Source organism: Natronomonas sp. (genome assembly GCF_046483325.1).
In the GTDB taxonomy this organism is placed as follows: domain Archaea; phylum Halobacteriota; class Halobacteria; order Halobacteriales; family Haloarculaceae; genus Natronomonas.
Map to the genome: position 1 here is coordinate 1 of NZ_JAWODL010000014.1, position 101,013 is coordinate 101,013.

A 101,013-nucleotide genomic window follows, 5' to 3' on the forward strand; every position below is an offset into this window, starting at 1 on the left:
GCCAGCGTCATCACGCCGGTCGCGACGATCGTGCTCATGATTCCGGTCGCCGTCGACGCCGCCGTCAGGCTGGACGCTAACGCCTTTTCCTTTCTCCTCGCGGTGATGTTCTCCGCCGCGACGTCGTTCATGACGCCCATCGGCTACCAGACCAACCTCATGGTGTACGGCCCCGGGGGGTATCGGTTCAGCGACTTCCTCCGGGTCGGCGGTCCGCTGCAGCTCCTGCTCGCGATCGTGACGACGGTCGGAATCTGGGCCCTCTGGGGTGTGTGAGGGTCTTTCGTTCGGCTGATAAATGGCTCCTCGCGTTTTATAAGTGATGTGCGAATACCTCGCTGAGATTCCGATGAGCTATACAAATGACCGGGGCGTTCTCCGACACGGTTTATAATCGCTGGCGACGTACGTCCGGTATGCCGTACCGATTCGTACGAGCGCGGCCGCTTTCCGATCGCATGGCCGAGCTTCGCGATCAACTCGACGACGGCGCGATAGCGGCGATGGAGCCGTTCGGCGAGACGGTGACCACATCTTTGAACGACGCCAGGTTCGACCCCGATACCGGCGAAGCGGTCTGGGTCGAGGAGGACTACTGTACGCCGCCGCTCGCGATGGAGCGGGAGGCGGTGCTCGACGACTACTTCGAGGCGATCACGATTGTCGACCCCGACGTCGACGAGACGGCCGGTTGGAAACGGATCGACCGATTACCGTCGCTGTGGGACCGGCTCGAAACCGAACGGTAATCCCTCGGTCTCAGCCCTTCTCGACGTTCTATGCGAAGATCGTCCCGGAGACCATATGGGGTGAAGAACGATCCACGTGCATGTCCTCGGAACGGGCCGACCGATTCGAGATTCACGCGCTGAAACACGAGTACGGACCTGGACACCGCGAACGACTTCTGCTCGAAGTCCGGAGCAACCCCGAGCGGAGGGGGTAACAAAACAGGGTCTGTTCGAGCTATATCACGACGAGCCACACAGAGACATTCGGGGCCTTTCATCCGGTTATCGGCGATGATTCTCGGCTGGCACACCCACTGGTTTCCGAAGCAGCCGCCACCAGAACGGGATTCGCTCATTACAGCCGGTAGACCGAGCGGAACACATCCGGAAAAATCTCATCTATGTCCGTCGATACACGATCGTCCCAGCGTTGAAGTATAATTTTTCCGATATTTAAACGATGGCAGAACTAACCTTCCACGGACTCGATATTGGGCGAGTCGAGCCAAACGACGACCTCGTCGACCGAATCGTCGAAACGACGGCTGAAGCGTATCCCCTGGTAGACGGTGACGTCGTTGTCGGCGTCACCGCGAAGGTCGTATCGTTCGCCGAGAATCGACTCGTCGAAGCCGACGAGGTCGAAGTCACTGACCGCGACCACCGAGTGGCCGACATCACCGGCATCGATCCGCGGGAAGTCGCCGTGATTTACGACGAAAGCGAGGTCATCGGTGCGATCCCGATCGCAGAGGTCGGCGAAGACGTGCTGTCGGAACACGCTGTCGAACACCTGCGCTCGTGCGTGGACGCGGCCTCGGGCATGCGTTCGCCCGAGGCCGAAGTACTTCACTGATTCGTTGGTTCGTTCGACTCCCGTACGGCGATTGCACGTCTCGTCCAGCGTCAATTGCTTCAGCTGAACGTCCTCACTGTGTTCGGTGATGCGATCTTCCACCGAGAATACGACGCGCCACCGCGACACGTCGACGTGTCCGTGCGGATTCGAGGGACACGAAGACCTCACAGCGTCGGCGACGTCCCCGAGGCGACAGACAACGAAACACGGCCGGTGGCACGGCCTGTGTGCCTCGAGTGGGACGTCCGCGAATGGTCAGAGTCGCCACGCTCAGTTCCTGACGAGGAGCATGCGAACCCGCGAGTTGCCTCCGTGGGCCGGTATCCGATACCCCTCGGCGCGAGGAACTCCCGCCGTTAACCGAGGGCAGGATGTCGTATGGTGCTGTACACGCTCCCGGAGGGACCTTCGAAATGTGCCACGGCCACCACGAAGGCGAGTTTATCCGGACCGACGACGAGTGGAACACATCGTCGTTGATGGCGAAACGGCGCATCACGCGCGAAGTCGCCGCCGACGTGACTCGAGAAGGCGTCCGCTGATCGAGCGCGTGTAAGGAGTTATCAACGCCTCGTGTAAACAGCAGGTATGGACATCGGAACCACGCTGCCGACCGGGTGCACGGGTGAGTACCGAGTCGCTCCGAAGGCGCTTCGAGACTGGGCGACCGGCGCGGACGACGCCGGTTTCGCCGGACTGTGGACGCTCGACCACCTCGTCACGCCCGAGCCATACGTCACGAGCGTGTTGAATCCGCTCGTCGCGCTGTCCCACGCCGCTGCCGTCACCGACGGTATCCCACTCGGAACGTCTATTCTCCTGTTGCCGCTCCGCGGAGCCGCGAACACCGCTGACGCCGCGCTCTCACTGCAGTATCTCGCGGACCGACAGGTCACGCTGGGACTCGGTGCCGGCTACGTCCCCGAGGAGTTCGAGGTCACGGGCGTCCCCAGCAACGAGCGCGGCCCGCGGCTCTCGGAGGGGATCGACGTCCTTCAGGAACTGTTCTCCGGTAAGGGATCCTACGACGGACGATTTCATCGGTTCGAGGGGATCACCATGGACCCGGTCTTGGACGATCCGCCGCGGGTTCTCGCCGGCGGTTCCTCGCTGTACACCGGGGGTGAGATGCCCGAACCGATGTTGGATCGCATCGTCGGCTCGGACGGCTGGATCGCCCCGCCACTTTCGCCCGACCGGGCCGAGAAAGACTGGGCCGAGATCACCGCACACGCCGATGCGCGCGGGGTCGATCCGGACACGCTCGACCGCGTCACGCTCAATTATTGTTACCTCGTGGACACCGAGAACGACGAGACGGCGTACGAACGGCAGCGTGAGGCGTTCGCCGAGTTCTTCAGCCCGGAGCGGGGCTTCGACCACGCCCGCGAGAACTGCCTCACCGGCTCGCTGTCGGACATCCACGAGCGACTGGCGGCGTACGAGGAGTTCGGGTTCGATCAGGTGATCGCGGGCACACCGGCGCACAGCCCCGACGACCTCTCCGCGCAGATGGATTTGCTCACGACGGAACTGCTCGACGCGTGGGGATGACCGGAGGCCTCTTTATTATACCCGCCTCTCTTATGGGATACAATGTCACTCGAGGGGGCGGACACCCAGCCGCGCGAGGCAGTGATCGAACTCGTCAGCGAGGCCGAGGCTAGCGGGCGCGTCGACGAACTGTATCGAGAGATACGCGAAGCGCGCGAGGGGGAACTGGAGGAGGATCTCAGCCTCAGCAAACTCTGGTTGCTGTACGGCAACGACGCCGATCTGCTCGACATCGTCTGGCAGCACATGGACTGGACGTACAATCGGGGGTCGCTCCCCTTCGAACTCAAATCGAAGATCTCGCTGGTCGTGGCGACGGTGCTCGAGTGCGAGGGGTGTCAGTTTTTCCACGAGTCGGCGCTTTCGGAGTTGGGCGCTGACGCGGCCGAGATCGACGCCATCTCCGAACTCGAGATCGCTGAAACCGGCTTCGACCCCGCCGAGGAGGTCGTGTTGCGCTTTTCACAGAAAGCGGCCACTGATCCCCACGCCACCACCGACGACGATTTCCTCGCGCTTCGCGAGTTGGGCTTTTCGGAGCGGGAAATCCTCGAAATCATCGACTGTATCGCCTTGCACGTCTACACGGCGTACATACAGGGTATCTCGGGGATCGTCTATCCCGGGATGAGCAAGGAGACGTGGACCGAGCCGGTGTAGACGCCTGCTGACCGAGCGCCTACCAGTTCCAGGGACCGTGGTCCGGATCGATGATCCGCTCTTCGTACTCGAGGGAATCGATCGTCGCAACGTCCTCCCCGTCGAGGGCGATGTCCGCGGCGGCGAGGTTCTCCCGTTGGTGGGCTTCGCCGCTGGATTTCGGGATGACGGCCACGTTGTCCTTCGAGAGGAGCCACGCGAGGCTCACCTGTGCCGGGGTCGCGTCGTGTTTCTCCGCGATCTCCCGTACTTCGGGCACGTCGTAGACCCTCCCGCGGGCGATCGGGCAGTAGGCGACGAGCCAGTGGTCGTGTTCTTGAGCGTATTCGAGTAACTCGTCCTGCTGGAGCAGCGGGTGGAACTCGACTTGGTGTGCGGTGAGCGGCGCGTCGAGGATCTCCCGCGCCTCGTCGAGCAGGTCTGGGGTGAAGTTACAGACGCCGACACGGTCGATCGTGCCGTCCTCGCGCGCTTCGTCGAACTGGGGAAGTACGGTTTCCGGCTCGTACACGTCGCTCGGCCAGTGGACGTAACACAGATCCACGGAATCGAGACCGAGTCGGTCCACGCTCCCGTCGATGGCGTCGCGTACCCCCTCGGGGTGGTCCGGACCGTCGGGATAGACCGTCTTGGTGGCGACGAATACCTCCTCGCCATCGATCGAGGACGCTCGTATGCCCTCCCCGACGTACTCCTCGTTGTCGTACATCTGGGCGGTGTCGATGTGGCGGTAGCCGATTTCGAGGGCCGTCCGGACGGCCTCGGTCCACTCGGGTGGGTCGTCCGAGACCGTGCCGAGTCCGATTCGTGGGAGTGAAGAATCCGGCATCAAACCCTCAGAGACGGGGCGGAAACTTTGTTCTATCGGGGTCGTTCGTCGTCGCGTTCCGGTCCGTGTTACAGTTCGGAATCGATGAGTTGTGCGATCCCCGAGTATCCGAGCCGTCCGCTTTCGGCGGCGTTCTGTCCGTTTACGAAAACCGTCGGTGTGCCGTCGACCCCGCGGTCGATCCCTTCGTCGCGATCGGCCTCGACAGCCTGGCGGTACCGATCCTCGTCTACGGCCGCCTCGACCGCCTCGCCATCGATACCGACCTCTCCGGCGAGGTCGACGTACGTCTCCATCTCCAGCGACCCCTGGTTTGCAAAGAGCAGTTCCGCGTACGCAAAGAACGTCTGCGAGTCCGCCTGTGTCATCACCGAGCGCGCGGCCTGCGGTGCCTGCCACGAGACCGTCTCGTCGACTGGGATCGGAAAATCGTAGTGCTCGTAGGCGACGTCGCCCGACTCGACGTAGTTCGATACGATCTGTGGGGTCACGTTCTGATTGAACGTGTGACAGTGCGGACACGCGAAGTCCTCGTACACCGCGACCGTCACCGGGGCGTCGGACTCGCCGAGCGTAGGGCGCTCTGTCGTTGCCTCTTCTCCGCCGGCGTTGCCATTACCACTCCCGTTACTGTTACCGCTGTCGCCTCCGAGACAACCGGCGGCGGCGGCGGTTCCGAACAGTGCACCCGTCTGCAGGATCCGGCGGCGAGACAGACGTATTGATCCGCGTGAACGACTCATACGCCCGCTATGAACTCGTGATACATAACCCTGGCACTTCGTCAGCATGGCGTCGGGGCCGATCGAGGGGGCGTCATTTGATCGCTCACCGTATCTTTGATACATAGTGCGAGCGCATACCCGCGTCTTCAGGCGCGGGAGGAGGTCAATCGACCACTGGGTTGGGTTTATCATTCTCGGCGCGTTTTCAGTAGTACGCATGACCCTTGATACCACGTCTGTAAACACGCTCACCGTCGACTCCTACGGAACGCTCGTCGATCCCAGTACGGCGGAGGACGCCGTAGCCAAGTACACTGACATCGAGGATCTCGATCCGCTCCTCGCACACTGGCGTGCGAAGTACCTCTCGTACGTGATGATCGCGAACGACGTGAACGACTACCGGCCGTTCGACGAACTCATCGGGGCCGCCCTAGAGCAGACCCTCGGTGCCTTCGACGTCGAGACGACGGCCCGAGAGCGCGAGGACATTCTCTCGGTCTACGACGACCTCGGCCCGTTCGACGACGTGCGGCCGGGTCTCGAACGACTCGCCGAGCGCTACGACGTGTACATCCTCTCGATGGGGACGCCCGAGATGCTCGATGGGTTGGTCGAGACCGTCGAAATAGACGAGTACATCGAAGATACGATCAGCATCGCCGAAATAGAGACGTACAAACCCGAAGCGACCGTCTATCGACACGGTGCCGCGCGGACGGGTACGCCAATCGAACACATTGCGCACGTCGCCGGACCGACCTTCGACGTTCGCGGTGCGATGGCTGCCGGGATGCAGGGCGTCTGGATCGACCGGACCGGCGAGCCGTGGGATCCGTGGTTCCCGGATCCCGACGTGACCATCGACACGTTCACCGAACTGGCGGATCTGCTCTCGGTGTGAGCCATCTGGTCGTCGCCGTTCCGAGGGTCGCCCGAGGCCGATCCACGCGAACCGTCAGTAATTTGACTCCGACCGCGAACTAGAGACGATATGAGACGACGACGCGTCCTGGCGTTCCTCGCGATTTTTCTCGTGTGCCTGGGCGTCCTCGGTGTGCTCGCGGCTACGGCCGACGACCGGGTTCAGATCGAGGGCGACGAGAGCGATCGATACCCCGGCGACACGCTGATCTCGGTGCAGTCGTACGGCTGGTTCGGCAATCACAACGGCGACGCGTTTATCATAAACGAGAGCGGCGAACGGGTCTGGGAGTATCAGCCGGACGATGCGACCGTGTTCGACGCGGAGGTCGTCGAGGGCGGAAACGTGATGATCTCGTACGGACAGCGAGTCCCCGCCGCAGACTGTCCCGAAGAGTACCGGGGCGGCGGTGCGGACGACCACTGTATATTAAACGTCGTAGAGGAGGTCGATCGGGACACGAACGAGCGTGAGTGGGCGTACACGTGGTACGATCACTTCATGTCTTACCACGAGGTTCACGACGCCGACCGACTCGACGACGGCGAGACGGTCATCATCGACATGGGCGAACACCGGACGTTCACCGTCAACGAATCCGGCGAGATCACGTGGGAGTGGTCCGCGATCGAACACCTCGATGAAGGGACGGAGTTTTGGGAATCGTACGTCGAGGGGACGTCCCGCGAGGGTCACCACTACACTGGAGGTAGTCAGGATTGGACGCACATGAACGACGTCGATCGGCTGGACAACGGTAACTTCCTCATGTCGATCCGGAACTTCGACGTCCTCATCGAGGTCGACCCGGACACGGACGAGATCGTTCGAGTGATCGGCGAACCGGGGAACCACGGGATCATGCACGAACAGCACGATCCGAACTACCTCGAAGCACACGATCACGTGATCGTCTCCGACAGCGAGAACAACCGGATCGTCGAGTACGACGTCGACACGATGGAGGAGGTCTGGCGGTACGAGGGAGCCGGCACCGGCACGCAGCAACGACTGCAGTGGCCACGCGACGCCGACCGTCTCCCGAACGGCAACACCCTGATCGCCGACTCCCGACGGTTTCGGGTTATCGAGGTGAACGAAACCGGGTCCGTCGTCTGGGGGCACGACCTTGGCGACGAACGGGGTATCGTCTACGACGTCGATCCGCTCGGACCGAGCGGCGAGATGTCCGAGGAGCCCGAGGACGTGCCGGCCGGGGACGAACTCAACAGCACAAACTACGGCGGTGGCGTCTCCGAACAGGCCGCGTTCGCCGAGTCGTGGCTTGATTTCTTCCTCCCGCGGTGGGTCGGGCTCCCCGGTATCGTCGCTCTCGTGACGATGTTCGTTTGCGCACTCGGTCTCGCCTGGGAGGGCATCTGGGCGTACCGAAACGAGTGAGCGGCGTCAGGTGGGGGGTTCACCACCCTCCGTATCCGGTCGGATCAAACGACTAAGTACCCACCCAGGAGATAGAGTCCGGCGAGAATCGACTGGAAGGACAGCGATCCGATCGCCGAGAGGACCACGAACGAACGCCTGTTCATTTCCGACAAGCCGGCGGGAATCGTGAGCAGTCCGCGGACGAACAACATCGTGTTGCTTCCGGCGACGGCCACCGCCCCCCAGCGGTCGAACCAGTCGTCCAATCGATCGAGCCGTGACTCGGTGACCGGAAACCACCGCTTTTGCAGGACGTATTCGCGTCCCCCGCGTCTGACGAGCGTGAACAGGAAGAACTGCCCGAGCGTCGTTCCGGCGACCGCGATGAGGACGATCGCGAACACCTCCGCGGGCGAGGTTCCGATCAGCGCCAGTGCACTCGGAACGACGAGTTCGCTCGGCATGAACCGCAACATCATGATCCCTTCGAGGACACAGAGCCCGAACAGGACGGCGAACGCGAACTCCGAGGTGAAGAACGATTCCGTCCAGGACGGAATCCGTTCGATTTGCAGCGGGACCATTGCCGGGGGATAGATGGGATCCAGTATAAGGCTTGGTGATGTGGTTTAGGCGGCGGCCGCGGCGAGCGGGTGCCGGTCGTCGTCACACCGCTTTGATACCGAGCACCGAGACCGTCGCGCCACCGATCAGGACCGGCATCCAGTAGATCGCCCCTCGAAAGATGAGTACGGCGGCGGTGATCGACGCTGCGCTGATGCCGGTCGTCGGTAGCAAAAGCGCGATGAATGCGGCTTCGATCCCGCCTAACCCACCCGGGAGCGGCGCCGCCCCGGCGAGGTTCGCGAGTGGGATAACGAACACCAACACGGCCGGTGAAACGCTGTATCCGAGCGAACCGAAGGCCGCCATGAGCGCGGCGGCTTGGAACAGCCATCCGGCCAGCGAGAACCCGACGATGAGGGTGAGGGTACGCCGATTCGTCGCGACCTGTTCGATGTTTTCGAAGAACCGTCGAAGCCGATCCGTGATGTCCGCCTCGAGGGGTTCCGTCTCGATATGCCCGCGCCCTATCCGACCGAGATACGGCGATAGCATGCTCGGTAGGTGTTCGACGATCGTATGGCGATACCGCCACACGAGCAACATGGCGACCACGATCCCGCCGATGAGCACGACAGCCGTCCCGACGGCGGTTTCGACACGCTCGCCCACGGCCGTCGACGTCGCGTAGTAGCCGACGCCGATGACGATGAGCGAGATGGACGGGACGACGTTGAGGACGTCGACGCTCGCGATACTGACGAGGGCGGTTTCGTAGCGGGTCTCGGATACCTTCGAGATGAGCGCCGCCGCCACCGGTTCGCCACCGGCCTGGCCGAACGGCGTCACGTTGTTGGCGAAGACTGCCCCCGAGTAGACGAAGAACGCCTCGGAGACGGATATATCCGCATCGAGTGTGACCAACACCGCACGGAGCATGAGTCCCCACGCGGCCAGCCAACAGAGGGCGAAGAGGAAGGTGAACGCGACCGCCCTCGGCTTGGCGGCCTTGAGAGAGGTCAGGACGCTATCCACGCCGATAACGGCGGCTAACACGACGAAAACGAGGATCGTCCCGAAGATTCCGGTGAGGAATACCCGCCGTTTTCGTTCGTCCATGCCAAATATCACTCACTCTCCGGCTTGAAACGTCTGATTGTCGTCCGCGAAGCGCTTTCGGTCCGGTCGTTCTCCGCAAGCGATCAGCGCCGCCTCACTCCAATCGTTTTATTTGAAGGGCTCCGTCTGTCTCTAGCGATGGACGAGACTGGTCAGTCCAACGTGCTCTTCGTCGTTCTCGATACGGTTCGGAAAGATCGGCTCGGACCGTACGGTTACGACCGGGAGACGACGCCCAACCTTTCGGCGTTCGCAGAGGAGGCGACGGTCTTCGAATCCGCGATCGCGCCCGCCCCGTGGACGCTTCCGGTTCACGCATCGCTGTTCACCGGGCGCTACCCGAGCCACCACGGCGCCGACCAGGGAAGCCCGTATCTCGACGGTCACACCACCGTGGCGTCGGTCCTCTCGGCGGCCGGGTACGATACCGCGTGTTACTCCTCGAACGCCTGGATCACGCCGTACACCGGACTCGTCGATGGCTTCGACGAACACGACTCGTTCTTCGAGGCGCTTCCGGGCGACGTACTCTCGGGACCGCTGGCACGCGTCTGGCAGACGATCAACGACAATGACCACCTTCGAACACTGGCGTCGAAACTCGTTCGACTCGGGGCGGTCGCCCACGCCAAACTCGCGAGCGGGGAGAGCGCCGACTCGAAGACGCCCGCCGTCATCGATCGGGCGAAGGCGTTCATCGACGCGAGCGAGAGCGATCAGGGATGGTTCACGTTCGTCAACCTGATGGACGCACACCTCCCGTACTATCCGCCGGAAACGTATCGTGAGCGCTTCGCGCCCGGCGTCGACCCCGACGACGTGTGTCAAAATTCCAAAGAGTACAACTCGGGGGCGAGGGGGATCGACGATGACGAATGGGACGCCATTCGCGGGCTCTACGACGCCGAAATCGCACATATGGACGCCGAACTCGGCCGACTGTTCGAGTGGCTCCGCGAGACCGGACAGTGGTCGGAGACGGCGGTCGTCGTCTGTGCCGACCACGGCGAACTCCACGGCGAGCACTCGCTGTACGGCCACGAGTTCGCCCTATACGACGAGCTGATCAACGTACCGCTGTTGATAAAACACGCCGCCCTCGACAGCGGTCGACGTCATGACCTCGTCGAGTTGCTCGATTGCTATCACACGGTCCTCGACGCCCTCGACGTGGATCCGGGCGCCGTCGAGACCGCTGGTGACGCCCTCCCCCGCGACCGGACGCGCTCGCTGTTCTCGGAGGCGTACCGCGAGTTCGACGAGACGGTCTCCGATCCCGACCCCGGACAGCGCGCGGTCGTCGATTCCGGGCGCGATCACGCGTTCGTCGAGTACGCGCAGCCGGTCATCGAGCTTCATCACCTCGAACAGAAGGCCAGCGAGGGTGGTATCGAGCTTGCGGATGATCACCGGGCGTACGCACGCCTTCGCGCGGCTCGAAGCCTCGACGCGAAGTACGTCCGAGCGGATCGGATCCCCGACGAGGGGTATCGTCTCGACAGAGATCCCGATGAGATGTCCCCGATCGACGCGACGGACGACGATCTCGTCGCCGAGGCCGAACGCTCGCTCTCGCGGTTCGAAGCCGCCGGCGGCGGCGCGTGGGACACCCCGGCCGACGCGGCGTCCGGGGACGATGTGCTGGCCGAAGCCGACGAGAAGACGCGCGATCGACTGCGGGAGCTGGGATATCTCGAGTGAGGCGCCGTTTCGCCCCCGTGTTCGCTCGGTTCGCCGAACACGCGTCGACCCCCCGTGCTCGTGGTTCGCAGACCGTATCAATACACATAACATGCGCTGTCGCAAACCCCGACGCAAGCGATGGAGGGCCAAGACTTTCTGGGTTCGGACTGGGACTACTGTATCGTCTTGGACGCGTGTCGATACGATGTCTTCAGCGAGGTGTACGGAGAGTTCTTGAATGGTACGCTCGAAAAGCGCTGGAGCACCGGCTCGTCGACACCGGAATGGGCCTCCAGAACGTTCACCGGCGATCACGACATCGCGTACTTTTCTGGAAACCCGTTCATCAACAGTCTGGGCATCCCGCTGAACGAACTCAAGTGGGGCGCCAGCTGCGGCTACGAGTGGACCGCGACGGACCACATCAGCGACTTGTTCGACGTGTGGAAGACCGGCTGGGACGACCAACTGGGGACCGTCCCGCCCGAGAGCCTCGAAACGGCACTCCGATCGAACTCCAACGCGGTCGAACGCGCAGACAGAACCGTCCTCCACTACATGCAACCGCACGCGCCATACCTCTCTCGGGGCAAGGGTAAGAAGCTCAAACGGATACGGAAGGGAATCCGCGGACAGGACGTGTCGGAGACGGCGGCCGACGGCGGAGAACGCTCGATCGGCGCGTCGATCCGCCAGCACGTCGAGTGCGCGCTCGATTCGAGCGAACTCGCCCAGAAAGTCGGCCTCTGGCTCGAACTCGATCCGGCCGATCTGCTCCGAAACGGAACTCGGGAGACCGCATTTGAACTGTACGAGGAGAACCTCCGGATCGCGCTCGATGCCGTCGCCGATCTGTGCTCGGAACTCGACGGCCGGGTCGTCGTGACCGCAGACCACGGCGAGGCGTTCGGCGAAGGAGGCGTCTGGGAACATCACGTCGAGACGCACATCCCGCCGCTCATGGAGGTTCCATGGCTCGAACTCGACTGACGCTCGGTGGGTGTCCCGGAACGGTCGAGCGCGCGCTCGGGCGCCGCTTTGGGATCCGTCCATGAGTTCGGAGCGTCCGGATAGCGATCAGGTCGAAACCGACGCGCCTGTACTTTCTCATTACCTGGAGTTCGAAGCGTACGTCACCGGTGGTATCCGCGAATCGGTCGCACACCAACGGAAGATCCTCGACGAACTGGGCGTACGCTACACCACGGGGCCATCGATCGAAGTGGACGTGTTCCACTGCAACCTCGTGGGACCCCGATCGCTTTGGCACGCGACCCGAGCACGCTCGAACGGCATCCCCGTCATCGCACATACGCACGTCACGGCCGAGGATTTCGGGGACAGCTTTCGGTTCACGAACGCGCTGTCGAAGCCGCTGAAACCCTACCTCGAGTGGGCCTACGGGCAGGCCGATCTGTTGGTCTGTCCGTCCGAGTACAACCGGCGGCTGATCGAGACGTACACCGATACACCGACGACCGTTATCTCGAACGGGGTCGATCTCGAAAAGCTCGACGGCTTCGAGTCGCTTGCAGACGAGTATCGCCAACGATATGGGCTCGAACCCCCCGTCGTCTTTCTCGTCGGCCACGTTCTGAAACGCAAGGGGCTGGAGACGTTCGTCGAACTCGCTCGTCGTCTCCCGGAACTGGACTTCGCGTGGTTCGGTCCGCTCGATCTGCGGATGAAAGGACGAGACACCACTCGGTTGATTCGGGAGTCGCCGGACAACTGCACGTTCACGGGGTACGTCGACGACATCCGCGGTGCGTACGCGGCGGGCGATATCTTCTGTTTTCCCACCCACGAGGAGAACGAAGGGATCGCGCTGTTGGAGGCGATGGCGGCCGGAAAAGCGATGATCGTTCGCGACATCGAGCCGTTCTCGTGGCTCGAAGACGGCGAGGAGTGTCTCAAGGTCGACGCTCCGCCCGGGGAGATCGATCCGTTCGTGGACGCGGTCCGGCGACTCGGCGATCCCGAACTGCGCCGCCGACTCGGCTCGAACGCCGCCGGGCGGAGCGAGTCCCTTTCGCTCACGTCGATCGCGGACCGGTATCGGACGTTGTACGCGGAGGTGAGCTGAATGCGAATCGGGTTTTTCACCGACAGTTACTTCCCTGAAATCGACGGCGTCACATACACGATCAAACTGTGGCGCGAGGCGCTCGAACGAAAGGGCCACGAGGTGTACGTCGTCTACCCCGACGGCGACTACGAGCCCGGCGATCGAGAGATCCCGGTTCGATCGGTTCCCAACCCGTTCTATTCGGGATACCGGATTCCCCTCTTTCGGCGTCCGTCGACGCTTCCAAAACTGGACATCGTCCACTGCCACGGTCCGGCACCCGTCGGTCGTCTGGGTCGGTACTACGCCGGAAAACACGGTCTACCGTCGATTTACACCCACCACACCCCGATCGAGGAGTACTTTTACCAGAACGTCAAGTCTCGAACCATCGCCACCGTCCTCAAACGTCTCTACGTCCCGTTCGAAACGTCGTTTCTCCGCGGGTTCGACGTCGTGACGGCCTCCACCGATCGGATCGAACGCGACGTGTCACACGTTCGGCTCCCCGTCGGGATCGATACGGCGTTTTTCCGTCCGACCGATACGGACTGGTATCCCGACCGCACGGTGATCGGCTACAGCGGTCGACTCAGCATGGAAAAGCACGTTGAGGAGATCCTCCGGCTCGCTGAGACGCTACCGGAGTACGATTTCGTCGTCGTCGGCGAGGGGCCCCGCAGATCCTGGATCGAGCGGAACGCCCCGTTGAACGTCGACGTTCGCGACTTCCTCCCCCGCGACTCCCTACCGGCGTTCTATTCGTCCATCGACGCGTTCGTGACCGCCTCGAGGGCCGACACGCTCGGGTTGTCACCCCTCGAAGCGAACGCCTGCGGAACTCCCGTCGCGGCGGCCGACGTCCCGCCGTTCGATCGAACGATCCGGAGGGAGAACGGGGCGCGATTCGAGTACGGGAATCTGGAATCGATGGTCGACGCGATTCGTGCCTGTCTCGGTTCCGAATACGACACCCGTCTGGCGATCGAACCGTACGGTATCCATCACACGCTCGCCGATCTCACATCCATCTACGACAGAGTCCGTTCCACGTCAGAAGACGAACGGGCGGTCGTCACTCTTGATCGGGGCAGCCCAGATGAGTAACCCCCTGTCATCGAAGCGGTTAGCCGATACGTCGAAAGCAGGCCCCGGTGAGTGGGCGGGTTTGACGATCGGAGGCGGGCAACTCCATCCACGTCCGGACGGAACGTCCATCGAGCGTCCCGCTCTGGGCCCGCTCGTCACAAATGACAAGCCAACGTGGAGGAATATTGAACCACGGTCACTCCCGTTCGCTTCCCGCTTTTCGGGTCGAATCCTACGTCGTGGCTCCCGCTTTTCACGTTCGTCACAGAAGCCAGGGGAGGGATTTGAACCCTCGAACTCCCGATTACAAGTCGGGTGCTTGAACCACCCAAGCTCCCCTGGCACGACGCGCTAGCCGCTATCGGACGTGAGGGGGTCGTCGTTGATGGGCTTTTCGAGTTCGATCCGGTGAGCGTTATACCCGTGTCGGTCGTAAAACGACCGTGCGGCGTCGTTGTCGGCCATCACCTGAAGCGCGACGGTTTCGACCCCCAGTGCTTCGAGCGCGGTCTCGGCAGCGTGCAGGAGCCCGCTTCCGATCCCCTCGCTACGATCCGACTCTCGAACGTAGATGTTATGCACGATTCCTCGAACCGTGTCCTGACCGTAGCGTCCGGTCTCCTTCTCGAAGGTGACAAATCCGACGAGATCGCCAGCACGGCTGGCAACGAGCGCGGTGTCGGTGGCGATGTGCCGCCGCATCGCCTCGTGGATCTGCGGGCCGTTGTCTGCGGCGCACAGGTGTGAGCCGTATCGACGCTGATCGGAGGCGAGTTCGACCCACAGCTCGGCGAGCGTGTCCGCGTCCTCGACATCGGCCGATTCGATCGTTACGTCGGCTGGATACTCAGCCACGGCTACTGGTCGAGCGCCTCGACGCCGACCAGCGTGTCGCCGGTCAGCATCTGTAACGCCGCTCCACCGCCGGTAGAAACGTGCTCGAACCCCTCGAGAATCCCGAGTTTACGGAGCGCCGAGGCCGTGTCACCCCCGCCGACGATGCTCGTTTGCGCTCGGGTCGCGGCCGTGTACAACTCGAGGGTCCCCGTCTCGAATCGATCGTCCTCGAAGACCCCCGCCGGTCCGTTGAGGATCGCGGTCCCGGCGTCCTCGAGTATCTCGGCGTATGCGGCAACGGTCCGGGCACCGACGTCCATCGCGGGGCTATTACTCGGCAGTTCGTCGAGATCGAGTTCGTGCCGTTCGCCGCTCCGTTCGACTGCGACGTCGCGAGGCATATAGATTCGATGGCTGAAGTCGTCGAGGAGGTCGCCAGCGTTCTTTACGGCATCGTGGCTCCGCTCGTTGACGACTGCCGCCGACGCCGCGCCGAGCGAGACGCCGTCGGCGAGCAAGAACGCGTTGCCGACGATGCCAGCCGTCAAGACTGCGTCAGCGAGTTCGCGTTCGAGTACGGACCTCGCTACGTCGATCGAGTCGTCGACCTTCGCGCCGCCGAGGACGTAGATACGTGGCTCCGGGCTCTCGCCGATGTTCCCGAGTATGTTTATTTCGCGTTCCATCACACGCCCGGCGTACGCGGGGAGACGCAGCGGGAAACCGATGATCGAGGGTTGGCGACGATGCGACGTCGCGAAGGCGTCGTTGACGTACGCATCGAGTACGGGGGAGAGCTTCGATACCAGATACGTCTCCGCCGCGGCTTCGGGGTCGAACGACATATACTCCTCCGAGTAAAATCGAGTGTTCTCCAACAGTACCGCGGTTCCCGGCTCTAACGTTCGAACGCGTTCGCGGGCGTCCGAGGAAAACGTCGAGTCGCAGTATCCGACAGGCGCTTCGACGAGTTCATCGAGTCGCTCCGCGTGAGCGCTGAGGTCGGTGAAGTCCTCACCGGCTGGCCGTCCCTGATGAGCGAGAATCGCGACCCGCGCGTTCCGTCGACACAGCTCCGAGATCGTATCGACGTGCGCGAGCAACCGTGCGTCATCGGCGAGCCCCCCGTCTCCGCCGATCGGGCTGTTGATGTCAACGCGAACCCCGATCGCGGCCCCCTCGGCGTCGAGGTCGTCGAGCATCCGTATCATGCACCGAACTCCTGACGGACTGAGCAAAGTCCTTTCCGTTCGGATTTCGCCATCGAAGCGGAACAAAGAGTTATTTAATCTTGGGTGTCCCACCACCAGCAAGTGACGTGTATACATGGGCACAACTGAATCAACGGTCGCCGGATCGCTCCGAGAACGGCCAGGCCTTGTCGTCGCTGTGCTGTTCGGCGTACTCCTCTTCGTCGACCTGATCGCGAAACTCGCCGGGGTCGAGGTCGGGCCGCTCGGCGGCGCGCTCTCGACGGGGCGACTCGGTTCGAACCTCTGGAACGGTATCATCATCGGGCTCGTAATCGGGCTGGCCGGGATCGGGCTTTCGATGACATACAGCATCCTCAATTTCGCGAACTTCTCTCACGGAGATCTAATCACTACCGGTGCGTTCACCGGCTGGGGTGTGGCGTTCGTCGTCGCCGCTGGGAGTGAAATCCCGCTCGGCGCGCTTTTGACGGTCCGCGGAGCGGGCGATGCGACGCCGGGCGACATCGGGGCGCACATCCTCACGACGCCCGCCGCGATTCTGGTCGGCTTGCTAGTCGCGTTCGCCGCCACCGCCCTCATCGCGCTCGCTCTGGATCGGGCGTTCTACAAGCCGATGCGGGACCGAAGCAGCATCTCCATTCTCATCGCGTCGATCGGCGCCGCGCTGATCGTCAGATACCTGCTTCAGTTCGTCTACGGCGCCAGCAGCCGCGGCGTCACCGCGAGCGTGGAGGCGTCGAACCTCGCCTTTGCCCCACTTGGGCTGTCGGTCAACGCCCACCAGTTGACGCTCGCCGTCTCGGCCGTCCTTTTGATGCTCGCGATGCACTTTGTGTTACAGAACACGAAACTCGGAACCGCGATGCGAGCGATGGCCGATAATAAAGACCTCGCACTAATCACCGGGATACCGGCCGAACGAGTCGTCACCGCCACGTGGATCCTCGGCGGTGGACTCGCGGGTGCCTCCGGATACCTCTATGTGATGTTGCGCGGGACGATCCAGTTCGACTTCGGATGGCTACTCCTGTTGCTCATTTTCGCCGCGGTGATCCTCGGCGGGATCGGGTCGATCTACGGAGCGATCGCCGGCGGGCTGGTTATCGGCGTCGTTTTCACCACGTCGACGATCTGGCTTCCGTCCGATTTCAACGACGCCGCCGTCTTCGCGGTGATGATCATCGTGTTACTGTTCAGTCCGCAAGGGATCTTCGGAGGTGTATCGACCGCATGACCGACCGGGAGGACACGACGAGTGCAACGCGTGCTCTGTGGGACGCCGTCAAAGAGAACAATATCGGCGTCGTCCTCGTGACGCTCGGGCTCATTTACATCGCTGCAACACTTTTGACGTTCACAAGCGGCCTCAACAGTGTCGTTGGACTGCTCCGAACGCTCACGTTTCTCGGATTGGTGTACGCGCTCTCGGCGCTCGCGCTCAACCTTCACTGGGGATACACCGGCCTGTTCAACATCGGTGTGGCCGGATTCATGGCGGTCGGCGTCTACACGATGGGAATAGTCGTCCGACCGCCCGATCCAGCGTTCGGCCCGCCGGGTCTGGGCCTACCGTTACCGGTCGGGATCGTCGCTGGCATGGTGGTCGCGGCGTTTATCGGACTGTTGGCCGCTCTGCCGGCGCTTCGGCTGCGGGCGGACTATCTGGCGATCGTCACGCTCGGCCTCTCGGAGATCATCCGCCTGATGCTACAATCGAGCACTCTGGACACCTATCTCCGGGAGACGTTCAATATAGGGACCGGCGGCGGCGGCGGTATGGGGATGCCGCGGAATCCGGTTCGTGAGCTGTTCCTCGTCGACGGACAGATCGGAACCCCGACTGCGCTCGGTGAACTCGTCTTCGGAACACTCGGTCAGGACGGGCTCGGGATCTCGAACAACGTCCTCATCGGTTGGGGGTACGTGTTCGTTCTCGCGGCGTTCGTCATCGGTTTTTACGTCCTTCTCGAACGTCTTGGTCGATCGCCCTTCGGTCGCAATCTCAAGGCGATCCGCGAGGACGAACTCGTCGCGGATTCGCTCGGAAAGAACGTCGATCTGATCAAGATCAAGGTGTTCATGATCGGCTGTGCGCTGATGGGGCTCGCCGGCATCCTCTGGTTCGGTAGCCAGGGGAACGTCTCGCCGACGCCGCAGTTCATGCCGCTGTTGACGTTCTACATCTTCGTCGCAGTTATCATCGGAGGCTCGGGATCGAATACCGGATCGGTCGTCGGCGGGATCGTCTTCGCTGCTGTCCTCTTCGAGGGCCCCCGACGTGTCGGCTCGGTCGTCAGGGACACGATCGACGCGCCGACACCGAACTCGTTCGCCGACGCCGTCGCATCGCTCGATCCGGTGGCGTTCCTCGCGTTCGCGACCGACAACATCGCGCCATTGCAGTTCGTCTTCCTCGGGCTGGTCTTGATATTCATCATGCACCGCCGACCCGACGGGCTCCTCGGGGACCGCATCGAGACGGCAGCGGCCGTCGATCTCTCGGATCGGTCCCGACCCGATGGAGGTAAGGTCGATGAGTAACCCGAGTACGGAAGCGAAGGCCCCGGAGGAACTCCCCGAAACCGAGGATTCGCCCACCGAAGAGGCCGCACAGACGACGCCGCCGGGACTCCCGCTCCGCGTGGATGGGCTCATCAAGAAGTTCGGCGGCGTCACCGCTGTCGACGGGGCGACCTTCGATGTCGAGGAAGGCTCCTTGACGGGGCTCATCGGCCCCAACGGTGCCGGGAAATCCACGACGTTCAACTGCATTACCGGGGTTCACAGGCCGACCGCGGGCCACATCTATTTCAAAGACGAGGAGATCACGGGTCTCGACCCCCACCAGATCGCGCAGAAGGGGCTGGTCCGTACGTTCCAGATCGCCCGCGAACTCGGTGAGATGACAGTTCTCGAAAACATGATGTTGGCGCCGAAAAACCAGCTCGGTGAGTCGGCGATTCGCTCGGTGACGCCGGGGCTTCGAGGTGCCGTCGTCGAGGAAGAGCGTGCGCTTCGGGAGCGCTCGTGGGAGATGCTGGAGTTCTTCGAGATCGACCACCTCGCCACCGAGGACGCCGAAAACCTCTCCGGCGGCCAACGGAAACTCCTCGAGATGGCTCGAACGCTCATGACCGATCCTGAAGTCGTGCTGCTCGACGAACCGCTCGCGGGCGTCAATCCGACGCTCGAGGAGAAACTCCTCGAACGGATTCACGAACTGCGCGAGGACGGGTACACGTTCCTCCTCGTCGAACACGACATGGACGTCATCATGAACAACTGCGAACTCATTATCGTCATGCACCAAGGACGCGTGTTAGCCGAAGGAACGGCCGAGGACATCCGGAACAACGAGCAGGTCATCGAGGCGTACCTCGGGGAGGACATATGAGCACAGACCACGAGGACCACTCCGACGACGCCGCCGTCGCCGCTGGAACGGCCCACACCATCGACGGGGACGCGCTCCTTCGGATCCGCGACCTCGACGCCGGGTACGGCGACCTCCAGATCCTTTCGGACGTCGATCTCGACGTCGCGGACGGCGAGTACGTCACCATCGTCGGCCCGAACGGGGCCGGGAAATCGACGGTGATGAAGACGGTGTTCGGCCTCACGACGTACATGGCCGGCACGGTCGAGTTCGCGGGCGAGTCGATACACGGGCTCTCTCCCGAACAGATCATCAGTAAGGGGATCGGGTTCGTCCCGCAGAACGACAACGTCTTCTCCGGACTGAGCGTTCGGGAGAACCTCGAGATGGGGGCGTACATCCTCGATAGCGTGCCGGAGGAGGAGATCGAGCGGATCTACGACCGGTTTCCCATCCTGCGGGAGCGCGAGCAACAAAAAGCTGGCACCCTTTCGGGCGGCCAACAACAGATGGTGGCGATGGGGCGGGCACTGATGCTCGATCCCGACCTGTTGCTCCTCGACGAGCCGTCAGCTGGACTCGCGCCCGATCTCGTGGCCGACATGTTCGACCGAATCGACCGGATCAACGACTCCGGAACCGCGGTTCTGATGGTCGAACAGAATGCGAAGGAAGCGCTTCGACACTGTGATCGCGGCTACGTCCTCGTCGACGGTGGAAACCGCTACACCGACCGTGGAGACGTGTTGTTGGGCGACGAAGACGTCCGGCAGGACTTCCTCGGCGGCTGACAATACAGCCACGGTTCTTCACAAATAGAATCGATAACTCGTTCGGAGGCCGTTTTTATAGCTCCAACACGTTCGTCCACTGGCTCGAGTAGGACGGCTGTTCGGGTTCGAAGGAGACGCGCTCTCGAACCTCGCCGCCTTCGTCCTCGAACGCGGAGGCGTACTGCTCTTCGAGCGCCTGGCCGTAGGCGTCGTTGAGATACAGGGTACCGGAGCTTTCCGCGCCGACGCGGTCTCCGCGTGCCAGTTGGGCCATAGCCGGACCTTGCAGGAGGTCGGACGGACACGTCCGGTAGATGAAGTCGTCGTCCTCCAGATCGGTGACGTCCGGGTCAGTCGAGGACGGCGAGATCCCGACGACGGCGTTCGGGATGAACACCTGGTCGGCCACCTGAAGGTTGACGTTCGACGCCGCGGGCCCGACGACGGCGGGGTAGCCGTCGTTGACGAGCGCTTCCGCCCCCGAGATACCTGCCTGCGGGTCCGTTTGCGTGTCTTCAACGCGGGTGTCGACGGTGACGTTGATGTCGGCGTCGTTGACCTGCTCGGCGGCAAGGAGTGCCCCGTCGCGGATCGGACCGCCGAGCGGACCGAGATCGCCCGTTTCGGGCATCAGAACGCCGACCATGGCCTCGAAATCATCGACGCCGACCGGATCTTCGGCCGTCGCATTCCGGTCCTCGTCGGTGAGGCCCTCACCGAACTCGAGGGTTTCGAGAGCCTCTAACTCGCCCTCTTGGAAGTCGATGACGTCGTAGGCGGCTGTGGCGATATCGCCGTTGACGTCGAAGTTGACGCTGGATGACGCGCCGATGTACTCGATCGAATCACCAGCGGCGACGGCTTCGACGGCGTCGGCGAGGCTTTCGGGTTCGAACTGTTCACCATCGGGATTCGCGACGGTTCGGATCCGGTCTCGGATCGCCGTGCCGTCGTTCTCGCCGGCGGCCGTCGCCGCGAGGATGTTCACTGCCATCGCGTCGTACGCCTGTGCGGTGAAAACGCCTGGTGAGTCGTCGTAGGCCGATTCGTACTCCGATTCGAAGAACTCCGCACCCGGGCCGCCGGCCGAAGGGGCGGTCCCGATCACGTTGTCCATGTCGTTGTCGACCTCACCGGGTAGTTCTGAGTCGATGAGGCCGTCGGGCACGACGATATCGAGATCCGGCACCTGGTCGGCGAAATCCGAGTAGAAATCGCGGAAGAGTTGGATTCCTGACTGGGGGAATCCGACGACCATCACAGCGTCGGGGGCGTCGGCGGCGCCGTCTCCGTTTCCGTTCCCGTTGCCGTTTCCGTCGCCGTTCCCACCGTTTCCGTTCCCGTTGCCGTTTCCGTCGCCGTTCCCGCCGTTTCCATTACCGTCGTCGGTCGTACATCCGGCGATGGTCGCGATTCCCGCAGCGCCCGCACCCTTGAGTACGTCGCGACGTTGGATCTTTCGTGCCATGCTGTGGCTGTCTACCGTATCGGCGGGTATTAAATGTATTCACCTTCCGTACAGCCACCGGTGAAACAGTCCCGTCGAGTTCGAAAAGCAGCGTACATTCGACGTTATTCGGACATGGGTTCATCTACCGAACGATCGGGGCGATCGGGTCTTAGGCGAACTCGACACCCGTCCGTTCGTCCCGACAAGTCTCGAGCGCGTGTTTGGCGGCCATCCCGGCCGCCTGTGCCGTCCGGTCGGTGCCGACGCCGACCTTCAGATCGACACCGACGGCCTCACGGACGTGGTCGATGGCATCGAGATATCCAGCCTCGTCGACCGCATCACAAACCGCGATGATGTTGTCACCGCCGACGAAAAACGACAGCGAATCGTGCGCTCGCCGCATGTAGCGCATCAGTTCCGCGTATCCCTGTTCGATGTTTATGAACGAGTCGAACTCGTTGAGTTGGTCGGTGTACTTGCCGGTCGCGTCGTTGACGTCGAAGTGGGCGATCTGGACGTCGGCGTCGGTTCGGTCCGCGGGGGCGATGGGCTCTCCGCGGAGCACTTCGGTCCGCTTGCCGTCCTGTGCACTTCCGGCGTCCTGTAGCTGGTCCGTCGCGGTTCCGAGCGCCGCCGCGGGGGCGGGATCGACGGCGATACTGAGGCTCACCGTCACGGGATATCGATTCCCGACGGACTCCTGTATCAGGGCATGCGCGTCAGTGTCGAGTCCGTTCGTGACGGCGACCATGTTGTCGAATCGGGTGAAGAAGACGTACCCCTCTCTGTTTCCGAACAGCTGTGAGAGGTCGGCGTACAACCGCGATTGAAGGGTCTGCAGATCGACTTCCCGGCGCGGTTCGGGAGTCACCGTCCACGGCCCGTAATTGTCGATCTGAATCAGGGTAACCTGCGCGTTTGTCACGCGTGGTGGTTTCGCCTCGGTCGGTATTTGCCTTGCTATCGAGCGCGGCCTCACGGAACACTATCGTTTCATACCGATCAGTATCGGCTTTAACGGGCCGTCGTTGACCCACACCGGAGATAGCTCATAAATCGTTGCAACGACCAGTCTCAGGCGTGGGCTTCGACGTCGACTTCCCACATGTCGTTCCGGCGCATCGCTCTGCCGACGGCTTTGTGGAACGCGACGATGTCCTCGAACTCGTCCTCCTCGACGTGTTCGAAGATGTCGGCCACGCTGACGACGCGGGCGTGGTTCAATCGAACGGGTTCGTCACCGTGTTCTTCGACGAACTCGGCCGCAGAGAGGGGGAAATCCCCCTCTTCATCGAGTTTCTTCGCCAGCACAGCCTGTCCGTACTTTCGCATTCCCTCGGAGCCTTCCTCTCCGTCGGGATCGTGGGGCCACTCCATATCCATCCGTCAGGCACCCAGCATCAAAGCGTTTGCGCTCTCGGTGTATCCAACGGTGACACGCTCGCGAGATTACGTACGCCAACGTGCGAACCGCAGCCAACGGCAGCGGTGCGAACTCCGTCGAACGCGGTGTGATTCGCTCCCCTCGGAAATCGTACCGACGCTCCGGACTGCACACGATGAACTCAGAACGGATTCAACGCACCGACACGGGGCAGGTAGTCGAAGTTCGCCTCGACGAAGAACCGTACTGCGTCAGCATCGACGGCGCTCTCGGCGATCGAATCGTCATTTTCGATCCGGCCACCGTCGAGGACGGCCGTTCGATCGGATGGGCTGTCGACAGCGCCGAGGAAATCTCCGAGATAGCCGACGATACCGTCGACGGCGCGCCGATCGGAGGTGAGTATATAAACAGGTTGGCACGACACGACTCGGGGTTCCTCGTCTGGATCGAGCCGCGACTGCTCGATGGGACACTCGATTCGACTGACCCGTCCACGACTGAGGTGGCCACTCGGCGTTGATCGACACGGCGGGAACGCGGTTCGACCGGTCCGTGTACTCTCTCGCCTACAGCTCCGATCCGTCGGCGTGCGAACGCACCCACAGCTCGCCGATCCGTGAGAGTCTCGTCCGATACGATTTGCCGTGCTCTTCGCGTTCGATGTACCCCTTTCCACCGGGGCCGAGCCGATCGACGTTGTAGATTACCTTCGAGCGAAACGCGTCGGTGTACTCCTCCCCGAGTTCGCGCGCGAGCGTCCCCGCCAAGTCGGAGACCGATTCGAACTCGCCGTGCTCGCCGAGCGTGAACAGAACCAGCTCCTCGAACGGTTTGACGTTCGAAAAGGAGGCGACTGGAAGCTCGATGATGTGGCCGTCACCGAATCGCTTGGCTCCGATCGTGGTCCCTCGCTCGTCGAACTCCGCGAGCAGTTCACGGCCGGCCTCGAGTCGGTCCTCGATTCGCTCGTGCTCGACGTCGCCGTCGAGCAGGTTCGCCAAGAGCTCACATTGGCTGCGGAGTTCCTCCGCGAGCTCGGTTTCCAGGTACTTTTCGGGAACCGTGTAATAGGTGTGTATCCGATCGCGATCACCCTCCCGTTCGACCATGATGGAGTGGGCGGCGGTGGCGAACGCGAAGGAGACCGTCCGGGGCATCGCCGAGACGTTGACCCACACTTCGCTGCCGGTGTCCAACTCGCCGTTTATCAGGTCGTAAGCCTGTTCGAACGCGGCGTCGTAATCGTAGACGTCCTCGACGACGTATTCCTCTGTTTCCGCACCCAGCAGGTTCTGAAAATCCTTTTTGAGCTTGTTCGCGAGGTTCTTCGAGTACTCGACGTTGGCCTCGCTGCCGACCGCACCCTCCAGTAAGACGACCCGGTCGACATCGAGTTGGTCGCGGACCAGCGGCGCGATGAGCCGGTCGTAGTCGAACCCCACCGGGACGATGTGGGTTTGCATGGCTGAAATGGCGGCCTGTAGTTACAAAAAGGGTCAGACTCGCGTCGACGGATCCGCGGTTCGCCCACGTGTTTATGTCGGTGCGTGCACTATCTTAGGGAGGTGGTATTAATGGGCAAAGACATCCTGATGATAGTCGGCGACTTCGGCGAAGATTACGAAATAATGGTGCCGTTTCAGGCGCTGCAGATGGTGGGACACGAGGTCCACGCCGTCTGCCCGGAGAAAGGGGCCGGCGAGACGATCAAGACCGCGATCCACGATTTCCGGGGGGATCAGACGTACATGGAGTCGCGCGGGCACAACTTCGAGTTGAACGCCACGATGGCTGATATCGATCCGAGCGCCTACGACGCGCTCTGTGTCCCCGGCGGGCGCGCGCCGGAATATCTCCGAACACACGAGGAAGTTCTCGACGCGGTTCGACACTTCTTCGACGCCGAGAAACCGGTCGCGACGCTGTGTCACGGGCCGCAGATCCTCGCCGCCGCCGGGGTATTGGACGGTTACGAAATGACCTCCTATCCCGCGGTTCGAGCCGAGTGTGAGGCGGTCGGTTGTTCGTGGGTCGACGGCGTCGTCACCGATCGGAACCTCGTCACGGGGCAGGCGTGGCCGGATCATCCCGAGTGGCTCGCGGGGTTCATGGAACTGCTCGGGGACGAAGTGACGCACGGGGAGGCGGTCGCGGCGGCCGACGACTGATCCGGATCGGATCGGCGGTCGGCGAGAGCGTTCCCACCGCGCCGCGTCCGGGAGAGGCGATGTATTCGGTCTCGCATTAACACCGGCGTGGACATCGTTTTTCCGTATCGCGTTGCGCCGTCCGGCGAGGGGGCGCTGCGGTGCCTCCTCGAGACGTACGGCGACGACCCATCGCTGAGGTCACCGCGATCCACTTCACCGACAGGGGCCCGGATCTGCCAGCGGACGTCGCGATCCCAGAGATCGAATCGAGGAGTGGAAAACACGCCTTCGAGATCGAAACGGTGGTGAAAGGGCTGTCGAAGCGAATCAAAAGGAGCGTCCGCGACGGCATCATCGACGAGACGCAGGCGAGAGACGGGGTTCCGGTCGTTCTCGGAGACGAACTGTCGTCGGTTTTCCACAGCGCACGGAGGAGACGAGTCGGTGATCGACTGCTTGGGGAGTGTGGGGTTACGCGACGATCGCTCCGCGCTAGGTGGCGTCCCTCAATCGGCGCGTAGCCTCTCGAAGTACAGTGAAGTATCCGCTTCCGTCGTCTGCGACGTCACCGCGGAGACGAGAATCGTCACGACCAGTCCCACCAGCATACCGTATATCGAGATCCCCCAGCCCAAGTAGGTGTCGGAAAACACGACGACGGTCCCCACGGCGATCTCGGGGAGAAAGTTGAACGCGAGATAGACGATCTGCGAGACGAGGATCCCCGCGGCGAGGCCGCTTCGTGTCGTTCGCCGCCAGTAGAGAGCGACGAGTACGGGGAGCGCGAGCTGTGCGAACCCGCCGAAAGCGAGATCGCCGATCTCGACGAGGATCGAGCCGACCGTCGTCGCACTGAAGGCTTCGGCCTCGGCCCAAATACTCACAGCCAGCGCGCCGGTGGCGAAGACCACGACGCCGATCCGGGCCAAGCGGTCCTCCTGCGATTCGGTGATCCCCTCATCGATGAGCGTCCGGTACACGTCGCGAGTAAAGTACGACGATCCCGAGAGCAACATCGAGTCCGAGGAGGACATCATCGCGGCGATCGCGCCGGCAATGACGAGCGCCGCGAACCACGTCGGCGTGTATTCGGCCAACAGGACCGGGAGGATACTCTCGCCGGCCCCAACGTCTGCCTCCAATCCGAGTCCACGGGCCCAGGTTCCAAGGAGGAACGCGGGTACGAACAACATCAACACCAGGACGGGCCACAGCGCGAACGATCGCTTCAGGACGGTTTCAGAGGAGGCCGTGAAGAACCGCTGGTTGACCTGCGGGAACATCGCGACCCCGAACGCGATCGAGATGGCGAACGTCAGCATCCGACCGGGGGTATAAAAATCGTTGCCGAGCGCGAAGAACTCGGGGTTCGTCGCTTCCAGCCCCGTGTTGATCGTTCCGATCCCCCCGTCGACGGCAACGAGTACCCACAGGAACGCGGCCCAGACCATCGTCAGCATGAACGCGCCCTGTAACGTGTCGGTCCAGGCGATGCCGCGCATCCCCGCCAACACGACGTAGAGGATCATGAACCCCGTAATCAGTGCCGCCCCGGCGGCGAAGGGGACAGCGCCGTCCGTGAGGGCGGCCAACGCCCCGCCGGCCCCGATCTGTTGGAGCATCACGTACGGGAAGAGCCAAAACAGCGAGACGACGGCCACGAGTGCGCGGATCGCTCGCGAGCCGAATCGGTCGCCGAGCATCTCCCCGAGCGTGACGTACCCGTGCCGTCGACCCAGTAGCCACTGCTTGTAGCCGACGACGTACCAGAGAACGGCGAAGATGAGGCCGTCCATGAGCCCCATCACGAGGATCCACTCCGGTCCGAACGAGTAGGCGGTGTCCGGTCCGCCGAAGAACGTAAACGCGGACAGAAGCGTCGCAAAAACCGTAAATAGCAGGACGACGGTTCCGAAGGTTCGACTCGCCAGATAGAACTCCTCGGCGACGCGCTCGGTCACCCGGTAGGCGGCCAGTCCCACGCCGAGCGCGATAAACAGGTAACCGACGATGATCGCCAGTTGGACCGTCGTGCTCACGCGCGTTCCCCCCGTTCATCGACGATCCAGACGCCCCACGCACGTTTCGTGAACTGCCAGAACACGACCGACGCGAGGGCCATCCAACCGATGTGCCACCACAGCCAAAGCGGCAACCCCAACGCGGTTCGGGCGTCGCCCCACAGAAACCACGGGATGGCAAACACAAGTAGTACTCCGAACAGTACTGCCCAACCACGCTGATTAGCTTTCGAAACCATATATTGAAGCAAATTTATATCTTATATGACTTAATAATGTCGTTTAGCCACCAATATTGTATATCGAAGAAAAATAATTATCAAAACGTTCGTGTCCGAGCCGTAACGTCTCCTCGTCCGCGTCGTCTAACGGATAGCAATCCTTGAGAGCGCTCGTTCGGGGCTCACTCGGTGATCAACATTTCGACGTCCTCGACGTGTTCGACGAACGATTCGAGGAATCGCCCCCCGTCTGCTCCGCCGACGACCCGGTGATCGAACGCGAGATCGACGTTCATCCTCGGCCGAAATTCCACCCCGTCTCGGCCGAACGGACGCGCTCGCGGAGCCGGTTCACGCCGAGAATCGCTGCCGACCCGTCGTTGGAACGACCGGCCGACAATTCGCCGCTGCACCGCCGTCGCCGTCAGTTCACCCAAACGGTCTTGCGGTTGACGAACTCCTTGATGCCCGGTTCGGACAGTTCCCGGCCGTACCCCGACTCCTTGACGCCGCCGAACGGAACTCGCGGATCGGACTTCACCAGCTCGTTGACGTACACGCAGCCGGCGTCGAGCCGTCGTGCGATCGCCTCGCCGCGATGGCGGTCCTCCGTCCAGATGCTCGCGCCGAGTCCGAACTCGGTGTCGTTGGCCTTCGCGATCGCGGCCGCCTCGTCTTCGACCTCGTAGACGGACGCCACCGGGCCGAACGTCTCCTCAGCGTCGGCCGGACACCCCTCGGGGACGTCGGCGAGCACCGTCGGTGGATAAAACGCACCGTCGCCGTCTACCGGGTCGCCGCCCGTCAGCACGGTCGCCCCGGCCTCGACGCTCGATTCGACTTGTTCGTGGAGCTCCGTCATGAGTCCCTCGCGGGCCTGCGGCCCCACGTCGGTGTCCTCGTCGGTCGGGTCGCCGACGGCGAGCGACTCGACTTCAGAGACGAACCGGTCGACGAACGCGTCGTACACGTCTGTGTGAACCATAAAGCGCTTCGCGGCGATACAGGACTGTCCGCCGTTCATGTTTCGCGCCCACGCGCCGGTCTCTGCGGCCGTCTCGATATCGGCGTCGTCGAGTACGACGAACGGATCGCTGCCGCCCAACTCCAGGACGGTCTTCTTCAGGTTGTCACCCGCCGTCGACGCTACCGCCCGACCCGCAGGCCCGCTCCCGGTCAACGTCGCGGCACGAACCCGATCGTCGACGAGCACGTCTTCGACGGCGCTCGACGGGATCAAAAGCGTCTGAAACACGCCCTCGGGACATCCGGCTTCGCGGAACACTTCTTCGATCGCGAGCGCTGATCCGGGGACGTTCGAGGCGTGTTTCAGGAGGCCGACGTTTCCGGCGACGAGGTACGGCGCGGCGAACCGGAACACCTGCCAAAACGGGAAGTTCCACGGCATCACCGCGAGCACGGGGCCGAGCGGATCGTAGACCGTCCGTACCCGCGTCCCCGGCGGACTGGGATGGCCATCGGGTTCGAGGTACGCGCTCGCGTGCTCGGCGTAGTGATCGCAGACCCACGCGCACTTTTCGACCTCGCCGATCGCCTGTGAAATCGGCTTGCCCATCTCCTCGGTCATCGTCTCGGCGTACTCGCGTTTGTTCTCCCGGAGGACCTCGCCGGCGCGCGAGAGGAGTTCCTCGCGCTCACGGATCGGCCGATCCCGCCACGCGTCGAACGCGTCGGTGGCGCGCTCGAGTTTGGCTTCGACATCGGCGTCGCTGTCGGTTTCATACGTTTCGACCGTCTCGCCTGTTGCGGGGTTGACGACGTTCATCACATTCGGGTTTGTGTACCACACGCATATGACTTACCGTCGTCGGTCGTCTCCACCGGATTTCGACACCCGACCGGATCCGCTAAGGCGGCGAAACGTCGGTCTTGGAACACCTCGGAGGCGACATCACGTATCGTCTCTACGACGATCTCGAATACGCGATCAACGACGACGAAATTCACACGATCGGCGCGCTCCTCGAGCGGCCGCTCGAGGAGTGAGAGATACCGCAGGTGTGAGACCGCGAAGTAGACCCACGCTGACACGCAACTCCGAGGAGCGGCCTTCTCCCGTATCTCGTCCACTGGACACACGTTCGACCGAAACGATATGCGAACGGACGTCTAACTACCGGGTGATGAACGGTAGCAAGTCTCAACTCACTGTGGTCGTCGAGGCGGACAATCTCGACTCCGGCGCCGACTGCCCGTGCGTCGACGAACTGGTGGCGTACGATCCACGGGTAGCCGTCGGTGGGGGGCAAACCGGGGCGCGGACGCGCCGCCCCCGACGTCGAGAGTTCTTCAATTGGCGGGTCCCACGGGTGAACTGATGTTGGCCTCGGATCTACTCGTCGCCTGTCTCGAGCGCGAGGGCGTCGAGTACGTCTTCGGACTGCCGGGCGAGGAGATGGAACAGCTGCTGTTTTCGCTTCGGGAATCGGACGTCCAGTTCATTCCGACGCGTCACGAGCAGGGAGCCGCCTTCATGGCCGATGTTCACGGTCGATTGACGGGCGATGCGGGGGTGTGTCTCGCCACGCTCGGTCCCGGCGCGACGAACCTTCTGACCGGTGTCGCTGACGCCCACCTCGACAAGTCCCCCGTCGTGGCGATCACGGCACAGGGCGGTCTCGAACGGCTCCACAAGGAGAGCCATCAGGCGATCGACATCGTCGATATGTTCGAACCGATCACGAAGTGGAACACGCAGTTGAACGATCCCGACATCGTTCACGAGTCGGTCCGAAAGGCGTTCAAACTGGCGGAGCACGAGAAGCCGGGAGCGACGCACCTCGAACTCCCCGAGGACGTCGCGTCGGAACTCACCGCGAAACGGCCGCTTTCGATCGGCGACCCCGTCGGGTCACCCGCTCCGAACGCTGACTCGCTTGAACGCGTCCGGTCGCTGTTCAGCGAGGCAGATCGCCCGCTCATCGTCGCCGGTAACGGTGCGGTCCGGACACGGGCGTCGACGCATCTTCGCCAGTTCGTCGAGGCGACGGATGTTCCGGTCGTGTCGACGTACATGGGCAAGGGTGCCGTCTCCGATGCGGACGAGCGGTCGCTCATGACGCTCGATTCGGGGGCGCACCGCGAAGCCGCGACCGCCATCGAGGACGCCGATCTCCTGGTCACCGTCGGCTACGACATCGCGGAACACGATCCCGCCGACTGGAGCCACGAATCGACGACGCTCGTTCACATCGACAGCGAACCGGCCGAGGTCTACGAGGCGTACAACCCCGAGATCGAAGTCGTCGCGGATATCGCACGGACCATCGAACTGCTCGCCGGGTGGGCCGAATCCGATGGGATCGCCTTCGAGAGGGACTGGTACACCGCTCTCCGCCAACACATAGTCAGCGACGTCTCACGGGGGCCGATCGGTGATCCGCCCTTCACGGTCCGGGAAGTGCTTCCGCTGCTCCGGGAATCGATGGCCGCCGAAGACGTGTTGCTCTCGGACGTCGGCAGCCACAAGATGGCGATCGCACAGAACTTCCAGACACACGAACCCAACACGTGCATCATCTCGAACGGACTGGCATCGATGGGGATCGCCGTCCCCGGTGGGCTGGCGGCCGACCTGGCGACCGACGCGAACGTCGTCGCCGTAACCGGCGACGGGGGCTTTCTGATGAACGCGGCGGAGATCGAGACTGCAACTCGGCTCGGATGCAGCTATACGATCGTGGTGTTCACCGACGACGATTACGGGTTGATCTCAAAAAAGCAGCGTGACCACACCGGAGAGTCGTTCGGGACGGGACTCACGAACCCCGACTTCATGACGTTCGCCGAGAGCTTCGGGATCGAAGGATACCGTCCGGAATCGGTCGAGGAGGTACGCGAGGCGTTCGATGCCGCGATCGGTGGCGAAATGACGCTGATCGAGATTCCGGTCCGCTGAGCACCGACGTTCCGTCGCATTCAGGCCCATCCTCGCTCGAGGGTCCCTCACCCGTTTGGATCCGGCCCCCGATCGACGATCACGGAGAAGACGGCTACCAGATCCCAGCCGCGGTGGCGGTCGACGCACGTCTCCGGACGAGTGCAGTCACGACGGGCGCTCGCGTGACTCCCTCGACGCTCACCGTTCTCAGGTGCGTTCCCCGTCGAGTTGGGTGAATAACCGAACGTGTTCACACACCCTGAGGCCCTCCTCGTGGATTCAGCAGTACGGCTGGGAATCGGTATGCGGAGCGATCACGGGGTTTTGCTGCACAAGTTATACGAGGAGCGGGGTCAATCGAAGGTGGATGGCTGCCACTTCTTCGTTCCGTGGAAGCACTCGCGATCCGCTTTCGTTATACTAGCTGGAACGATCATCACGCCGATCGCGCTGCCGTCGAACGATCGGGTAGGCATCGATGTTCAGTAGCTACTACGTCCGTGAATGCGAGGTGGGGCTTGGATTGGTTTTATATCAACATGAAATACAGTAAGTAAAATATATGTATGTGAAATGAACTTAACTACCCGGCTTGCTAAAACGTGGTCGCCTCTCGTTCCGCAAATTCCGATGCGACCTGGCCGGTATTTATTCCGAAGCAGTCGAGTCTCGGCACTGATAGCTAAAAAAACGCGCCGGATTTCACGCATGGGAAAATTTAATGAGGGGCTACGAAGAGTCGATACTATGCCGGCGACAAACTCATCGCGACTCGTTCAGTCGACGATGACCTCACTTCGGATACTCGAACTCATTCGGGAGAACCGGGGAGCGAGATTAACCGACATCGCTCAGGAGCTCGACATCGGATACAGTACGGCGCATAACCATTTGGCCACCCTTCACAACGAAGAGTGGCTCGTCAAAGAAAACGATATGTACAAGATCCCGTATCGATTCCTTAATTTCGGCCGCTCAGCCCGGCAAAACACACCTTTTTTCTCGATCGTGCGACGACATGCGAGTCAACTTTCAAACGAGACGAACATGGAAGTAGAGTTTCTGGTCGAAGAGTACGGGCGCATCATTTCGCTCATCGACATCACTACGAATGCCCCGGGATACACAAACGTCGACGACGGCTGGGAAGGAATTGGCATTTTTTATTATATGAATAATACTGCCTCAGGAAAGGCAATACTTGCAGAAATGTCAGAGAAAAAAATAGAAGAAATTCTGGATAAGTGGGGGCTACCAGGTCAAACACCGTACTCGGTTACCGACCGTGACACCCTTTATCAACAACTTGAGGCTACTCGGGAAAACGGCTATGCAACCGCCCACCAGGAGGTCCACGAAGGGTTCGAGAACGCCGCCACGGTGGTGAAATATCCGGATAACGGGATATTTGGCGCGATCAGTATTGGGTGGCCGTCTTATTTGTTTGATAACGAACTAGATCAGCGTCTTATAAAAAAATTGATGAATAAGAAACGGGAGATAGAAGTCGAGATCGCCAAAGCGAGTGAGGACGGACTGTAGGGGACACAACCGACTGGCCTTCCCGATAATCCCTTCGCCGACAGCGCTTCCGCGCCCACCTTCCGACGTGAGTGAACTACTCTATGCATTTATCGTCTGCCTTCGCACAGTGCTCGCTGAAGAAGGGGCCTAACGCCCCGGCCCGACTGAAATGCATATATGAGACGACGAAACAGTGTGGTTGCTGTGAAATGTCCGGTAGTGGTTTAGTGACCACTTGACGTCACTGCACACCCGATCGCCCGACGGCAGTGCGATCGGTGTGTACATATCAGCCGTTGCTATAGCTGGAGTGTCGCCGTCGACAGCCGTCGATCGAGCGCCTACATCGGGTTGATACAGCCCGGTGAACGTCTTCTTGGGATAGATAACGTCGGTAGGTCCGGGTTCCCTGAGCGGACCACGAGGGAGACCGAGCGGTTCACGGCGACGGGATGTGATGACTCAACTCGGGACGACTGTCAGTCACAACGAGGGCTTGACACGAGGGACTCGACGTACCGTCCACTCGAGTCGGGACCAATCCGCTGGCAACCGGACCACATGGGGTAAAGTAATGCTAACCGGGTACGAACGCGACATCAATGTCAGATACTGCTAATGAGGCGGACGTCGTCATCGTCGGTGGTGGTGTCTCCGGTTGCGCGATCGCCCGAGAACTGGCGACCGATCACGACGTCGTTCTGGTGGAAAAAAGCCAGGTGGCCAGCGAGGCATCGGCGTTAGCCGCAGGAATCATTGGCATCTCGGTAACCTACGACCGCTATCCGGCGATCGGCGCGCACGCCGCCCGATTTTTCGAGGACCTCGACGGGACCGGGCAGTTCAGCTACACCCGTCGGGGATCCGTTCGTCCCGTCCCGCCGGAAAAAGAGAACGACTTGCGCATGGACGTCGAGTACCTCAGGGGCGAAGGACACGATGTCACGTTCAGAGAGGCTGCGGATCTGCCTGATCGGTACCCCTGGCTCAATTCTGGCCCGTATGCTGGTGCTATCGAGTACCCCGCTGAGGCGGGGAAAGGCTGGACCGATCCATACACCCTCGCAGTGACGCTGAAAGAACAGGCCGAAAAGCGTGGTGCGACGATCGTAACCAACACGAACGTCCGGGAGATCCTCACCGAAGCGAACTCGATATCCGGTGTTCGGACTGACTCCGGAGTCGTGTGTGCTCCGAACGTGGTGGTAGCTGCAGGCTGGCGGACGCCACGACTTCTCGACGATCTCGTCGAAGTTCCGGTTCGGCCCTACCGGACACAGGTCATCGTACTCGATCCCGGTGTTGACGTGAGGGGATGGCCGATGGGTGATTATGGTGAGGAACACGTTTACTGGCGCCCGGAGAACAACGGGCATCTCCTGATTGGTGGACACTCGTTCCCAACGGACACCCCTACCGAGGCGAGTCGGGACGAAGACGAATCGTTTCGCCAACACGTCGCTTCGGTTGTCCCAAAGATATTCTCAGGGCTCGCGGGCGCGGAGTTCGTCGATGGCTGGGCCGGCGTCGATGCCGCGACCCCGGATACGTATCCCATCATAGATGCGCCGGACGATGCACCGGACGGACTCGTCGTCGCTACCGGATTCAACGGGCGAGGCGTGATGACCGCGCCCGTGACCGGCGTCGCCACCCGGGCGCTCGTTACGGGGAAGGAACCCCCGTTCCCCCTCGATCCGTTCGGGATCGATCGGTTCGACTCACGCTCTTCGGACTTCGAGTTCGTAAGCATCAGTAGCGCCGACTGACGGGAGTGACTGGAGCACCGCCCGGTTGATTACCCCGTACGACTAGCGAGGACGAACCCTTCTCAACGATGTGCCCGCACCGGTGATTCGAGAATTCGATCCCGCACTCACTCGGTCAGCAGGACAGCGTTGCTCGGGGTCCACCCGACCGTGACGCGTCGACCGACCGAGAGGTACTGGCCCTGATCTTCGAGTTGTATGTCGATGGTGAGTTCGGTGCCGTTCTCGAGTTCGATGACGAACTTTCCGAGGTTCCCCTTGTAGATCTCCTCGATGACCTGACCCTCGAAAGAATTCGAAACTCCCTCCGCTTTGTCACCGATCCGGAGCTTCTCGGGTCGAATCGCGACGGCGACCTCCTCGCCGGGGGTACCGTCGGACCCTTCGACGCGAACTGGAAGTCCATTGACGTCGATGATCCCGCCGTTCTCATCCGTGTCGTACGTGCCGTACAACAGATTCGTTTCACCGATGAAGTCGGCGACAAACTTCGTGGCCGGCTCCTCGTAAATCTCGGTCGGAGTCCCGAGCTGTTCGAGGTGTCCGTCGTTCATGACGGCAATTTGGTCGCTCATGGTGAGTGCTTCCTCCTGATCGTGAGTGACGTAGACGAACGTGATGTCCAGTTCCTTCTGAAGGTTCTTGAGTTCGACTTGCATGGTCTTTCGAAGCTTCAGATCGAGTGCGCCGAGTGGTTCGTCTAAAAGGAGTACCGTCGGTTCCGTCACGAGCGCGCGCGCCAGGGCGATTCGCTGTTGCTGGCCGCCGGACAGCTCATCGATCTGCCGGTCCTCCATGCCGGGGAGTTCGACCAGCTCCAGCACTTCCGAGACGCGGGCGTCGATCTCTTCGGTTTTCGATCGCCTGATCAGCCTCTTTATCCCCGACAGAACCCCGCCTCTACTCGCCGAGTCCGAGCCCACCGAGGTCTCGCTGGCACGGGTGTGATCCGGAATGCCTTTCATTTGCAACCCGAATGCGATGTTCTCCCCAACGGTCATGTGGGGGAACAGCGCGTAGGACTGGAACACCATACTCGTGTCCCGTTCGAACGGTGGGACTCCATTGACTCGCTCGTCGCCGATAAGGACGTCTCCACTGGTCGGGGTTTCGAACCCGTCGATACAGCGCAGTAGTGTAGTCTTTCCACACCCGCTTGGCCCGAGCAGCGTCAGGAACGATCCGGATTCGATGTCGAGGCTGAGGTCGTCGACCGCGGTGACATCGCCGAACCGCTTTTCGATATTCACCAGGCGAATGTCGTGGGTAGTCATATGTGTTTAGGCACTCTTGATCTCGGTCCAGGCCTCATCGTATATCTGCGTCGCTTGCCCGATGTTCTCGATGAATTCGAGGGAGTCCATCGTGTCTTCGTCCGGATAAATGCTCTCGTTATCGAGAATATCGTCGGAGATGTACTCCTCGGCGGCTTCGTTCGGACTGGCGTAGTACGTGTAGTTCGTCACGTCCGCACCGTTCTCGGCGTCGAGGAAGTAATCGATGAACGCGTAGGCGTTCTCGACGTTCTGTGCTTCGGCGGTGATCGTAGCGGTATCCACCCAGACGACACTTCCCTCTTCGGGTATCACGTAGTCGATCGGTGAATCCTCGCCTTCCTCCCACAGCTCCCAGTAGGCCACGAACGCTTCGCCGGACCACGTATGGACGGGGCTTGCCTGCTCGTTGATCATGTTCTCCGGCATGTTCACCGAGTCGTACGTGGAGAGTAGGTCCTTCTGCTGGATGAGGAGTTCTTTGGCCTCATCGATTTCGTCCTCGTCGGTCGTGTTCAGTGAGTAGCCGAGATACTTGAGCGCCGCACCGATCGTTTCGCGCATATCGTCAAGCATGGTCATCTGTCCGGCGAACTCCTCGTCCCACATCGTCTCCCACGACGTGACTTCGATGTCGCCGGTCATCTCCGCGTTGTAACCGATGCCGGAGGTTCCCCACTGATACGGCACCGAGTACCGGTCATCAGTGGGGTCGTAGGGTGCATCCTGGAACGTTTGCGAGAGGTTTCCCCAGTTCGACAGTCGGTCTGTGTCGATCGGCTGGAGCATGTCTTGCTCCGTCATGATATTGACCATATAGTCGCTGGGGAAGAGGACATCGTACTGGTCGGTCCCTCCGGCTTTCAGTGCGTTGAACATCTCCTCGTTCGACGCGTAATTCGATACGGAGACCTCGATGCCCGTCTCATCTTCGAATCCCTGAATGAACCCGTCCGCCCAGTAGTCGGCCCATTGAAAGACCAGCAGCTCGCCAGCGTCGCCGCTGTCGCTGCCGTTGCCGTTGCCACCGTTGCCACCGTTGCCGTTGCCACCGTTGCCACCGTTGCCGTTGCCGCCGCCGAGGCACCCGGCCAGACCGGCCACCCCGAGCGTGGAGGCCGTCCCGGTCATTTGCAGGAATCTACGCCGCGAGTTCCGTCGTGAGTTATCTTTTTTTTCAGTCATTGTGACACCCCTTGGCAGACACATGTATGTGTTTGACATAAAGTTTGGCTTTGCGCCAGCGATCGAAGGCCCGGAACCGGGTTTCTACGATTTCCGACACGACATATGGTCGGTTTTATCGTTTAAACTCAAACTATCACCGAAAATACAGGGTTTCGATTTATAGATCCACAGCGGTCACGCAACGTAGGTCTCGACCGAACTACCAGGTCGGACCCTGGAATCGCTGTGCGATCGCGACGAGCGCCATCGTCGTGATGAGAATGAGCGCGGCGACGACATTGACACCCGGACTGATCCCCTGTCGAACCATAGAGAAGAAAAATATCGGCAGGGTGTTTTCGTTTCCGATAATAAAGAACGTAACGACGAAATCGTCGAAACTCATCGCAAACGCGAGCAGCGCGCCCGCATAGACGCCCGGTTTGATAAGGGGGAGTGTGATATAGCGGAACGTCTCGATTTCGTTCGCCCCGAGGTCCTTCCCCGCTTCCTCAAGGGTTCGATCGAATCCTCGCAGGCGGGCAAAGACGACGACCGCGACGAAACTGATGCCGAACGCGATGTGACCGATGATCGCGGTGTTGACGCCGAGGGACATCCCCACGATGTTGAAAAACAACAACAACGAGATTCCCATTATGATGCTCGGAATGATAATCGGCATGTACACAACGCCGGTGAACAGCCGCTTACCGGGGAACTCGTACCGATCGAGGGCGAACGCCAGCATCGTTCCGAAGACGGTGCTTCCGAGCACGGTAACGATCGCGATGTAAACCGAGTTTATGAGCGCGTGATATGCTGCGCTGGGATCGACACGGGCGATCGTTTCTCCGCTGAATAGCGCTATGTACCACTCGATGGTAAATCCTTGCCAGACTATCGCATAACGAGAGTCGTTGAACGACAGGACGATGAGAACGACGACAGGAGTGTACAAAAAGAGGTAGACGAGAAGCGTCTGGACGGCGAGCCACCCGCTCCCCATCTCGAACAATTTTGAGCGCCATCGCTTCAGCGAGGTCACGCGAGGTCACCCCCAGCGTATCGCTGATAGAGCGCGATACAGAGGAGCATCACCGCCATCAAGACGAACGATCCCGCCGCACCGAGGGGCCAGTTACCGGCCGAGCCGAATTGGTTAGCGATGAAATTTCCGATCATCTGGCTGTCGGTTCCCCCGAGCAGTTCGGGAATGACATACGCTCCGGTGCTCGGGATGAACACGAGGATCGATCCCGCGGCGACCCCCGGCATCGAGAGTGGGAAAATAACCCTCCGGAACGCGTCGAACTGGTCGGCACCCAGGTCCATCGCTGACTCCCGCAGGGTAAAGTCGATCTCCTCGATACTGGCGTAGACCGGGAGAATCATGAACGGAATCCATATGTAGACGAGACCAAGCAGAACGGCGAATCGAGAGTTCATCAGCGGTGCGCCGGTTTCGTAGAACGGCAGGACTCCCAGTGCGATCGTGAGCACGCTGTTCGACGACAGCAGTAGCTGAATAGCGTAGATCCGGACGAGATACGATGCCCAAAACGGGAGGATAATCAGGACTAAAAGCAAGTTTCGATGTCTTTCAGGGGCTATACGGCCGATATAATAGGCGACCGGATAGCCGATGACGAGCGATACGACCGTCGAGACGAGTCCGTATCCAATGCTCTTAAACGTTAGCCGGACGTAAGGCGTCGGTTGCCCCGCCGCTAACTCGACGTTCCCCGGAAGGACGGTCGCGACCAACCATGCGATAGTGTACCAGATCGCCTGCAATACGGTCGCGTCTTCGGGAATGAAGTATGTTCGGTACTGATGTAGACTGAGATGTTCGAGACCGACGAGAACTTCACCGAAAGCACCGCGCTGGCCGAAACTGAAGTAGAACATCACCCCGAGCGGGATTAAAAAGAAGACAGTGAGCCAAAACCCGCTGGGAAGAAGATTAACCACGAGTCCGGTCCATTTGTTCCGACGCGCCCGAGCGATCAACTTGGAGTATTTCGACGACAGCGAGTTTTTCGTAGTGGAGTCGTTTAGCATGTCTCCCTCTGTCAGGGATAGCACGATTACTGTAAATATCTTTTGACGGCACGGGAAACGTTGACCGTCATTGATCTCGGTGGGGTAAAATATATGAAAGTGGATATAAAAATCGTTAGATCATAACACATACAGGAACTACTGTTTTCGATTATCGCTTAATTCCCCTGTAATGCCGATGAAGGTGATGGTTAACTACGATCTATTAATTCCTATATGTCTTCTTGTATTAATATTTTTTAAAACTTATCGGATAGCGTGGAGATCTGTCGACCCCAGGGGACGCGACCGATCCCGATTCCCCCTCACTGTTCGCGATACAGGAGGAGCCCAACGACATCTACGTTACATGCTCGGTGACGTCCTCCGCGCGGTAAAGACCTGGCCGTCCCACACCTGAATGCATGCCGGGTTGGAGGAGGTGCGATCTAATATCCCCGGGGGAATACTGGTAGTGCCGTTCGAAAATCGAAGATTCCGATGGCTACCCGAGATCCTGCACCGGCGAACTCCCCACCCTACCGCTCGCCTGACGGCTCGCGCTTGAGGGTGGGGTCGTCCCACCACTGCTTGCGATCGTGTAGTTCCGATCGCAGGGTGTCATGGACGGCGGTTCGCCGTGTTCGTTTTGCTACTCGTTGGGGCGGTAGAGCGCGTGGTCGTACAGTTGCCGACAAACGTCTCGGTGGCAGTCCAATGGCTCACGGTGGGTGTCGGACGGCTTGAGACGGTACTCGTAGGCGTCGTACATCCGTTACTCTCGTTCCTCGATCAGTTCGTCCAGTTGCTCACGGACGAACGACGAGTGGTTGAGGCGTTGGTCCTCGATCCACTCGTCTTGGTTCTCCCGAATGGGATTGTCTTCCGTTTCACCGTGATGCACGATATGCGCGTGATACGTATGACTCAGCTATCGTGCCGGGGGTAGCCCCCTACGTCGCCGGACACCAACAACCAAATCCTGGCTGGACCACGGTCTATTTTCACACGGATGAAAATATTTTCGCCAGGATGCCATACCAGTGTTATGTTTTTCGGGGAACTGGTACTAGTATGTCGACCCCTTCGATATCGAGTTTCACATCTATCGAAAAAGTAACTGCCCCAGACGGGTGTTCGGAAGTAAATAACACGGTTAGGGTTGTTATTTAAACTGCGGGAATCGCGCTATATGCGTCTTGGATCCTCGTATACGGTGGTTTTCTATTTCTCTCATAGTGAACTACTGTGGCGGCCGAGCGTATTACCCGCGATCGGACTCGGAACGGGCGGCCGAATCTCGACGTTCGCTCCCGACCGTCAACAACTACGCGACTATTCACCGGGGTCTATCGTTTCAGGGGGTAGAAACCACTGTTACCAACACACTTAATACTTCGATTTACGATACCTGGATATGGATTACTGGTCAAAGCTGGAGGCCGAGTACCGAGAGCGGACACCGACCAGCGAATCGATCCACGACGAGACGAGCGATCACATTCCCGCCGGGGTGGCGAGCACATCGCGACGATTCGATCCCTATCCGTTTTATATCGACCACAGCGACGGCGTACACCTGGAAGATGTCGACGGCAACCGGTACCTCGATTACGACATGAACAACGGAGCAGGGCTCTGTGGCCACACTCACCCCGATATCGCCGACGCGCTCCACGACCAGATCGACAAAGGGACCCTCTACACGATGCCTCACGAGTTGCTGGCTGAAGCTGCCGAGGAGCTGAAAAAGCGATGGAACGCCCTCCAGAAGGTTCGATTCACCAACAGTGGAACGGAGGCGACGATGCATGCCATACGTATGGCCAGAGCGTACAGCGGTCGGGACAAGGTGCTGAAGATCGAGGGAGCGTACCACGGCGCCCACGACTACGTCCTGGTGAGCGGAACCCCACCAGTCTCGAAGGCCGGTCACCCGAAGCGACCTCGAAAAGTCAAGGACGGACACGGCGTCCCGGACGCCGTACTCGACACCGTTGAAGTCGCTCCGTTCAACGATCTCGAGGCGACCGAGGAGATCCTCTGGGAACACCGCGACGAAATCGGTGCACTCCTCGTCGAACCGGTGATGCTGAACAAGTCCGTCACTCCGCCACAGGAAAACTACCTCGAAGGACTCAGGAAGCTGTGTGACGAGTACGGCGTCGTCCTCATCTTCGACGAGGTGAAAACGGGCGTGAAGGTCGCTCCTGGCGGGGCAGCTGAACTCTACGGTGTCGAGCCCGATATGGTAACCATGGCGAAATCCATCGGTGGGGAGACATCGGTGGGCGCGTTCGGCGGGACTCACGAGATTATGGATCAGATATCGGACGACTACGCCTGGCACTACGGCACGTACAACGGCAACCCGTTCGTCCTCCGAGCACTGGTGACTGCACTCCGGGACGTACTTACCGAGGACGCATACGATCACGTGAACCGGCTGGGTAACCGGCTGAAAGCCGGCTACGAGGACGTGATGGCTGATGCGGGGATTAAGGGACAGGTCACGCACGTGAACTCACAAGGTATCATCCAGTTCACCGACGCGAACATCACCGATTACCGGGAGTTCGTAGCGAACGTCGACGACGATTTCCACACCCTGTTTTGGTTTGGGATGGTCAATCAGGGCATTATTCCGCATCCATACGGGGCCCGTCAGCAGTGGACGATCAGCGTCCAACACACCGAAGAACACATCGACGAGACCATCGAGGCGTTCAGAAACATAGCACCGAGGCTGGCGGAGGCACAGAACTCCTGACCACGGCTATCTCCGGATGGGGACGGTGCGGTGCGGGATCTTTTCAATCGTAAAAATAATCGCGCGGAGCCGAAGGACAGCCCCACGACGATTCAGTAAAACGTGGCTTCAATAGCGTCATCGAGAGCGGAGGCAGCCACTTGGATATCCGTTTCGTTGATGTTCAGCGTTGGGGAAAGAATGATCTGGATCTCCGGACGGCCGCTACCGAACAGTACGCCGTTGTCTTTCGCGTGCGAGCGCACCTCGGCGACCGGGTTGTCTTCGTCCGTAGCCCACGGGTTTACGAACGGCTCCCCCGTCTGCGGGTCGTGGAACTCGACGCCCCAATGAAATCCTCGGCCGTGGAGATCGCCAACGACGTCGTATTTTTCTTCGATATCGCGCAGTTTGGACTCCAGTTCCGGCGCTAGGGAGCGAACGTTGTCGATGAGGTGCTCCTCGTATTCGTCGAGCGCTGCAATCCCGGCGGCGCACGCCATCGGATGTCCCGCGAACGTCTGTCCGACAGGGATACCCTCTTCACCGAAGTGTTGTCCGAGGCTGTCGTTCATGATGACGCCCGCGAGCGGGACGTAAGCGCTCGTGACTCCCTTCGCGAAGGTGATCATGTCCGGCTCGACGTCCTCGGTATCGATACCGAACCAGTCACCACACCGGCCGAATCCGGTGATGACCTCGTCGGAGATGAGCAGAATGTCGTATCGGTCACAGATCTCTCGAACCCGTTCGAAATACCCCGGAGGGGCGGGGAAGGCCCCGCTGGAACCTCCGATGGGCTCGGTCAGGATGGCGGCGATACTGTCTGGGTCCTCGTTTTGAATGACCCACTCGAGGTGGTTAGCTGCCTTCTCTGCGAGATCTTCCGGCCCGCTCGCGTCGAAGCACTCGGGAAGTGGCGGAAGGAACCGAGCCGTCCCGGACGTCGCCGCATAGCGCTCCACGCTCGCCCGCGTCTCCGCATCTCCGGTGAGGCTCGCGGCACCGTACGTCCCTCCGTGGTACGAACGCCATCGCGTGAGGACCTTCGGTGCGTCTTTGTATTGTCGGGCGAGTTGGATGGCCGCTTCGTTGGCCTCGCTGCCGGAGATAGCGAAGAACACGCTCGCGTCGTCGATGGGATTGATCTCGGCCAGCCGGGTAGAGAGTTCCGACCGGGCCTCGTTGTGCTTCGAGGACGCCACGTACGCGATACGATCCAGCTGTTGGCGTATCGCCTGATTGATTCGCTCGTTACCATGGCCGGCGTTTACGCAGTACAACTGCGAGAGGAAGTCGAGATACTCCTTTCCCTCATCGTCTTTCACCCACGCACCCTCCCCATCGGTGATGTTGATGGTTTCCCCATCCGGAGTGTGCCAGTGTGGAATCGTGTTAGGTTGCTTCTGTAACTGCTCTGAACTCATTGGCTGACCACCACGATTCGGGTTCGTGGCCTCTATTAATAAAAATACCTCCCGTAACGTCCCCGTTCGACGCGGAGTCGCCAACGCTCGTCCGACAGTATCGGGATATGAGGCCTGTCGACAGGGTTCTCTTTGTGCCGAGAAAAAATCGTCGGCGCTCGATCCCACCGGCCGGAGCGCCGAGTGTGGCGATCCAACGAGTGATCACGGTCCACACTGAAAAACAGAGTGAGGGAGAGAGAGTCCGTCGGCGTCCCGTGTGAGTTCACTCCGCGAGTTCGACTTCGGACGGGACGAACGGTTCGATACCCAGTCGTTCGATCCTCGACGAAGTCGGGATCCCGTCCACGCTCCAGCCCCGAAGTTCATAGTACTCGTCGAGCATCTCGTCGAACGCCTCCTCGGTGAGGTGGTTTCCGTCGGCCGGACCGCCCGACTCGAGCGGCCGCTTCAGTCGCTCCGGGAGGCTGTCGTCCTCGCGTTCGAACCCCTCACGGACGTTGAACAACCGGACGACGTTCCAGGCGCGTTCGCCGACCGTTTCGAGGTCATCGACCGAGACGTCGTAACCGAACTCGCTCAGCCATTCCACGACGCGTTCGTAGCTGTACGCGGTGAAGTCACACGCGACCATGCTATAGGAGAGTGCCCCCTCGTTTTGTTCGTCGACGACGACCTCCGCGTGGCCTTCCGTGTCGAACGGATCACGGTCGCCGCCCATCGCGTCCGAGCCGATTGGGAACGCGCGCTGGTGACATCCGCCGCGATCCGAGGTCGCGTAGGCCAGCGCCATACTGAACGAGGCGCGAGGGTCGTAGGCTGGGAGCTCCAGCCCCTTCACCTCGACGGCTGCCTCCCGCGCCTCGGGTGCGCCACCACAGAGCAGTTCGGCCGCTCTGGCGGTTCCCTCAGCGAGTTGCTCTCCGATTCCCTCGCGGTGGGCGATCTTGCGAACCAGTTCTGCAGCAGCTTCCGCGTCACCGAACTCGACGTCGGTATCGACGAGCCCACTCTCCGAGACTTCCATCAACCACGAGACGACGTTACCGAGCGAGATGGTGTCCATCCCAAGCCGGTCCGCGCGGTCGGCCAGTTCCGTCACTCCGGTCACGTCGGTGATGTCCGTGTTCGCTCCCATCATACCGATCGTCTCGTACTCGGGGCCCCAGGCGACGCTGGCGTCGGGGAACGCCCCGTCGATGTCCGTCTCCGAGAAGTCCGTAACGTGACCGCAGGCCACCGGACAGTTGTAACAGGAGTCGGGACGCTGATGTCCCGGTTCGAACGCGTCGATATTCAACTCGTCTACGTCCGGGATCTGCCCTCTCGTCCAGTTGTGAGACGGGAGCGCTCCGATGGCCTGCGTCCAGTCGACGATGAGTTGTGTGCCACCGGTGCGTGCCCAGGCGACCTCTTCGCTGCCGCCGAGCCGTTGGGTATGCTGGATGCGGAGGTCCTGGAGTTCCGAGTCGTCCGGCTTGGTTCCCGTGGCAACCACGGCTTTGAGATTTTTGCTACCCATCACTGCCCCGACACCTCCCCGTCCCGCGTGGTGAGATGCCTCGTCGCTCGAGATCGTCGCGAACTTCACCTGGTTTTCTCCTGCCGGCCCGATGGCCGCGACTTTCGTTTTCCGGTCGGGGAACTCCCTCGCTGTCTCCCGTGCGTCGTGGCTGCCCCACAGGTGCTCTGCCTCCTCGATGGTCACGTCTCCGTCGTCGACGCGGAGCAACACCGGCTCGTCGGCTCGCCCCTCAAAGACGACGCCGAGATACGTCGGCATCGCAAAGCGGAACATCGATGGGAAGTGCCCGCCCGAGTACGAGTCGACGAACGTCCCCGTGAGCGGCGACTTCGTCATGACCCCGTATCGGGAGGTACCCGGGGCGTGGCCCGTCAGCGGCCCGAACATGAAAAACATCTTGTTGTCCGGGCTGAGCGGATCGACATCCGGCTCGAGCTCATCGAGCAACATCGCGGCACCGAGCCCCTTCCCCGAAATGAACGTGTCCCGGTACTCCTGTGGAACCTCCTCGGTCTCGACGGTTCGTTCGCTGAGATTCACGCGCAGTAACTGCGAGAGGTCTGCGGGCATCGACCCCCTCGTCGCGCCATCAGTCTTGACTGCCATTACCAAGGATACTGGCTAATCATATAAAGATTTGATGGGGGCAAAGAAGCGCCAGCCACGACGTGGGTTCCGTGGAACTCTCGAATCTCAGAGCGGCTCGTCGAGCGCAATAGTGACCGACTTCGACTGGGTGTACTCGCCGATGGTCTCTTCAGCGCATTCCCGGCCGATACCGGATGCTTTGAAGCCGCCGAACGGGATACCCGGACCACCGCCATGGTACTCGTTGACCCAGATGCTTCCGGCCCGGATGTCAGCCGCCGCTCGATGGGCGGTGGTCGTATCCCGCGTTGCGACGCCAGCCGCGAGGCCGTACTCGACGTCGTTCGCGAGTTCGATGGCCTCCTCGTAGTTCTCGAAAGTAATGATACACTCGACCGGGCCGAATATCTCCTCTTGTGCGATACGCATGTCGTTGTCAACATCGTCGAACACCGTCGGCTCGAAGAAATGCCCGTCGGCGAGTTCGCCGGCCGGGCGCTCGCCGCCGTAGATGAGATCTGCGCCTTCCTCCCGGCCGAGTTCGACGTACTCCGAGACCTTGTCGTACTGCTCTTCGAACGTCAACGGTCCCAGCGTCGTGCCGTCGACGAGGGGATCACCGGCTGACCAGCCGTCCGTGGCGGTCACGAAGGCATCGGTGAACCTCTCGTGGACGTCTTCGTGGACGAGTATGCGCGAACACGCATCACACGACTGCCCGGTGTTGTAGAAGAGCCCCGCGGCGGCGGTCTCGGCCGCCTGCTCGATATCCGCGTCGGGGAACACCACGAACGGGGACTTCCCGCCGAGTTCGAGCGTCACCGGGACGATGTGGTCGGCCGCGGCCGTCATCACCTGCTTACCCACCGGGACGGAACCGGTAAAAGAGAGCTTATCGACGTCGTCATGTTGGGTCAGCGGGGCACCGGCCTCCGTACCGAACCCGTTGACGACGTTGAGCACCCCGTTCGGGAGCACGTCCGCGGAGAGTTGTGCCGCCCGCGTGATCGAAAGGGGCGCTTCCTCGGAGGGTTTACACACCACCGTATTCCCCGCAGCCAGTGCCGCACCGACCTTCCAGCCGAACAGGTTGAGGGGGTAATTCCAGGGGAGGATCTGGCCGGCAACGCCGTACGGCTCGTTTCGGATATAGACGTGATTGTCACCTCCCTGTGGGAGGTGTGCCCCCTCGTGCGCCTGTGCGACCGATACGTAGTATTCGAGATACTCGATGGTGTCTCCGATTTCCCCGCGGGCGTATTCGAGCGGCTTGCCGGTATCGAGGCTCTCGAGTAGGGTCAGTTCGTCGACGTGCTCTCGGAGTACGGCCGTCCACTCACGGACGACCTTCGCGCGAGAGCGCGGTGTCGTCTCTCGCCACTCCGTTTCGAAAGCCCTCCGAGCGGACGAGACTGCCCGATCGATGTCCGTGCTCTCTCCGCGGGAAACCGACGTGATGGCTGTCGAGACGGCGGGATCCGTCGTCTCGAACGTCTCCCCGTTTGCGGCATCGACGGTTTCGCCGTCGATCCAGTGGCCGAACGTCAGGTCGGTCGTCGCCCGGTCGATCGCTTCGCCGTGGCGCTTCTCCATCGACTCAGCGGACGAGTGCGTACTCATGTGATAGTCACCGTTCTTCTGCTTAGCTAAAAAATGCTCGTACTTGACTAAAAAATGCTTTGAGGCGTAATTATTTACTTCGGTATCGCGACCGAACGGTATGGCGTACGATACAGTCATCGTAGGGTCCGGTATCGCCGGACTCTCCGCAGCATACAGGCTCGCACCGGACCACGACGTACTGATCGTCGACCGCGCTGGCATCGGTGAGGGGACATCGAGCCGCGCCTCTGGAGTCATGACGGCACCTGTCGACTATCCGGACCAGCCGGAATGGACGGCACATACGACCGATTTTTTCCGTGATCTAGACGACACGGGAACGTTCGCTTGGACCGACCGAAACTACGTCCGCGGCGTCCGGCCGGAGGATCATGACAGAGCGGAGGCGAGCGCCGCGACCGACGGGGTCGAACTCGTCGACGTTGGGGCGTACGACGACGTGTTCAGCGACGATGCCCCCTACGATCGGGCGCTGGTCTGGGACGACTGTGGCTACTGTGACGTCGACGACCTGCTCGCGACGCTACACAGCGAGGCGAGAAGTCGGGGGGTAGAGTTCCGGCCGGACACCTCGGTTACGTCGGTTCGCGTTACGGACGGGGTCGCGACGGGTGTCGAGACCGAGTACGGTTCCGTCGAGGCCGACACAGTCGTGATGGCGGCGGGCTCAGCGACTCGGGATCTACTCGCGGATACACTCGAGTTGCCCATCCGGAAATTCACGTGGAACGTCGCATATCTGGATGCGAACCTCGACCGGGAGTTCCCGATGGGGGGCGATCCACACTACGGGGTATACTGGCGAGGGACTGACGACGGTCACCTGCTCGTCGGCCTCGAACACCGGTATGAGTCCGAACCGCCGCACGACGGGGAAGACGTGTTCGGTGACAGGCTCGATACGTTCCTCTCAGAGGACCTGCAAACGTTGCTTGCCGCCGTCGAGGATCATACGAACGTCGTCCGTTATGAGGTTTGCCCGATGGCCGATGCGACGACACCCGATGCGAAAGGCATCATCGATGCGCCGAAAGAAGGGCCGGACGACCTCGTGGTCGCGGCCGGATTTCACGGGGCCGGCGTGATGGCCACGGGAAGCATCGGCACCGCGGTTCGGTCGCTGGTGACCGGCGAAAACGCCCCGTTCGATCTCGACCCGTTCGCACTCGATCGGTTCGACACCCGCGGAACTGATTTCGAGTTCGCCTCGCTGTTTGGGGCGGGGAACTGGAGCACGAACGTTTAAGAACTGCCGCAGCACACAGAGGTTTATGACACTGCCCGAAAACGTCGAAGCGGTGCTCGAAGATCCGGAGGTGGAGCACTTGTTCGTCGAGATTCCGGACATCGATGGCGTCTCTCGCTCGAAGCAGATCGACGCCGACTACGCCCGCGAGAAGTGGGAGGACGGCTTCTCGATGAATATGTTGATCCTCGCGGTTTCGGCGATGACTGACGTACCGGAGGGGACCGGCTACGGAGAAGCGATCGATTTTGCCGACGGTACCATCGTCCCCGACCCCGAAACGTTTCAGCGACTCCCGTGGCGCGACGACGCCGCGCGGGTGATCTGTGATTTCGATTTTCGCGGGGACCCGGCGGAGGCGTACACACGGCGGGTACTCCACCGGGTGCTCGCCGAAGCCCGCGATACTCTCGACGCGTCTTTCGGCGTCGGGAACGAACTCGAGTTTCATCTACTCGACAGAACGGAGGACGGGTACAAGCCCGTCACCGACCATCCACACGAGTACGTTACCCGACACACCGAACGGGTGCGATCGTTTTACGACAAGGTAAAACGCTGGAGCGACGCGATGGATATCTCCGTCCAGAGTATCCAACACGAGTACGGCGCGGGCCAGTTCGAGGTTCTCTTCGACTACGGGTCGCCGCTCGAGACTTCTGACCGAGCGTTCACGTTCCGTGAGGTGGTAAAGGAGGCTGCCGCCACTGGGGGTCGAAAGGCGACGTTCATGGCCAAACCGCTAACGGATTCATCGGCGAACGGCTACCACCTCCACGTGAGTGCATTCGACGGCTCCAACAACGTCTTCGCGGGTGAGGAGGGCCTATCGGAGACGGGCAAAGCGTTCGTCGGGGGACTGCTCGAACACGCCGACGCGCTGGTTGCACTCGGCTGTCCCACCCTCAATGGGTTCAAACGGTTCACTCCGGGGAGCTTCTCACCGTACACCCGGTCGTGGGGCTACAACAACCGGACGGCTGCGATTCGTGTACCGGAAGCGTTACCGACACGAATCGAGAACCGCATCCCTGGCGCTGCTGCCAACCCGTATCTCGTTTTGGCAGGAACACTCGCCGCCGGCCTGCATGGGGTACGGGCGGAGCTGGATCCGGGAGAACCGGTCAGCGGTGACGCTCAAAGGCAGCGCCCATCGCTGGTACAGTCCCCCGAGATGGCGCTTCGGGCGCTCGAAACGGACGACGAGTTGGTCGAGATCCTCGGCGAACAGTTCGTTCACGTGTTCACGACCGTCAAGCGACACGAACTCTCCCAGTTCAACGACTACGTCACGGATTGGGAGCGACGGTACCTCAAAGTCATTTGAGGTGGACTGTTGTCGGCTCGCATCGGTGAGCGTCCGAACGGTCCGGATACTCACCGCAAAAGCGGTGCGAAACCCCTATGCCCCGACGAGTCGGGCGAAATTCCCCCGATCGGTTTTCGGGAGAGATTCGATGGCCGCCCACGCGTACGTCCGCTCACTTGGCTTTCGCCAACGCCTCGCAGTGACGGACGAAATTGTCGAATACCCGGGTAACGTTTATATCGTCGAACGCGTGTTCTCCGGGGTCCCAATCGTCCACCTCCGCCGCGATCTCCTCGGTGAGTTCGGGATGGAACTGGACGGTCCAGACCGGCGCCTCCGTATGTCGGGTACAGAAATTGTCGTCGTACTCGGTCCGTGCGACCGATTGCATTTTCTCTCCGGGTTCGACCACGAGATCGCCATGCAGCACCGGGACGACGGGGTCGACCCCGGTGAGAACCCCGTCGGGTGAGTCGTCGTATTCGATCATTTCGACGAACGTCGACCGACGCTGATCGGCTTCGACTCGGCCACCGAGCGCGTAGTTGATCAGCTGGTGACCGTAGCAGTCTCCGAATAGCGGGATGGCTTCATCGATGCAGCGTTCGATGAGATCGAGTTCGACGTCGAACCACTCACCGTGGTCGTCCTCGTAGACACTGTCGGTACTCCCGCTGAGGACGACGCCGTCGAACCGATCGAGGGGGGGATGCTCCGGATCTTCGACGATGACGTGATACTCCGCATCACCGATTAACCGCGCGATCTCCGGAGCAAGAATTCGATAGTCCGGTTTCACCTCGTTATCGAGAACCAGGATCATGCCCGAGACATCGAAAGCGAGGGTAATAAATCCACCATACGCGCACCCACGCTCACGCACACGAACGACTAGTCTGTCGACCCCGTGGGTACCCCATCCGTCGCCTTTCAACGCCAATCCCATCGATGTCTATAAGACGATTCCTTCCACATGGGTGAACGTGACAGCGTATAATTTCCTCGAAGTAGAGACGATGGACCGTGCGACGACGATAACGCTCGACAACGCGGACGCACTCAACGCGCTCAACAGCACCCTCAGATCGGAGTTGGTGGAGGCCCTCGAAGCCGCTGAGAGCGACGACGATGTCCGTGCCGTCGTCCTCACCGGCAAGGGACGGGCGTTCTCCTCGGGATACGATTTCGGGGAGGAGGCCTCGGGAACGATGGACGACGTCATCGAAAGCGACTACGACCACATCGATGCGATCTACAATCTGAATCTCCCCGTCATCGCAGCCGTCGACGGATACGCCCTCGCCGGCGGGTGCAATCTCGCGTTAGTCTGTGATTTAACCTTCGCCACCGATAGGTCGGAATTCGGGTTCCCTGACGTTCACATGGGTGAACTCCCCCCACGGATGGTTCTTCCAACGGCAGTCGATTCGCTAAAGCACGCTCGCGAACTGCTCTACACCGGCAAGCACATCAGCGCCGGCGAGGCTGCGGATATGGGTCTGGTCAATCAGGTTGTCGAAGACCGGGATGGATTAAATGAGGCCATCGAGGCCGAACTCGCACACATAAAGAAAACGCCGGGATCGGTGGTCAAACTGATAAAAGACAACCTCAACGACATACAGGAAACGCAGGGGTATCGGGCAAACTCGGCGGGAAAGATAGACGAATACCTGTTCGCGGTCACCTCCGAGACGGAAGCAGCACACAGGTTCCATGAAATCGTCGAGGAAGACGGTGTCAACGCGGCGATAGAGTGGATGAACACCGCCGAGAAAGACTGAGGCGGGCCGCTGGCGGTCCTCGACCGCCCAGCGAAAAACGGCGCTGAGGTTAGTGTTCTCCGAGCTCGATACTCGCGTCAACCACCGAGAGGCCGTCAGAGGTCGCGATAACGGGGTTGATATCCAGTTCCCGTATCGCGGGGTTTTCCGAAACCAGCTCGGAGACCGAACGGATGAGGTCGACGAGTTCCTCCCGATCGACCGGCGGGAGGTCACGCGGGCCGTCGAGCAGCGCTTGCGAGCCGATATCGTCGAGCATCTCGCGCGCGTCGTGTTCGGTGATCGGAAGGGCCCGGAACGCCGCGTCGTCGAGCGCCTCGACGAGTATACCACCGAGTCCGCACGTGAGCACCGGCCCGACTTCGGGGTCGTCAGTGATACCCACGATGAGTTCGACGCCGTCACCGACCATCGGGGAGATGAGGACGCCTTCGATCTCGGCCGTTGGCGCGTACTCGTTCGCACGCGTGAGAATGCGATCGAAAGCGTCGGTCACCGCCCCCTCCCCATCGACGTCGAGTTCGACGCCGCCGGCCTCGGTCTTGTGGACGATCCCTCGCGAGACGATTTTCATCGCGACCGGGCCGTCGAATTGGGCGGCGGCGGTACGTGCCTCCGCTGCCGTCTCAGCCAGTTCGAACGGCACTACCGGCACACCGTACCCAGCAAGCAGTTTCCTCGCTTCGAACTCGGTGAATGTCGCCCGATCCCCGTCAACCGCCGTCTCAACGGTCGGGTCCGAGTTCGTGTCGTCTCCGAGAACAAAATCGGATTTTCGGTCGACGGCGGCGAGATGGGTACCGTAGTCGGCAAGAGCGCGAAGCGCCGTCACGGCAGTATCGATGCGTTCGTAGACTGGAACCCCGTTAGCTGCGAGGTGTTCGAGCGCCGTCGAACAGCCGAGTTCCTCCCACATGCTGGCAAAGATCACGGGTTTTCCGATCTCCCCTACGAGAGCTGTGAGCCTGTGGGCGATCTCGGGATCCCTGTCGCCTTCCTTGCCGTCCCAACACTCCTCGTATCCGAGCGCAGCCCCGGCGATAAGTAGCGCGTCGACGTTCGGGTCCTTGAGTATGTATCGGGCCGTGTCGTACCACATCACTTCGTGGTCGGCCGAACCCATGACGTCGACGGGGTTGTCGAGACTCGGTGAAAGCTCGTAGATCCCCTCGAGCGTCGCCTGGGTCTCCGCGGACAGATCCGGGAGCGTCAGCCCCTTTCGCTCCAGCGCGTCCGCCGTCGCCGTAGCGTGTCCCCCACCGTCCGTGAGCACGGCGACGCGGGAGCCGTCCGGGATCGGTGCGTTGGTGAGCGCCTCGGCGACGGGGACTAGCAGGTCGACGCTGTCGACGGGCTGGACACCGGCCTGTCGATACGCCGATTCCAGCACGTCGACGTCCCCCGCGATGGATGCAGTGTGTGACTTCGCGGATCCCTTTCCAGCCGATGTCCGGCCGGATTTGTGGACTACGATGGGTTTTTTCCGTGAGACGCGCCGTGCCTCTCGAAGAAACGCGCGCCCGTCTTTCATCCCCTCGACGTACGCGACGACCCCGTTCGTCAGATCGTCGTCCCCGAGAAAACTCAGGTACTCGTGAAACCCGATATCGGTCTCGTTGCCGACGCCGATGTTGTAACTAAAGCCGACGTTCCCGCTGTCCTGAGCGTCGACCGAAAGCTGGTGGCCCATGTTTCCGGACTGCGTCAACATCCCGATGTGTCCCGGTGTCGTCCGAATGCCCCCCAGCAGATGGACGTTCTGGTGGGCGAAGTCGACTCCTTCGATGTTCGGTCCGATGATCCGAACACCGGCCTCCTCGGCAGCAGCGGCGAGGTCTTCCTCCAGGGAGTCCTCACCGATCTCGCCGAAGCCCGCCGTATTGATGACAGCGCCGGCAACGTCCTTTTGTCCGCACTCACGGATGGCGTTCGGGACGTACGCCGCTGGGATGGCGACGAACGCGAGATCGACCTCGCCCGGAATGTCGAGTACCGTGTCGTGGGCTGTCCGCTCGAATATTCGCTCCCGGTTCGGGTTCACAGGATACACCTCGCCGTCGTACTCCGAGTCCACGAGATCCGACATCGCCCGGTAGCCACGCTTCTCGGGATCGTTCGACGCACCGATCACCGCAATTGATTGCGGATCGAACACTCGCTGTAACTGGCCCATCCAATAGAACTACCACAAACAGTTTCTAATACCTTTTGGTGAGTCAATAACCGTCCGAAACCCGGTTTCAGCCCGTCCGAACGTTCCGTGCTGTGTGAAAGAAGACACTCTCACCCACGCGGCGGATCACCCGTCACATTCCGTCTCAAGAACCGAGTCGAGCACCCCAAGCAGTCGGTCGGCATGGTCCCGTTCGAACACGAGCGGTGGCCGTATCTTCAGGACGTTGTCCGAACTACCGGACGAGCCAATGAGAACTCGACGCCGGCGAAGCCCCTCGACCACGTCCTTTGCCGTATCGGTTGCCGGGGTCCAGTCGTCCTCGTCGCTGACGAGTTCGACACCCACCATCGTCCCCTCTCGCCGAACGTCTCCGATGACGTCGTATCGTGTACTCATATCGACCAGACCATCGTGCAGGTACGCACCAACCTCCCGGGTTTGCGCCAACAGCCCCTCGTCTTCGATGACGTCCATCACAGCCAGTGCCGCCGCACACGAGACCGGATTTCCCCCGAACGTGCTGAACATCCCGGTGCGATCCATGAGCACCGAGGCGATATCCGAGCGGGTCGCCACCGCCGCGACCGGGTGTCCATTGCCCATCGGTTTGCCCATCGTGACGATATCGGGGACGACGTCTGTCGCCTGAAATCCCCAGAGATTCGACCCGGTTCGCCCGTATCCCGCCTGAACCTCGTCCGCGATGATGAGGCCGTCGAGGTCGTGGATCCGACCCGCCATCGCCGTCAACCGCTCGCTATTCGGCGGGAAGATTCCATCGCTCGTGAATAGCGGGTCGAATACGAACGCCGCGGGATCGTATCCGCGCCGACCGAGCCGGTCGAGCGCCGCGGTCATCGCTTCGGCCCCGGAAGGTTGAGCCCCGCGATGGTGGCTCCGGGCCGGCGGAGGGACGGTTTCGACGTGGTCGGGGCGAGTTTTTCGGGGCCAGTCGGCTGGTGACAGGGCGACTGTCGCGTCGGTGATACCGTGGTAGGCGTGCTCGGAGACCACCGCTCCGTCACGCCCGGTTGCGGCGGCCGCAAGCCGCCACGCGAGATCGTTCGCCTCGCTCCCCGAGTTGACGAACATGACCCGGTCGAGTCCGTCCGGGAGCGTCTCGAGCAGCCGCTCGGAGAGCGTGACTACGGCCTCGTGGAGATACCGGGTGTTCGTCGTCAGTTTGCTGACCTGCCCGCCGACCGCGTCGGCGACCCTGGCGTTGCCGTGGCCCACCACCTGGACGTTGTTGTACGCGTCGAGATAGCGGCGGCCGGCAGAGTCGAACAGCCACACGCCCTCCCCGCCGACGAAGTGGACCGGGTCACAATAAAAGAGTGGTGAGTCCCCCATCACCGTCTGGCGGCGCGAAAGCAGTTCGGACTGCTCCATCCGCGGGTACGGGACGTTACTCGAGAGTGCGGCAGTCCGCAGGCGGCGTCCGACGACGTCCAGACCGGTTCGTTCCAGCGACTGCAGGAGCGCCCACCCGTCTTCGACGCCGGTCGTCGTGTGGTCGGTCTTCTCGGGATGTTCGACGCTCCGCCACGCGACGATGACCCCCCACGAGAGGAGTCGGGCCGCCACGAGATCTCCCAGAATCCGCGCTTCAGAGTCGGTCAGGGGCGTGATTTCCACGTATCCTCTGATAACGTGCCGTGCGGCATCGAATGGATCAGTACAGCGGTGCATTACGCTCGCCAGGGCGATGGCAAGGTCGCTGACCAGTGCCGTATGAGTGAGATCCCCGAAGTCCACGATACCGCTTACCTTCCCCTCGTCGAACAGGACGTTGTCGAGCGTGAGATCGTTGTGAATGACCTGCGCTCGCAGGCTTTCAAAGGAAGGGGCAACACGGTCGTCGAACCGATCGAGGACGCGCTCCGCGAGAGCGCGCCGCTGGTCGTCTTTTATCGCGTAAATAAGTTCGCGGAGATCGCTGGTATACCTAAGATCCCAGAGCACCTCGTATCGGGCGTCGGGATGGAAGAACCCACGGAGCGCCCGTCCGACCCGTGCCACCGTCCCGCCGTACTCGTACAGCGCGTCTTCGTCGAGGGTCCCACCCGACGGACTCCCGCCGGGGAGGAACGTGAACAGCCGGATGAGGTGAGTCTCGCCATCCATCTCCACCGCGGTCCAGGGATTTCCCTCGACCGTCGGGACGGGTTGCATGACCGGCAGATCGGGTGCGGTCCGCGAGATGTGCCGCAGTGCCTCGGCCTGTACATCCAGCGTCTCGGGGCCGTCCGTGTGGTTAGAAATCTTCAACACGTACCGCCCGTCATCGGTATCGATGCGGAAATTCTGATCCCGTTCTCCCCCCAGTTCGGTGGCCGCACCGAGCTCACCGAAGCGCTGTGCTGCAATGTGTTCTGCACGTGTGGCGTCGAACGCCGGCGGCGAGGCGACGAGTGGGGCGATTCCTCGCAGTGTCTCTCTCACCGCCACACCTCCGATCGGTCTCTTGGCGACATACAGAGAGAAACGAACGGAGCAGGAGTTAACAGTTGGGGTAGGCTCAAGGTCCGTTCGGGTGTCCGTTCGGATTGGCTCGGATTCCTCGAACTCACGGAGTGACGGACGATGGCTCCCCGCCGCTGGCCTCGAACTGGTCGTTATCGACCCCCGATCACATCCGAGGGCTTTGCCCGTCAGATGGTGAAAACCGGAACGTCGGTCGAGATCGCGTGGCGTCAGGAAAACAATTAATAACCCACAAAGGGTGTTTCCACCCGAGGTCCATGACTGACACGACCACGAGGACGGAACTGGCGGAACGATTGATCGATGAGATCTGGAGCGAGGGTCGACTCGAAGTGATAGACGAGATCGTCTCGGAAGAGTACGTCGACTATTACGAAGGAGAACCCAACGCACACGGCCGCGATGGGCTCAAAGAGTACGTCGCAGGACTCCGGGAGAGTTTCCCCGACTTCGGAAAGGACATCAAAGAGATCGTAGCGAATGAGGACTCGGTCGCACTTCGATTCATGGCGACGGGCACCCACGAAGGCGTGTACGAGGGTATAGAGCCAACCGGCAAGGAAATCTCGTTTGCCGGCTCCATTTTCTTCGACATCGAAGACGGAGAGATCACCGCAACCTACGAAAGCGCCGATACGTGGGGGCTCATGGAACAGCTGGGCGCTGTATAGGTACCCGATCGAGGATTCACGTTTTTGCCGTTCCGCGGTTCGATCCGTGCCGCTCGGGAGAGCTATTCCGCCGTACGGTGGATCGCTCTCAAAGGTACTACTGATTGAATCCGCGAGTCTCGGACGCGTGACCGGTACCGAGGAGGAAACGGGGGAGGTTACGTTTGTGGCCCGACCAACTCCGGCGATTCGGCGATGTACGACGAGCCGAAGTCGGTGGATCGATCCTCGAATCGATCGAGTGAGAACGGCTCGACCGAAAACGGACCGCTCTCGTCGGTGGCGACGAGCCGAATCGCCTTCCCGATCGTCGGTGCTGCCATGATTCCGAAGCCGTGTGTTCCGGTGGCGACGACCAGCCCGTCGGGGGCTTCGGTGGGAGCGTCGACGATCGGATACCGGTCGGGGGTGGCGGAGTCACCGAACCGACATGTGTCGCCGGTGACGAACTGCGCCCGACCGAGGTCGGTGATCAATTCGGGAATTGTATCCGCGATGAGACGTTGAAACCCTTCCGTCGTCGTCGTTCGGGGCGTTCCCGGTGGTTTCACGAAGTACGTCCCACCACCGACGTGTAACTCCCCGGTCGGCTGCGGGCGGAAATAGAGATGGGAGTGTTCGTCCCACGCCATGGGGAACGACTCCGTGAGCGTGCGCTCGTGATCGAGGTCGTACGTCTGATACCGGTACGGTCGGGTCGGAATCTCGACGTACTCGGAAACGAACTGCCGCGTCCGCCAGCCGGCAGCGACGATCACCTGTTCGGCCCGGATTCGCTCGCCCGTTTCGACGTCTACCCCAACGATGTCTCCGTCGTCTACGGCGAGGTCGGTGACTTCGACGCCCGTCCGGAACGTCGCCCCATCACGCTCGGCGTCGTCTTTGACGGTCGTCACGAAGGTGTAGGGATCGAGCCAACCGGCGTCCTCGTAGACGATTCCACCCGCGTACCCATCGAGATTGAACGTATCTGGAAAACGATCTTCCAGTTCGTCAGGAGTGTTGAACGCGGTATCGAACCCGTTCTCCTGAAGCGTCGTCGCGTGATCACGCAGTGATCCCGTGTCGTGCTCGTCCGATCGGAGCTCGACGTACGTCCGCTCGTGGAACGAGACGTGACCGGTCCCGTCGTACTCGCGGAAGAACTCGATGGCGTATTCCGCCGCGGCCGGGGTGTCGGAGTACTCTTCGACGACCGTGACGAGCCCGGATGCCTTTCCCGTGGCACCGCTACCGATCTGATCCCGTTCGAGGACGAGCACGTCGTGGTCCGATGCCAGTTCCCGAGCCGCCATGCAGCCGATAATCCCCCCACCAACGATAATAACGTCGTAGTCTTGACTCATGATCACAGCCGCGATACGGGGAACGCAGTATAAGAACTTTCGCTCCGGCGGTCGTCTGGACGGGTCGCTGGCGGGGGTCCGGCACGGGGTCGTCTCGGCGGCCGATCGCTTTTGAGCGATCGATGAACTGACGGTCGGTGTGCGCACCAACGGACAAAGCAACGTCCACACGTCGCAGGGAATCGAGCCGTTCGATGCAACGAACGGCAGATCGTTTCCGAATCGGTCTCGTTCGAGTGCGTCCGACAGTATCATACGGAGTCCCGTCGGAGTTCATCGGTTCATCGCGAGGGACCGAAATACAGCGTCAAAGACGGGCATCGAGATCTCCGGGTGACGACGAGAACCCCTCTCAGTTGTCAGGCCAGCGCTCGATGTAGGCGGTCTCGTCGATCCCCGGAGCGGCGTTTTCGGTGTGTCAAGCCTGCACCAGCGTCCGCATCCCGGAGCCACCTCCACGATCTCGATCTCACGGCGGGTCTCTCCGGCGGCCTCACGGCGGGTCTCTCCGTGCTCTCGGACCAGGAGTCCGGCGAGTTCGCCTCGATGTTCCTCTGGGAGCTATTTGAATTAGAACAGCGGCTGGCTCCGCTCTTCGATGGGCGTTCGTCGCCACGTTTCGAACGCGTCTTGCCCGGCCGCCACCACGTCATCGACGTCGCCGGCGGAGCTGAATCCAACTCCCGCGATCGCCTCGTTCGTCACCGGATCGTTGATTAGTCGGGCTTCCTCACGGGCCGATATCCACGCCCCGTCGACGTAGTTTTGCACCTGACCGTACTGTACATTCGTAGCTTCCGACATGGTGTATTGATAAAAGTGTAGGGTAGTGTAAAGACATTCTGCACCGTCGAATCCGCCCGTGGCGTCGTCTCGGCGCGTTTACTGGCTCGTCGGAGGATAAAAAACGGGCACGGCATTCGATCACGTAACAGTGGCGCGATCGGAACGGCTCTGTTATGACTGTTGCTCCTCGGCCAGTCTCGGTGCGACGTGTTTGAACGCCTCCAGCGTTTCGTCGATATGCTCTTCGGTGTGTTGGACGCTGATCGTCCACTGCTGATCGGCACTGTGCGGGTGGGGCATGATCCCCTGGTTGACCATGGAGAACCAGAAGTTCTCGTGCAGGTCGTAATCGATATTGTCGAGCCAGTCGCGGTAGTTCTCGATCCGCTCGTCGGTAAAGAGGATGCTTCCCTGGGAGTTGACGTGCTCGACGTGACCGTCGATGCCTTGGTCTTCCATGATGTCCTCGTACCCCTGGACCATCCGCTGGCCCAGCGCATCGACGTGCTCGTAGGCATCCTCGGTGAGGACCTCCCGTAGCTGGGTGACGAGTGCCTGCAAGACGAGCGGATTACCGTTGTACGTTCCATAATGGGCGGCACCGTGTTCGATCTGTGCCATAACTTCCTCTTTGCCACCGATCGCACCGACGGGGAAGTTCCCACCGATGGATTTCGCCATCGTGACCAGATCCGGTTCGACGTCGTAGTACTCCGCTGCACCACCGGGAGCGATCTTCACGCCCGTTTTTACCTCGTCGAAGATATAGGTGATCCGATACTCGTCACAGAGTTCGCGTAATCCTTTCAGGAAGTCACCGTATGGTTGGAGCATTCCGGTGTTCATCACGATCGGTTCGACGATGAGTGCCCCGATCTCGTTGATGTTCTCGCGCAGGATACCTTCGACAGCCTCCAGGTCGTTCCACGGGGCGATCTCGACGGTCTCGGCGGTCTTCTCCGGCACACCGTGGCTCTCGACGACGCGGGAGGGCCGCTCCGGATGCCCGCTGAGCCGGCCAGGCGCCGACTTGCTCATCAGCACGTAATCGTGACACCCGTGGTATGCCCCCTCGATTTTGAGGAGCTTGTCTTTCCCCGAGTACGCTCTAGCGATTCGGATCGCGTGCATCGTGCTCTCCGTCCCGGAGTTGGTGAACCGGACCTTATCGATCGCATCCCAGCGTTTCTTCAGCTCCGCCGCTGCCTCCGAGAGCAGTTCGTGTGGATGAGTAAAGAGGGTTCCATTCCGGAGTTGTTCGGTCACTACCTCCGTCACGGCCGGGTGGGCGTGTCCGCTCATTCCGGCGCCGTTGTTCATATCGAAGTCGACGTACGAGTTTCCGTCCACATCGTAAAGGTATGCCCCCTGCGCGCGATCGATGATCAACGGATGAGGGTCCCACGCTCGATAGGAACTCGCAACGCCCATCGGGACGTGATCTCTGGTTTCGTGATACATCTCCTTGCTCGTTGGAGTCCGCTCGCGATACTCCGCCTCGACTGATTCCCACAGCTTCATTACGAACCCACGTACGGGGTACGTGATAATAGATCCCATGGTTACGGGTCGATACGGACTGCCGTTTCCACGCCTGCCGCTCGCCCATACCGGAGGTCCGCTCGCCGGTCATTCGGCGCACGGATCCGCATCTATTCGTACTCTCGGAACCGGCCGTTCCAATCTGGCGGCCGGGAACACACGGGACAGTGCACGGGCATCGACCGACCGCGACGGACCAGGTGACCGAACGACCGCAGTCAAAGCGTTTCGATGTACTCGTTGCGCTCCCAGTCGGTCGTTTGCTGGTAGAAAGTATCTATTTCCTGACGTTTCATCGCGACGTACTCGTGGATGATTTCCTCACCCAGGTATCGACGGAGGACCGTGTCGGCTTCGAGACGATCGATCGCCTCGCGCGGGGACTTGGGCAACGGAGGCTGATCCCCTGAGGGGTCGCCGTCGGACGGTTCGGGGGGTTCGAGTCCGGCTTCGATCCCGTGAGATCCGGCCGCCAGCGTCCCGGCGATCACAAGATAGGGATTGGCATCCGCGCTCGAAATCCGGTTCTCGATGCGGGTCTCCCCGTGAACTGGAACCCGAATCGCGACCATTCTGTTGCCGTATCCCCAGGAAGCGGAGTAAGGCGCAAACGCACCCGGTTGATACCGCTTGAATCCGTTTATATTCGGCGTCCCGAGGGCCGCCAGAGCGTCGGCATGCTCCAGGAGTCCACCAACGAAATGACGCCCTCGCTCCGATAACCGCTCGCTCCCCCCGTCCGAATCCAGAACGTTTTGACCGTCCTCGAAGAGGCTTATGTGCAGGTGATAGCCGTTCCCCGCGCTTTCGGTGAAGGGTTTCGCCATAAACGTCGCGTGTCGATCGCACGTGCGTGCCGTGTGTTTCACGAGCTCCTTGAACCGGAACGTGCGGTCCGCCTGTCCCAGCGGTTCGCCGTACTCGAACAGGATCTCGAACTGCCCGACTCCGAACTCGTGGTGTAGCGCGTTCAGGTCGAGATCGAACGACGTGGCCCATTCGTAGACGCGATCGTAGAAGTGTGAGATCGATTCCGTCGCCTGGGTCAGATTTTCGTGTTTGTCGCTCGTCACGGGAACGTACCCGTCAGTCGATTGATTTAACAAGAGGAACTCGAGTTCGCTACCTGCGTACGTATCGACCCCGAGTTGATCGACCCGATCCAAGACACGATCGAGGGCGGTCCGAGGAGCACCGGGAACGGGGTCGCCACGGAACTCGAAATCACAGATCACCCGGGCGGCGTCGTCACGCCACGGCACTCGACAGCACGTGCGGGGATCGGGGTGGACGAGACCGTCGGCATAATCGATATCGTCGCCGTATTTCGATCCCTCCACGACGTCGCTGCGAGGGGTCTGTGTAATCAACGCCAGGTTCATCGTGAACCCGTTTTCCCACGACGACAGAAAATAATCGGCAGCCAGCTGTTTCGATCGGGACAGTCCGTTCAAATCCGGGAATTCTATAAAAACGTGATCGATCCGATCATCCCGGATCAACGATTCCATCGACTCCCGCTGATCGTTCATTACCGCTTCCAAATACATCAAATTACTTAAAGATACTCCCGTACGAGTGGAGATGTCGTCGATCATCGGTCGAGGACTCCGCGCACTGCAGTAGAGGACGGTAGTGAACTTCCGAACGAAATGCGACCGCCTCGGCGATGCAGTCGCCATTGTTCGATCGTCACAATAGCGTATACGCGACATCGAGGCCGTCCGAAGTGCCGTCCGGCTCCGGATAGGTGATACGGATCGGTGTCGTTACTCGCGAGCGTCGCCCCGAACGAGCGTTCGCGGTGGACACAATCCGTCCAGGACTGTGGGCCTCCCGGTCAACAGCGAATGTATGATGTTCGGAGAGTAGTGCGATGAATGGGTACTAACGCGCTATTTTATGCGGTAGCGATGCGTTTTCCGGAAGTTATCAGGACGACCGATTGGGAATCACAACCAAAAATTTTATTTATGTAGATGTAGCTTCACTTAGTATTCCGATTCCACCATGGAAGACAACGGCACAGTAAAAATCGAGGGATTACGCAAGGAGTTTGGCGACGTACTGGCAGTAGATGGGATCGATCTCGAGATCGGCGGTGGAGAGTTCTTTACCATACTCGGCCCATCAGGCTGTGGCAAAACAACGACGCTCCGGTGTATCGCCGGGTTGGAGACGCCGACCGCAGGGGATGTGTATATAAGTGGCGACCGGGTCACTCACCTCCCCGCGAACAAACGCCGAACGAGCATCGTCTTTCAGCGCTGGGCGCTGTTTCCCCACATGGACGTGGCCTCGAACATCGGATTCGGATTGGAGATGGCCGGTGTCCCGAAAGACGAACGAGAGGAGCGGATAGAGGACGTTCTCGACCTCGTCGAATTGCCTGGATACGGCGACCGAAAGCCGACCGAGCTATCGGGCGGGCAAAAACAGCGAGTTGCGATGGCTCGCTCTATCGTCCAAGAGCCGGACGTTCTCCTGCTCGACGAGCCGCTCGCGAGCCTGGATCGAGCGTTACGAGAGCGGCTCCAGATCGAGCTGAAGAACATCCAAGACGAACTCGACATCACGTTTATCCACGTGACTCACGATCAAGAGGAGGCGCTGACGATGAGCGACCGGATCGCGGTGATGAACGAAGGTCATCTGGAGCAGGTCGGAACCGTGACCGAACTCTACGAGAAACCCGAGAGTCGGTTCGTCGCCGAGTTCGTTGGCGAAACGAACCTCATCGAGGGGTCGCTTACGCGATCGAACGGCATGCTCGAGATAGCCAGCGACGTCAACGTCCAACTGAGCGCCGACGTTCACGACAACCCCGCTGGTGATAGCGACTCGGCCGTGCTCACTATCCGACCGGAGAGCCTTCGTCTCGTGGCCCGAAACGACCTCGACAGCGACAACTGGTGGAACGGTACGGTCAGTAACGTGGTGTATAAAGGATCGAGTACGCTTTATGAGGTTGATATCGGCGAACGGATAGTTAGGATCGAAAAACAGCGACAGAAAGGTGAACGGTCCTTCGAAGAAGGGGCAGCGGTGACAGTCGGGTTCGACGCGGACGAGGGGAAACTTATTCGGGGAGCCGAGGGGGAATCATGAGTGTCCTTGCCCCGACATGGTCGGACAGCGTCCGATATCACAGTCGGCCAAAAGGAATCCAAGACGATGGCACTGAAGCGGGACCACGATCCAAACGTCAGAACGACGGGGGGCTAACGCATGGGTGAAAGCGAGGAGGTCGTCTCCGACGATGGGCTCGAGCTGGTCGACCGCATCACCGAAAACAGATACGTCAGCCTGGCGACGACCGCCGGTCCGATCCTCCTGTTGGAGATAGTCTTCTTCGTCGGCGCACTCGCGATTATGCTGATGATCGCGACGATGCAGATGCAGGATTTCACCCTCGTCCCCGATTACGGGATCGGAAACTTCGTCGATGCGGTGACGAAGATACAGAACGTCCAGGCGTTCCGGAATACGATCGTTCTCTCGGTGGCCGCGACGGTGTCGGCGGCGATCGTCGCGTATCCCATCGCCTACTTTATCGCCCGCTACGGCGGCCAGTATAAACACCAACTCGCCGCGATCGTGATCATCCCCTTCTGGACGAACTACGTCATCCGGATCTACGGCTGGCGGATGATCCTCTCGGACGAGGGCATCTTCAATACGCTTTTGATCTGGGTCGGAGTGGTCAACGAACCGCTCGACATCGTGCTCAACACCCGGTTTTCCATCTGGTTCGGGCTCCTCTATCTGCTGTTACCGTTTATGATCCTACCGCTGTACTCGACGCTCGACGGGATCGACGACTCGCTCATCGAGGCGGCGTACGACCTCGGTGCATCTAGACGAGCGGTGTTTTCAAGAATCATCTTTCCGCTGTCGATCCCCGGTCTGATGGCCGGGACGATCTTCGTATTCATATTCAGTATGGGGGCGTTTATCGTTCCCTCGATGATGGGCGGGGGAATCCCGTACGTCGGAACGCGAATCAACTACGAGTTCGGATTTGGCGGTGACTGGCCGGCCGGTGCCGCGCTCGGGAGCGTCCTGATGTTCTTGGTGTTGATCAGTCTGGCATCGCTACTCCGGTATGCGAGCATGGAGGAACTGTTCTAATGAGCACTGACACCGGTTCGCGGGACTGGGACATGACGTTCAGGAGAGCTATTCAGACGCTCGAACGGAACTGGCTGCGTTTCTGGACGGCAGCGGTGCTCATCTTCCTTTATATGCCAATCGTCATCGTCGTCGTGTTTTCGTTCGAGCAGGGATCGTTTTCGACGCTTCCCTGGAGCGGGTTCACACTCGAGTGGTACCGCCAACTACTCTCCGATTCGGCTGCGATCAGTTCGATTTACAACAGCGCGATCGTCGCCGTCGCGGTGACGGCCATCGGGACTGTGCTCGGCACCCTCGGTGCGATCGCGCTAGTTCGCCACGAATTCCCCCTCAAACGTGGGTACCGAGCGCTCGTGATCGCCCCGATGACCGTCCCGGGGCTCATCCTCGGTGTTGCTCTCGCGTTGACGTTCAGCTACATGGAGGTCGGTCGATCGTTGCGGACGGTCATCGTCGGACAGTTGGTTTTCATCACTCCATTCGTCCTCGTGACGGTGAGCGCCCGGCTTCGCGGGTACGATCCGACCCTCGAAGAAGCGGCTCGCGATCTCGGTGCCAGCAAGCTGACCGTTTACAAGCGTGTGACGCTCCCGCTTTTGGCCCCCGGAATCATCAGCGGAGCGCTGTTCGCCTTTACGCTCTCGTGGGACGACTTCCTCCTCGCCTTCTTCACCAGCGGGGCACAGGACACGCTCCCGGTTTACATCTTCTCGACCATCCAGCGATCCCAAACTCCGGTCATCAACGCGATCAGTGCGGTCGCGTTGCTAGTCAGCATTCTGTTGATCGGACTCAGCCTGCTGTTCAGAGAGGAGTACTGATAGGGATCATCGCAGGAACCCATAGCTCCTCGGCGACGACTCGAGAGACGCCACCGAAAGGCAGGGTCGGGATCCCCGGCCGGTCACGATACTCCCTGTGAGTTCGCGTTGGATTCACTCGGTCGGACTGTCGTCGTTGCGACCTTCACGTAGGATCGATACGAACCGTTCACGCGAGAGTAGCAGCCGATATCGTGGGGTCCAGCCTCGATTTCGCAGTGGGAGTGAGCCGCGGGACGCCCGCAAACTCCGCACTACCCGGTCGGCCGTGTGACGAGTTGTTCGGTTGTACCCGCGGCCTGCGCACCAACTGAACGTTTTCGTTCACCGTCTGCCGAGAACGAAAACCGAGGACGGCCGCGATACAACGTGTCTCGTGACCCGAAGTGCGATCTCCGCTCGCTCCGAATCTACGATCGGGACGGCCCATGGATATTCGACCGTCGGCGTCAGGCGCCCCCGATCGAGACACCGTTGATCGAAGTAAACGCCCTCGAACGCACGGCTGAGATCGCAACTGGACGGCAGTGTCAAACGCTCGAGACGAAAGCGTCTCGCGGGCGAAAAAATGAAGCTCCGCCTCGCGGATATCTCGGCCTCCAGGCAGAAACGGAGGCCGGCTTAGTTGATGTCCGCCTGCGCCTTCGCCCGTTCCCACATGTCTAGCCACTCGTCTTGTTGGGGCGAAATCAGGTACTGGTACATGTTGTTCAGGATCTCGTCCATGGCCTCGAAGCCCTGATCTTTGTAGAGCAGAATCTGACGCTGCTCCTCTTCAGTGAACTCGTCGAAGGCCTCTTCCATCACCGGCGCACCGAGTGACTCGGCGTCGCCGTAACAGATCGAGTACTGTCCCTCGGGAGAGAGACACTCCCGCTGGAACTCGACCGCGAGGTCACGGTTGAGATTCGAGTTGTTGATGAGGCAGGTCCCTTCGACCCAGTACCAGCCGCCGGTTTGCTCCGGAAACATGATCTTCATCCACTCGTTGCCCTCCTTGGCGATCTGGCTGAGTGCAAAGTTTCCAGTACCGAAGACGAGCGATGCGTTCCCCTCGACGAGGTCCTGTCGGACCGCGGCCGCACCCGAGTGAACAGCAGTAGTGTTATCGAACAACTGGATGAGAACTTCCTCGAGTTCCCCCAGTTCCGACTCGGAGAGTTCGATCTGCATCGGGTTCTCGTCGTAATCGAACACCTCCAGGATGACGAGCGGGATCACCCAGGTCGGCCAGTCCACGAGGGTGAGTTCGTTCTCGAGGGATCCGTCCGAACCGCCGGTCCAGCAGACGGTATACCCCTCGTCCTCGAGCATTTCGAGGTCGACTTCACGATCGTCGTATCCCAGACCGCCCCACCCCCACCGTGGCGGAAGGGCCCACACATCGCCCCCCTGTTCGAACGTCTCGTAGGGCCACGCGAACTCCTCGTGAAGGCCGTCGGCCTCGGGGTACTCATCTTCGTTGAGGGGAACGATGTGGTCCGCCTCTGCGTTACGGACCGCCCAGTCATTGTCCAATACCAAGACCTCGAACTCGTTGGTTCCACCCGAGCCGAGTTGGTTGAACCCCTCGACGTCACTCGAAATCATGGACAGGTTTAGGTTCGCGCCTGTCCGTTCTTCGACCAGATCGGCCACGCCTTCGTAACCAGACCACGTCAGGACGTTCAACGTTTCTCCGCTGAAATCACCGCCGCCGTTGCCGTTACCGCCGTTGCCGTTGCCGCCGTTGCCGTTACCGCCGTTGCCGTTGCCGCCGAGACATCCCGCTAGCATTGTCGTTCCCGCTAACCCTGCAGCTTTTAATAGCTTCCGCCGGTTCTTGTCACTTAGTGACATACAGACTGTTTTTATTGGTAACTCCGTATATAGCTGTCGATTGTGCATAACTGCGATGGATTTTGGATTTTCCCCATAGTTTGTGTGAGTTCGTACATAGTTCGTTAACTTCATGTCCGGTTTTAAATCGTACACTCGGGGAGTGTGATACCCTGTGCGCCCTCTCGAACACCGTCTAAGTGGGCAGTATCGACGATGACGGCCACGAGATGCGTGTGTCACACCGCTATCGTGTGTGACCCTGCCACCGGAGGAACCTTTTTGTCGTTGGCTGGAAATTCTTCCGCATGCCAGACCGATCACCGGTAAACGTCTCCGATGAGGTCCGATTTTCGCCCCGAGCAGTGGATGACGACGAATGGATCGAGACGTTTCTTACGCGGGAACCGATGGGCGTCGTTGGACTCGTCGATGAGGGCACACCGTATCTGGTGAACCAGCTATTCGTATACGATAGCTCGAAACACGCGATCTTCCTTCACGGAGCAAATACGGGTAAAACGAAGACGCTCGTCCAACGGGGCGATTCAACACCAGCGTGTTTCACCGCGAGCCGAATGGGACGGCTTCTCCCCGCCGAGATGCCCGTCGATTTCGACGTCGAGTACGCCAGTGTCGTGGCGTTCGGTTCGATACGACTCATCGACGGCGGTGACCGCAAGCGACGGGCGCTCGAACGGATCATGGACAAATTTGCCCCGGAACTCGATCCGGGGGAGGACTACGAACCGATCGCCGATGCGTCCATCGAGCGCACCTCGGTCTACCGGATCGATATCGACGGTTGGAGTGGAAAGCGAAACGACAAACCGGCAGACTTCCCGGGGGCCTACGAGTACGACCCCGTCCAGGGCGCTAGTCAGTGATCTTCGCTCTTCGACGAAGGCGTTCAGTCCCCCACTGCGTTCAATACGGCCGGGTTGTCGTCGAAAGGGGACTTCCGAAGCGGCGAGGTGACTCGATCAGGATGCAGAATAGTTTTTCATACCTCCCCACAAACACCCACGGAAACAGTCTCCGATCATGAGCGAAATCAACGAACTCACGGTCTTCTGGAACGACAGCTGTCTCGACCACGAACCTCCTGCCGGGGAGTTTGAAGCGGAGTGGACCGGCCGACTCGCGGTCGAGGAGCCACATCCGGATCGCCACGAGAGGATTCGAAACGTCCGATCGATCATCGAAGCGACGATCGACGATGGAGTCACGTGGGACGAAGCGATACCCGCAACCCGCGCGCAGCTCGAACGCGTCCACGATCCGGCGTATATCGACGAGTTCAAAACGTTCTGTGAAGCCGGTGGAGGACGGTTAACGGCTGAGACGGGAGCTAACGAGGCGAGCTATCCGGCCGCTAGATATGCTGCTGGCGCCGCCCTTCAGGCGGCCGAGCACGCCATCGAGAACGATCTACGCAACCTCCCCTACGCGCTCGTTAGACCCAGCGGACACCACGCTCAGCCCGCACAGGCCGACGGTTTCTGCTTTTTCAATAACGTGGCAATCGCCGCCGAGCACGCACTCGAAACCTCCAGGACGCAGCGCGTGGCGATCCTCGATTGGGACGTTCATCACGGAAACGGGACACAGGAGTGTTTCTACGAACGCGACGACGTACTGGTTATCAGTGTCCACAACGATCACTGGTCGTGGGATCCTGACGCACATCCGCAAACGGGTGACGTCGACGAGCATGGCCGCGGGGCGGGAGAGGGATACAATCTGAACGTCCCGCTTCCGGCGGGAACCGGCGACGGGGGGTACGAATACGTGTTCGATCGAATCGTCGAGCCGGTAGTTACCGAGTTCGATCCGGGCCTTTTGATCGTCAGTGCAGGTCAGGATGGCGGAACTGTCGACCCGCTCGGCCGGAACGTTCTCACGAAAACCGGCTTCGAGATGCTGGGGCGACGTACCCGCGAACTCGCCGCGGACGCCGCCGGGGACACGCTGGCGTTGGTGCAGGAAGGCGGCTATCAGATCAGTCACTTGGCATACGCCACACTCGGCGTTCTCGAGGGCGTGCTGGACCGCGGCACGGGGATCGAAGACCCGATGGCGTGGATGGACGAAGATTTCGACTCCGCTGAGCGAGCGGTCGACGAAATCGTCGAGTATTACGACACGTATTGGAATCTCCCGTAGGTGATCGAACAGTTCGTCGGCTGTTGGTCACACGGGGTCTCGACACATTTGCTATCCGTTTCACAGTCACGGCTAAAGCTGTGTATGTTCTCATATTTTCGGGGCATAGAAAGAAAATATTTCACACTGAGTAAAAATTAGTCAGCAAGTGTTTCAATTGCTGAACTCCCGTTTTACAGTGAGAATAGATAACGGTCAGCAGGTTTTAGTAACGTTATTAATATTGTTATTTTATTCTATGGCCGACCGATTTTGCCGACCAATTTCACTTATGCAAAACCACCCGGATCGAAGATTTTCGCGACGACCCATATCGCGCCGCTTGTTACTCCGTAGGGCGATGACAAAGTGGCATCCCACGTCGAGGTCCGCACGTACTTTCGTGATGAGTGAAACAGTTGTGAGAGAGCCCGTACCGTTGCGACTGCCTGCAAAAACAACTGGAACTATGCACGCCCGATCGCACGACGGCAGCGCGATCGGGTGTGCATTGATTTCCAGTGACAACGATCGTGGTGAGCAGCTGTACCCGTTCGACGCTCATTCGTGAAAAACGACAACAGCCGTATGGAACCTAAACGGACGTCACGTGACGACGGGAGCGAACGCCGATCGGCAGTCAGCCACCGCGTTGTCCCGGCATGTATCCCGAACCGCTAATGTGAGAGTCTGTTTATTCGGGGTGGCCGTATTCGGTCAGTATTGGTTCCCCGATTGGGAGGGATCACCGGTACGGCGCATTTGGGCTGATGATCTCACGCGTAAGGTGCTGACCCGGCTAATCAGACCACTGCAAGAATTTATTATGGGTGGCAGGTTAGTCGACCCATGCCGATAGAACGGTACGATCTCGTTATCGTCGGTGCGGGCGTTGCGGGCTGCATCAGCGCGTATGAACTCGCGCCCGATCACGACGTGCTCGTGATTGACAAAGGCCAGGTGGCGGGCGAAACCACGGGCCGCTCGTCGGGGCTTATTACTGTCACGACGGACGTTCTGGTGCCACGAGCAGAGATGCTCGACGTTCCCGCGATGGCGGCACACGTGAACGAGTACGTCCGTGACCTGGACGGTGTCGGCGAATTCGAGTTCGTCGAACGCCCCGGAGTCGAACTCGTCCCGGTCGATCAAGAGGCGAGCGCCCGCGAGTACGTCGCCGATCTTCAGGAAGACGGTCTCGGCGTGACCTACGTCGATCCGGATGAACTCGAAGCCCGCTACCCGGATACCTTCGTGATGGACTCATTCGCCGGCGCTGTCCTCTACGAGGACGTGGGGTGGGTCGATCCGTACACGTATACAACCACGCTTCAACAGGAGGCTGAATCGCACGGTGCGGAGTTCCGGACCGGCGTCGAAGTTGAGGACATCGTATTCGATAACGACACGGTGACTGGCGTCGAAACGGGGACGGGCCACATCGAATCGGATCACGTCGTCTGTGCGGCGGGTTGGCGAACGCGCGATCTCCTCAGAGACGTGATCGAGATTCCCGTCCGACCGTTTCGTATTCAGATCGTCACGCTGGACCCCGGTCGAAAACTCGAAGATACGTACCCGATGGCGTGGGACGCACGCACCGATCTGTACTGGCGACCGGATGCTGCAGGCCACATCCACGTCGGCGGCGGGGAGTATACGCTCGATGAGCCGCAATCGGCCAGCGATGACGTCGACGAGTGGTATGTTGACCTCGTGGCCGAAACGCTCCCGGAGTGTCTCGAAGACTTCTCAGACGCTGGACTCGCGGACAGTTGGGCGTGTATCGACGGAGCCACGCCGGATGCAGTCGGAATCGTAGACGCTCCCGCGGATGCACCGGACGGACTTGTCGTTGCCACCGGCTTCCACGGGCTCGGTATGATGCTGTCACCGATCACCGGGACGGCAGTTCGTTCGCTGGTTACTGGAGACGATGCACCGTTCCCGCTCGACGGGGTCGCCCTGGACAGGTTCGACTCTCGCGGTGTCGACTTCGAGTTCCAGCCGATCGGCGGTGGCGCGATGCGTGAATAACGTCGATAGAACGAGCACACAGAAACCGACTAACGTTTTTGTTCACTTCGGTCGCAACTCAATCCGCCTATCCTCGAGGTAGGTCAGTGTATCGTGGACCTGCCGTTCGTCCGGAAGGTTGGCAGTCAGTTCGATCTCGGCTTCGGACTCCGTGCTCGCGAGAAGCGTCCCGCGCGCGTCGACGATCGCGCTCCGACCGAGAAAATCGAGATCCCCTTCGGCTCCGACCCGGTTACAGAGGACGTGTGGACGCCCGTTCTCTAGGGCTCTCGCGCGTCGGTACGCCCGCTGGTAGGTTTCGAACGGGTGCATGTTCGCGGAGATCGTGACGATGATCTCGGCACCGCTGAGTGTCAGTTGTCGGGCGACTTCGGGGAATTCCATATCGTAACAGATCTGAACGCCGATCGTCCCCACCGAGGTCTCGAAGGTCGGGTACGCGTCCCTGAGATTGAACACAGCCTTCTCGTCGTCGTATAGGTGTGTCTTCCGGTAGACGCCGATTCGTTCCCCTCGGTCGTACACGACGGCAACGTTTTCGAGACCGGGATCCGATCCGTCGCCGAGTGCTGTCCCGACGACGAGCGTCAGGTCTTCGCTCGCGCGTTCGACGGTCGGTAGCACTGCTTCAGCACGGCTGACGATCGACGCCGCCTCGTCGGTATCTAGGTAGTATCCCGTCAGGTATAGTTCGGGAAAGACCAGCAACTCGACGCCGTCAGAGCGGGCACGCTCGGCTTCACGTTCCAGACGAGACGCGTTCGCCGCTGGATTTCCGTGTTCCGGATCGGCTTGGATCACTCTCGTCTTCATACGGCTGGTATAAACGTCACGACGGGCATAAATGTATGCGCCGACTGCAGCGCCGAACTCGTGGTTCGATCGTTGATCACCGGTGGCTGGACGATAGCCCGGTGTGTTCGGTCGGGACACTGTCGATCGAACGGCGCACTCAGTCCGCCTCGCTCCGTGACAGACTGGCTTCGATTCGTGCTTCTGTTATTTCGGTTTCGGCCATGTGACGCACGAACGAAAAATCCGACCGGCGCGTGTCGAACCGACTCAGACCGAACGGATCGAGAGAAAACGAAAGTTCTTCGCCGGTCACGAGCGACCGAACCGCTTCGGCGACCGCGGGCGACGACATGATACCGCCGATGTGGAGACCTGTCGCTACCACGAGATTCTCTGGGCCTTCATCGGGCGCATCGATGATGGGATACGTGTCCGGCGTCGTGGCGTCGCCGGTCGGACAGGTGTCGCCGCGAACGAACGTTGCTTCCTCGAGGTGCCGTAGCCGATCGGGCATCTCCGTGGCCAACTGGAGTTTGAATTCTTCCGGGACCGTAGTACGGCGCGATCCCGGGTTCCTCACGACGACTTCGCCGCCCCCGACGTGTATCGAGCCGTTGTGTTCCGGTCGCCAATATCGGTCTATCGTCGGATCCCACCCCATCGGGTACCAGTCGGGGATCTCCCGAGCCGGGTCGAGTGTTGCCGCCTGCCAGCGGAAGGGTCTGACCGGGAGTTCCAGGTGCGGGTTGCACAACTCACGGGTTCGCCATCCAGCGGCGACGACGACGGTATCGGCGTGAACGACCCCGTCTGTCGAGTCGACGCCAACCACAGCGCCATCATCCACGAGGAGGTCGGTAACTCGCACGCCGGTTCGTACGTCCGCCCCCCGATCGGCCGCTACGTCCGCGAGCGTTACCGTGTACGTGTAGGGATCGAGCCATCCGGTGTCGTTGTAAACGAGTGCGCCTTCGTATCTATCCAGATCGAAGACACCGGGGTAGCGCTCCTCGAGCGACGCCACGTCGACGAACGCCACGTCGAAGTCGGCCCCCCGCATTCGTGCCGCCTCGTTGCGCGCCCATTCGCCACTGCCCTCGTCGACGAGCCCCACGCTCTCCCGTTCGGTGAATGTGAACGAACCAGTACCGTCGAACTCCCCGAAGAACTCCGCAGCCGTTCGTGCGAACTCGGGATGCGCCCGGAAGGATGCGCCGTTGGTCACCATCCCAGACGCTTTTCCGGATGCGTCGCCGGCTATCTGGTCGCTCTCGAGGAGTAGCACGTCGTGATCAGACGCGAGCCATCGTGCGGCGGCACAGCCAGCGACGCCCCCACCGACCACGACTACCTCTCGGCGTTCAGCGCTCATGATACTATCAACGATATCCCCCTACTTGTATGTTGTTTGTTCACTCGGACCTACGGCCGCGAGCGTCTCCTCACGACGCCCGGCGTCGCGTTCGTGACGCCAGCCACGCTAGAGAGTGATAGCCCCGTCCACGTGGTCGTACCTCCGTTCCCGGTCGAATCGCTCAAATACCCCGAACGATCCTATTCCCACGCGCTGAACAGTCGGGTACCCGTGAGTTCGTTACACCGCGTAAAAACATATTCCTGCGTGCCTCTCATCGGATACGTTCGACTCTGTCGCGGTCGGGAGGTCTCGTTCCCCGTCGCGCCGAATCAAGACGCGTTCGAACGCACCGATTGTTCGGTTCACGCGTTCCTCGGTGGGCTGAATATCGAGGATTGGTTGTGGATCCGTACATACGACAAATTTTCACTCCGGGTGAATTTCAATCACCGGGTAGAGAAGATGTGGCACACATACTGCCCGTCTCCGCCGGTATGAATAACGGTGTTATATATGTTATATCTCTTGAAGGAAGTGCGGAAAAATGGGTCAATTTTTTCTATGGGTGAATCGCTTATCGGATTGAGTGGTATCACAGCCTAATAACTGTCCCACTGACCTCCGATTACCGCTTCAGCGAGGGAACTGGTCTCTATCGGAGTTTTTCATACAGCGTAAAATCCGGAATGATCAGTGTGCAGCCGATTCACAGGCTTTTGGCCGGGCACCCTATGCCGCAGGGATCTAGACAGGGTCTCGATTCAACGGAGGCGATATCTCGATCACACCGAGCGGCGTGAGCAATTCTGGCCGTCCGTTTTTTATACGAATCGTTATACTTCTCCACCGGTGATCACCGCGGCGGTGGGGGGCCGTATAACACGTTACACCGATCCGTGTCATTCGACGGGAACACATTATGCGATGATAAAAAGCGGATGCTATGAGTTACACCGAATCCCGCGATGTAGTCATTGTCGGAGGCGGGGTCGTCGGCTGTACGACGGCACGAAAACTGGCACCGACCACGATGTCTTGGGTCCGGAGGCGGGGGCTGCCGGTGGCGATAGGAGCCCGAATGCGTCCGGACTGATCGCACCTATTCCCGACCTCCCGGAGTACTCCGAAGCGTCCGCTCGCGCTGTAGATCTTTTCCACTCCTACACCGGAACGGGGACGTTCGAGTTGACTCGCCGTCCAGGGCTGCAGCTCGTCTCCGCTGACGAGGAAGAGTGGGGCCGCGAGCATGACGCCGCAATGCCGGAGTACGGGTTCGACGTAACGTAGCTGAGTGCGGCGAAAACAGAGAGCAGATATCTCGACGCGCTCGTGTTGGACGAGTTCGTCGGCGCAGCGGAATCCAACGACTGCGGCTGGGTCGTATCCGTACACGCACACGATAACATATAGAGATGGATGCCGAGGAGGCCGGCGCACGTTATGAGACTGACACGAAAGTGGAAGCGATAGAGACCGAGGACGGTACCGTAACCGGCGTACGCATAAACGACAAGAGGATCATCGCCGATCGCGTCCGGAATACCGGGGACGCCCGAATCAAAAGCGAGGACTGCTGTCCGAGAGGTGGCGCCGCGACACCCGACGACCTGCCGATCATCGACACGCCGAACGACGCAACCGATGGCCTCGCCGTCGCGATCACGGTGCCCGTTGGAGGGATCATGTGCTCACCTTTCGTCGCAACGTCGGTTCGCTCGCTCGTTACTGGGAGGCCGCGCCGTTTCCGATCGATCGATATACTCTCGACTGGTTCGAAGACCGATCCGCCGATTTCGAGTGCTACTCCGTCACCGGACGAGGGGACCCAACGGAAGAACGAAGCTAACTTTCGCGAGTCGTCGCTTCCGCCGGATGGACGCATCGCCGTGTGCGAGGGGACGACGTACCCGCGACCGCCAGCATTTATGTCGACGGCGACTCATCTGAACAGTAATGGCAGACAATAGCACGAAGTACGACGTCGTCATCGTCGGCGGCGGAATCAACGGATGCGTGGCAGCGAAATTCCTTGCCGAAGACCACGACGTCCTCGTTCTGGAGAGAGACCAGATTGCCGGCGCAACGACCGCGAAGGCGTCGGGGCTTATTTCGGTCGCACACGACTACATCGATCACCTCGAAGCCGCCAAATACGCGGCCGATTTCTTTGACGAGTACGACGGAACCGGCGACTTCGATTTCACGCAGCGAAGGAATGTCCGACTCATCCCGTCGGGGGCGGAACAGATCGCCGAATCCGAGGCCGAACGAATCGGCGAACACTTCGAGATGGACTACATCGACTCGACGAGCGAGATCGAAAACAGGTATCCGGGGGTCTTCGAACTGGAGCCGTTCGTCGGCGCTATCGAGATCGAGCAAGGGGGATGGGTCGATCCCTTCACGTTGACCATGACGTTCAAGGAAGATGCCGAGGCGTCCGGTGCCGACTTCGAGACGGGAGTCGAAGCTACCGGAGTCACTACCGATAACGGAGCCGTTACCGGTGTCGAGACCGACGACGGATGGTACGCCGCCGATACCGTGATCGCGGCGATGGGCTGGCACACCAAAGAGTTCGTCTCCGAATGGGTCGATCTTCCCATCCGGCCGTTTCGATATCAGTGGGTTAACCTCGAAGTCGAGCGGGACTTCCCCGAGTACTTCCCCGTCGCTTGGGACAGTCGAAGTCAGCTCTACTGGCGTCCGGAACACAACGGGGACCTCCACGTTGGGGGTGGAACCTACTTCGTCGACGAACCGGGATCGGTCCGCATGACGCCCACCGAGACGTTCAAACGCCACGTCGCAGCGACCATCCCCGAGCAAGTACGAGACGTCGAGGACGCTCGTATCTCCAGCGGGGACACGTGCCATATCGGGGATACCGCGACGCCCGACGAGCGTCCCGTCCACGACGCACCCGAGGATTGCCCCGATGGGCTCGTAATTTCGACTGGGATGCACGGATTCGGTATCATGGGATCGCCCGTCACCGGTGCGGCCGTGCGCTCGCTCGTCACCGGGGAGGATGCACCGTTTCCCCTCTCGAAATACGCCTTCGATCGCTTCGACGAGGGACCACACGACTGGAGTTCGACGTTTATCAACGAATCGGCTGACGAGATCGGTATCTGAAGACAAACGCTCCTAGAGATCGCATCGTGCCGATAGGACGCTCGTCGAGTTTGGGGAGGAGTACGTTGTCGCCTCCGGCGCGAACGGGCCGGAGAGTCCAATTCGCACCGACGATATCGCCGCCCGAAATTACGGTATCGAAATCCACACAGACACCACCCACGACGTGAAACAGCGCGAAAAATCGCTGTTACGCTGAGTTGGATGTTCCCGATGACGGGTCAGATATGCCACAAATACCGAGAACCCTACGCCAGTGTGATAAGGGTTGCACCACCCACCACCAGCACCACCCCAGTGACGATACCGCGTGTCACTCGCTCGACGTCGGCCAGAAAAACCGCGACGATGACGGTTGCGAACACTGGAGAGAGACCCGAGAGAGCAGAAACCACCGCGACCGAACCTCGATCGAACGCCTCGAACAGAAAAAAGAACGCCAGCGCCGAGAGGAGGCCACTCAAAACGAACGGACGCACGGTCTCTTTCGGCGGTACGAGACGTGTGTCACGAGTCACTGCGGCATAGACGAAGAGGGCGGCCAGGGTGGCGATCGAGTTCACCGTGACTGCCTCGAGCGTCGTCACGTCGGTCCGTGTCAGTCCAAACCGTCGAACGACGTTCGAAACGGCATACGCTCCCGAAGACAGTAGCGGAAAGGTGAGGTCGGCCACGCTCCAACCGGCTCGGTCGCCCCCTTTCGACGTCGCGATCACGGTGAGGCCGACGACGATGGTGAGAATTCCAAGGGCGGTCTGTACGGATAGTGTTTCACCCAGAATCAGAAACGCAACGACCGTGGCAAACAACGGATGCGTGTTGAACCCGGCCGTGTTGATGCTCGCACCGACTCGGTCGACGCCGACGAAATATGACATCCACGAAAGCGCACCAGCAACCCCCGACGACGCAAACACGAGCAGTGCGATCGGCGAAATCGAGGGGAGATTCGAAAGCCCACCGACGATAGCGAGGGCCGCAACGTAGCAGAGCGTTCCGACGAATACGACCACTAGCGACCCTTGGAGGGACGTTCCACCACGAACGAGCCCGGATTTCGTGAATACGGGACTGATACCCCACAGAAGTGCTGCAAAGAGGGCGAACAGATACACCTCTGAAACGGGGCTCATAAGTAGGTACTCTCATAGAGGATAGTAAACTCCCGGGTAGCGGAGAGAGGAACGCGTCGGCAATGCAGTCACATCGGAACGGGAGACGGTGCACGGTTGAGTCACGATTCGGTCGATCTCACGCTGCTCCGGCGTCGAAATCGGCAGCCGATCGGTTCGAGTCGCGTCTCCAGCCTTCGACGTGTCGCGTGCGCCGACGCACGTCATCGCTGTCACGGTTTCGAGTCCGGCTTCGACATCTCGACGCGATATGTAAATACATCGAAAAGTATACTTTCAGAATAGTAATCTATTTGTTATAGTCCTGGTATGCTTTTAATTCTCGAAAGGAATCGCTTCGATCGAGGCAGGTGTGACTCGTTCGTTCATCGGAGTTCGGCATTTTGAGAACGTCGCGGTTATCGGGTTTTCGGCGTAAGCAGTGAACGAGAGGTGAGCGAATAACCGTCTTTGGGCTCTTCGAAGTATCTACGGGATAGATCGTGGGTAACAACCGCGATCGACGTGACCAAAGGGAATGCGCCAGCGGGCTCAAACGAACCGCATCGAGTCGCGAGGCGGATCGCAGTCACCTCTCCCCTCTGGGCCGCGTGAGACCTCTAAGGGATCGGGTTTCGAACGGATGAACAGCCTTTCCAGCAGTACATACTACTTTTATAAAATACCTACGCATTTGATAGGAATCGCGGATGACGTCTCTCAGACTACGCTAGCGGTCGCTGTTGTTATCGCCTCCTTCACAACGCTACCGCTGTCGTATTTGGCGTCCCTCACGCCACCCACACGCTGACGAATCCGTCCGTCACGACCGAATCGACGTGCTGGCGGTCGATATACCGTTCCGAGGGACGGCAACCTCACGACTCGTTCTCGTGGTGAGACGATATTTTGTCCTCAAGCGAGTGCATTCGGGATCGGTTTGTGATCCGGAAACCGACCAGCACCGATCTGGAACGCCCCGGACCGAGAGATGGGTGTCGCGGTTTCGGGTGCGATCTAACGTGACACTTATGTCGTTTGGCTCGTCAAGCACAGGCATGGGTGTAAGAGACATATTCACCGGGCGGGAAACGGACGATATCGGGTTTGTTGGCGGAATGGTGAGCGACAGATGACGACCGGCCAGACGATCGCGTTTTTCCCGGAGGCAGCGTTCGGCCCGGCGCTCAACTCGGTTGGGATCGCTCAGGAGTGCCGCGAACTCGGTCACGAGCCGGTGTTCGTCTGTGACCCTGCAATGGAGGGCGTCTTCGAGGACTACGGCTTTGAGGAACACTACGTTCCTATGTCGGATCCGAACGCGGACGCGGGCTGGGAGGAGTTCATCAACACGCACATCCCGAACTTTGATAAGGAGCCGATCGAGCAACTGGACAACTACGTAACAGAGACGTATCAGGCCATCGTTGATTCGGTCAAGTGGGCCGAAACGGAGCTCCCGGATGTCCTCTCGAAAATCGACCCCGACTTGATCGTAGTCGATAACGTGATCCTGTTCCCTTCGACCAAACAGTACGGCGTTCCGTGGGTGCGGATCACCTCCTGTTCGGAAAACGAGATTCCGGATCCGAACGTGCCGCCGCACCTCTCGGGCTGCCGTGCGGACGACGTGGCAGCCCACTACGAGTTCGAGAGCCGATACGAGGACGTCATCGAGTCGATCCATGAGGAGTTCAACGAGCTGCTCGAAGAGCATGGAGAGGATCCCTATCCACGGGGACTGTTCTACGAACCGTCGCCGTACCTGAATCTCATCAAGTATCCGGAGCGACTTCGCTGGGACAGATGGAACACGCTGGATTCGGATCGTTTCCAGTATCTCAACGGCTGTATCCGAGAGGAAACCGAGAGCTACGAGTTGCCCGAATTCGGTGATGTCGACGACGAACCGCTTTTGTACCTCAGCTTCGGCAGCCTCGGAGCCGGCGACACCGAGCTAATGAAGCGATTGATCGAGTTCCTCGGCACCCAGCACTATCGGTGCCTCGTAAACGTCGGCGACTACATGGGCGCCTATAATGGCGAGGAGATCCCGGACAACGTGGTCATCGAGGGCTGGTTCCCCCAGCAGTCGGTCGTCGAGATGGCCGACGTCGTCATCCACCACGGGGGGAACAACACATTCAACGAATGTCTCTACTATGGCACGCCGGCGGTCATCATGCCCTACGTGTGGGACGGTCACGACAACGCGACACGCCTCGACGAAACCGACCACGGGATCAAACTCCACCGATCGAACTGGACCGACGAGGAACTCGCCGACGCGATAGAGACCTGTCTCATCGACGAAGAGATCCAGTCGAACGTCGAAGCCGCCGCTGAGGACATGCAGTCCAGCGATGGCAAAGCAAAAGCGGCAAGACTGATGAGCGAACTCCTCGAAGCACATGCCTGAACGCGGAGGGACGACCACCCAGAGCGTGCTCGAAGATCCCGCGTCGTACGATGATCTGAGTGATTGGAGGACGGTCCCGGACATGCTCGAGGGTCACTCCCACACCGAAGGAACTATGATCCACAAGGGACCCGACCGTCGCTCGGAGTGGGGTATCTGGACGCGCACCCCCGGCCACTGGGGGTGCGACGTCGAACGTGCCGAATTCTGTCACTTCCTGTCGGGTCGTACGACACTCACCCACGAGGACGGCGACCGGATCGAGATAGAGCCCGGAACCGTCGTCTCCTTTCCCGAGGGCTGGGTCGGGACCTGTGAAGTCCACGAGACCGTGCGGAAGGTGTATATGTGACGGTGATCGAATGATTCCGATATCGACATCCTACGGCGGGAGAGGACCGCTTCGTGAGGGGTGGCCGTGACAGAGTTCGACCCCTTCGGACGTCACGTCTTCGTCGACGGCGAGTTCCGACGGAGTCCGTCTGCGGACGTGATCGAGGTGATCGATCCGGCGACCGAACGAACCGTCGGCGAAGTGGCGACCTGTGACGACAAAGAGGTCGATTCGGTGACCGAGCGCGCCGCCGCCGTCCAGACGGAGTGGGAAGGGTCCTCGGCGATGGAACGTGCCGAACGCCTCCACGACGTCGCCGACTCGATCGAATCCTCGGAGTTCTCCGAGGCCGCCGAGTTGATGACCAAAGAGCACGGAAAACCCTTCCCCGAGGCAGAAGGTGAACTCGCAAACGTCGCCGGGATCTTTCGGTACTATGCCGAACTCGCCAGAGACGAAGCCGGCAGCATACCGGGGTCGACACAAGCCCGATCGTTCCAGTTCGAGCGCCGCTTTCCCTACGGTGTCAGCGTCCACATCGCTCCCTCGAACTTCCCGGTCCTTTTGACCGCTTGGACGGTCGCGGCGTCGCTCGCGGCGGGCAACGCCGCGGTCGTCAAACCCTCCGAACAGACGCCGCTGTCGACGCTCCGGTTCATGGAACACTTTCGAGAACTGCCGGACGGACTGGTCTCGTGTGTCACCGGTCGTGGCGGGACCGGACGAGCCCTCATCGGGTCTTCGAACACGGACGCCGTCGCCTTCACCGGCGGCGTCGAGACCGCCCGAACCGTGAACGCTTCGGCAGCCCAAAAGCTGATGCCAGCCGTCATCGAGGCCGGCGGTAACGACCCCCTGATCGTCTCGAGAAACGCCCCGGTGGACGTCGCGATTGCCGGCTCCGTGACCGCGGCATTTCACCTCTCGGGGCAGGTCTGTACCTCATCGGAACGATTGTTGGTTCACGAAGCCGTCCACGACGAGTTCGTCGACGGGGTTGTCGATATGACCCGCGAGCTCCGGATCGGCAACGGGTTGGCCGAAAGCGAGATCGGACCGCTCGTCAGCGAAGCCGCCCGCGACGAGGTGGCACGGATGGTCGACGAAGCCGTCGAAGCGGGCGCCGAAGTCGCCTACGGCGGTCGGATCCCTCCGGAGTGCGACACCGGCTGGTTCTACGAACCGACGGTGTTGACCGGGGTTACCCCGGAGATGGCGATCGCAGGCGAGGAGACGTTCGGCCCGGTCGCCCCGATTCAGCGGGTCGCCTCGCTCGACGAGGCCATCGATCTGGCCAACGATTCGGAGTTCGGTCTCGGGGCATCGGTATTTACCACTGACCTCGGGGAAACGATGTACGCCTACGAGTCGCTCGAGGCCGGGATGGTCTGGATCAACAACCCGATGATCGACAACGACGCGATCCCGTTCGGTGGCTGGAAATACTCCGGGCTCGGTCGCGAACTCGGACGGGAGGGACTGGACGCGTTCAGACAGACCAAGATGGGCGTCGTCGACTGGGACCCGACGATTCAGGAGTGGTGGTACCCTTACCCGAAAGAGTGGTTCTACAGCGCCGGCGGCGAGCGGTTCTGAGCCGCCCTCAGTTGTGAACGTCCGGAGGTTCATCGTCGAAAGGCGGTGGGGTCATCGGGAGCGCCTCACTCGGTACTGGCGATAGCAAGCGCCCCGACCAGTCCCGCACGGTCACCGAGTTCGGCGACGGCGATCGCAGGGGGGTCGACGACGAGTGCCGACGGAAGTCGTTCGCGAACTGGTTCGACGACTCGGGCGGGGTTTTCCACCGCGACCGCACCGCCGAAAACGACGATTTCGGGGTCGTAGGCGTGGACGACGTTCGCGACGCCCACGACGTTTAATTCGGCGACCCGCTCGACGACACGGTCGGCGAAGGCATCGGTTTCGGCGTGTTCGAAGACGGTCGCCGCATCGAGGTCGTCCTCGATCGGCAGCGATGTTTCGACCGGATCGGCCTCGTACAACGCGCGCGCGAACCGGGGGACGTTCTCTCCGGCGCAGTACGCCTCCCAGTGCCCATCGAGACCGCATCCACACGTCATGAACCCTCCGCAGTCGATTGTCTGGTGGCCAACCTCGCCAGCGTTGTTGTTTCGTCCCGATAGGAGCTGCCCGTCAGCAATCACGCCGGCACCGATGCCCGAAGAAATCGTCAGATACACCAGGCTCTCGATGTCGGGGTAGACGCGGACGTGCTCGCCGATCGCACCAACCTGTGTGTCGCTACGGAGGACGACAGCGTCTGTATCGAGTAGCGACGAGAGGGGGTCGACAAGCGGGATCGTCCCGTCGCAGACGTCCAGGTTCGAAGAGACCGAAACGGTTCCGGCGTCGACGTCCAGTCGACCCATCGCTCCGATCGTGGCCCCATCGATCGTGGTCGGCACGACACCGGCCCGCTCGCAGACCTCTCGGACGACGTCCAACACGGCCTCGGTGACGGCGTTCCCGATCGTGCCCTCGGGCGTGGCTGCCCGGGCGCTTGCGATCATCGTGCCGGTTCCGTCACCAACTGCTGCCCGCACGTTCGTCGCGCCGAGGTCGATTCCTACATAGCCCATTACGAACACGCTCCGTTCGAATTGACTTAACGGTTGGCGGTGTGAGTCGTCGTCCCGACGGACATCCGCCCCCAAACGTCGTTACCGATCCATCAGACAGCGTTTATCATTCGGGCAGTGATAGGGCACGTCATGGACGGTATCACCTTCGGGACCGGTGGTTGGCGGGCGGCCGGCGAGGCCTTCACCGACGCCCGGGTCCGGGCGGTCGGTCAGGCCGCCGCGAGTTATATGTACGAAACCTACTCCGGAACCGCCCGCCCGGCGGCTGCCGTCGGCTACGACGCGCGTGCTACCTCCGAGGAGGCCGCCGAAAGCCTCACAGAAGTGCTCGTCGACAACGGTTTCGACGTTTTTCTGTCGACACGGGACCTTCCAACGCCTGTGATCGCTCACACGATCGTCGACCGTGGTCTCCAAGGTGCGCTCATGGTCACGGCGTCGCACAACCCCCCGGAGTACAACGGGGTGAAGTTCATCCCCGAGAACGCCGTATCCGCGCTTCCAACCGTTACGAACGCGCTCGAGGACAATCTCGCTCGCCCTCAACGCCGCTCCGATTGTGGACGCGGGACGATCGAACGGTTCGATCCAGTCCCGTCGCACGCGGCCCGTGCCCGCGAACTGGTCGGGGAGTACTTCGAACCCGCTCTCTCCGGGACGACGATAGTCTACGACGCCCTCCACGGAAGCGGTCGCGGCATTACCGACTCCCTTCTCGAGTCCGCCGGTGCGGAGGTAATCCGTCGGCGGTGCGATCTGGATCCGACCTTTGGTGGACAAGCCCCCGAACCGAACGCGGAGACGCTTTCGGGCCTCCCCGCTGCCGTTGCCGACGCCGACGCGGATCTGGGGATCGCCAACGACGGTGACGCTGACCGACTTACCGTCTGTACCCCCGGACGTGGCGTCCTCACAGGCCACCTTCTCTTCGCGGTGCTGTACGACGCACTGCTCGGCGACGGCGGCGCGTCCGGACCCGCGATCAGGACCGTTTCGACGACGTTCTTGATCGACCGGATCGCCGACGCGAACGGCACCGAGGTGTACGAGGTCCCGGTCGGGTTCAAGTGGGTCGCCGACGGGATGTCGAAACACGACGGACTCTTCGGCGGCGAGGAGTCGGGCGGCTTCACTGTCGCCGGCCACATCGGCACGAAAGACGGCGTCCTCGTCGCGTTACTTGCCGCGGCGGCGACCACGGTCGAGCCGTTCGACGCTCGCCTCGACGACATCTTTGAGACCCACGGCCGGGTCTACGCTGACAAGACGAGCGTCGACTGTCCCGAGTCGCGGAAATCTATGGTCATCGAGGCGCTCGCCGAGGATCGACCGGAAGCGATCGCCGGTCGGTCGATCACCGAAACGGTCTCGATCGACGGGTTCAAATTCCTACTGGAAGACGGCTCGTGGATTCTCCTCCGCCCCAGCGGCACCGAACCGAAACTCAGGGTGTACGCCGAGACCCCGGAGGAGGGAGCGCTCGGGGAACTGCTCGAAGTGGGTCGCGACCTCGTCGAGCGGTTGGTTTGACGGACGGATGATCGACCCAAGGGGGCTTTCGAGACCATCGGATCCGGCCTCGTCGCTCGGAGTGTACCGACCACCAGTGACGTCGAGCGGCTCGGCGACGAAGTTCCAGTGTCGATCCGCAACCGCGAGTACAACGTATCCGTATCGGAATTATTGGATATAAGTTATTAAAATGTCATTTCGGGACCAGCTCCCGATCCACGCGGGGTCCGGTTCGAACTCGTCGTCCCCAATGACGAAGCGGACCCCGGCGTTGACGTACGAATCTCCGTTCATACGGCGGTAGGCATATACGATGTCAAGGGGAGAGCGGGTTCAGCGGACCGGAAACGACGCCGGTTCAACTTTGAGTGGCTTTCTCCACGTTAGAGACGTTCGTGACCTTGATATCGCCCGAGAGTTCCGTATTGGGATACGGGATGTCGAATCCCTCGGCATCAAAGCGCTGCTTGACCCTTTCGACGAACTGCGCACGTATGTCGCCGTAACTACTCTCCGATGGGTCGATCCAGATCCGCCCCGAGAGAACGACCGCCGAGTCGCCGAGTTCCGTGACAGGGGCTGTGGGTTCGGGATCCTCGAGGACGCCGTCGATGCGCGCTCCCTCCTCGACGATGGCGTTCCGTGCTTGATCGATGTCCTCGTCATATGCGATGCCGACGCCGACCGACACTCGGCGTCGATCGTTCGCCACATTGTTCACTACTACCGCGTTAGCGAGATCGCCGTTTGGTACCGTCACCCGCTGGTTGTCGAACGTGTCCAGTTTCGTCACCCGCATTTGGATCTCTTGAACCACACCGTCGTTTCCGTCCCACTCGATCCAGTCCCCGACAGTGAACGGTTCGTCTTTGATGATGAATACGCCGGCGACGAAGTTAGCGATGAGATCCCTCGCAGCAAAGCCGACCGCGAGCGTAAGTGCACCACCGAAGGTCGCGAAGGCGGCGAGAACAGTACCGAAGCCAGCAACCGTCGCGGCCAACGCGACCGCAAAGACAGCCGTCACTAACACCGTCATGCTGACGGCGTACCCGACCAACGTGTCGTCGAAACTCCGACGTTCGAGGCCGTTTTTCACCGACCGAACCATGACTGACCGCCCGACCCGGTAGACAACCAGGAACACGATTATAAATATCACAGTCGTCGTGACCGCGCTGAGGAGTATCGGGACGAACTGTTGAAAATCAATCGAGATGCCCTGCTGCAGTGGTAACATACCGTCTCTCGGACGGTGGCGATAAATATAGTAATGTGCAGACAAACTTTTTGTCCTCTCGGAATTCGATCGGCGATCGGCGGACGACAAAATACCCGCCGATCGATACGATGTAGATCCTTTTATACAGTCGATTAAACGTATCCTTAGTTGAAATATACTCCGGGACTACTGAATGCGAAACCGGGCTCTGAGAGGAGATGCACGCAGTTGAGTAGAATCCCCGACTCCCGTTCTAAATGGTAGTTATTGTACCACTTACTGGGTCTTGGTGCTCCCGAGCGCGGCTAAAAGATCGTGCCAGTCCTTAAGCTAGCAAAGCTAATTGACTGTAGGTTATGATTTCTAACAAGGCGATCGAAATAGTAACCGGACCGCGCGAGGGGTCGAGAGATACGGTCCCTGCTCCGCTCTCGCTTGCCCGGCAGTTGTGTGCTAACATCCCTGCGCAGCACGCACCTCCTCGGGGCCCCTCTCCAGAGAGTCACGCCAACTACCGTCAGTCGGCGGCACGATTTGCGGTCAGCGCCTCGAGAGGGGAGATCGAGTATGAGTAATCAACAACTCCCTGAAGAGTGGTTCGTCAAGGACTCACGGATCAACGCGGCTATCTCCTGGTTGCTCGTTATCGCGCTCGTCGTCGTAGCAATAACTGCGCTCTTCGAGCTCCTTTTGATCCGGATGGCACTGGCGGCTCTCGCGGCGTTCGTCGCTATCGCCCCGGCGCTCGTAAGCAGAGCGTGGACCCGGACGGTCCCGTGGCCGCTCCTGCTAATCTGTACGATTCCCCTGTCTCTCGGGAGCATCGGCCTCAGTTTTCTCGCCGACTTCGTCACCGGTCTCAGCATCGCCGCGCTGGGAATGCTCGTTGTCGTCTCGCTCCAGCTGACGGGACGGGTCCGAATGACGCCGAACTTTGCCGTATTTTTCGTCGTGCTTGCCACACTGGCGACAGCGGGCTTTTGGGCGGTCAGCTCGGCGGTTTCGGCTCAGTATCTCGGAACAGTCTTCGTCGAGACCAACGACGACCTGATGATGATCTTCACTGCCGCGACGCTCGCGGGGTTCGTCGCCGGCGGTCTCTTCAGAGCATACTTCCGGCGCCGGCTCCGGGCCAATCTCGACCGTATCGGTGGCGAAGGGGTGAGCGCTTGATGAACAGCAGAACCAACGTGCTCGTCTCCGGGCGCACACAAGCCGCACTCGTTAGGCTTCTTCAGGTGATGATGGCTGTCCTCCTCGGTATCGGGCTGTACGTTGGAGACGCCTCGATCATGACCAACGCAACGATCGGACTCCTCGTCACGCAGTTACCAGCAATACTGGAGCGTAAGTACGAGATTACCATGAACGTGGGACTCGTCCTCTGGATCACGCTGGCGATGTTTCTACACGCGCTCGGAACGGTGCCGCTTCCCGGGCTCGATTTCGAGAGTCTGTACGGTGCGACGTGGTGGTGGGATCACATGACGCACGCTCTGTCCTCGTCGCTGGTCGTCGGATCGGCCTATGCGATAACGCGAGCTCTTCAAGAACACACGGAGTACCTCCACATGGGCCCGAAGTTCACCCTCGTATATCTCCTGATTTTCGTGATGGCCTTCGGCGTCTTTTGGGAGCTCATCGAGTTCTACGTCGCTATCGGTGCACAGGTGCTTGGTATCCCCCGAGTGCTCACGCAGTACGGCCTCGATGACACTGTCCTCGACCTCATCTACAACTCGATCGGTGGCTTGCTGGTCGCCATCTTCGGGACGACGTACCTGACAGGCATCTCCGACCAATTACGGGACCGACTCGACTCGAGGTCTGCGAATCGCTGACTCACGCGTCACATCCCAGTCACTGCCTTGTTACGTGCGAGATGGACAGCGCGTATCTCGCACGGGGGCAATTCGTGAATGTGGCCGTAAAATCGTTTAGTCGGCGCTGGCGAGTTCCAGATACGGGAGCATGCCCGCACCCTGGTCACGCAGCTTGAGGACCTCCCGTTCGTGATCGTACTCGATGACGCCGCCGTCGGTCAGCATCGGAGGATGAGCGTGGACGAGACTCGTGCAGATGCGCTCGTAGCGGTCGTGGGTGTGCTCACCTTCGAGGAGAGCGATCTGGTCGGCCACGTCGCTCACCGAGGTAGTCCCGACCTGGGTGGCGAGATACTGAACGGCGATTCGACGGCGGTGGTGGGACAGCAGCTTGAATAGCGCTGACACAGTCTCTTCGGCGTGGATATCCCCCGCAGTGTTATCCTCGGTTTTGATTGTCATTAGAGTTTCCTACTTCTCCGTTCACTTGGCCTCTCCAACCGGTCTTGTTGGTATGGCTATGGGGGGTACATCAGACTCTCAGGGGGAAGGTGTCTTAATCGTATGTACCACACACGCCGCTAACGTTACGTGTAGAGAGTATATCCGAACCAAGTAAAGATACGCTACCGGATGATTTTCTGACAGAGCGCATCACTCGTCGACGAAGTCGCCGCCGTTATCGGGCGGGACAGCGCCACTAGTTTTCTCGATGACGACCCGCCAGTCCGGCACCAGGTCCGATGGAAAGGTGATCTCCCATGTGTCTTCGATCTCGATGTCCTCTGCGAAAGAGTCGCTTAACAGTGTAGTGAGAGCCCGCTCGAAGGTTTCGGAGGAAGAGTCTGAATATCCGTCGTCCGATCTGGTCATTGTCGTACTGGGCGCGACCCGCGGGATAGGAACCTATGACTGCCGGCAGCCGTGTACATTTCATAGCCGTCTTGCGTTTTAAATTTCGCTGTCCACGAGTATCGCTTCGAGCGAACACCGTCGCCGGCGGCACGTGAGCGGACGCCTCTATCGGCTGGTTCAGTCGCACAATGCCGAATCGAGCTGCTCTGTTGAATAGCAGTCTAATTGGTCGATGTCACCGCGTTAGAAGGGTGAAGGCGAGGAAATCAAACCCTATCCATGGAAGTCGATTTCCCCGACTTCGTTGAGCAGTGTCGGCACCTAGCCAAACAAGGGTGAGGAACGCATGCGGGCGAGCCCGCCAGCAGCGGATTCGCGCGCTGGATTCACGTCGTCCTGCACTGTTTGTGGCTCGAAGAGAGCCATACACCGTGAAACACCGAATCGGCTGGAGTACATGGCCGAGAGTCGTGGCGTACTCGGACTAGATCGTGACGAGTTGCCGGAGTACACGACGGTCTACAAATCGGTTGACCGTCTGAAATGTGGGTGTGGCGGGCGTTGCTGCCCGGACACTCCGGAGCGCGCACCCAGCGTGGGGGTTCGGCCGAGGACGGAGTAAAAGACTATGATCGGGGGCGACGACTCCGCTAGGGGAGATGTTGCTCGTGTTACAGGGTCCGGGGATGGCGTTCGAGTCACTCCCGATCGTGCCCGTCCTGTCGGCCCTCGCGCTGGCGATGGTCCACCTCCTCGTCGGCCAGGGAGCCGACACGAAGACGTGGGTGGGACGGTCAGTGCTGTCGGCCGCCGGGGGAGCGGCCGTCGCGTACGTGTTCGTCCTGCTTCTGCCCGAAATAGCCCACTTCGCGGCCGAGGACCCGCGGGTCTCCGCGGGCTCCGTCACCGAGGGGGCGATCTACGGCGTCGCACTCGCCGGGTTCGTCGTGTTCTACGGGCTAGAGGTCCTCGCCGCCCGAACCAGGGCCAAGCGATCCGACCCGCCGCCAGGCGTGTTCTGGGGCTACATCACCGTCTTCGCCCTCTACAGCGGCCTTATCGGCTACCTCCTGTTCCACCAGGAGCTCCCGGGCGTCGTCAACCTCCTGCTGTACGCGGTCGCGATGGGACTGCACTTCAGCATCACCGACTACGGGATACGCCGCCACCTCGGGGCACAGTACGACCGCGTGGGGCGGTGGGTCCTCGCGGGTGCGACCCTCGCCGGTGCCACGGTCGGGTGGGCCACGCTGGGTCGACCACTCGTCGTTACCGGACTGTTCGCGTTCGTCTCCGGCGGCATCATCCTCAACGTCATCAAGGAGGAGCTTCCCAACCCCCGCCGGGGCCGGTTCCTCTTTTTTGTCGGCGGCGCAGTCGGGTATGCAATCGTCGTCGCACTCATCTGAGTCCATCCCGGGTCAGTTGCGACCGGGCGAGGGTGACGACACCCAAGCGGGCACCCGTTACGACGAGTGCCCTCCCTTCCGCGGGGACTGGACCGACGATCAAAAACGTCGCGTCGTCGTCGAACTCGGCGTCTGCCGCCTGCACGGTGATGCATGCGTTTAGTTGACCGGGTCCAATCCCGAGTCCACAACGGCCGAGCGGCCGTTGCTCGTCATCCCGAGCCTACGACCCTTCGACGACCCACGTCGGATGCTGGTGTGTCGCTGAGGGCTGATCGGTCTAGAGAGGAAACAGGGCGAGTGCCTCGGGGTCAAGCCCCGAGGCGGCTCATCCGACGCGATTTCCTCCCAAGCGACTGCAGCCGTCCGCCAGCGTGTCGCCACTACTGATGCCTACCGTCGTCTCCACCCGACTACACATCGTCCTCGTCCTCTCCCCCGCCCACACTCTCGTTCTCGAGTCGACGGTCCGGGTCAGTGAACGTGACCAGCACGCCACGCTGGGTCTGCGTCCGTTCGACGTCACCCGTCGCGACGAGGCCGTCGAGCACCCGTCGCGTGTGAGCCGGCGACCAGTCCAACTCCTCTTCCAGCACGTCCTCGAAGACGCGCCCGTTGTTCCGGTGGAGGAGCGAGATGACCTCCTCGCCGTCGCTTCGTGGCGCCTCCGCCGACACCGGGTCGGGCCCGTTCCGTCCGCGGAGGACCCATATCGCCGCGATTCCCACGACGGAAACGAGCAGCAGCCCCAGCCACGGGAGCAGGCTATTCGAATCGCTGGTCCCGCCACCACCGGCGCTCTCGTCGCCGTCGCCAGCCTCGGTCGCTGGTGGTTCGGTCTCCGCGGGTGCCTCGGTCGGCTCCGGTGTCGGCTCTGGAGTCGTCGGGGTTTCGGTCACCTGTGGCGTCGCGCTGCCGTTTTCACCACCGGGTAGGCCCTCGAACCCAGAACAGCCGGCGAGCACCACGATCAAGACGGCGACGAGGACAGTCAGTGACGTTCGACGCATCGATTGGCCATCGCGTCTCGGCTTCATGTGTCCTATAGGGAGGATGTCATACAAAGTTACTCATTCGTTACAAGAGTGGAACACGGATTAACGGTGAGAAGTATCGACATAGACGGGCAGGCCCGCCGAGAGAACGACCGCCGAGTCGCCCAGGTCCGTGACAGGGGCTGTCGGTTCCGGGTCCGCGAGGGCGCCGTCGTAACGAGCGCCCTCCTCGACGATGGCGTCCCGTGCCTGGTCGATGTCATCGTCGTATCCGATTCCGAACCCAACCGACACTCGACGTCGATCGTTCGCGACGTTATTGACGACGGCCGCGTTGGCGAGGTCGCTGTTCGGGACCGTCACCAGTTCGTTGTCGAACGTGTCTAGCTTAGTCACCCGTATCTTGATCTCTCGAACGACGCCGTCCTTCCCGTTCCACTCGATCCAGTCGCCGACTGCGAATGGTTTGTCTTGGATGCTGAACACACCGGCGACGAAGTTAGCGATGAGGTCCTGTGCGGCGAAACCGACCGCGAGCGTAATCGCACCACCCAGGGTTGCAAACGCGGCGACTACGGTACCGAAACCTGCTATCGTTGCAGCGATCGCGATTGCGAACACTGTCGTCACGATGAAGGTCATACTCACGGCGAATCCGATGAGCGTCTCGTCGAAGTCACGACGTTGCAGGTTGTTCTCTACCGCACGAACCGAGACGGATCGCCCGATCCAGTAGACGACGAAGAACACGACGGTGAACGTCAGGATCGTCGTTATCGTGTCGATGAGTACCGGGACGTACTGCTGGAAGTCGATCGGTGGTCCCTGCTGCAGTGATAACATACCAGCTACCGGGTAGGGCCGATGGCGCTAAGTAATGATAGCGTACGAGCGATCGGCGCTTTATGACTTCCCGGAATTGCGTGGTAAGAACGCCGAAATAACGAGCGTGAGCGCCGCGAATACGACGAGGAGTAACAACGTCGCGCGCTGGGCACCGACGAATGCGGCCTCGAAGATCCCTTCGAGCAGTGCCCGCTCCGCAGGGGTCAACCCGGCGAGGAACGCCTGTTGGGTCGCCTCGGTTGCCGTCTCTGCGGCCTGTTGCAGTGCCCGGGCGAGTTCGTCGCGTCGGGACACCGACACCGCGGCGCCGGTCGCCCGGAACGTGCCGTCTATCACGCCACGGTAGAACTGCCCGAGCAGGAAGGCTCCAACGATGGCCGTCCCGAGCGCGTAAGCGAGCATCCCAGTCGCGTTCATGACGCTTGAGGCCTCCGAGGAGTTCGCTTGGGGGACCGCCGACAGCGTCGAGTTGACGAGCTGAGGCGTCATGAGCCCGATGCCGACGCCGACGACCGCCATCGGGACGGCCATGCTCCGCACCGTCTGGTTCGGGTTCGTGTCCTGGAATAGCAACAGGAGGCCGACGCCGATCAGCACAGCCCCGACTTGGACGAGGGTCTTCGGCGCCACGTACGCGCGCCAGCCGGTGGTGAACGTCGAGACGAGCAGCGTCCCGACGGAGAACGGGAGCATCGCGACCCCGGCCTCGAAGGCGGTGTAGCCGAGGCCGGACTGGAGGTACACTGGAATGATGAAGATGAACCCGGCCATGACGAGCGCTCGAGCCCCGAAGGTTAGCGAGCCCGCGGTAAAGGTGCGGTTCGAGAGCAGTCCCATCGGGACAAGCGGCGAGCGGCCGGCCCGCTCGAGGCGGTACTCGTACTGGACGAATGCGGCGAACGCAAGCAGCCCCAGGCCGATGGTCCACAGCGCCGGCGACATCCCGAAGGGGTTGAACTGGACGCCGAAGGCGACGAACGGGCGCGTCGCGACCAGCCACCCGAACTTGCCGGCGAGGAGGAAGCCGACGACCAGCGACGTCGCGCCGACGACGGAGAGCACGGTCCCTCCAACGTCGAGTGGGTCGGGGTCGGACGTCAGCGGGGCGGCGCTCACGTAGCGGACGAACACCAGCGCGACGGCGACGACGACCGCCTCGAGGGCGAACCCCCACCGCCAGCTCGCGAACGTCGTTAGCGCCCCACCGAATATCGGCCCGACGGCCGCGCCCGCCGCGCTCACGCCCGCCAGCACCCCGAGGGCCCTCGCGCGGTCTTTCCCATCGTAGGTGATGATAAGTACAGTGAACGTCAGGGGCATCAACACGGCGGCAGCAGCACCTTCGACGAGGGACCAGCCGAAGTACAGGACCACGGGACTCCAACTGACGGCTGCCAGCAGCGTCCCGGCAGCGTAGACGACTAGCGTCCCCTGCATGAGCTGCCGAACACCGTAGATCGACGGGAGCTTCCCACCGGGAAGCATCAGCACCGCCATCACGAGCGAGTAGACTGCGATCGCACCCTGGACGACGGAGACGGTGGTGTCCAGGTCCGACACGATAGCGGGAATCGCGACGTTCATCAGGGTCGAATCGATGACCGCGATGAACATCGACAAGCTCACCGCGATGGCCGGCCCCCAGTATGCCAGCGTCCCCTGCTGTCGCTCCGGGGTATCGACTCTGTCTCGGGTTTCTTCCGAATCAGCACTCATCGAGACGCCCCAGGGATGCCCAGGCGCTGGGGCTGTCGTTCCCGCGTCCCCCCGTCGGATACCTGTGCCTCGATAAATCCGACACGAACGACGACGTCCCGGTCGAACTCCGCAGTCAACTGGTCATCCCAGCGTTGAGCGAGGTCCGGTGGTACCACTTGGTCCCGTGGAACGCCGACGAGGACGTTCACCCGCGGTTCGTTTCCGAGGAGCAGATCGATCGGTTCGTAGTCGACGGTCACCGAAACGAGTTCGACCCCTTCGATGTCCGCCTCGTCGAACTGTTGGTGGAGTTCGCTCCGGGTTTGCTGCTCGAAAGCCTGCGTCTGAAACGTCGTCCAGGTGACCGCACCGAGGACGATCGAGAGCAGTGCGATGGCGACCGCGATCACGATGATGCGCGAGACGATCGAGGCGCGAACGCCCTCGAACGCGCCTGCGTCGAGCGGTTTGAACCCTGCCACCCAGAACAGGGTCAGGGCGGAGACGTTGATCGCGAGCAGGTTCACGACGACGAGCACGGCGCCCGCGATGGCGACACCTGTCAAGCCGAACGCGATACCGAGGCCGGAGGTCGCGGCGGGGGGAACGAGCGCGACGGCGATGGCCACGCCGACGAGGGTCGACCCGGAGCCACGCATGATGCTGAGCGACCCGGCGATCCCTGACCCAAGCGCGAGAAAGAGCGACAGGAAGTTCGGACTCGTCCGCTCGGCGACCTGGGGGATGGTCCGGATATCGAGTCCCGGCGGGACGAGAACGGTCCGCTGGAGGAGCCACCCCATGACCGCCGCCGTCGCGATGGCAGCGACGAGCCCGACGACCTGTAGTCTGATGCCGCGTCTGGTCATCCCCGGATCGTCGAGGATCGTCCCGACGGAGGCGGAGACGGCAGGTCCCATCAGCGGCGCGACGACCATTGCGCCGATGATCGTCGCCACAGAGTCGAGTAGCAGGCCCGTCGTCGCGATGACGGTGCTCAGGAGGAGAAACGCGAAGAAGGTGGAGTTCGCCGGCGCAAGATCCTGCGCCCGCGCGTTTAGCTCCTCGCGCGAGATCCGGAGGCCGGGAAACCGTTCGACGAGTGCGGACAGTCGCTGCGAGACGACGGTCTCGGTCGAGAGGACGATGGTGTACGCGTCCTCCCGGATACCGGCCTCGATCAGTTCGTCCATCACCGGTTCGACGCCGCTTGGTGGGATGGGAAACTGAACCATCGCCTCGAAATCGCCACGACCGACCTCCTCGAACACGGCGTAATCGATACCCTGGCCGTCGAGCGTGTCGAGGACGGCCGATCGGGTTCCCTCGGGGATCAGAACTTGGACGAGTCGCATGTGACACTGAGTGATCGATTGTCCGGGTGTTTCAGACGGTCAGCAAGTGCAGTTTCCGGGCGATACCGTGGTCAATTGCCGGCGGAGACGAGCCTGCCTAGCTCACCCTGAGACTTCCTCGGCGGCAAAGGTTTCGCGCAGGTTGGTTTCGTCCTCGGGGGAGAGGTTCGTCTCGATGATCTCGAACTCATACTCGAAGTCCGAAAGCTCATTTTCGATGCGGTCGAGGTTGCCGCCCCGGCTCAACAAGAACAGCGCAGAGTTCCCCGGTTCGATAGCGTCCTGAACTTCTTTGATGAAGTCGTCGTCGATGCCGATGTCGCCGAATTTGCCGGCGAGTGCGCCACCGGCGGCGCCGGCCAAGAGGCCGAGCCATGGGGCAAAAAATAGCAACCCGATTAGCATGCCCCAGAAAGCGCCGCCCAGGGCCCCCGCGCCGACGAGGCTGTGGGCTTGTTTGACTTTCGCGCGGCCCTTTTTATCGCGGACGACGACTGCGGCGTCCTCAAGGGTGATTAACTCTCGTTTTTGGAAGTCATACATCCTGTCACGCATCGCTTCCGCACCGTCGATGTCGTCGAATTGGAGCACTACGAGTGAACTCATCGGTTGTATTTCTCGTCAATGAATCATAGTTATTAGTTTAGTAACGAGATTAGGAGAGACGTACCGCGCATTATGATGATAAATACTACCTCCTGATCACGGGATGTCGATCAGAGGTTCACCGACTCTTGGGCTGAACGATGTAACCCAGTGTGGTGATTTCCGAGCAGCCACTCCCGAAGACCGCTGGTGAACCGCCTCGGGGGCACGTGCTTCGAGAGACCGCCGGTCTCTCGTCATCCGGGAAGACGACGTCTTCCGACGCCCCCGAGGCACTCGGCCTGCTTCGCCCGTAGAATCACCACCCCTCGTCGGGAGTACGGTTGTACTATCCAACGTCCGTTTCAGTGTCCCCGAGTAGGATAGTCATCTACCTTGCCTTCGAGTTTTTTGGCTCTGTTGAAATCCGCAGTAGCTGATAGGAGCGGCGCGCTGAATAGAGGGCGCGTATCTCACAGGATATGGTCTACCGCCTGCTACTGAAATCGCTCAGTACGGGCGACGAGTTTCCCAGCGGGGTCAGTTCGATTCGGCATGGACGAGCGAAATAGGCGATAAATACGTCGCATGCCTATTTCGCTGTGTGCGCTTTCCTATCGCCACGAGCTCCGAGCCAGAGTGTCACCGTCCCAGTTATCACGACCATGCCTGCATTGAGGACAAGTAAGAGCAGGCCGCCACTGGCCTTGGCAGGCGCTCGTGACAGTAATGTTATTCCCCCAGCAGCTGCGGCCGGGACGAGTGCGAGGGCAGCGACGACGCCGACGAGCGTGTCTTGCCGATCTTTGTCAGTCGTTACCCCCGCCGCGATACCCGCCGCGGCAGCAGCAACGACGCTGAACCAGCCGGCCGTAATGCGTTCTTCAAGTAATGGTTTATCGATGAGATTCTCTGCAGGTGGGAGGACTCCTGTCATGTTCAGTGTCACCGTCGTCACGACAGCCCCAGCAGTCGCAGCCAACAGACCGACGAACGCGACCAAGACCCCGAATCCGGCCCGATTCAACCGCTTGGCAGCAAGGCCAGCGGAAACGAGTTCCAACGGCGTCAATGCCGGGGCAATGACCATCGCACCGATGAGGATCGGAATCGAGTTGGTTAGGAGAGCCACGCCAGCAAGCACACCGGACATCGACATCAAAACAAGATACGACGTATCGAGGGCAACCTGTTCGTACTTGTTCTCGCACTTTTCGGTAAGTGAGACTCTAGGAGACATCTCGAAGAAACACGGGCGTGCCACGTGAAACAATTGCGACTATGCGAGAGTGTCTACTAATCGAACTCCGTCCGTAATATTCCACTCTTAGGCGCCCCATCTACCCTCTGTATCGGTCACGCTGTTTTTGACAGGGAAACGGCAGTCGAGAGCGCTTGTGCAAGAGGCAGGGCGCGAATCTCGTAATCCAGATCGTGCTGAAATCATCAGTAATGATACCCGCTTCGTTTTCAGTCTCCCTCCAGTTCATCCATACACTCGGCGCAAACGTTCAGACCACCCTCTCCGGCAAAGTCTTCTTCGCCGTGGTCGAGTGAGTCGATTAGTTCCTTCGTGATAACATCTGGTGAGATGCTTTGGAGAGTGTCCACATCACTGCCGCATCGAGCACATTTGGCCATATGATAGAGTAACAGAGTCACGGGTTATTATTATTAGCCACGAATCATACCGTCAACGCTGTAGCCTATCGTTACCGCTCTGCTGAATTCATCCTCTAAGTCGGCTACGCCTGTTCTGACAATAGCCTTGGACTCCGTTCAGCGTCTGCTACATAGAAAGCGCGAATCCTGCAGGGGAATCCGTTGGCAAGCCAGGCAAGTCAGCTTGACTGTTCGTCCCGGGACTGGGAGTAGTGCTCGGGAGGGTGTGTCCGCAGAGCGTGTCGGGGAGGAGCGACCTGTCGGTTACCACTTCACCCGAATTCCCTTTTGATAGAATCGCAACGCGGCTTTATCATGGTGTCCGTTCTACTACCGGTATGACGCTTGATGTACCCGTCCCTGAGCCGCCCGACCTCTCGAACCGGGGGCGACCGAGAGGTTTCGACTGGGAAGAATCGGAGACCCCCGGATCCGAGGACTTCTACCGCGAGGACCTCGAGAATCTCCTCCAGGAAGGCGCGTGGCGTGAGGGGTTCGAGGAGTGGGCGGAGTACACGGACCTCCATGAAGAGACGGTCCGAGTCGTCGACGACCTCGACCTGTTCCAGGCCTCCGACTTCTACCGTGATCCAACGGACGACCACCTCCGCTTCGACGCCCCGACGGTGCCTGAAGACTGGCGCGAGCGCGACGTGACCGAATCGCTCGATTCGAGTTCGGTCTCGGCCATCAACGGCGAATTACGTGACCTCGGCCGGGCCGTCCACGAGACACTCCAGAACTACCTCCAGCGGACCCGCGACACCTCCGACCGGAACGAGGAACCCTTTGGCGAGCGCGAAGAGTAGAACGAGGGAACGGAGGAACGCGGGCGGTAGTAGGGTGGGCGTTGGTGAGGCGGAGGGTGGAGTGGCGGACGGTGGTGAGCCGGGCGGTGGATTGGCGGGCGTTGGCGGGGGCAAGAAGCTCCAGAAGGTGGTTCGGAATGAGATCCTAATCGGAGCTGAATCCACCGAATACCCCGCGCGAACTACATGAGTCGTGCTCCCGAGCCTTTGGCCACTCAGGAGGGCCTCTCGATCCAAGAGGTCTACACCCAGCGGTGGGAACCGAAGACCAGCAACAACGCCAGGGCCACCGGGATCGCGTTCGTCGGCGACTGGGTCGTTTTCCTGGTCTTGTGGGGTGGCTTCGAGATCTGGGTCAGTCGGGAGGGGAAGTTCGACCCGCCTCTCCGATAGGCAACCCCACTGTTATCCGCCTGAATCCCCTACCGTAGCATATGGCAGATGATAAACAGGGCCGAGATGAGCAAGCGGATGACGAACAACGTCGCCAACGAGAGCGGATGCAAGAGGAGGCACGTACCCGCGCCGATGAAGAGGAGCCGATGCGCGTCGACGCTGGTGGGGGGCTTGGTGATCTTGATGAAGCGCTCAAATCGCACGACTACCCAGCCACGACAGATGAGTTGGTTGAGGCGTATGGCGATTATGAACTCGAAACGCAGGGCGGCAAGAAATCCCTGGAGGACGTACTCGCTCCAACTGATGACGAGATTTATGACTCAGCCGAGGACGTTCACAGACGGATACTGGGGCTCATAGGGCGATAGCACAACGGTCCAACACACTCATCTCGCAAATTGGGCCCGTGCTCAAATAAACTCCGTCTGTGGTTACCTCTCTGCTGAATCCATTCTCTGTATCCCGCACGCTGTTGCTACCGGAATCCGGGTAGGTTCGGCGACCATGCTGCATACGGGGCGCGAGTCTGTCATCGTGTGGGTACGCGTATCCAGTTCACTCAAACATTGTTCGACCGCAGAGGTCAACTTCCGTGGAAGTACTTCCCCTCCGCGACTTCCACCTCACGAGTGGTGACGGCTCCCTGCCGACACTTTGGACTGATGAGGACCTTACCCCGACATATCGTGCGTTTCAGTAGTTCATTCGCTTTTTTCTGTCTCGGCGGTGAATTCGAGTTGTCCGTTGAGGACGTGTGTTCGGTCGGGTAGTCCCGACTGAACGAGTTCGACGGTGCTTTCGACGACGAGTCGTCGGCTCGACTCCGGCCATTGAACGACCGGAAAGTCGATAAATACGGTCTCGTTGGCGAGTTCACCGAACCGGTGGACTTCGACGACCGCAGCCCTACCGTCCCGGAATAGTGACACGGATGGGTGGGGTTTGGAGTCTCCCATGAACGGGCCTTCGAGCAAGAGCTGTGGCGGAGTGCCGTCACCGCCTAGTGCTACGAATCGCTGTGTGAGCGACTGCAACTCGGTGTCCTCAGTGTCGCTAGTTGTCCACTCCTTCGATAACCACGGTGGCGAAACTCTGGTTTCACGCTCAAAGGACGCCAAAACGAGGCGAAGAGTTCAACAGCTGCTGCAGTGACCCAGTAAAATGTCGAGTCATCCACTTGTTCCCGCTGTGGTTGGTTCTGAAATTGCTGTTCGAAGACAGCTGTCGCTGTTCGCCAGCCTCGCTTCCGGAGAAGCGAGGCGGCTCAGCCGAGTCCGTGCACGTATCCCGGTGGGAGTCCTTGTCCGTTCGTCCGATGCTTCTTCTTCCAACCGAGCTCGTCGTCTAACACCTGCTCGATCCCATGGAGAAACGCATCGCCGAACGTGAACGCCACCGGAAGTGCTCGCCCACCACGCCGTGGTTGGGCGAGCACGGCCCACTGCAACACGAGCCACAACTGCTCTAACAGAAACCCCACGCCCACGTAGAAGAGCCGAATTGTCGTTGAAGGCGTTGTTGTCAGGGCACGTGCTTCTCGGAACTTCTCGTAGCTCTTCTCGATCCGTGACCGCTTGTCGTAGATCGCAGCGACTTGCGCGGGCGTGCGGTCTTCCAGACCGTACGCCGCGTACCCTGTCGCTTTCACACCAGACTTCCCGCGGTCACCGTTCTGGTAGGTGACGTTCACTGCCAGTGGATACGTCTGTTCGTGCTCCTTTCCTTCGCAGATCGTCTCTTCGGTCATGTGTGACGCGGTCGCCGAGAGTTTCTTCCGGAGCGAGTCTTTCCCGGTCTTGACCGGAAAGACTGGCGGCACTGTCTTCCGAAGCACACCGATCAACTCCCCTGCGAAGGCAGCTCTATCCATGAGAATCTGCTCGATCTCGAACGGATACGTCTCGACGCGGGCGAGCACGCGCTCGACCGCGTCAGCCTTGCTATCTTCGCCCGCAACCGGTTCAACCGCCAGCGTGAGTGGCTTTCCTTGGGCGATGACGAACGCTGTGCAGTAGCGGTGACACTTCGTTGTTCCGTCGCGTGCTTGCATCCTTCTGAACTTGGTTTCGTCTTCGGGATCCCCGTGGAACGGATTGTCCATGAAGTCCAGACAGATGGTTCTCGACCGGTCGCGGTCGAGAACCGCCATTGCCATCAGCGCGAGTATGTCGTTGACAGCGTCCAGCATGGCGTTTTTCTCCAAGGTGTGGAGCCAGTCCATGACTGTCTTCCTGTTCGGTGTGTCGGTCGTATTTGTCGTCACGCCGTTGACTGATGTCGTGTCAACGGCAGCCCGGAGCACTACTTCCATGATTTCCTCGGAATCGAGGCCGGAGCCCTCGATTCCTTCCATCGGTATCAGTTCAAGCAACTCCATGCTAAGAGACTTCAACTGGCCGTTCGAAAGGAACTCGTCCGGATCTGTAAGGATGCGTTTGAGTTTTGGTAGCCTCATCACGCATCAATCCGGACAGTGACTGAATTACACAACTGATTCAGTCGCTTCACTCTGACTGCTATGTGTCAGCAACTGGTTTCTTGAGCCAGAGTGGACAACTAGCGATAGTCGTGC

Annotated in this window: 90 protein-coding genes, 1 tRNA gene and 6 pseudogenes; 48 read left to right on the top strand and 49 right to left on the bottom strand. The window is 60.7% G+C overall.

What is annotated here, in order from left to right:
• From R6U53_RS04590 to R6U53_RS04600, 3 genes are all read left to right on the top strand, one after another.
• Nucleotides 1-276, top strand: a 276-nt coding sequence (locus R6U53_RS04590) for an SLC13 family permease (protein WP_410321190.1), incomplete at its 5' end; no start/stop codon positions are given.
• A gap of 140 nt (nt 277-416) precedes the next feature.
• A complete protein-coding gene (locus R6U53_RS04595) occupies nt 417-749 on the top strand; it encodes a hypothetical protein (RefSeq protein WP_410321191.1) in 333 nt (110 codons plus the stop codon).
• A gap of 442 nt (nt 750-1,191) precedes the next feature.
• Nucleotides 1,192-1,587, top strand: coding sequence for a coenzyme F420-0:L-glutamate ligase (locus tag R6U53_RS04600; protein ID WP_410321192.1), 396 nt, complete (start codon nt 1,192-1,194; stop codon nt 1,585-1,587).
• On the opposite strand, the pseudogene R6U53_RS04605 reads toward R6U53_RS04600, so the two are convergent.
• Nucleotides 1,519-1,692: pseudogene (locus R6U53_RS04605) on the bottom strand (transposase); the annotation flags it as partial. The gene R6U53_RS04600 and the pseudogene R6U53_RS04605 sit on opposite strands and share 69 nt — an antisense overlap.
• Here R6U53_RS04605 and R6U53_RS04610 point away from each other — a divergent pair.
• The 4 genes and pseudogenes from R6U53_RS04610 to R6U53_RS04625 all read left to right on the top strand — a co-directional run.
• A pseudogene (locus R6U53_RS04610) lies at nt 1,685-1,950 on the top strand (IS200/IS605 family transposon protein TnpB); the annotation flags it as partial. The pseudogenes R6U53_RS04605 and R6U53_RS04610 sit on opposite strands and share 8 nt — an antisense overlap.
• Before the next feature lie 53 nt (nt 1,951-2,003).
• A complete protein-coding gene (locus R6U53_RS04615) occupies nt 2,004-2,132 on the top strand; it encodes a hypothetical protein (RefSeq protein ID WP_410321193.1) in 129 nt (42 codons plus the stop codon).
• A gap of 46 nt (nt 2,133-2,178) precedes the next feature.
• On the top strand, nt 2,179-3,144 hold the full coding sequence (locus R6U53_RS04620) for an LLM class flavin-dependent oxidoreductase (RefSeq protein WP_410321194.1): 966 nt from the start codon (nt 2,179-2,181) through the stop codon (nt 3,142-3,144).
• A 42-nt stretch (nt 3,145-3,186) separates the two neighbouring features.
• Nucleotides 3,187-3,804, top strand: coding sequence for a carboxymuconolactone decarboxylase family protein (locus R6U53_RS04625; protein WP_410321195.1), 618 nt, complete (start codon nt 3,187-3,189; stop codon nt 3,802-3,804).
• Between the two features lie 19 nt (nt 3,805-3,823).
• On the opposite strand, the gene R6U53_RS04630 is transcribed toward R6U53_RS04625, so the two are convergent.
• Nucleotides 3,824-4,633, bottom strand: a complete 810-nt coding sequence (locus R6U53_RS04630) for an aldo/keto reductase (protein WP_410321196.1) — start codon at nt 4,631-4,633, stop codon at nt 3,824-3,826.
• Between the two features lie 68 nt (nt 4,634-4,701).
• Complete coding sequence (locus tag R6U53_RS04635; RefSeq protein WP_410321197.1) at nt 4,702-5,376, bottom strand: DsbA family protein; 675 nt, start codon at nt 5,374-5,376, stop codon at nt 4,702-4,704.
• Nucleotides 5,377-5,575: 199 nt separating this feature from the next.
• Here R6U53_RS04635 and R6U53_RS04640 point away from each other — a divergent pair, with 199 nt between their 5' ends.
• Together R6U53_RS04640 and R6U53_RS04645 are read left to right on the top strand one after the other, a co-directional pair.
• Complete coding sequence (locus tag R6U53_RS04640) at nt 5,576-6,262, top strand: haloacid dehalogenase type II (protein WP_410321198.1); 687 nt, start codon at nt 5,576-5,578, stop codon at nt 6,260-6,262.
• A 90-nt stretch (nt 6,263-6,352) separates the two neighbouring features.
• Nucleotides 6,353-7,684 carry an arylsulfotransferase family protein gene (locus R6U53_RS04645; RefSeq protein WP_410321199.1) on the top strand — a complete coding sequence of 444 codons (1,332 nt, stop codon included), beginning with the start codon at nt 6,353-6,355 and terminating at the stop codon, nt 7,682-7,684.
• Between the two features lie 44 nt (nt 7,685-7,728).
• Here the strand turns inward: R6U53_RS04645 and R6U53_RS04650 are convergent, their stop codons facing one another.
• On the bottom strand, nt 7,729-8,250 hold the full coding sequence (locus tag R6U53_RS04650) for a DedA family protein (protein WP_410321200.1): 522 nt from the start codon (nt 8,248-8,250) through the stop codon (nt 7,729-7,731).
• A gap of 82 nt (nt 8,251-8,332) precedes the next feature.
• The gene (locus tag R6U53_RS04655) at nt 8,333-9,349 is read right to left on the bottom strand and encodes a YbhN family protein (protein ID WP_410321201.1); all 1,017 of its coding nucleotides are present in this window, start codon (nt 9,347-9,349) and stop codon (nt 8,333-8,335) included.
• A gap of 138 nt (nt 9,350-9,487) precedes the next feature.
• Here R6U53_RS04655 and R6U53_RS04660 point away from each other — a divergent pair, with 138 nt between their 5' ends.
• The 4 genes from R6U53_RS04660 to R6U53_RS04675 all read left to right on the top strand — a co-directional run bounded on the left by R6U53_RS04660 (nt 9,488) and on the right by R6U53_RS04675 (nt 14,207).
• On the top strand, nt 9,488-11,050 hold the full coding sequence (locus R6U53_RS04660) for a sulfatase (RefSeq protein ID WP_410321202.1): 1,563 nt from the start codon (nt 9,488-9,490) through the stop codon (nt 11,048-11,050).
• A gap of 120 nt (nt 11,051-11,170) precedes the next feature.
• Nucleotides 11,171-12,022: a hypothetical protein gene (locus R6U53_RS04665; RefSeq protein ID WP_410321203.1), complete on the top strand. Its 852-nt coding sequence runs from the start codon at nt 11,171-11,173 to the stop codon at nt 12,020-12,022.
• A gap of 61 nt (nt 12,023-12,083) precedes the next feature.
• Complete coding sequence (locus tag R6U53_RS04670) at nt 12,084-13,118, top strand: glycosyltransferase family 4 protein (protein ID WP_410321204.1); 1,035 nt, start codon at nt 12,084-12,086, stop codon at nt 13,116-13,118.
• Nucleotides 13,119-14,207: a glycosyltransferase gene (locus R6U53_RS04675; RefSeq protein ID WP_410321205.1), complete on the top strand. Its 1,089-nt coding sequence runs from the start codon at nt 13,119-13,121 to the stop codon at nt 14,205-14,207.
• A 251-nt stretch (nt 14,208-14,458) separates the two neighbouring features.
• Here R6U53_RS04675 and R6U53_RS04680 read toward each other — a convergent pair.
• From R6U53_RS04680 to R6U53_RS04690, 3 genes are all read right to left on the bottom strand, one after another.
• Nucleotides 14,459-14,532 (bottom strand) — tRNA-Thr (locus R6U53_RS04680).
• A gap of 8 nt (nt 14,533-14,540) precedes the next feature.
• Nucleotides 14,541-15,044: an N-acetyltransferase family protein gene (locus R6U53_RS04685; RefSeq protein ID WP_410321206.1), complete on the bottom strand. Its 504-nt coding sequence runs from the start codon at nt 15,042-15,044 to the stop codon at nt 14,541-14,543.
• 2 nt (nt 15,045-15,046) lie between these two features.
• On the bottom strand, nt 15,047-16,237 hold the full coding sequence (locus tag R6U53_RS04690) for a phosphoglycerate kinase (protein ID WP_410321207.1): 1,191 nt from the start codon (nt 16,235-16,237) through the stop codon (nt 15,047-15,049).
• Between the two features lie 115 nt (nt 16,238-16,352).
• Between R6U53_RS04690 and R6U53_RS04695 the strand changes: the two genes are divergently transcribed.
• From R6U53_RS04695 to R6U53_RS04710, 4 genes are read left to right on the top strand one after another with little or no spacing between them, the layout of a single operon-like run.
• Entirely contained in the window at nt 16,353-17,474 is a 1,122-nt protein-coding gene (locus R6U53_RS04695) for a branched-chain amino acid ABC transporter permease (protein ID WP_410321208.1), read from the top strand.
• Nucleotides 17,471-18,781, top strand: a complete 1,311-nt coding sequence (locus tag R6U53_RS04700; RefSeq protein ID WP_410321209.1) for a branched-chain amino acid ABC transporter permease — start codon at nt 17,471-17,473, stop codon at nt 18,779-18,781. The genes R6U53_RS04695 and R6U53_RS04700 overlap by 4 nt, the downstream gene beginning before the upstream one ends.
• Complete coding sequence (locus tag R6U53_RS04705; RefSeq protein ID WP_410321210.1) at nt 18,774-19,634, top strand: ABC transporter ATP-binding protein; 861 nt, start codon at nt 18,774-18,776, stop codon at nt 19,632-19,634. The genes R6U53_RS04700 and R6U53_RS04705 overlap by 8 nt, the downstream gene beginning before the upstream one ends.
• A complete protein-coding gene (locus R6U53_RS04710; RefSeq protein WP_410321211.1) occupies nt 19,631-20,407 on the top strand; it encodes an ABC transporter ATP-binding protein in 777 nt (258 codons plus the stop codon). The genes R6U53_RS04705 and R6U53_RS04710 overlap by 4 nt, the downstream gene beginning before the upstream one ends.
• A 55-nt stretch (nt 20,408-20,462) precedes the next feature.
• Here R6U53_RS04710 and R6U53_RS04715 read toward each other — a convergent pair whose 3' ends face one another.
• The 3 genes from R6U53_RS04715 to R6U53_RS04725 all read right to left on the bottom strand — a co-directional run bounded on the left by R6U53_RS04715 (nt 20,463) and on the right by R6U53_RS04725 (nt 23,219).
• The gene (locus R6U53_RS04715; RefSeq protein WP_410321212.1) at nt 20,463-21,857 is read right to left on the bottom strand and encodes an ABC transporter substrate-binding protein; all 1,395 of its coding nucleotides are present in this window, start codon (nt 21,855-21,857) and stop codon (nt 20,463-20,465) included.
• Between the two features lie 151 nt (nt 21,858-22,008).
• Nucleotides 22,009-22,767 carry a GTP cyclohydrolase III gene (locus tag R6U53_RS04720; protein WP_410321213.1) on the bottom strand — a complete coding sequence of 253 codons (759 nt, stop codon included), beginning with the start codon at nt 22,765-22,767 and terminating at the stop codon, nt 22,009-22,011.
• Nucleotides 22,768-22,916: 149 nt separating this feature from the next.
• Nucleotides 22,917-23,219, bottom strand: coding sequence for a DUF5785 family protein (locus tag R6U53_RS04725; RefSeq protein WP_410321214.1), 303 nt, complete (start codon nt 23,217-23,219; stop codon nt 22,917-22,919).
• A gap of 182 nt (nt 23,220-23,401) precedes the next feature.
• Here R6U53_RS04725 and R6U53_RS04730 point away from each other — a divergent pair, with 182 nt between their 5' ends.
• A complete protein-coding gene (locus R6U53_RS04730) occupies nt 23,402-23,749 on the top strand; it encodes a hypothetical protein (protein WP_410321215.1) in 348 nt (115 codons plus the stop codon).
• Between the two features lie 46 nt (nt 23,750-23,795).
• Here the strand turns inward: R6U53_RS04730 and R6U53_RS04735 are convergent, their stop codons facing one another.
• Nucleotides 23,796-24,692: a DUF6293 family protein gene (locus tag R6U53_RS04735; protein WP_410321216.1), complete on the bottom strand. Its 897-nt coding sequence runs from the start codon at nt 24,690-24,692 to the stop codon at nt 23,796-23,798.
• A gap of 111 nt (nt 24,693-24,803) precedes the next feature.
• Here R6U53_RS04735 and R6U53_RS04740 point away from each other — a divergent pair, with 111 nt between their 5' ends.
• Entirely contained in the window at nt 24,804-25,397 is a 594-nt protein-coding gene (locus R6U53_RS04740; RefSeq protein WP_410321217.1) for a DJ-1/PfpI family protein, read from the top strand.
• Between the two features lie 140 nt (nt 25,398-25,537).
• Nucleotides 25,538-25,900: a hypothetical protein gene (locus R6U53_RS04745; RefSeq protein ID WP_410321218.1), complete on the top strand. Its 363-nt coding sequence runs from the start codon at nt 25,538-25,540 to the stop codon at nt 25,898-25,900.
• On the opposite strand, the gene R6U53_RS04750 is transcribed toward R6U53_RS04745, so the two are convergent.
• The 4 genes from R6U53_RS04750 to R6U53_RS04765 all read right to left on the bottom strand — a co-directional run bounded on the left by R6U53_RS04750 (nt 25,886) and on the right by R6U53_RS04765 (nt 29,407).
• Complete coding sequence (locus R6U53_RS04750) at nt 25,886-27,418, bottom strand: sodium:solute symporter (protein ID WP_410321219.1); 1,533 nt, start codon at nt 27,416-27,418, stop codon at nt 25,886-25,888. The genes R6U53_RS04745 and R6U53_RS04750 overlap by 15 nt on opposite strands.
• Nucleotides 27,415-27,639 carry a DUF3311 domain-containing protein gene (locus R6U53_RS04755; RefSeq protein ID WP_410321220.1) on the bottom strand — a complete coding sequence of 75 codons (225 nt, stop codon included), beginning with the start codon at nt 27,637-27,639 and terminating at the stop codon, nt 27,415-27,417. Before R6U53_RS04755 ends, R6U53_RS04750 begins: the two co-directional genes overlap by 4 nt.
• 164 nt (nt 27,640-27,803) lie before the next feature.
• Nucleotides 27,804-28,034 (bottom strand): 2-oxo acid dehydrogenase subunit E2, encoded by a 231-nt coding sequence (locus R6U53_RS04760; protein ID WP_410321221.1) that lies wholly within the window; start codon nt 28,032-28,034, stop codon nt 27,804-27,806.
• 11 nt (nt 28,035-28,045) lie between these two features.
• Nucleotides 28,046-29,407, bottom strand: a complete 1,362-nt coding sequence (locus tag R6U53_RS04765) for an NAD-dependent succinate-semialdehyde dehydrogenase (RefSeq protein WP_410321222.1) — start codon at nt 29,405-29,407, stop codon at nt 28,046-28,048.
• Nucleotides 29,408-29,765: 358 nt separating this feature from the next.
• Between R6U53_RS04765 and R6U53_RS04770 the strand changes: the two genes are divergently transcribed.
• From R6U53_RS04770 to R6U53_RS04785, 4 genes are all read left to right on the top strand, one after another.
• Nucleotides 29,766-29,960, top strand: a complete 195-nt coding sequence (locus R6U53_RS04770) for a hypothetical protein (protein WP_410321223.1) — start codon at nt 29,766-29,768, stop codon at nt 29,958-29,960.
• Nucleotides 29,960-31,540: an acetolactate synthase large subunit gene (locus tag R6U53_RS04775; protein ID WP_410321277.1), complete on the top strand. Its 1,581-nt coding sequence runs from the start codon at nt 29,960-29,962 to the stop codon at nt 31,538-31,540. Before R6U53_RS04770 ends, R6U53_RS04775 begins: the two co-directional genes overlap by 1 nt.
• A 729-nt stretch (nt 31,541-32,269) precedes the next feature.
• On the top strand, nt 32,270-33,064 hold the full coding sequence (locus R6U53_RS04780; RefSeq protein ID WP_410321224.1) for an IclR family transcriptional regulator: 795 nt from the start codon (nt 32,270-32,272) through the stop codon (nt 33,062-33,064).
• A gap of 584 nt (nt 33,065-33,648) precedes the next feature.
• Complete coding sequence (locus R6U53_RS04785; RefSeq protein ID WP_410321225.1) at nt 33,649-34,815, top strand: NAD(P)/FAD-dependent oxidoreductase; 1,167 nt, start codon at nt 33,649-33,651, stop codon at nt 34,813-34,815.
• Nucleotides 34,816-34,922: 107 nt separating this feature from the next.
• On the opposite strand, the gene R6U53_RS04790 is transcribed toward R6U53_RS04785, so the two are convergent.
• The 6 genes and pseudogenes from R6U53_RS04790 to R6U53_RS04815 form a co-directional block, all read right to left on the bottom strand.
• The gene (locus R6U53_RS04790; RefSeq protein ID WP_410321226.1) at nt 34,923-36,089 is read right to left on the bottom strand and encodes an ABC transporter ATP-binding protein; all 1,167 of its coding nucleotides are present in this window, start codon (nt 36,087-36,089) and stop codon (nt 34,923-34,925) included.
• Between the two features lie 6 nt (nt 36,090-36,095).
• A complete protein-coding gene (locus R6U53_RS04795; RefSeq protein ID WP_410321227.1) occupies nt 36,096-37,274 on the bottom strand; it encodes a PotD/PotF family extracellular solute-binding protein in 1,179 nt (392 codons plus the stop codon).
• Between the two features lie 202 nt (nt 37,275-37,476).
• Nucleotides 37,477-38,265 carry an ABC transporter permease gene (locus R6U53_RS04800; protein WP_410321228.1) on the bottom strand — a complete coding sequence of 263 codons (789 nt, stop codon included), beginning with the start codon at nt 38,263-38,265 and terminating at the stop codon, nt 37,477-37,479.
• Nucleotides 38,266-38,300: 35 nt separating this feature from the next.
• Nucleotides 38,301-39,167, bottom strand: a complete 867-nt coding sequence (locus R6U53_RS04805) for an ABC transporter permease (RefSeq protein ID WP_410321229.1) — start codon at nt 39,165-39,167, stop codon at nt 38,301-38,303.
• 707 nt (nt 39,168-39,874) lie between these two features.
• Nucleotides 39,875-40,071 (bottom strand): annotated as a pseudogene (locus tag R6U53_RS04810) (RNA-guided endonuclease TnpB family protein); the annotation flags it as partial.
• Between the two features lie 3 nt (nt 40,072-40,074).
• Nucleotides 40,075-40,203: a hypothetical protein gene (locus R6U53_RS04815; RefSeq protein WP_410321279.1), complete on the bottom strand. Its 129-nt coding sequence runs from the start codon at nt 40,201-40,203 to the stop codon at nt 40,075-40,077.
• 513 nt (nt 40,204-40,716) lie between these two features.
• On the opposite strand from R6U53_RS04815, the gene R6U53_RS04820 reads away from it, so the two are divergent.
• The gene (locus R6U53_RS04820) at nt 40,717-42,069 is read left to right on the top strand and encodes an aspartate aminotransferase family protein (RefSeq protein ID WP_410321230.1); all 1,353 of its coding nucleotides are present in this window, start codon (nt 40,717-40,719) and stop codon (nt 42,067-42,069) included.
• Between the two features lie 92 nt (nt 42,070-42,161).
• Here R6U53_RS04820 and R6U53_RS04825 read toward each other — a convergent pair whose 3' ends face one another.
• From R6U53_RS04825 to R6U53_RS04835, 3 genes are all read right to left on the bottom strand, one after another.
• Entirely contained in the window at nt 42,162-43,475 is a 1,314-nt protein-coding gene (locus tag R6U53_RS04825; RefSeq protein ID WP_410321231.1) for an aspartate aminotransferase family protein, read from the bottom strand.
• 265 nt (nt 43,476-43,740) lie between these two features.
• Nucleotides 43,741-45,606 (bottom strand): aldehyde ferredoxin oxidoreductase family protein, encoded by a 1,866-nt coding sequence (locus tag R6U53_RS04830; RefSeq protein ID WP_410321232.1) that lies wholly within the window; start codon nt 45,604-45,606, stop codon nt 43,741-43,743.
• An 87-nt stretch (nt 45,607-45,693) separates the two neighbouring features.
• Nucleotides 45,694-47,208: an aldehyde dehydrogenase family protein gene (locus tag R6U53_RS04835; protein WP_410321233.1), complete on the bottom strand. Its 1,515-nt coding sequence runs from the start codon at nt 47,206-47,208 to the stop codon at nt 45,694-45,696.
• A 100-nt stretch (nt 47,209-47,308) separates the two neighbouring features.
• On the opposite strand from R6U53_RS04835, the gene R6U53_RS04840 reads away from it, so the two are divergent.
• Together R6U53_RS04840 and R6U53_RS04845 are read left to right on the top strand one after the other, a co-directional pair.
• Nucleotides 47,309-48,457, top strand: coding sequence for an NAD(P)/FAD-dependent oxidoreductase (locus R6U53_RS04840; protein ID WP_410321234.1), 1,149 nt, complete (start codon nt 47,309-47,311; stop codon nt 48,455-48,457).
• A 25-nt stretch (nt 48,458-48,482) separates the two neighbouring features.
• Complete coding sequence (locus tag R6U53_RS04845) at nt 48,483-49,784, top strand: glutamine synthetase family protein (protein ID WP_410321235.1); 1,302 nt, start codon at nt 48,483-48,485, stop codon at nt 49,782-49,784.
• Between the two features lie 154 nt (nt 49,785-49,938).
• Here the strand turns inward: R6U53_RS04845 and R6U53_RS04850 are convergent, their stop codons facing one another.
• Nucleotides 49,939-50,589 carry a type 1 glutamine amidotransferase gene (locus R6U53_RS04850; protein ID WP_410321236.1) on the bottom strand — a complete coding sequence of 217 codons (651 nt, stop codon included), beginning with the start codon at nt 50,587-50,589 and terminating at the stop codon, nt 49,939-49,941.
• Nucleotides 50,590-50,749: 160 nt separating this feature from the next.
• On the opposite strand from R6U53_RS04850, the gene R6U53_RS04855 reads away from it, so the two are divergent.
• A complete protein-coding gene (locus R6U53_RS04855) occupies nt 50,750-51,550 on the top strand; it encodes an enoyl-CoA hydratase/isomerase family protein (RefSeq protein WP_410321237.1) in 801 nt (266 codons plus the stop codon).
• 49 nt (nt 51,551-51,599) lie between these two features.
• Here the strand turns inward: R6U53_RS04855 and R6U53_RS04860 are convergent, their stop codons facing one another.
• Both R6U53_RS04860 and R6U53_RS04865 read right to left on the bottom strand, forming a co-directional pair.
• Entirely contained in the window at nt 51,600-53,723 is a 2,124-nt protein-coding gene (locus R6U53_RS04860; protein WP_410321238.1) for an acetate--CoA ligase family protein, read from the bottom strand.
• Between the two features lie 126 nt (nt 53,724-53,849).
• Nucleotides 53,850-56,171: an aminotransferase class III-fold pyridoxal phosphate-dependent enzyme gene (locus R6U53_RS04865; RefSeq protein WP_410321239.1), complete on the bottom strand. Its 2,322-nt coding sequence runs from the start codon at nt 56,169-56,171 to the stop codon at nt 53,850-53,852.
• A gap of 299 nt (nt 56,172-56,470) precedes the next feature.
• Here R6U53_RS04865 and R6U53_RS04870 point away from each other — a divergent pair, with 299 nt between their 5' ends.
• On the top strand, nt 56,471-56,884 hold the full coding sequence (locus R6U53_RS04870) for an ester cyclase (RefSeq protein ID WP_410321240.1): 414 nt from the start codon (nt 56,471-56,473) through the stop codon (nt 56,882-56,884).
• A gap of 158 nt (nt 56,885-57,042) precedes the next feature.
• Here R6U53_RS04870 and R6U53_RS04875 read toward each other — a convergent pair whose 3' ends face one another.
• The 4 genes from R6U53_RS04875 to R6U53_RS04890 all read right to left on the bottom strand — a co-directional run bounded on the left by R6U53_RS04875 (nt 57,043) and on the right by R6U53_RS04890 (nt 62,090).
• Complete coding sequence (locus tag R6U53_RS04875; RefSeq protein ID WP_410321241.1) at nt 57,043-58,230, bottom strand: NAD(P)/FAD-dependent oxidoreductase; 1,188 nt, start codon at nt 58,228-58,230, stop codon at nt 57,043-57,045.
• A 570-nt stretch (nt 58,231-58,800) separates the two neighbouring features.
• The gene (locus R6U53_RS04880; RefSeq protein WP_410321242.1) at nt 58,801-59,034 is read right to left on the bottom strand and encodes an aldehyde dehydrogenase family protein; all 234 of its coding nucleotides are present in this window, start codon (nt 59,032-59,034) and stop codon (nt 58,801-58,803) included.
• A gap of 153 nt (nt 59,035-59,187) precedes the next feature.
• The gene (locus R6U53_RS04885) at nt 59,188-60,537 is read right to left on the bottom strand and encodes an aspartate aminotransferase family protein (RefSeq protein ID WP_410321243.1); all 1,350 of its coding nucleotides are present in this window, start codon (nt 60,535-60,537) and stop codon (nt 59,188-59,190) included.
• 239 nt (nt 60,538-60,776) lie between these two features.
• The gene (locus R6U53_RS04890; RefSeq protein WP_410321244.1) at nt 60,777-62,090 is read right to left on the bottom strand and encodes a glutamine synthetase family protein; all 1,314 of its coding nucleotides are present in this window, start codon (nt 62,088-62,090) and stop codon (nt 60,777-60,779) included.
• 478 nt (nt 62,091-62,568) lie between these two features.
• On the opposite strand from R6U53_RS04890, the gene R6U53_RS04895 reads away from it, so the two are divergent.
• From R6U53_RS04895 to R6U53_RS04905, 3 genes are all read left to right on the top strand, one after another.
• A complete protein-coding gene (locus R6U53_RS04895; protein ID WP_410321245.1) occupies nt 62,569-63,666 on the top strand; it encodes an ABC transporter ATP-binding protein in 1,098 nt (365 codons plus the stop codon).
• Nucleotides 63,667-63,786: 120 nt separating this feature from the next.
• Nucleotides 63,787-64,689 (top strand): ABC transporter permease, encoded by a 903-nt coding sequence (locus R6U53_RS04900; protein WP_410321246.1) that lies wholly within the window; start codon nt 63,787-63,789, stop codon nt 64,687-64,689.
• Nucleotides 64,689-65,513, top strand: coding sequence for an ABC transporter permease (locus R6U53_RS04905; protein WP_410321247.1), 825 nt, complete (start codon nt 64,689-64,691; stop codon nt 65,511-65,513). Before R6U53_RS04900 ends, R6U53_RS04905 begins: the two co-directional genes overlap by 1 nt.
• 621 nt (nt 65,514-66,134) lie before the next feature.
• Here R6U53_RS04905 and R6U53_RS04910 read toward each other — a convergent pair.
• Complete coding sequence (locus R6U53_RS04910) at nt 66,135-67,289, bottom strand: hypothetical protein (protein ID WP_410321248.1); 1,155 nt, start codon at nt 67,287-67,289, stop codon at nt 66,135-66,137.
• A gap of 350 nt (nt 67,290-67,639) precedes the next feature.
• Here R6U53_RS04910 and R6U53_RS04915 point away from each other — a divergent pair, with 350 nt between their 5' ends.
• From R6U53_RS04915 to R6U53_RS04925, 3 genes are all read left to right on the top strand, one after another.
• Nucleotides 67,640-68,218, top strand: a complete 579-nt coding sequence (locus R6U53_RS04915) for a pyridoxamine 5'-phosphate oxidase family protein (RefSeq protein WP_410321249.1) — start codon at nt 67,640-67,642, stop codon at nt 68,216-68,218.
• Between the two features lie 157 nt (nt 68,219-68,375).
• Nucleotides 68,376-69,497, top strand: a complete 1,122-nt coding sequence (locus R6U53_RS04920) for a class II histone deacetylase (RefSeq protein WP_410321250.1) — start codon at nt 68,376-68,378, stop codon at nt 69,495-69,497.
• 828 nt (nt 69,498-70,325) lie between these two features.
• Nucleotides 70,326-71,513: an NAD(P)/FAD-dependent oxidoreductase gene (locus tag R6U53_RS04925; RefSeq protein WP_410321251.1), complete on the top strand. Its 1,188-nt coding sequence runs from the start codon at nt 70,326-70,328 to the stop codon at nt 71,511-71,513.
• A 42-nt stretch (nt 71,514-71,555) separates the two neighbouring features.
• On the opposite strand, the gene R6U53_RS04930 is transcribed toward R6U53_RS04925, so the two are convergent.
• Both R6U53_RS04930 and R6U53_RS04935 read right to left on the bottom strand, forming a co-directional pair.
• On the bottom strand, nt 71,556-72,326 hold the full coding sequence (locus R6U53_RS04930) for a carbon-nitrogen hydrolase family protein (protein ID WP_410321252.1): 771 nt from the start codon (nt 72,324-72,326) through the stop codon (nt 71,556-71,558).
• 139 nt (nt 72,327-72,465) lie between these two features.
• Nucleotides 72,466-73,680: an NAD(P)/FAD-dependent oxidoreductase gene (locus R6U53_RS04935; RefSeq protein ID WP_410321253.1), complete on the bottom strand. Its 1,215-nt coding sequence runs from the start codon at nt 73,678-73,680 to the stop codon at nt 72,466-72,468.
• Between the two features lie 1,397 nt (nt 73,681-75,077).
• Here R6U53_RS04935 and R6U53_RS04940 point away from each other — a divergent pair.
• Both R6U53_RS04940 and R6U53_RS04945 read left to right on the top strand, forming a co-directional pair.
• Nucleotides 75,078-75,632, top strand: coding sequence for a hypothetical protein (locus R6U53_RS04940; protein ID WP_410321254.1), 555 nt, complete (start codon nt 75,078-75,080; stop codon nt 75,630-75,632).
• The gene (locus R6U53_RS04945) at nt 75,619-76,803 is read left to right on the top strand and encodes an NAD(P)/FAD-dependent oxidoreductase (RefSeq protein WP_410321255.1); all 1,185 of its coding nucleotides are present in this window, start codon (nt 75,619-75,621) and stop codon (nt 76,801-76,803) included. The genes R6U53_RS04940 and R6U53_RS04945 overlap by 14 nt, the downstream gene beginning before the upstream one ends.
• 248 nt (nt 76,804-77,051) lie before the next feature.
• Here the strand turns inward: R6U53_RS04945 and R6U53_RS04950 are convergent, their stop codons facing one another.
• On the bottom strand, nt 77,052-77,936 hold the full coding sequence (locus R6U53_RS04950) for an EamA family transporter (RefSeq protein ID WP_410321256.1): 885 nt from the start codon (nt 77,934-77,936) through the stop codon (nt 77,052-77,054).
• Between the two features lie 1,111 nt (nt 77,937-79,047).
• Between R6U53_RS04950 and R6U53_RS04955 the strand changes: the two genes are divergently transcribed.
• The 3 genes from R6U53_RS04955 to R6U53_RS04965 all read left to right on the top strand — a co-directional run bounded on the left by R6U53_RS04955 (nt 79,048) and on the right by R6U53_RS04965 (nt 82,264).
• Entirely contained in the window at nt 79,048-80,334 is a 1,287-nt protein-coding gene (locus R6U53_RS04955) for a glycosyltransferase (protein ID WP_410321257.1), read from the top strand.
• Nucleotides 80,327-80,686, top strand: coding sequence for a cupin domain-containing protein (locus R6U53_RS04960; protein WP_410321258.1), 360 nt, complete (start codon nt 80,327-80,329; stop codon nt 80,684-80,686). The genes R6U53_RS04955 and R6U53_RS04960 overlap by 8 nt, the downstream gene beginning before the upstream one ends.
• Before the next feature lie 66 nt (nt 80,687-80,752).
• A complete protein-coding gene (locus R6U53_RS04965) occupies nt 80,753-82,264 on the top strand; it encodes an aldehyde dehydrogenase family protein (RefSeq protein WP_410321259.1) in 1,512 nt (503 codons plus the stop codon).
• A gap of 65 nt (nt 82,265-82,329) precedes the next feature.
• On the opposite strand, the gene R6U53_RS04970 is transcribed toward R6U53_RS04965, so the two are convergent.
• On the bottom strand, nt 82,330-83,268 hold the full coding sequence (locus R6U53_RS04970; protein WP_410321260.1) for an ROK family protein: 939 nt from the start codon (nt 83,266-83,268) through the stop codon (nt 82,330-82,332).
• A gap of 132 nt (nt 83,269-83,400) precedes the next feature.
• Between R6U53_RS04970 and R6U53_RS04975 the strand changes: the two genes are divergently transcribed.
• Entirely contained in the window at nt 83,401-84,801 is a 1,401-nt protein-coding gene (locus R6U53_RS04975) for a phosphoglucomutase/phosphomannomutase family protein (protein ID WP_410321261.1), read from the top strand.
• A 340-nt stretch (nt 84,802-85,141) separates the two neighbouring features.
• Here the strand turns inward: R6U53_RS04975 and R6U53_RS04980 are convergent, their stop codons facing one another.
• A complete protein-coding gene (locus R6U53_RS04980; RefSeq protein WP_410321262.1) occupies nt 85,142-86,023 on the bottom strand; it encodes a mechanosensitive ion channel family protein in 882 nt (293 codons plus the stop codon).
• Nucleotides 86,024-86,572: 549 nt separating this feature from the next.
• Between R6U53_RS04980 and R6U53_RS04985 the strand changes: the two genes are divergently transcribed.
• A complete protein-coding gene (locus R6U53_RS04985; RefSeq protein WP_410321263.1) occupies nt 86,573-87,178 on the top strand; it encodes a hypothetical protein in 606 nt (201 codons plus the stop codon).
• On the top strand, nt 87,178-87,846 hold the full coding sequence (locus R6U53_RS04990; protein ID WP_410321264.1) for a hypothetical protein: 669 nt from the start codon (nt 87,178-87,180) through the stop codon (nt 87,844-87,846). Before R6U53_RS04985 ends, R6U53_RS04990 begins: the two co-directional genes overlap by 1 nt.
• A gap of 96 nt (nt 87,847-87,942) precedes the next feature.
• Here R6U53_RS04990 and R6U53_RS04995 read toward each other — a convergent pair whose 3' ends face one another.
• A complete protein-coding gene (locus tag R6U53_RS04995; protein WP_410321265.1) occupies nt 87,943-88,290 on the bottom strand; it encodes a hypothetical protein in 348 nt (115 codons plus the stop codon).
• Between the two features lie 192 nt (nt 88,291-88,482).
• The gene (locus R6U53_RS05000; RefSeq protein WP_410321266.1) at nt 88,483-88,701 is read right to left on the bottom strand and encodes a hypothetical protein; all 219 of its coding nucleotides are present in this window, start codon (nt 88,699-88,701) and stop codon (nt 88,483-88,485) included.
• Nucleotides 88,702-88,962: 261 nt separating this feature from the next.
• On the opposite strand from R6U53_RS05000, the pseudogene R6U53_RS05005 reads away from it, so the two are divergent.
• A pseudogene (locus R6U53_RS05005) lies at nt 88,963-89,298 on the top strand (IS5/IS1182 family transposase); the annotation flags it as partial.
• A gap of 44 nt (nt 89,299-89,342) precedes the next feature.
• Nucleotides 89,343-90,092: a hypothetical protein gene (locus R6U53_RS05010; RefSeq protein WP_410321267.1), complete on the top strand. Its 750-nt coding sequence runs from the start codon at nt 89,343-89,345 to the stop codon at nt 90,090-90,092.
• Here the strand turns inward: R6U53_RS05010 and R6U53_RS05015 are convergent.
• From R6U53_RS05015 to R6U53_RS05045, 7 genes and pseudogenes are all read right to left on the bottom strand, one after another.
• Nucleotides 90,085-90,237: a hypothetical protein gene (locus tag R6U53_RS05015; protein ID WP_410321268.1), complete on the bottom strand. Its 153-nt coding sequence runs from the start codon at nt 90,235-90,237 to the stop codon at nt 90,085-90,087. The two genes, R6U53_RS05010 and R6U53_RS05015, sit on opposite strands and share 8 nt — an antisense overlap.
• A 268-nt stretch (nt 90,238-90,505) precedes the next feature.
• Nucleotides 90,506-91,129 (bottom strand): helix-turn-helix transcriptional regulator, encoded by a 624-nt coding sequence (locus R6U53_RS05020; RefSeq protein WP_410321269.1) that lies wholly within the window; start codon nt 91,127-91,129, stop codon nt 90,506-90,508.
• Between the two features lie 69 nt (nt 91,130-91,198).
• Nucleotides 91,199-91,930, bottom strand: a pseudogene (locus R6U53_RS05025) (mechanosensitive ion channel family protein); the annotation flags it as partial.
• A gap of 60 nt (nt 91,931-91,990) precedes the next feature.
• Nucleotides 91,991-93,649 carry an MFS transporter gene (locus R6U53_RS05030; RefSeq protein WP_410321270.1) on the bottom strand — a complete coding sequence of 553 codons (1,659 nt, stop codon included), beginning with the start codon at nt 93,647-93,649 and terminating at the stop codon, nt 91,991-91,993.
• On the bottom strand, nt 93,646-94,986 hold the full coding sequence (locus R6U53_RS05035) for a TIGR00341 family protein (protein ID WP_410321271.1): 1,341 nt from the start codon (nt 94,984-94,986) through the stop codon (nt 93,646-93,648). The genes R6U53_RS05030 and R6U53_RS05035 overlap by 4 nt, the downstream gene beginning before the upstream one ends.
• Nucleotides 94,987-95,088: 102 nt before the next feature.
• Nucleotides 95,089-95,559 (bottom strand): DUF1269 domain-containing protein, encoded by a 471-nt coding sequence (locus tag R6U53_RS05040; protein ID WP_410321278.1) that lies wholly within the window; start codon nt 95,557-95,559, stop codon nt 95,089-95,091.
• Between the two features lie 604 nt (nt 95,560-96,163).
• Entirely contained in the window at nt 96,164-96,811 is a 648-nt protein-coding gene (locus tag R6U53_RS05045) for a DUF389 domain-containing protein (protein ID WP_410321272.1), read from the bottom strand.
• Nucleotides 96,812-97,571: 760 nt separating this feature from the next.
• Here R6U53_RS05045 and R6U53_RS05050 point away from each other — a divergent pair.
• The 3 genes from R6U53_RS05050 to R6U53_RS05060 all read left to right on the top strand — a co-directional run bounded on the left by R6U53_RS05050 (nt 97,572) and on the right by R6U53_RS05060 (nt 98,809).
• Complete coding sequence (locus R6U53_RS05050) at nt 97,572-98,042, top strand: hypothetical protein (protein ID WP_410321273.1); 471 nt, start codon at nt 97,572-97,574, stop codon at nt 98,040-98,042.
• Nucleotides 98,043-98,249: 207 nt separating this feature from the next.
• The gene (locus tag R6U53_RS05055) at nt 98,250-98,435 is read left to right on the top strand and encodes a hypothetical protein (RefSeq protein ID WP_410321274.1); all 186 of its coding nucleotides are present in this window, start codon (nt 98,250-98,252) and stop codon (nt 98,433-98,435) included.
• Between the two features lie 41 nt (nt 98,436-98,476).
• Nucleotides 98,477-98,809 carry a hypothetical protein gene (locus R6U53_RS05060; RefSeq protein WP_410321275.1) on the top strand — a complete coding sequence of 111 codons (333 nt, stop codon included), beginning with the start codon at nt 98,477-98,479 and terminating at the stop codon, nt 98,807-98,809.
• 333 nt (nt 98,810-99,142) lie between these two features.
• Here R6U53_RS05060 and R6U53_RS05065 read toward each other — a convergent pair.
• Nucleotides 99,143-99,496 (bottom strand): annotated as a pseudogene (locus tag R6U53_RS05065) (hypothetical protein); the annotation flags it as partial.
• Nucleotides 99,497-99,705: 209 nt separating this feature from the next.
• Nucleotides 99,706-100,896 (bottom strand): ISH3 family transposase, encoded by a 1,191-nt coding sequence (locus R6U53_RS05070; RefSeq protein ID WP_410321276.1) that lies wholly within the window; start codon nt 100,894-100,896, stop codon nt 99,706-99,708.
• Nucleotides 100,897-101,013: the final 117 nt, after the last annotated feature.

What these genes read in the sequence shown, in the direction of transcription:
- R6U53_RS04805 (WP_410321229.1), bottom strand. Translation starts at nt 39,167, where the DNA reads ATGTTCTACTTCAGTTTCGGCCAGCGCGGTGCTTTCGGTGAAGTTCTC.
- R6U53_RS04640 (WP_410321198.1), top strand. Translation starts at nt 5,576, where the DNA reads ATGACCCTTGATACCACGTCTGTAAACACGCTCACCGTCGACTCCTAC.
- R6U53_RS04695 (WP_410321208.1), top strand. Translation starts at nt 16,353, where the DNA reads ATGGGCACAACTGAATCAACGGTCGCCGGATCGCTCCGAGAACGGCCA.
- R6U53_RS05035 (WP_410321271.1), bottom strand. Translation starts at nt 94,986, where the DNA reads ATGCGACTCGTCCAAGTTCTGATCCCCGAGGGAACCCGATCGGCCGTC.
- R6U53_RS04650 (WP_410321200.1), bottom strand. Translation starts at nt 8,250, where the DNA reads ATGGTCCCGCTGCAAATCGAACGGATTCCGTCCTGGACGGAATCGTTC.
- R6U53_RS04820 (WP_410321230.1), top strand. Translation starts at nt 40,717, where the DNA reads ATGGATTACTGGTCAAAGCTGGAGGCCGAGTACCGAGAGCGGACACCG.
- R6U53_RS04690 (WP_410321207.1), bottom strand. Translation starts at nt 16,237, where the DNA reads ATGATACGGATGCTCGACGACCTCGACGCCGAGGGGGCCGCGATCGGG.
- R6U53_RS04795 (WP_410321227.1), bottom strand. Translation starts at nt 37,274, where the DNA reads ATGACTGAAAAAAAAGATAACTCACGACGGAACTCGCGGCGTAGATTC.
- R6U53_RS04630 (WP_410321196.1), bottom strand. Translation starts at nt 4,633, where the DNA reads ATGCCGGATTCTTCACTCCCACGAATCGGACTCGGCACGGTCTCGGAC.
- R6U53_RS04765 (WP_410321222.1), bottom strand. Translation starts at nt 29,407, where the DNA reads ATGAACGTCGTCAACCCCGCAACAGGCGAGACGGTCGAAACGTATGAA.
- R6U53_RS04900 (WP_410321246.1), top strand. Translation starts at nt 63,787, where the DNA reads ATGGGTGAAAGCGAGGAGGTCGTCTCCGACGATGGGCTCGAGCTGGTC.
- R6U53_RS05060 (WP_410321275.1), top strand. Translation starts at nt 98,477, where the DNA reads ATGGCAGATGATAAACAGGGCCGAGATGAGCAAGCGGATGACGAACAA.
- R6U53_RS04910 (WP_410321248.1), bottom strand. Translation starts at nt 67,289, where the DNA reads ATGCTAGCGGGATGTCTCGGCGGCAACGGCAACGGCGGTAACGGCAAC.
- R6U53_RS04985 (WP_410321263.1), top strand. Translation starts at nt 86,573, where the DNA reads ATGAGTAATCAACAACTCCCTGAAGAGTGGTTCGTCAAGGACTCACGG.
- R6U53_RS05000 (WP_410321266.1), bottom strand. Translation starts at nt 88,701, where the DNA reads ATGACCAGATCGGACGACGGATATTCAGACTCTTCCTCCGAAACCTTC.
- R6U53_RS04940 (WP_410321254.1), top strand. Translation starts at nt 75,078, where the DNA reads ATGGATGCCGAGGAGGCCGGCGCACGTTATGAGACTGACACGAAAGTG.
- R6U53_RS04850 (WP_410321236.1), bottom strand. Translation starts at nt 50,589, where the DNA reads ATGATCCTGGTTCTCGATAACGAGGTGAAACCGGACTATCGAATTCTT.
- R6U53_RS05020 (WP_410321269.1), bottom strand. Translation starts at nt 91,129, where the DNA reads ATGAAGCCGAGACGCGATGGCCAATCGATGCGTCGAACGTCACTGACT.
- R6U53_RS04755 (WP_410321220.1), bottom strand. Translation starts at nt 27,639, where the DNA reads ATGGTTTCGAAAGCTAATCAGCGTGGTTGGGCAGTACTGTTCGGAGTA.
- R6U53_RS04615 (WP_410321193.1), top strand. Translation starts at nt 2,004, where the DNA reads ATGTGCCACGGCCACCACGAAGGCGAGTTTATCCGGACCGACGACGAG.
- R6U53_RS04995 (WP_410321265.1), bottom strand. Translation starts at nt 88,290, where the DNA reads ATGACAATCAAAACCGAGGATAACACTGCGGGGGATATCCACGCCGAA.
- R6U53_RS04825 (WP_410321231.1), bottom strand. Translation starts at nt 43,475, where the DNA reads ATGAGTTCAGAGCAGTTACAGAAGCAACCTAACACGATTCCACACTGG.
- R6U53_RS04935 (WP_410321253.1), bottom strand. Translation starts at nt 73,680, where the DNA reads ATGAGCGCTGAACGCCGAGAGGTAGTCGTGGTCGGTGGGGGCGTCGCT.
- R6U53_RS04600 (WP_410321192.1), top strand. Translation starts at nt 1,192, where the DNA reads ATGGCAGAACTAACCTTCCACGGACTCGATATTGGGCGAGTCGAGCCA.
- R6U53_RS04870 (WP_410321240.1), top strand. Translation starts at nt 56,471, where the DNA reads ATGACTGACACGACCACGAGGACGGAACTGGCGGAACGATTGATCGAT.
- R6U53_RS04785 (WP_410321225.1), top strand. Translation starts at nt 33,649, where the DNA reads ATGTCAGATACTGCTAATGAGGCGGACGTCGTCATCGTCGGTGGTGGT.
- R6U53_RS04740 (WP_410321217.1), top strand. Translation starts at nt 24,804, where the DNA reads ATGGGCAAAGACATCCTGATGATAGTCGGCGACTTCGGCGAAGATTAC.
- R6U53_RS04665 (WP_410321203.1), top strand. Translation starts at nt 11,171, where the DNA reads ATGGAGGGCCAAGACTTTCTGGGTTCGGACTGGGACTACTGTATCGTC.
- R6U53_RS04890 (WP_410321244.1), bottom strand. Translation starts at nt 62,090, where the DNA reads ATGAACGATCAGCGGGAGTCGATGGAATCGTTGATCCGGGATGATCGG.
- R6U53_RS04800 (WP_410321228.1), bottom strand. Translation starts at nt 38,265, where the DNA reads ATGGGGAGCGGGTGGCTCGCCGTCCAGACGCTTCTCGTCTACCTCTTT.
- R6U53_RS04895 (WP_410321245.1), top strand. Translation starts at nt 62,569, where the DNA reads ATGGAAGACAACGGCACAGTAAAAATCGAGGGATTACGCAAGGAGTTT.
- R6U53_RS04875 (WP_410321241.1), bottom strand. Translation starts at nt 58,230, where the DNA reads ATGAGTCAAGACTACGACGTTATTATCGTTGGTGGGGGGATTATCGGC.
- R6U53_RS04725 (WP_410321214.1), bottom strand. Translation starts at nt 23,219, where the DNA reads ATGGAGTGGCCCCACGATCCCGACGGAGAGGAAGGCTCCGAGGGAATG.
- R6U53_RS04635 (WP_410321197.1), bottom strand. Translation starts at nt 5,376, where the DNA reads ATGAGTCGTTCACGCGGATCAATACGTCTGTCTCGCCGCCGGATCCTG.
- R6U53_RS04880 (WP_410321242.1), bottom strand. Translation starts at nt 59,034, where the DNA reads ATGTCGGAAGCTACGAATGTACAGTACGGTCAGGTGCAAAACTACGTC.
- R6U53_RS04790 (WP_410321226.1), bottom strand. Translation starts at nt 36,089, where the DNA reads ATGACTACCCACGACATTCGCCTGGTGAATATCGAAAAGCGGTTCGGC.
- R6U53_RS05070 (WP_410321276.1), bottom strand. Translation starts at nt 100,896, where the DNA reads ATGAGGCTACCAAAACTCAAACGCATCCTTACAGATCCGGACGAGTTC.
- R6U53_RS04660 (WP_410321202.1), top strand. Translation starts at nt 9,488, where the DNA reads ATGGACGAGACTGGTCAGTCCAACGTGCTCTTCGTCGTTCTCGATACG.
- R6U53_RS04970 (WP_410321260.1), bottom strand. Translation starts at nt 83,268, where the DNA reads ATGGGCTATGTAGGAATCGACCTCGGCGCGACGAACGTGCGGGCAGCA.
- R6U53_RS05050 (WP_410321273.1), top strand. Translation starts at nt 97,572, where the DNA reads ATGACGCTTGATGTACCCGTCCCTGAGCCGCCCGACCTCTCGAACCGG.
- R6U53_RS04975 (WP_410321261.1), top strand. Translation starts at nt 83,401, where the DNA reads ATGGACGGTATCACCTTCGGGACCGGTGGTTGGCGGGCGGCCGGCGAG.
- R6U53_RS05010 (WP_410321267.1), top strand. Translation starts at nt 89,343, where the DNA reads ATGTTGCTCGTGTTACAGGGTCCGGGGATGGCGTTCGAGTCACTCCCG.
- R6U53_RS04905 (WP_410321247.1), top strand. Translation starts at nt 64,689, where the DNA reads ATGAGCACTGACACCGGTTCGCGGGACTGGGACATGACGTTCAGGAGA.
- R6U53_RS04955 (WP_410321257.1), top strand. Translation starts at nt 79,048, where the DNA reads ATGACGACCGGCCAGACGATCGCGTTTTTCCCGGAGGCAGCGTTCGGC.
- R6U53_RS04945 (WP_410321255.1), top strand. Translation starts at nt 75,619, where the DNA reads ATGGCAGACAATAGCACGAAGTACGACGTCGTCATCGTCGGCGGCGGA.
- R6U53_RS04700 (WP_410321209.1), top strand. Translation starts at nt 17,471, where the DNA reads ATGACCGACCGGGAGGACACGACGAGTGCAACGCGTGCTCTGTGGGAC.
- R6U53_RS04620 (WP_410321194.1), top strand. Translation starts at nt 2,179, where the DNA reads ATGGACATCGGAACCACGCTGCCGACCGGGTGCACGGGTGAGTACCGA.
- R6U53_RS04835 (WP_410321233.1), bottom strand. Translation starts at nt 47,208, where the DNA reads ATGAGTACGCACTCGTCCGCTGAGTCGATGGAGAAGCGCCACGGCGAA.
- R6U53_RS04655 (WP_410321201.1), bottom strand. Translation starts at nt 9,349, where the DNA reads ATGGACGAACGAAAACGGCGGGTATTCCTCACCGGAATCTTCGGGACG.
- R6U53_RS04925 (WP_410321251.1), top strand. Translation starts at nt 70,326, where the DNA reads ATGCCGATAGAACGGTACGATCTCGTTATCGTCGGTGCGGGCGTTGCG.
- R6U53_RS04780 (WP_410321224.1), top strand. Translation starts at nt 32,270, where the DNA reads ATGCCGGCGACAAACTCATCGCGACTCGTTCAGTCGACGATGACCTCA.
- R6U53_RS04840 (WP_410321234.1), top strand. Translation starts at nt 47,309, where the DNA reads ATGGCGTACGATACAGTCATCGTAGGGTCCGGTATCGCCGGACTCTCC.
- R6U53_RS04915 (WP_410321249.1), top strand. Translation starts at nt 67,640, where the DNA reads ATGCCAGACCGATCACCGGTAAACGTCTCCGATGAGGTCCGATTTTCG.
- R6U53_RS04930 (WP_410321252.1), bottom strand. Translation starts at nt 72,326, where the DNA reads ATGAAGACGAGAGTGATCCAAGCCGATCCGGAACACGGAAATCCAGCG.
- R6U53_RS04770 (WP_410321223.1), top strand. Translation starts at nt 29,766, where the DNA reads ATGAACGGTAGCAAGTCTCAACTCACTGTGGTCGTCGAGGCGGACAAT.
- R6U53_RS04960 (WP_410321258.1), top strand. Translation starts at nt 80,327, where the DNA reads ATGCCTGAACGCGGAGGGACGACCACCCAGAGCGTGCTCGAAGATCCC.
- R6U53_RS04950 (WP_410321256.1), bottom strand. Translation starts at nt 77,936, where the DNA reads ATGAGCCCCGTTTCAGAGGTGTATCTGTTCGCCCTCTTTGCAGCACTT.
- R6U53_RS05045 (WP_410321272.1), bottom strand. Translation starts at nt 96,811, where the DNA reads ATGTCTCCTAGAGTCTCACTTACCGAAAAGTGCGAGAACAAGTACGAA.
- R6U53_RS04990 (WP_410321264.1), top strand. Translation starts at nt 87,178, where the DNA reads ATGAACAGCAGAACCAACGTGCTCGTCTCCGGGCGCACACAAGCCGCA.
- R6U53_RS04645 (WP_410321199.1), top strand. Translation starts at nt 6,353, where the DNA reads ATGAGACGACGACGCGTCCTGGCGTTCCTCGCGATTTTTCTCGTGTGC.
- R6U53_RS04730 (WP_410321215.1), top strand. Translation starts at nt 23,402, where the DNA reads ATGAACTCAGAACGGATTCAACGCACCGACACGGGGCAGGTAGTCGAA.
- R6U53_RS04980 (WP_410321262.1), bottom strand. Translation starts at nt 86,023, where the DNA reads ATGTTACCACTGCAGCAGGGCATCTCGATTGATTTTCAACAGTTCGTC.
- R6U53_RS04830 (WP_410321232.1), bottom strand. Translation starts at nt 45,606, where the DNA reads ATGGCAGTCAAGACTGATGGCGCGACGAGGGGGTCGATGCCCGCAGAC.
- R6U53_RS04595 (WP_410321191.1), top strand. Translation starts at nt 417, where the DNA reads ATGCCGTACCGATTCGTACGAGCGCGGCCGCTTTCCGATCGCATGGCC.
- R6U53_RS04735 (WP_410321216.1), bottom strand. Translation starts at nt 24,692, where the DNA reads ATGCAAACCCACATCGTCCCGGTGGGGTTCGACTACGACCGGCTCATC.
- R6U53_RS04775 (WP_410321277.1), top strand. Translation starts at nt 29,960, where the DNA reads ATGTTGGCCTCGGATCTACTCGTCGCCTGTCTCGAGCGCGAGGGCGTC.
- R6U53_RS04675 (WP_410321205.1), top strand. Translation starts at nt 13,119, where the DNA reads ATGCGAATCGGGTTTTTCACCGACAGTTACTTCCCTGAAATCGACGGC.
- R6U53_RS04705 (WP_410321210.1), top strand. Translation starts at nt 18,774, where the DNA reads ATGAGTAACCCGAGTACGGAAGCGAAGGCCCCGGAGGAACTCCCCGAA.
- R6U53_RS04625 (WP_410321195.1), top strand. Translation starts at nt 3,187, where the DNA reads ATGTCACTCGAGGGGGCGGACACCCAGCCGCGCGAGGCAGTGATCGAA.
- R6U53_RS04920 (WP_410321250.1), top strand. Translation starts at nt 68,376, where the DNA reads ATGAGCGAAATCAACGAACTCACGGTCTTCTGGAACGACAGCTGTCTC.
- R6U53_RS04860 (WP_410321238.1), bottom strand. Translation starts at nt 53,723, where the DNA reads ATGGGCCAGTTACAGCGAGTGTTCGATCCGCAATCAATTGCGGTGATC.
- R6U53_RS04715 (WP_410321212.1), bottom strand. Translation starts at nt 21,857, where the DNA reads ATGGCACGAAAGATCCAACGTCGCGACGTACTCAAGGGTGCGGGCGCT.
- R6U53_RS04670 (WP_410321204.1), top strand. Translation starts at nt 12,084, where the DNA reads ATGAGTTCGGAGCGTCCGGATAGCGATCAGGTCGAAACCGACGCGCCT.
- R6U53_RS04845 (WP_410321235.1), top strand. Translation starts at nt 48,483, where the DNA reads ATGACACTGCCCGAAAACGTCGAAGCGGTGCTCGAAGATCCGGAGGTG.
- R6U53_RS05030 (WP_410321270.1), bottom strand. Translation starts at nt 93,649, where the DNA reads ATGAGTGCTGATTCGGAAGAAACCCGAGACAGAGTCGATACCCCGGAG.
- R6U53_RS04885 (WP_410321243.1), bottom strand. Translation starts at nt 60,537, where the DNA reads ATGAAGCTGTGGGAATCAGTCGAGGCGGAGTATCGCGAGCGGACTCCA.
- R6U53_RS04710 (WP_410321211.1), top strand. Translation starts at nt 19,631, where the DNA reads ATGAGCACAGACCACGAGGACCACTCCGACGACGCCGCCGTCGCCGCT.